This window comes from Oceaniferula flava (assembly GCF_016811075.1).
Taxonomy (GTDB): domain Bacteria; phylum Verrucomicrobiota; class Verrucomicrobiia; order Verrucomicrobiales; family Akkermansiaceae; genus Oceaniferula; species Oceaniferula flava.
Genome location: NZ_JAFBGL010000005.1, coordinates 230,685 through 315,648, shown reverse-complemented (window position 1 = coordinate 315,648; position 84,964 = coordinate 230,685). Strand labels below are relative to the sequence as shown.

The following is an 84,964-nucleotide window of genomic DNA, read 5'->3' as shown; positions in this document are numbered from 1 at the left end:
GGGAGAGCAAGACTTGCAATAATGAAGGAAGAAGCTAAACAAGAAGTGTAACCTATGTGGTCGGTTTGTTAGTAACCCATGTGCCAGTTCATACCCCCGGTGGAAGTATCATCGGCCGAAAGGGGTCAGGCATAGAAATGGCGCATACTGCCTTGAAACTCCCCTATTTCCTCAGTTAAGCTCCCCTCTATGCCCCGCCAAGTTAGAGTCCAATACGAAGATGCCATCTACCACGTGATGGCGCGGGGGAACCGCTTGGACAAGATTGTGCGCAGTGACGCGGACCGTGAGGTCTTTGAGGCGACGCTTGAGGAAGTGGTGGGGAGGACGGGTTGGCGGGTGTATGCCTATGCGCTGATCGACAACCACTACCATCTCGTTTTCAAGACTCTCAAGGCCAACCTGGTGGAGGGCATGACTTGGTTCCAGAACACGGTGACCAAGAGGCACAACGCGCGGAACAAGTTGCGGGGACATCTTTTCAGCGGTCGCTACAAGGCGGTGCTGGTGGAGGAAAATGATTACCTGAGTACGCTGATCCACTACGTGCACCTGAACCCCGTGCGGGCTAAACTGGTTGCGGTGAAGGATGGCATTGAGAATTATCCATGGTGCAGCTTGGCCGACTACATCAAGCCTGCGAGCAAGAGGCGTAGCTGGATCGCGGTCGGTGCCGGGCTGGAGCATCTGGGTTATGCCGACACGGCGGCAGGCCGGAGGAAATTCCTAGCCGACACCGAGGGGCTTGTTGATAAAAGCCGACTCACTAGGGCTGGGATCGATCCGCCTGAGGGTGCGAGTTTGCAGGTGACTGTGGAGCGGGGCTGGTGCTTTGGCAGCGAGGAATTTCGGGAGAAAATGAGCTTACTGGTTGGCGCGGCCAAAGGCGATACTGGAACGGCAGGCAGCAAGGCGAACGGCTACAGTGGTAGCCAGACCAACGATCACGCTGAAGCAACGGCGCGGTTATGGATCGAGCGAGGGCTGGAAGTGGTCGGGCTTAGCAGGGAGGAACTGGCCACGGCTAACAAGACCGACTGGCGCAAGGCGATGATCGTGCGCAGCATCCGCAAGCACAGCTCGGTGAAGCTGGACTGGATTGCCAAGGAGCTACATATGGGCGTGCGCAGCGGAGTGACCCGGGCGGAGCAGATGCTGAAAGTGAAGTTGGCAAACAAGAAGCAGGTGCAGAGAATGTGGCGAAAGATAGAGGAGATGCACCATTTCTATGCCTGACCCCTAATTGATGCCTGACCCCTAATTGACCCCTAATTGACCCCTAATTGACCCCTAATTGACCCCTAATTCTGACCCCTAATTCTGACCCCTAATTCTCGGATTCTGACCCCGGATTCTCGGATTCTGACCCCGGATTCTCGGATTCTGACCCCGGATTCTGACCCCGGATTTGGTGCATGTTGAATGTTGCATTGAGGTCGCTTGGTCAGCCTCTACACTTCGACCTTCCAGTCGTGGTTCACCCCTTTGCTGAAGGAGTGGATGGTTTTTCCGTTGGCGTCGATGTGGCGGAGATGAAGTCGGGCGTTCTTGATCGAGAGGTGGGAAAAGCCATGAGCGACTTGGAAGAAATTGCCCTTATGTTTTTCCTCCCCTCCTCTGACGCGTGCACCCCCACCGCCAGAAATCACAAAGGATGTTCTCAAGCCCTCGAGTTCGAGGTGTTGCAGATCATGTTCGTGCCCGCTCAAGTACATGTGGACGCCGGCCTTTTCCAAGAGTTCCCCGATCTCCTCGATGAGCTTGGGTGTGCCCTGGTATTTGCCGTTGGAGTAGAGTGGGTGGTGGCCGAGCACCACGGTGAAGGGGGCGCGGTCGGAGGCGAGTTCTTTCTTGAGCCAGACCAGCTGTGCCGCTTGCTCTTCCGGAGTCAGCCAGCAGGCAACCTTGGGGCCGTGCAGGGGGCGATTGATGGATTCCAGGTTCGTATCCAACATGAGGAAGGTGACCTGTGGATTTTTTGCCGGAAGATCAACGCGATAATACTTGGCCGGCATCGTCCAGCGCGTCTTGCGGTCGAGCGATGCGGCGTAGCCTAGCTGCACCTTTTCGTTGTTAGGAGTGTCTCGATAGTCGTGATTGCCAAGAATGGCCCAGCAGGGATTGGGAAATGCTTTGGCAGGATATATGTTTGAGAATCCGGTGATCCAGCGTTTGGACTTCAGGCCACCTGCCATCTTGCGATAGAAATTGTCGCCTAACATGAGGAGCCCATCCGGTTTCTTTCCAAGCTTTTCCGAGTAGCGCCTCATCGACCGTGCGACCGCTTTCTGCTTCTCATCACCACTGCCAAAATCTCCAAGGGCAAACAAATCCAGATCTGCTGCCTCTACCAACTTGGTCGCGGCAGAAGACGATGCCAAATTGAGGTTCATGGCTAGGCTCGAGCAGAATAGAGTCTTCAAGACCCGGCGGCGGGAGATAGGAGGGTTGGGGGTCATGTCACCATGGTAGATGCAGGACCGCCCTGAAGTCGAATAGTTTTCCCGCATACCTAACAGCCATGGGGTCAGGACTGGATTTTAAATGTTCAATGTCGTGTTGAGATGACAACGTAGCTTTGATTCTCTACGTTCACCTTTCAGGCACGGCACATCGTTCCTGTCTACCTCCCTCCGGCCTGTTCTCATGACGGCAGTAAGAGCGGGCCTCTTGGCTTTCCTTTTCCTAACATCCACTGATAAGACTCTTTCAAAATAGGGTTATAGCTAAAGCCTGAAAGAGCGGACAGCTTGTGCACACTTCTTAACCTGTGTGTCACTGATTTTCCGTCAATCACTATCCCTTGAAAATTCGCTGTAGCAAGTGCCATTCGTGATCATCTGCTCATTTTCTAAATATACCGTTTAATCGGTCCCCTAGTATGCTTGTCTTACGGTTTAGTAGAGAAAAGTAGGTCATATTCTTTGGGTTCACACCTTGTTTTTTCAACATGGCTATCGCTTTATCGATGTCCTTCAGAGCCGCTTCGTCATTAGCAAACGCATACTGATGGAGCTTGGATCTGAGAATAAGAGCTGACACAGTCTCGGGGGTGTGTTTGAGCTGTTCGTTCTGTAATTCCAAAGCCTTTTGGTAGTCCATTTGAGAACAATGCATCATCCCCAACGTGTTGTAGATAAATGAACTTTTATTGCCATGTTTGCGGGCTAATTCTAGATACTTAATGGCCTCTTTGAATTCGCCTAAATCTCTACAACTCTGCCCTAACAAGGCATAAAAAACACTTTCACTACCCTTGGTTGGTGTCGCAGCTATCAAGTCGGCCTTAGCTAGTGCCGGCTCTGTTCCTGTGGCATAGACTCGACCTCTATTGTCTTTAATGGCGTTATCTTGATTCGTAAAGAGTCGCATCCGCGTGAAGACTTCAGCTCTAAGCATGTTGAGGTTTTTTTTGTACCTCTCTTTAGCATAGAGAGAAACGAGATATTTATCATCATTGAGACACATTTGGAAGTTTTCGTTCTTACTGCGTTTCCCCTCTAGGACATTCCGTTGTTGAGCAGCCTTTTTAGCCAAGCCCGTTAGCTTGCTACTTGCGAGTCCACGTGCCGCCACATTGAGGTGAAGTCTGGCGCGTTGTTTTTCGCTTTTCTTAAGATAAAGCTGAGCCAATTCGTAATGGCCCGCGACACTGCGACCTTCTGTTTTAGAATAGTTCAAGCATCGCTCTAACGCGTTGATTTTCTTATCCAACGATTTCTCTGATTGGTTTTTATACAGAGTAGCTGCTACCGAACTGTAGATCAGATTATGGTGATTTTTGTAATAGTCGTCGGCGGCTTTTCCTGACAGTCTGTGTAATTTCTCACTCAAATGCTGACTCAGTGAGCTATTCCAAGCTTTCGTGTAGCTGAGTTCATAATGAAGCGCCTTTAGTAGACCCATACTTGGGCTTGGCGCCTTTACGAAATCTACTACATCGTCCCATTGTTTACTATGGATAGACTGCAGAAGCTTACGCGCTTTTTGCGTCTCAGGAGATTGATCTCCAGTTACGAGTAAATGGAGGTCCTTAGCAATCTGAGCAAATCCAGGGTTAGGCCCTTGTCCATTTATTTGATTCGGCGGTATATAACGTTCGGCACGATCCCAAGCAAGCACCGCTGAGAGAGCCGCATAGTCTTCTGCCGCTGCTTGGTAGTTTTGCAGATGAATGTATGCTTGCGCTCTATTCAACAGAGCCTTGTTAGAAGGAAATACCTTCAGCATCCGCGTGTTATACGCTACCGACTCCTTCCATTTCTCATTATCTTCTAGGTAGGACAGTGCTCCTAAATCGTGTAGGGCATACGCTGCTGATTTTCTCTCTGCATAGCTTCTCTCACCGGTTGGTGAGTTCCTCACTAGGGGAATTTGATCCCAATAGCGTCTAGGGTAAAGAGCCTCATCGTTAGCTTGATCTCGCTTAATGTCTATGTCTTTAATGTGAGAGAGATAAGCTGCCGCTAACTTCTTCTGTAATGTATTATCACTCGGATTAGCGGCAAATTGAATCACAAGATCCTTGTAAACAGGAACCTTTCTTAGTTTTTCCTGCTCCCTGTAATAGTTTTTCAACTCAGTAATAGCTGATGAGGATAAGTACTCAGGCAACTTATGCTGCTTGAGTATCTTCTTGAATGCGATCGATGGATGGGTGAAATCATGAAGTCGGTAATCTTGCTTTTTCACCAACTGGAGCGCAATCTTGGACTGTTCTTTTGCCACTTCGTCCCCACTCGCCAATTGTTTCTTGGCGTAGTCTAAGATTGCGTCTTTATCTTTGACCGTCACAGAAGGCGCTAGTTTGACGATGTTGTTAGCTATGCGGCTGATCGAGTTTGACGCAGCTTTTTCAGCCACTAGCCCTTTTAACTCTCTGTATTCGTGTCTAAACTCTAGGCCATCCAATTCTTTGAGTTTCGTCTTTGCCTCTGCCGTCTTCATCTTATCCAGAATCAGTCGATTATGATAAATAAGCTTACTCACCTCCCTTGCGTTGTATTCTGCTTGGTCTAGGTAGTATCCAATCAGCATGAAATTATTTAAGACTGTAGGTCCTTCAATGGCTTTCAACATTTGCATTCTCTTGGACTTGAACCGTTTGGTATTCGCTTGCGCCACAATCTTATCCTGAACCTTGTTCGCCTTCATAGGTTGCTGTGACGCCACATAATGCTGCATCAGAGCGATGGCAGCTTGTGGCGTCCACTCCACATTGAGCGAGCTTTCTAGGGTGCGTATTACACTGGGTGAATCCTTCTTCAGAACATAAATCTGCGCGATCTTCATATAGCAAGTAGCACGTTGAAGGTCGCTATTTTCTGTATTATCTACTATCCGCTTGTAGGTCGCTATGGAGTCATCCACTTTACCCTGTCTGACCTGCAGTTCCGCTCTCAAGTCGAGCAAGTCCGCCGCTTCAGGATGCGCTACCAAAGCCTTATTCAGTATGCCTTCCCCTTCTTTGGCTTGCTGTTGGACGATAAGAATGCGTGCTAGATAGGCAGAAGCTACAGGGTGATTCGCTTGTAGCTCGGTAGCGGAGGTAAAGTGCTTTTTCGCCAAGTTTAAATTCTTCTGCACCATCGCGACTATCCCAAGCGCGGTGTGGGTATCTGCATGATCAGGAGAAGCTTGTCGCATTTCTCCAGAGATTTTCATGGTTGCTATTGGATCGCCCCATAACAGAGCGTCCTTGAGCTGGTCCAGTTGGGTTTCCTCAACTTTTTGCGCTAGGACAAGCGATTGAAATACGCCAAGATGGAGCACTATTGTTATAGAGAGTGTGCGGAGTAAAAACATGATTTAGTACAATAAGTAAAAAGGACTAACGGAATAAGGGATATCTGTCAATCATTTGAACGGGAAGCAGTCTGAGACCTGGAGCCACCTCACCTTGCCGCCCAGTTACTCTGGTAAATCCCCAAATACGCCGCCTGGTGAGACCCAATAATGACGGTGCCATTTATCATGTGATGGGGTATATTCAGACATTAGACCAGATTGTACGAACGGACGAGAGGCCCTGAAAAAGGAAAAAGGGGGCAGCAACTGTCTTTAGTGATTATTTTCATTAAGCGGATTGAATTTTATTTTACACCTCTTAATCAGCGAGTTCAGATGACAAACCAGCTTTGATTCTCTACGTTCACCTTTCAGGCACGTCACATCGTTTCTGTCTATCTCCCTTCGGTCGGTCATCATGACAGCAGTAACAGCGGGCTTCTTGGGTTTTCCTTTTCCTAACAGTCTCTGATAAACTCTTTCAAAATAGGGGTATATCTGGAGCCTGAAAGAGCGGCCATATACAGAGTTCGAGAAAGGTCTGCGTCGTGCGCAAAGATTCTTTCATGACAACATGCAGCAGCTATTCAGGCACCACGGGGTCGATGATGGGCTGAAGAATTCTCCAGGCTTCGAGTCCTTGGATCAAACGATAATCGACGAGGGTGCCATCTTTAGTCAAGGTAGCGCTGATGATGCCCGCGTCCTCCACGCACATGGCCATTGTGATGCACCCGTCGATTTCGATGCTCGGAGATTCCGGCAAAAAGAAGCTATCCATGACTCTCATGCGACCTAAAGCGGTCTTTAATGCCTCTTCAAAATTATTGCCGATTTGAAGAGCCTCTTTGAGTTTCTCTTTCTCGCCTTCGGTGAAGTATAGCAGGTGTTTTTTGTAGAGCTCCCGGGCTTCTTCATTGCTGATCTGAGACGACGCGTGAGTCATTCCGGTCTCGTCCACATGCACCCACATCATCCCATACTCGGCGCAGCGAAGCAACAAGCGGGTTTCACCCTCGACCTTGATTTCTTTGATGAATGTCCAGCTTGGGAAAAGGTCGTGATCAGATAGTTGCGAAGCCGGCCGTGGCTCGCTGAGGCCGCTTTTCAATTGTGCGAACGAGGGCATGGACACGCGATTGAACTCCATTCCGCTGGGGCCCATTTTCCTGGTGATCATTTCCAGTTCGCTCAGCCCTCCCATCGCGGACATCACTTGCTCGTAGATTGCATCAGAAATTTCTCGCGCGGGCCTGATCTTGAAGTCCTCGAATGATTGGCGTGTGTCGTGATGAAAAGACCCCAGTCCACGTTCATCGCCTTTTTTTGCACACATTCCTTCCGGTAAATGCGGGTAAAAGGACCATCTGACTTCAGCCTCATCCGCGTGGGGTTCCACGAAGTAGCTGACGCTGGCCTGATCACCCTTTTCTGTGCGATAGATAATTTTTTTCAAGGGCGCTTGATACTTAAAAAAGAGGGCCAGGGCAATGACACATACTTGCGAGAATGATGATTGCGTGAGTGAGTTCAGGCCGTGTGAGTATTTTTTCGTGTCCGCACGATGAGGATGAGAAGCGGCGTCACCCACAACGAGCAGATGCTCAAGGCCCGCTAAAAAAACAAGAGGCATATGCTGAAAAAACGGCCCAGAATAAGTAAAGTGCACTATTATTACCCATTCTTCCTCCGCCCCCCCTTTTCTGCCTTTTGTATTCACTCTTGAAAGATCGCAATCAGAGAGATCACCGTTATTTTTTTCTCGAAAAGAAGCTTGATAGCAGCATCCAAAAAGCAGTAATGAATACCCGAGCCTTAATTCATTAGGTAATAACAATATAACACACACATGAGCACAAAAACAACGATACTCGGAATGGCCCTATGTTCGGTAGCCCTTTGTCATTCATCATCTGCCGCATCATTTATCTTCGATGGAGGTAATCTCGAAGCAGCTGCCAATTGGACCAATCAGACCGCCGGCGGCACAGGCTTACCGGGAGATGGCGACACGGGCACCATTGCGGTGGACGGAACTGTTACAGGTAACAACCAAGTAGGTGGTTTTGGGGGTGCCACACTCACACAAACTGCGGGAACGATCACTGCCACCCCAGGTTTCAACTTTTTCAATAGCGGCGGCTCGACTATTCCTACATACAACCTCCAAGGCGGCACACTCAATTTAGGAACCGGACTCCTCAACGCGAACGGGAGCACTGTAAACCTGACAGGAGGGGAACTCTTTTATGGCGGCCGGTTTATATCTAATAATGCAACTGGTGTTCTGAACATTGGTGGCAGTGTGGTGATTACTGCCAGCGGTGCTGTTGATATTGATATCAGCACAGCCACTGGAGTCTTCGATTTTGCAACTGATTGGACCGGGAGCTTTTCGAGCGGGGTGACAACTACCGAAGCAGACTGGATTCAGGAGCTCGTCACTAACACAGGAGATGGCACTGCCACTGTGGGTGGCACCGCCATTACCGCTGGTAACTTCACAGACTATTTCGAGGTGACTCCCATCAGCGGTGGTGGAAGCACCCTCACACTGGTCCCTGAGCCATCTTCTGTGGCTTTACTGGGTCTTGGTGGTCTGGCGCTGATCATGCGCCGCCGTAAGTAATCATTGAGATCATCACTCATTTATCAAACCACACTTTGCATGTTGCGGAGTGTGGTTTTTTGTATCGAAATTTAGAGCTCTCGAAGAGCTTCATCCCTATTTAGGTGAAACTTTAATGAACCTCGCGGCCTTGGACCGTTTCACGTATTACGATACAGACTTTGATAAGGACACAACCACCTTCCGCCCTTTGACCAGCAAACGGTCCGACACTACGGCATCTATTCCAATAAGTCCCTTCGTCTCGCCCCGAAAAAAGGAGGCTTTCAAGAAAGCAGTTAAACAAGCGAAACGTTCCAAGATATGTGAGGAGTTTCGGGGGAAAATCTCGATCGCTCTGAGAGCTGAATTTCAACGCCGACGTCGCCGAGACAGAGAGCATCGCTCCGAATAAAGCGTGCGCGGTTTAAGAGAGAAAGGGAGCGGTCTGTTCTAAGAAAATAAATAGGTCACTCCCCCACCTCGCTTCATTTCCTCCCTCGGTCGATGCGAATGCTCGTTGCCTTCCCAAGCTACTGCGAAGCCTGAGGACGATTGCCGCCGCGGGGGGCTTGGCTGAATTCCTCAGGGGTGACTTTTCCATCCTTATTTGTATCGATGGAGTCGAATCGAGATTTGACTCGTTCCGGCTTCACTTGGTCTCCCCGCTTTGCGCGAGCGGAGGCGAGGAGTTCCTGGTAACTCACGGATCCGTCTTTGTTCGTATCCATCTGGGTGATTTGGCCTGCGCCATCTCGCGGGGATTCACGCTTGGCGGTTTCGCGTTTCCCAGATCCTCGTGTCCCCTTGGAGGCACGCGGGCCGCCTCGGTTCATGCCGTAGGTGCGGGAGCCGCGGTTTTGGTCTTTGAGTTCGATGGTGTAGCCGTGGGTCAGCGCCATGCACATGTCCGGGGTGCAGCCGAAGTAGTCGAGTTTCAGCTCGATCGGTCCGGGTGTTCCATTGGATTTGATATCGACCCAGAACTGGCGAGGTTGCGAGTCCTTGTCGCCATGGCCCACTTGAGCCGACGCTTCGGCGGGGGTAGCGGTCATGCCCTCGGGGAGCGTGAGTTGGTAGCGCATGGGTTGGGTGAGGTTGTTCCAGCAGGCATCGTGGATGGGGTCCGGATAGAAGCCGAGAAACAGTCGCCCGGTGCCAGTTTTGATCAGGGCGTCGTCACCTTCGGCACGGAGTTTGACGTAGTAGGTTTTTTCCGGATCAGCGGGTGTGATCTTGAGGATGGTCAGGCCTTCCGGGCGTTTGACTCCGAGTTTGGAATCTTCGTTGACCAAGCGGGGCGGACGTTGGAGGCGGGGCAGTTTGAGGTCGGCGGCCAAGGTGGTTTTTTCCGGGGCTCCGAGGGCTTTGGTGAGAGCGTTGCGTAGGTCTGCGCGCTTGATCTTACCATTGGCGTAGAGGATTTCACCTTCGGGAGAAATGAGATAAACGGATTGCGAGTTGGCGCCGAGTCCGATGCGCAGCGAGTCGTCCATGGTATCGGCCAGCCATGGGGTTTGGGTGGCGAGTTTTTTGCGAGCTTCGGCGAGTTGCAGCAGTCGCTCCTTGATGTTCTGGGCGTCGACATACCCTCCGAGTTCCGGGTGGCGCAGGCTTTTGTAAAAGTAGTAGAACTGCACCTTGTCGCTGGCATAGTCGGCGCGCGCGGCTTCAATTTCCGGGTAGGATTTGTGGAACTCCGGGCAAGTGAGGCAGCCGGATGCGAGAACCGTGAATTTGCCTGCGCAGAGTTCGCGGAGTTTAACCGGTTTCCCCTGATCGGTGACGGCAGTGAGGTCCGGGATCTTACCGCTTTTCAGCAGTGACGATGCGTGACCAGCGGACTGGCTGCGGGACGGACTGGTTTGCGCTGAAAGGCTGGAGATCAGCGCGAGGGCAAGGTAGAACATCGGAAGTTTCATGGATCTGATGAGAGAAACCCGGATGCAGAACGGAAGTTGCAATTTGTTTGAAGTGGCGGAACGGAGGCACAGGGACGAATAGCTCACACAGAGCGCCCTTCCTCTTTGCTGAGCCCCGATCAAAGCGTCCGTTCGTGGAATTTCCTTGGCACACGGGGTGAAAGAACTAGTTTCCATAAAGAGAAATCTCAGTTCTGCATATTGACGATCTTGGAGTTAACAAATCCATGAGTAGCGCGGACAAGGTATTTCAGAAACGCTCTGCATTCATGACGATCAAATTCTCAACCGTAGCCGCAGCCCTCATCGTGCTTACTCACCAAGCCATCGGCCAAACGGTGACTGTGACCACCACTGCCCCGACAAGCGATATCCTATCTTCCAACAACACAGGCACTACCTATTCGCGAATCAAGGACGAAGACAGCGATAGCGACCACGCCCGAGGAATGACCTTCTACCTCGGCAACGGCGCCGAGACCCATTACGAAATCACGTCGATCACGATCCACAAGAACGGCAATCAAACCTTCTTCAACGACACGATTACCTTACGGATCTACAAGGGCACTGTCGCGGAGTGGAACACAGGAACAGGTCACTCAAGGTCTAACGACGGGGACGACTACTACGTGGGCAGCACCGTCACCCCGCTCTATGCCGAAGCGTTCACTATAGACGGTCAGTTGTCTAACAACAACTACATCACCTTCAAGCTAAGCACGCCTCTAACTGTAGAAGAAAACGCAGATTACGGGTTTTTCTTCACCTATTACGGGTCGGGCTCATCGAGCCCCGATTACTTCCAGTATAACGAAGGCGTCGACGGCGGACGGTCTACGATCACAAACACCAACCACTCCGTCGCTACTACCCGCCACGTGCGCTACATCCTCCATGGCAGCTCTAGCAATGGTGGTAACACGGACTCCGACAACGATGGCCTGCCGGATGCTTGGGAATACCTCTATTTCCAAGATCTTGACGAAAACGCGAACGGTAACCCCGACAATGACGGCGTCGATAACGCAGCCGAACATGCAGCGGGAACCAAGCCGAACGATCCGGACTCCGACGACGACGGTCTCGATGACGGCGTCGAAATCGCCGGTCCTACCGACCCATTGGACTCAGACAGTGATGACGACGATCTGCTCGACGGTGTAGAGACGGGGACTGGGATATTTGTTTCCACGGGTAACACCGGAACAGATCCAATGCTTGCTGACAGTGACGGCGACGATGTTCCAGACGGCACAGAAATCAGGCTTGGCTCTGACCCCTTTGATGCCAGCCACATGCCTACCAGGCGTCCGAATATCATCTTCATCATGATCGACGATCTCGATACACGCGAAATTGGAGTTTATGGTCAAGCTACTCTGAAAACACCACGCATCGATAGCATGGCGAGCCAGGGAATGATGTTCTCCAACTTCTACACCGCCAGCCCAGTCTGCCATTCCTGTCGATCCTCCCTCATGACGGGCCAGGACACTCGACGATCTCAAGACCGTCATAACTCTGGAGAAAACCTTCACCCCACACGCATCACCATCGGAGAAGTGCTCCAACAGGCAGGATACACCACTGGCTGCGTCGGCAAATGGGGAATGGGAACCTCAACTGGTGCTCCTTGGAACCAGGGTTTTGATTTCTTCTGCGGCTACCTCAGCCAAACTGCCGCACACAGGTTTTTCCCCAAGTCTCTATGGAAAAACGATCAGAAAATCTACTTCAACTCGGATCAGTTAGGAGCAGGTGACAGCCTCTATATCGCAGGAGCCCACAACTACAACGAGATCATGCACTCCTGGACAGACAACTCAGGAAACGTCTGCTCGCACGACGTCGTCGTGGCCGAGGGCCTCAAATTCATCGAAGAAAATGCCGACCGCCCATTCTTCCTCTACTGCGCTTGGACTCCGCCGCATGCCTACATGTATCCGGCCGCCACGCTAGCCGCTCTAACTGATGAAGACGGACTGGTCTACGATACTTCCGATCTGAACCAAACCATGATCAACGAAGTGTATCCAGGCATGCCCTTCGGTGCTGATGCCGATGTCCCCACGATGCCTGACTTCAACGACCATTGCTACGCATCCATGGTCTCAGCTGCCGACCGCGACACCGGCCGCATCATGGACAAACTCGTGGAACTAGGAATCGATGACAACACACTGGTGATCTTCAGCTCCGATAACGGCGAAGACGAGCCCACTTTCCTCACCTCCGAACACCTGAAATCTGGCTACGCGGACTTCCGGGGCGCGAAGCGAGACTGCTACGAGGGCGGTATCCGCTCGCCATTCGTAGCCTGGATGCCTGGCACGATCGAAGCAGGTTCATCCTCAGATGTCATCGGCACCTTTGCCGACATGCTACCCACCTTCGCCGAGCTCGCCAGTATTTCGACGCCCACCCAGGTCACCGGACGTTCCATTCTGCCGGTCCTCCTCGGCGGCCATAAAGACGACCTTCAACCTCGCGATTATCACTACTGGTATTTTACCGAAGGCGGTCGGCGCTGGCGGGCGGTGCGCCAGGGCGATTGGAAAATTGTCCGCGATCGCGCCAACAACGGCAGCGCACCAACCTACGAGCTGTTTAACCTGAGCAACGATCCCTACGAAACGACAGACCTCTCGGCATCAGAAACGACCATTCTCCAGAACCTTATTCCGCTCGTTGAAGGGACGCACGAGGTGACTCGCTCGACCTACTTCAAGGCAGACGATGAGTTCTTTACTTGGTCCAATCTAACTCCGGCAGCTTATCAGATCGGCACTCGCGACGGCAGTGGTGCTGCCGACGGCTACAGCCTAACAGCGAGCGGAACCGGCAGTGGTTTTAATTACTTGCCATTCAGCGGCGGCCTAACCCAAGAAGCCACCTTCACGTGGACGATGCAATTCCCGTCGGGAGGGGCCGCTTCCTTCTTACTCGGAGCAAGCAACACCCCGTCGCAGTGCTTGGCAGTTCGTATCAACGCCAGCAATTCTGTCTTGGAAATCAGTTACGCCGGCTCAGCGGTGACGAGCACGACCTTGGCTGCCGCAGATTTCCCTTCCGAGCGAGCCGAGTGCCAGATGCAACTGAATCCAAGCACTGGAATTGGCACGATTACGATTGGCACCACGGTGCTCAACTTCGACCTAACAACATCTATTGGCCCGCTCCAGTTCTGGGGGTATCAAGTGGAGTCTTCCTCCACCCTGCAAGCAAGTCGGCCACGTTGGAGCTTGGAAACGAAACGTATCAATGCTCTGGAAATAAGCGACGGCCTGGGTGCGATCGATGTAAACTATCAGCTCCCCTTCTTGCTCGGCCAATCCATTACCCCGCAATATAGCCTCGATATGGAAACATGGTATGACAACCCTCCTGGCTTGCAGGATATCAAATCTGTGGATTCCCAAGGACAGGTGAGAGGTTCGTGGAGTCTGTCCAAAGACAGCCTGTTACCCAGGAACCACTCACGCCTCTTTTTTAGAGCTCGCGTCGATCCCTAAGTGCCTGCCCTATTGCGAAACGAAACCGTCTTTCCAATCCACTCGGATTATCTCGACGGGGCACCTTCTTGAGGTGGACCACCTTTTGGAGGCACATTTTTCGCCTCGCGGGCATCGATCTTTCCATCTCCGTTTTGATCGATTTGGGTGAAGTGTTCGGCGGGGCCGTCGAATTCAGCTTTGGATACCTTGCCGTCGCCATCCTTATCTAATCGAGCTATGAACGCCTTACCATCTGGACGACCAGCCTGCGGAGGACCTCCTTGAAGTTCTCCACCTGGTCGATTTCCGTTAGGGCGCTCCCCCCGTGGCGGACCGGAAGGGCGCTGGCCACCTTCTTCTTGCGCCGCGACAGCCTGAACTTTCTCTATTTCAGGACCAGAAGCGCGTGGTTTGGCAACTCCACCGCGAACGAGTCGGACATAGTTCGTATAACGCTCGCCGCCTTCCCCATCAGGGCCGGACGCGGATTTGGTATCGAAGCGCACGGCGCCAGCCCCATGGGTATCGATACCCTCCCCATTGACCGCACGACCAAAGGCAACATACCAAGCGTAGTGGTATCCAGGGTTCCGTTTGCTAAACTGGGCCGATGTGCTCGTCCAATAATAGGGGTAGTCTTTTTCACCCGCCTCGTTGGTGATCGGAGAGCACTCAAATAGAGGCTCAATCGCTGGGAAAACTCCGGAGTAATCCACGATGCTCTGCAGCTCCTTGACATTGGGCAGACGCCAGTCGTCGTAACCGGCATGGGTCGATGACTCAGCGTATGCAAGCGCCTCCTTCCACTCCATTCCCTTACCGGCATCAGCTGTCATCCACATCAGCCCGGTTGCCTCATCGGTGATCGTTCCGTCCTTATTCTCCTTGAAGGCATTTTCACCATAGACCTTGCCGCGAACAGCTCGCACGCACTTCCCTCCACGCGGTCCTCCCGCGCCGGAGGGGTAAGCCTTGATGTGACCCGTGACATGATTGACTCCAAATGCGGAATGCGCACCGTTGTGGGTAGTGCCCACCTTGTAGTCATTGGACGTCCAGTATTGCTCGTCCTTGGAGACGTTCCCTGTGGCTAGGGTGAAATAGTGAGTATCCAGATAGGGCCAGCCACTGGAAAAATCGCTGATCGAGAACAACTCCTTGAGAGTGGGAATCCGCCAATCGTCATAACCGCCTAACTTGAGTTCGTTGCAGTATTCGATCGCCTCTTTCCAGCCGAAACCCTTCGCACTGGGGACCTGCTGCCACATCAAGCCGGTATTGGCATCCGTGACGGTGCCGTCGTGATTATCGGTGAAGGAGAACGGAGCGGCTGAAAACTGAGCATCCTGACCAAAGTAGGCTTCACCCGCCTTGGGGTAAGGAATTTCATTATTTCCGGCGTAAGTTCGGATCTGTCCAGTATCAACAAGAGGATAAGTCCGCTTCTGTTCCTCTGCCATCGCGGTCACAGCAAGTAGCGTGCTGGCGAGTATTATAAAATGCGATTGTCCTTTCATTTCATCAATGGGTTTTGGTTTTTGTTAGAGAGAGATCTCCAGAGCTCTTGGTGTTGTTCGAAATATGCCCCCTTCACGTTAAGGGAATATGTGAAGACCCATCAATTGTGTTAAAACTCAGTAAAGGACGCTGACTAAACTTATTTTACACGCTCACAGCATCGCGCCCAGCGACCACCTAAGAGGTAGAGGACTTTTTTCATCAACCCGGAAAATCTCCTTGGTGCGCAGGGGCAGGGAACTATAGTCTGCCGCTATAAAATCCGAGCACAGATATTGCTCGATCAGCCCCTAAGCACAGCAACGCACCCAGCCTTTTCAACTCACCCTGAACACAGCTCCGGGCATCTCAGCCTGCGAGCCACCACGGCGGTGAGGTGACGGTATTTCCACACCCATGACTACAAAACTTTCCCACCTCCTTCTCCTCTCATGCAGCTGCATCACGCATGCGACCGGGCAGATCGTCTACCATGATACATTCGACGGTGATGGATTGGAAACCAATGCCGGTATCGGCGGAGGTGGCCGCGCGGTGGCATCGAACGGTGGCGGCTGGCTGTGGGCAGACGACGGAAACCTCACTGCCGGAACCGCCTCCACAGGGAACCGGGTCAACAATTTCTACAGTGACTCCCCCTTCTTCATCAGCGAGGGGTTCACCTTGGAAATCATCTTTGATCTCGGAGCAACGGGCACGACGCCCTATCCTTCCAACCACTTTTCCATAGGCTTAGCCGCTGAGGATGAAACGACGAAATTGTTCGATACCGCGAGCGGTGACAGCTCGATCGCCCCGGCTGACGGCATCGGCATCAGTCTCACTCCGCGCAATGGCAGTATTTCCACCGGCATCATCGAGTGGGATGCGGATGGCAATGCGGGCATTGGCGAAACCTCTAACATCACCCCCTTTGCCACAACCGCCGGCACCGAGCAGAGCTTCATCCTCAACGTCGCCGCTAATGGCAGTTACACCTACTCGTATGGCGGGATCAATGGCTCGGGGACGACGAACATCGACCTGAATCTCCCCTATTTTTTCCGCTCCAGAACCCAGGGGTCGGCTGACAATGCCATTCGTGAAGTCAAACTCACCACCACGACACCCCAGTTGCAGCCACCTTATGTCACCGCCTCATCCAGCTTCATCATCGTGGGCGACTCGGTGGATCTCAACATCGTCTACGATCCATCGGCGAGCGCCGCAACGCTATCGAGCACGCCGGCAAGTTCGGTCACCGACCTGCGAGCGATCGACGCCACCGACGCCGTGCCTAACGACGGCAAAGTCACGGTCAGCGTTCAGCCGAGCGAGGACACCGTCTACACCCTGGAGGTCACTGACGCAGTAGGAAACAGATCGGCCACGACCAGTGTCACGGTCTTACCCGTGGGGACGCCGACCGGCACGGTGCTGGTGACGCGACAAGCCCCCGATGCGATTTTGCCCTCCTCAGACATTTTGCTGAAAAACATCAACCGCAACATCCGCTCCACCAGTTACCCCTACGGCACGGAGATCGAGAAGGTGAATAGCTCGGAATCGATCGGTGGCACCACCTTCGTCGTTTCCGGCACAGGCAGCTACGACCTCGGTGCGATCACCTTTAAGAGCGCCATCGCCCAGAGCTTCGGCTCCGCAGCCGCCGTGCGCCTTTCCTTCTACCTCAATACCGGCGACTCCGGAACGGGTGACACTTCACTGGAGCAAAACGAATTCATCGCCGACTCCGATGAAATTTTCTCACTCGCCGGGCTATCGATGGTCACCGGTGACCACATCACCTTCAACCTCAGCTCTCCTCTAACGAACCTCCAGAAAGGCCGCGAATACGGAGTGGTGATCAACTGGCTTGAGGCCGATGAACACAACACGCTGTCACTGTGGCGATCCAACAACAAAGACCGCCGCGATGGTGGAGCGCTCGCCGAAACCGCATCAGCCAACATCGACCTCTCTCCTAGCCGGGTGCAAACGATCGAAGTGAACAACGACCCAGTGATTTTTATCTCTAGCAGGAATGTTCCCGATCCGGGGGATGCCATCGTGCGTGGGACTCTGGAAGGTTGGGGATCCCACCTGAAATACGCCGCCGACATTGACGGCTACTTTTCAACCCCGAAACAACTCAGCGGACTTGATACCTGGCGTGTTCTGAAAATTTTCGACGGCACTGACGCCGCAACCATGACCGTCGAGGAGCAGGTGCAATACCCAGCTGGCACCCAGGTAGGAAAAGTCTATGTTCCCGACGCCTACGAGCCGGACAAACCCATCGGCTTACTGATCTTTGTGAACACCGCTCTGGGAGCCTTCGATGTCAATCGCTTCGAGAGCGTCATGGACGACCATTATCTGATCGGTGCCTCCGCAGAACAGACCAGTAACGCCAACCCTGACCCATGGAGGATCGCACGCATCCTCGACCTCACGGTATCGCTGATGGACGAGTATGAAGTGGATCCCGAGCGGGTCTACATTGCCGGGTCTTCCGGTGGGGCTCTGATCTCCGCGCTCTGCACCCTCCTTTATCCCGACGTCTATCACGGTGCCGTCTGTGTGGCCCACGCGTTACCGATCAACTACTACTACGGACTTTACGGAGAAAGCTGGACCGACACCGAGTGGGATGAATTCGTCGCACAGAATCAACGTTTTGTCTGGATGGCCGGCGAAGAAGATGCCTCCGCTTCCTTTTTCCGCAGCTACTACCCCCAATGGTGGTCCCAAGGATTCATCATGGACGAATACTGGGTTCCCGGATTGGGCCACTCCTATCCGGACGCCTCCATCGTCAGCGAGGCGTTCCGATTTATCGATGCACCGGTGCAAGCGAACCGGATGACCAATTATCACGACTGGAGTGACGAGCAATTCAGAATGATGACTGGCCGCAGCCACAGCTCGGTGCCGCAGGCAGACACCCTGCCCCATGGAGACATGGACGGCGACGGCCGCAGCAACATCGAGGAATTCGTCTTCGGCGGCGACCCCAGACAGCTTGATGAAGGAGGCTCCAGGCAGGTCACCATCACTGATGGCGCGCTCAGTGTGCGTGCTCGCTACCCGATGTCGGGCGCACGTCTCAAGCCAACGTGGTCTACGGATCTGAACCAGTGGAAAATCGACGACCTGCCACTGAGCGAGCTTTCACCGGATCAGGCTGACGGGCAGTTTTCCACCTACCGTTACCAGATGCTCACCGGCGAACAAAGCAAGGCCTTCTTCCGCTTCGAGGCGGAAGAGGTCATGGAATAAGCACATCGGCGAGCCCCTCTCCTCTGATTGACACGCCCCACCTCAGTGCACCCGTGATTTTTTGAACAAGCACGGCATTGCCATCCGTAAATGGAGGCAATGCTCAAGCTCACCACCGCTATTTTTCTCTCCTTATCGGCCGCGGCATTTGCCAAGCTGCCGAATATTGTGATCATCTATGCCGATGACCTCGGCTACGGAGACCTCTCCGCCTACAATCAGAAAGCCGCTTATAAAACCCCGCGGCTGGACCAGATGGCGGCTGAGGGGATCCGCTTCACCGATGCCCACAGCCCGTCCACCATCTGCTCCCCTTCCCGCTACGGGCTCTTCTCCGGGCAACAGATCTATCGCTCCACTGGCCGTGGCGGCGGCGCTTTTGAAGGCCCCGGCGGTCCCAGCTACCTGAAACCTGGCACCATGACCCTCGGGGGCATGCTGCAAAAAAAGGGATACCGCACCGCGGTCTTCGGCAAATGGCACGTCGGCCTGACATGGCTCGACAAAGATGGCAAACGCCTCGGCGGCGGCTTCGACAACTCACTGCTGATTGACTACGAGAAAAGCACCCCATTGATCGACGGTCCCAATGAGCGCGGCTTCGACGAATCTTTCATCACCCCGAACTGCCCGACCACCGATCCCCTCTACGTTTACATCGAAAATGGCATGGTCCCAAAGCCGGCCAACCATCGCTATAACCCCGAGAACACACCGAACCCCGGCGGCAAGTGGCGCTGGGACAACGACGCAGGTTGGGTGGCTCCCGACTATCAATTTGTCGGCGTCGATGAGTTGTTCTACGCCAAGACCAAGAACTTCATCACCCAGCACCGGGAGACACGCCCGGAACAACCGTTCTTCGCGGTGCTCTCCACCCAGATTGCGCACGCTCCGGTTCTTCCGGCGGAAAAATTCAACGGCGCCACCGAAGCCGGCCCGCGCGGCGACTTTGTCTATCAGCTCGATCACATCGTTGGACGCACCATCGATCTGATGAAGGAGCTGAACATCGACGACGAAACGATCATCCTTTTCAATGCCGACAATGGCGCGGAATTCATGCACGTCGCCTGGATGCGCGAAGACCACAACCACGATGCCTCGGGAGGATATCGTGGCATGAAAAGGGACGCCTGGGAAGGTGGCCATCGCGTGCCCTTCATCGTCAGATGGCCAGGCCGGATTCCCAAAGGTCAGGTGTCGGACCAGATGACCAACACCACCGACATTTTTGCCACCCTGGCCTCGATTGTGGGCTTTGAGCTCCCGGATGAGGCCGCCACCGACAGCTTCGACATGCTCCCCGCCATGATTGGCACCCAGGATCAGGCGCAGTCCATCCGCCCCCACCTGCTCACCCAGAGCTTCCGGGGTGAGTTTCAAATTCGCCAGGGGGATTGGAAATATCTCGATCACCAAGGCTCCGGCGGCAACCCCTACCACTCCCGCCTGCTGTCCAAATACGCCTTGGAAGAAAAAGAGCCCGACGCCCCAGGCCAGCTCTACAACCTCAAGACAGACCCGGGTGAAACCACCAACCTTTACTACAAGGAGGCCGAGAAACGGAAGGAGCTGCAAGCACTTCTCGAAAAGCTGAAAAAGAGCGGTCGCAGCGCGCCGAAAAAACGCAAACCAATCGGCATGACTAACATTCCCAAGGTCGACTAACACAAAAGCTGGAGGCCTCAGCGTAGGATTACAACAAGGTCTCCATTCGTATAGCCGGATACCCACTGTCATGGAGACGGGTATGCCGGCCTAGAACTTCCTCACGAAAAAGGGGCAGGTGGTATCTCTAACCACCTGCCCCTTTTGTTTGCCGCCCCCGAGCTCCGTCAAGGAGCGGCAATCTGAAACTATGACTGAGCTAACAGCGCGAGCAGATCAACGCTCTCGTTCTTTTTAGTTTTGATGGTTTTGGTCGTCTCCCCGTAGTGAACTTTGCAGGGATTACCGAGCTTGGAGCGTAGCGTGGCCGCCGTGAGAGAGCCGTTTTTCCACTCCATATCGATTTCGAACCCACCGCGAGCGCACAGGCCTTTGACCGATCCGTCCGCCCAAGCTTTGGGCAATGCCGGGAGCAGATCAATTTGTCCGGCATGCGATTGCAGCAGCATTTCGATCATGCCAGCCGGGGCCCCAAAGTTGCCATCAATCTGGAAGGGGGCGTGTTTATCGAAGAGGTTGTTGTAAGTGGATTTACTAAATAGCAGGCCGAGGTTCTCGTGGGCTTTCTCGCCGTCCATAAAGCGGGCCCAGAAGTTGATGATCCATGCCCGACTCCAGCCAGTGTGTCCACCACCTTTGGAGAGGCGGTGGTCGATAGATTTCCGCGCGGCGGCGACCATTTCCGGACTGTTGTAAACGTTATACTGTCGGCCAGGATGCAGGCCGAAGAGGTGGGAGATGTGGCGGTGGCCCGCATCTTTTTCCTCGAACTCTTCGGTCCACTCCATCAGTCGACCGTCCGAGCCGATTTGGGGCAAGGCGAGCTGGCTGAGTGCCTGCGCGACCTGTTGGGTAAAATCATCTTCAATGCCTAACACCTTGGCCGCTTCGAGGGTATTGGTGAAAACGTCCCAGATGATTTGTTGGTCCATGGATGGTCCCATGGTCAGGTTACATGGTGCCTTGCTTCCCGGAGCCAGGAACTTGTTCTCAGGCGAGGTGCTTGGCCCCGACACCAGCTTGCCGGTTTTCGGGTCCTTGACCAACCAATCAAGGAAGAACAGGGAGGACTCTTTCAGAATGGGGTAGGCTCGGTTTTTCAAGAAGACCTGGTCGCCGGTGAAACGGTAGTGCTCCATGAAATGCTGGGTGGTCCAGCCACCTCCCACGACCCATTGGCCATACTGCACTTTGCCAAATGGCACCACAGAGTGCCAGACGTCTGAGGCATGATTGCCAAAGAAGCCCCGGCAGCTGTAGAGGTCCATGGCGGTCTTTTTGCCGGAAGGAACCAGTCGCTCAATGTAGCTAATGAAGGGCAGATGGCATTCGGACAAGTTAGCCGTTTCTGCATGCCAGTAGTTCATCTGCATGTTGATGTTGATGTGATAATCGCTGTTCCACGGAGCCGCGAGATCCTTGCACCAAATCCCCTGCAGGTTGGCTGGCAGACTGCCCTGTCGGGACGAGGCAATCAGCAGGTAGCGACCATACTGAAAATAGAGTGCTTCAAAGTCGGGATCGACTTCCCCCTTGTTGTAGCTCTGTAACCTCTCGAGGGTCGACTTGCTCGATGGGGTTCCGAGCTTGAGATCGACACGACGGAAAAGCTCTTGGTGCGATGCCGTGGTATCCGCTTTCACCTTGGCGTATCCTTTTTTGATCGCCGCAGCAATCGTCTGCTGACATTGCGCGACTCGGTCGTGAGTCAGTGGGTGATCGGTGTCGTCGCGGTTGTAGTCGGTTTCCGCCGTAATGTAGATCACCACGGAGTCGGCATCCTTCACCGATAACACCCCGTTCTTTGCCTTCGTCGAGCCGTTGTTAGCGGCGACTTTATAAACGGCCGAGAACTTGACGCCCAGATGGCGATTCCCGTGGGCTGCCTGACCAGTGGCGATCACCGTGTCATCGCCACTCGCTTGTGTGCTGAATTTTCCATCCCGCTCGACGCTGGCTTTAAACGAAATCGAGCCAGGTTGGTCTGCGGAAATCTTGATCGTGATCACATCGTCCACCGGACTGACGCTGACCTCGCGAACAAAGCTGACGCCGCCGAGCTTGTATTCGGTGGTGGCCACAGCCGTATCCAGATCGAGCACTCTGCGGTAGCCGCTGACTTTTTCTGCCGAGCCAAAATCGAACCTGAGCTCGCCCATCGTCTGGTAGCTTCTTGGGGCGATCCGGCCAGTGAGCACAGCCTGCTGCTTCTTCTGTGCCTCTTCATATTTACCGGCGAAGAGCAACTTACGGACTTCGTCCACCGTGCTCCTGACATTTTCCTTCACCTCAGGGATCGGTGGTCCTGCCCAGATTGATTCTTCATTGAGCTGGATGATCTCCTGCGAGACTCCGCCGTAGACCATCGCTCCCAAGCGACCATTCCCCACAGGCAAGGCTTCTTCCCAGTGGGTCGCCGGCTTGTTATACCACAAGGATAGCGGTTGCTCAGGGGCTTGATTCAGCGCTTGAACCTGTGCTGTTTCGCGATACTTAAACTTGTTAGGTTTTTTCTTTTTCGGAGCTGCCTCGGCATAGCCCCCGGAGAAAGCCATGACACCTGCCGCAATGGCCAGGCATCCTTGAATAGGTCGTTGATTCATAAATATAATTCTGTGTGTTACTCGAAAGCCCCTGCCTCAAGGAGGAAAAACTCCGAACGTGATAAGGCTAGAAATACGAACCGTAAAAAGGATGTATATCATTATTGTTCGTCGTGGAAGGGGCAGATTTAGGCCGCCTTCAATGAAGGCCATTCAGGCTTCGTTCCAGTGAAAGTCGTCAATTTTCACTCAATCGAGGAATAAAGTGTGTCTAGCAACTCTCATACCGACATGATCAAAACCACATATATTGCATTCATGTTCAGTCTCCTTGCCGGCAGCGCTCTCGTTCAAGCCCAGTCCGGTGCAGAAGCCGTAGCGGCCGCCGAGGTCAAGGTAGGCGACAAGGCTCCAGGCTTCGAACTGATGAACAGCCAAGGCGAAAAAGTCAGCCTGAAAGACTACGAAGGAAAGAAGACCGTAGTGCTGTCCTTCAATCGTGCGCATTGGTGCCCGTTCTGCATGCGCCAGCTGGTGCAGCTCCGCAAAGATTATGACAAGTTTGCGGAAGCAGGTGCTGAGGTGCTTGTTGTGTTTCGTGAAGAACGCGATGGATTGGAAGGCATGAAAAAATCTGCCAAAGTCAGCCAGGGGTCATTTCCTATTTTGTTAGACGAAAAATCTGCCCAGACAAAGGTGTATTCGCAAACTGGATACGACACCTACATCATCGACAAGGACGGCAAGGTGGCTGCCAAGATCGAAGGGACTAAGAAAAAGCGTGCCAGCAACGAAGAGATTCTGGCTGCTCTGAAAAAATAACCTGGTCCATCCACCAGAACCATTGACCGTGAGCTGTCGCCCCACCAGGCGGCAGCTTCGATCGTTTTCCAATCATCAGGCTCAAGGGTGATGGTCTGAAACTCTACAACTTTTCAATCGCCGCATAGTTCAAACACTATGCGAACGAGAAATTTCACCATCGCCGCAGCAGCCTTGGTAAGCTGCGCGACTTCGATCCACGCGGAGACACTTTCTTACCCCATCGTGGATACCGGCCAGACGGTGGCCTACGGGGATGATCCAGGTCAGGACGCCCACTACGCGGGCAATGCTCCTTCCTACCAAGTGCACGACGGCACGGTCACCGACACCGTCACCGGCCTGATGTGGACCAAGGACCCCGGGGCAAAGATGACCTATGCCGAGGCGCTTAAAAATGCCGCCCAATGTCGTGTCGGCGGCCACAGCGACTGGCGACTGCCCACCATCAAAGAGCTCTACTCGCTGATCAAGCTCGATGGCATCGACCCCGATCCTCACGCCACGGACACCAGTCGTCTCAAGCCGTTCATCGATCGCACGGTGTTCGATTTCAAGTATGGCGATCCCACCAAGGGTGAGCGGATTATCGACTCTCAATTCGCCACTTCCACCAAGTATGTCAGCACCACCATGGGCGGCAACGAAACCCTCTTCGGCGTCAATTTTGCGGACGGTCGGATCAAGGGATATCCGATCAAAAGTCGTCGCGGCGAGAAGACCTTCCACGTCCTCTACGTTCGTGGAAAAAGTGATTATGGAGTGAACCAATTCAAGGACAATGACGACGGCACGATCACGGACGCCGCCACCGGCCTGACCTGGATGAAGGCGGATAGCGGGCGCGGTATGGACTGGCCCACGGCGCTCAAATACGCTGAGGAGATGAAACTGGCCGGTCACTCCGACTGGCGACTCCCCAGTGCCAAGGAGCTGCAGAGCATCGTGGATTACACGCGTTCACCCGACACCACAGGCTCCGCCGCGATCAATCCGATCTTTGAATGCACGGCTCTGAAAAACGAAGGCGGTAACAAAGACTACGCCCACTACTGGAGCAGCAGCACCCACGTCGGCACCCGCAGCAACACCACAGCCACCTACTTCGCGTTCGGAAGATCGCTCGGCTGGATGGGCGAAGACGGTCAGAAAACCTTGATGGATGTGCACGGTGCCGGTTCACAACGATCCGATCCAAAAACAGGCGACGCCTCGAAGTTCCCCTACGGTCGCGGACCTCAGGGCGATGTGATCCGCATTTACAACATGGTGCGTCTGGTGCGCGGCGGTGGAGTGAAACTGGTGGATGCTCCCGTGGTAAAAGAAATCGAACAGAAAAAGTCCGGCAAACGCGAGCGCCCGCAACAGCCGTCAGAAACGCAACGCAAGAAACCGGAACCTAACAGAGGCCAGAGCGGTGCTGCGTTTATCAAGCGTGAGGATAAAAACGGTGATGGCAAAGTTTCCAAAGAGGAATTCGGCGGACCAGACGCCCACTTTGACCGTTTCGACAAAAATAAAGACGGCGTGCTCACCGAGGACGAAGCTCCAAAGGGCAGACCTCAAGGATCGCAACGCCCACAACGTCCGTAAAAGAGATGAAATCAGCGATCATTCAGAGAGCCCTCTGCGGCCTCCTCGCCATCACTTCCATCAGCCCAGTGGTGGCGGCCGAGCCCTCCAAGAAGCCTAACATCATCTTCATCTACGCCGATGACATGGGCTGGACCGGAACCTCCGTGGCGATGATCCAGGGCGATGCTTCCAGTAAGAGCGACTACTACCAAACGCCCCAGCTGGAGAAGCTGGCTGCGCGTGGCATGGTATTTTCCCAAGCGTATTCACCCAGTGCCCTGTGCACACCCAGTCGGGCCGCGGTGCTGACCGGTCTGACACCGGCGCAGCTGCACATCACCACACCGGGGAGGGGCAAAAACGATGGCAGCAAGAAACTGATCACGCCGGAACCGACCACCCGTCTGTCGGACAGTCAGCCGACCATCGGATCGGTGCTCAAGGAGCAAGGATACGCCACTGCGCTCCTCGGCAAGTGGCACATTGGCCGCAACGATGACGCCGGTGACTACGGCTTCGACCTGCACGACGGCAATACCCAGAACGAATCCAAAGGCACTGACGAGGACCCCAAGGAAATCGACAGCCTCACTCGGCGCGGCATTGAGTTCATGCGAAAAAATGTCGCCGCAGGAAAACCGTTTTACCTCCAGATCTCACACTATGCCGTGCATGAGCCGACCCAAAGCAAGCCGGCAAGCATCGACAAATTCAAATCGCTTCCCGCTGGTCAATTCCATCGTGAAGCCGACTACGCCGGGATGACTTGGGACCTCGACGCCAGCTTGGCACGGATCAGCCAAGCCATTGAACAACTCAAGATCGCCGACCAGACCTACCTCGTGTTCATGTCTGACAACGGAACTCGCGGCAACCCACGCACGCCTAACAACGCACCGCTTCAGGGGGGAAAAGGAACCCTTTACGAAGGAGGCATCCGCGTTCCGCTGATCGTGCTGGGTCCTGATGTGCAAACCGGCTACTGCAGGCAGAGCGTCAGCGGCACCGACCTCTTTTCCACCTTTGCCGCCTGGTCAGGGTCTCGCAAAACCACCGCAGAAAGTGTCGATCTCACGCCCCTGCTCACTGGCCACGAAGAAGATTTCCAACGGACCAAAGGCCTGCTGTTTCACTACCCCCACTACGGCCACGGCCCGCAGCAAGTTCCCCAGACCGCACTCATTGACGGCGACTGGAAACTGCTCCGAGACTGGGAATCGGGCAGCAATCGACTCTACCACCTGAAGGAAGACCTCGGCGAATCAAAGAACCTGGCCGGCAACGAGCTGCAGAAGTTTCACAGCATGGTCAGGGCCATGGAAGCGCGGCTCACAGAAACCATGGCACAGCGGCCTGAGGAAAATACCAACTACGATCCGACCGCTGAACCAAAGCAGAGCCGACAAGGCAATCGGCGCGGCGGAAGAAGGTAGCAACCCACTCTCGTCACCAGCGAGCAAGCGTCTCTCTATGACGCAGATTTTTGACCCTTTGCCCCCTGAGCTATAACAAGTTTAGCGTTGTTGCATGGCGCCCGTTTCCCTATGAGATCGGTCATCCTTCATTATGATTTTACGTATCGCGGCATCCTATTTACTTCTCCTTTCCTCCCTCTCATCCATGGCTTCACCTCATCCGGTCCCTGAATCAGATCAGTGGTTAGTCATTCCCGGAGGCAAGGGCCCTGGTGAGGGCAAGCACATCGTGCTCATCGCCGCCGAGCAGGAATACCGTGCCGAGCAGGCACTGCCCATGTTGGCCCGCACGCTCGCCAAACATCACGGCTTTCATTGCACCGTGCTCTTCCTGATGAATGAGGACGGCTTAGTCGATCCCACCATGCCCTCCCCCTTCAAAGAAAAAGGCCGCAAAAGCATCGTGCCCGGCATGGAACATCTGGCCAAGGCAGACGGCCTGATTTGGATGTCACGTTTCCTGCAGCTGCCCGACGAGGACGTCGATCATCTTTATTCCTACTTCGACTCCGGCAAACCCATCCTCGCCCTCCGCACCGCCAACCACGGCCTCTGGCGCGATACCAAACCGTATCGTGTGAATGGCAAAGACGTGTCGCTCCAAGAGCTACTCGGCGGCAAGTTCATGGGTCACCACGGTGGCTGGAAACGCGAGGCCACCACGGGCATCATCGCCCCCGAGGCCAAGCAGAACCCCATTCTGCGCGGGGTGAACGACGTCTGGGGCACGACGGATGTTTACCGTTGTCACAAAGACGGCAAAGTTCCTGCCGACTGCACCTTGCTGCTGACCGGCCAGCCTATGCAGTCGCTGAAAAAAGACGCCGCGCCGAATACCGAGAAGGAAGCTCTTCCCATCGCCTGGACGAAAAAGTGGGTGGGCAACAAGGGGCTTAGCTCGCCCATTTTCCACTTCACCATGGGTTCGGCCAAAGATTTTCAAAACGAAGGAGTACGTCGCCTGACCATCAATGCTCTCTACTGGGGACTGGGCATGGAGGATAAGATCGATGCCAAGAGCTCGGTCGATATCGTGGGTGATTACAAAGCACTGGAGGATGGATTCAAATACGAGGAGTTCGGAGTGAAACCCCGCCCCGTTAGCCACTATCGCTAAAACAAGCGCGGACTACCAGCCGCTACATGCATCTAGGGGAAAGAGTCAGGGCGCTGACTCTTTCCCCTTTTCTTTTGCCGCCTATCAAGCGCTCGGGAGACAACAACGACTCTCTCGGTGCCACTGCCTCTGTATGACTCCCTTTTCCCATAGTGTGCTCGACGAGGTTTGATGGGAGCAGATAGAAAACCAAGGTTCCTAACAGCCCCCACCCTCTATCCCCCAGATAAGCCCTCCAGCAACCATGACCCTTCCAAGCATTTACAAAACGCTGTTCGCCACCCTGATGATCACCAGCATGAGTGCTCACGCTGGTCTGGTGGGGCATTGGACATTTGATGAAACCAGCGGCACCACAGCCGCGGATTCCTCCGGTGGCGGATATCATGGCAAGGTGGTGAACCCGAGCTGGACACGCGGACTGATCGGAGGTGCACTGAAATTTGACGGCAGCTGCCAGGTTGTCGATTTCGGCACGGTGTTATCGAACACAGCCAACGAGCTAAGCATTGCGGTCTGGTGCTACGGAGCCCCTTCGAAACCTGACGGCAATCTCTTTTTCGCCCATGTGAATGGCGAGCCAAAGCTCAACGCCCACTTCCCTCACAAGAATGGCCGGATCTACTTTGATACCTTCACGTCTGCAAAGCGGGACCGCCTTGAGAAGGCCTACGCCAGAGATGAGGAATCACTGCTGTGGGGAAATTGGAATCATTGGGTGTTCACCAAGAATGCCTCGGAGGGATCGATGAAAATCTATGTGAACTCGCAGCTGTGGCATGAAGTCAACGGAACGAATACCCCGGTGGATCCGTCTGCCGATTTCATCATCGGTAGCGGCCACAACGATCAGTTCTACCACGGTGCCCTGGATGATTTTCGAGTATACGACCATGCTCTGTCGGCCAGTGAAGTCACCACGCTTTACAAGGCATCGGCCCCACCTCACTCCCTTGTTTTAAAAGCGCCTAACGGCCATCGCATTCCCAAGATCATGGGAGCAACGGCCGACACAGCCATGCTCACAGGCTTTGATTACTTGAACTGGTGGGGCATCACCGAGCACCGGAGCTGGTTTAAACCGAGCTTTTCGCAATTGGCCGACAATAGCAGCATCACCTCCGCAGCGGCCTTTGCCAAAGCATCCGAAGATATTCGCAAGAACCCCATGCGCCAGGCCAGCGCGTCGAACTACTACATCGACTGGAAGCATTTGCACACTGAACTCGAGCGTCATGGCGTGCCGGAACACATGCAGTATCTGGCAAACCACGACATCATGGCGATGCTCGTCAGCTCCAGAGACATCAGCAAAACGCCGATCACTGGCGACTGGGAGACCATTTTCAGATACTGGAAATACTGGTATGCGATCGTCTACCACTATGCCTCGACCTATGATGTGACGATGTATCAATACCGCAACGAGCCGCACCACTGGATCAGCTACGATGTCTGGGAAAGCCACTGGCTGGTGCATGCCGACGCCACGCGCAAAGCGATCGCCGATGTGAATGCCGCATTTGGCAAATCCCTGAAACCGAATCTCTGCGGACCGGTCTGCGCCGGCTCATACTGGGACAACAGCCTGACCGAACCCTACGTCAAAGGCAAGGAAGGCAGCAGCCCACACAACTGGGGCAACATCTCGTGGAAGAAAGTCAAATACGACATCTTCGGCAAGTATCGGAAAAACAACCCGCTGAACTATCATTCATACGATTACCACCGCTACGGCGACGCCTTAGGCGCGGAGAAGATTATGCTAAGAACGCGGAACGACGTCGCCACCGCAGACAACGACCCGATGCCGGACCTCCCTCTGGTCATTTCAGAATACAACACCAATACCGGCGGCACCTTTACCAAGAAGAAACTCGATACCGAAGACCTCCATTTCGGCGTCACGATGGCGCAAATCCTCCAGGTCTCCGGCGAGCACGGGCCGAACGGACTCGGCGAGGACGGTGGGATCTTTATTTTCAAACTCGGAGCCTCACAAAAACCGGAACTACTCGAGGGCGTGGGAAACAAGCTGAGCTATGTCAGTCGTCAAGAGCCTAAAAACTATGGTGGGATCACTCGCGGTGGCGCCTGCTTCCAGATGTATGCCAAGCATTTCTGTGGCGGCAAACCCTTGGTGCCGGTCGAGGTGGTATCCGGTGCCCATTATCAACGCCGCACCCTGGCAGCGATCGATGAGGCCAAGCAGATGTATTATATCTACGGATCTAACACCTCAGGTGTGGGCGTTCCTGTTTCGATCGATCTCAGCGCGCTGAAGGTCGAAGCTGGCGCGGTGGTGTCGCTGCAACGGGTCGATGAATACAACACCGGCCAAGTCACTGAGCTGTTAGCGTTAGATCACGCGAAAAAGTTGTCGTTTGATGCGCCGAACTACACCGCCTACTTGATCAAGGTGCCCATGGCGGGCGCCGTGTCAGCCCGGATGCAGGTCATCCCAAGCGAGGACACCACCCAACAAGTCGCCGCCACCGAGAGCCTCGGAGCAGCCGCCACCATAAAGGTTTCCAACCACCACTCAGATCCCTCCCAGCGTAATGTTGGGTTGCTACGTTTCCGTCTGGGGTCCCCGGCAGAGATGCAGCAGGTGCTGCTGAAAATCTCGGGAAGAAATAGCGGAAGCGATCAAAGCGAACGCGAAATTCTCCATGTTTATGCCGTGACCGATACCCACTGGAGCGAAGGCTCTGCGATGCAATGGGCGGATGCGCCGGGGCTGGGGAAATACCATATCACCCAAACCACCATGGGGTCCACCGATGGCACCGGGGACATGATTGATATCGAAGACAACCACGCCGGCTACAGCAGTGGCGTCGGCAAAGGGCTCGGACTCTACGGCGAGTTTCTCGGTGCAGTTTCTTTCCACGCTTCAGATTACCGGCACAACTACTTGGACGTCACCGATTACCTGCAGTCCGTGGCCGGTGACAAGCCTACGATGGATGTCACCTTCGTGATCGCCCGCACGGTGCGCTATAACGTCAACGAGTATTCTAACAGCTACTATCATCGCGGAGACTATCACTACGATGGTCGGGTGGTGGAAATCGCAAGCAAAGAACATGCACACCAAGCTCTGCGCCCAGTGGTGATCTTTTCCAAGGGGAAAGCTCAAGCATCGGGTCAGTAATTCAGCGCGCAATTCACACCCTTTCAGGAAGGATTGTTGCCAAGCTATTTGTGCCGGACAAACCGAGGGCATCAGCAAAAAATCAATACATTACCTTAACGATCAGTGTCATAAGGAAGTGCGCAATGACGGGATTCACGAGGCTGAGCGACCTTGCCGAATGCTCATCGCTCGCTGTGGAATCCTGCAAGATGTTTTTGCCAGGACAGAGTTAGAATTACGGTGTCATCTCAAGAGCTGACCTCCGTCGCTATGCACACTCTCGCCGATCAAGTTCAAGTCCGAAGAGGCTTTCTCAGTCCGAAAACCACCGGCTACCTGGTCCTCTACAGTGTGGTGATCATCTGGGCTGGTTTCGCGCTGACTCTGCGAGCGATCAGCACTTCCGGACTGACCACAGCGGATGTGGCGCTGATACGTTTTGCCGTTCCCGTGCTCGCTCTGCTGCCCGCCTTTTCCAGTCGTTTCGCCGAGTTTAAAAAACTTCGCCTGCGCGATGTGCTCATGGTGCTCTGCGGAGGCCTTCCCTTTTTCTTCATCGCCTCCGCCGGTGCCCGCACCACTTCCGCCGTTCATGTGGGAGCCCTGGTCGCCGGAACCGCGCCCCTCTCGGTGAGCTTGGTGTATTTCCTAATCGACCGTCGTCGATTGCCTCGCCGTCAGCTGTTACCTCTCTCGATCATCATCGCCGGGGCCTTGGGTCTGATCATCGCCCAGCCTGCGGGCATCGATCCGGAGACGCTCCGAGGCATTGGCTACCTTCTCGTCGCCAGCTTGTTCTGGGGGATCTACAGCGTCGGCCTGCGGAGCTCAGGGCTGGATGCCATCGGCAATGGCATCGTGCTCGCAGTGGGCTCATTGGTCATGCTGGTGACGTTGATGCTCACCGGCGTGGTGCCCAGCCATCTCGATAGCATCACCTTGCATCAGGCTGTCCCCTTCCTGTTGATTCAGGGCCTGGGGGTCGGGCTGCTGTCCACCGTCGGTTATGCCTTCGCCATCTCGCGCTTGGGCACCGCCAAGAGCGCCACCATCGGCTCGCTCGCCCCCGCCCTCGCTGCCATTCTGGCCGTGCCCTTCCTCGGTGAATCGATCACTTTCAGCACCGCCATCAGCGTCTTCCTCATCACCGTGGGAGTCATCTTATCCAATCGATCCGCGACCTAACACTCACCTACCGGCCTCATGATTTCCCGACTCGCCCCCGCAGAATCCGATCCTCTTTGGGCGCTCACCACGGCATTCGCTCACGATCAACGGGAGGAAAAAATCGACCTGGTCGTGGGAGTTTACCGCGACGCCGAGGGCAAGACACCCGTCATGCAGGCGGTGCAGGATGCCGAAGCTCGATTGGCAGCTTCCGCGGCGTCCAAGTCCTACCGCTGCCTGTCCGGCAACCTCGAATTTATCGATGGCATCTCGCGCTTCCTCCTCGGACCGGACAGCCCGGTGCTCGATCGCCAATGCACTATCCAAACCGTCGGCGGCACCGGTGCCCTGCGCTTACTCGCCGACTTCATCCCGCACATCTCCCCCGGCGCCACAGCGTGGATTTCCGACCCCGGCTATGTCAACCACCACCCGATCATGTCGGCGGCCGGTCTCAAGCTCGGTGCCTACCGCTGGCAGGAACAAGAGCACGATCATTCCCTCGATCTCGCCGCCGCGATGGAAGACCTCGCCGAGGCCCAGGCTGGCGATGTGCTACTGCTCCACGGCTGCTGCCACAACCCATCGGGCATCGACCCCACGCTCGAACACTGGCAGGCATTTTCAGATCTTTGTCGTGAGAAAAAACTCATCCCTCTCGTGGACATCGCCTACCAAGGTTTTGGGGATGGCATCGAGGAGGATGCGGCCGGACTCCGGCTGATGGCCCGTGAACATGAACTGATGCTCGTGGTCGCCAGCTGCTCAAAGAACATGGGGCTCTACTGCGAACGCACCGGGGCGGCGATGATCATTGCACCCGATGCCAAACCGCTGGAAAATATCCGCTTCACCTTGGAAAGAATCGCCCGTGCGAACTACTCGATGCCACCCGATCACGGCTCTTCCGTCGCTGCCATGCTGTTTCAAGATCCAGAACCATGGCTCGCAGAGCTGGAAGCCTGCCGTCGTCGGGTCGCAGATATCCGCCGGGATCTTGCCGATGAGCTGCTGAAGCTTGGCGCTGCTGAAAAATTTCAGAGCCTGCGCTATCAAAAAGGGATGTTCTCCCTGCTGCCGATAACACCGGCACAAATGGATCGCCTACGCCAGGACTTCGGCATCTACGGCACCACCAGCTGCCGCATCAACATTGCCGGCCTCGCCAGCCACCAGACCCCAGCAGTTGCCAAGGCACTGTTCGCGGTTTCCTAAAAACCTAACGAGCCACGTGCGGCGATCAACCGATTGACCGGCTGCGTCACGCGCTATTCGTCATTCGGTTCCGCCGAAGCTTCCAAGCGGGTAAAGAGCTTCGGTGTTGTTTGCGGATCATAGGGAATGTACTGCTTCACTTCCGTTTTCCCATTTCCAAGATCGGTTTCATTGATGATGTAGCCAGTCACACTATACATGGGGACCCAGAGAGATAAGTCGACAGAAACCATGCCGGTAGGTGATGTATATGCAGATTCATCTGTGCGAGTGAATGTGAAACACAGGTGATCGCTGCCATTGACATCTTCCACCGTCGGGACAGGGAGACTCTGCCCATCATCGCTGCTGGGAGCAGAGCCGAGGACAAACTCGATTCCATTGACCAATCCGTCACCATCAGGGTCGGCAGCATACTCCGCTTCTGCGCCGGTGTAGCCGTGATCATTGATCCAAGCCAGGTAAGGGTCAGCCGATGTGTATTTGAGAGCGAGTCCAGTAGTCGATGCATCATCAACCACCGACCAACTGCCCTCAAGTGGTGAATCACTCAGGTCTTCGATCTCAAATTTATCCGCGTCAAAGCCAGTGAGCGAACCAGACAGGATGACAAACTTGGCATTCCCATCGATGAAATCACTGATCGCGTCCGTATCAATCCGAATCACTGTGCGACTGCTGCTGGTTGCATTGATCGTTGTGCTATTGGCACTAACAGTCGGCCAGCCAACTCCAGCACTCCCGACCCACGAGTCGGGAGACCACTCCACGATGCCACCGCTCTCCAGGAAAACTCGGTCAGCGACCATGACGCCCACCTCGTTCAATCCAGGGCGGAGCACTCCGCCGCTACTAATACGCAGATCATCCACCTGCCCAACACCCGAGAGAACCCCGGTGCCGGATACTTCCGTTTCGTGGCTCAGACCGGTAGTCGCGTGCAGCTGACCATCATCGAGTTTCAGTTCTCCCTCTTCGATGATAATGCTGGATGGGTTAAGTTGACCCTGCACGGTCAGGACTGAGTCTCCCTTTTTGGTAACCCGAGATCCTTCGTTACCCTGAATATCGCCACTGTAGGTCTCATCCATATCTTGAAAGATGGTCAGACCGCTAACCCCCACCGTCATATCCCCACTGCCGGACAAGCGGGGGATGGACACATGCCCATTCTTGATATCGACATGACCATCTTCAAAGAGGCTAAACCTGAAGAACTCATCATATTCCCCAATACCCAATCTCAGAGTGCCTGACTTAACGATGATTGAATACAAAGAGCCATTACTACCGGGATAACGATTAATCCCATTATTGATCTCCACCGTGCCTTCATACTCACTACCGTCATCACCCACTTGCACCTTCGTGTAACTACCGTCTGGGTCGATATTCAGTTCACCATCGATTTTCAACGTCGCTCCAGTCTTAGCTTTCAATTCCAAGTACCCACCGCCCGTATACACAATAGGATCGGTGCTATCCAGCGTGCCGGAAGTTCCTGAAGCAGACAGCACCACACGCGCGGGGACATCTTCAGATGTTACTACCGCTCCCACTAATTCCAATCCGTCCTCGAAAGACCAATCGGATGTCCCCTCGAAATCCAGAGTGCCAGCCAAGATAACTGGGCGGTCCGAGATCGACACCCCATCCCCGACGACCAATGTGCTGTCTTCAGCAATACTTAGACTCTCGATGTTCGGTGAAAGAGCGTTATCGTCCAGTAGGGACAATGTCCCAGCCGTCACATTCAATGGCGCACTAAACGTGTTATTTCCAGCCAGAGCCAAGGTTCCGGTGCCATTCTTGGTAAGACCAACTCCGCCATAGTTTGGTAAATAACCACCGCTTAAGACACCGTTAATCGTCAATGTTTGGCTCTCATCAGCATTGAGCACCAAATCTTTGTTGTTAGTGGCCACTCCCCCATTAAGGACAATATAGCCATTGGTTGCGCTGATGCTTGCCGAACCACCATTCACACTAATACTTGGGGCAAGCGTGGCAGTCCCGCCACCGTCATTGAGGATTGTCTCATTGAGGCTGATGGTTCTTGATGCCCCCCCTAGGCTATAGCTTAACCTGGAGCTGAACTCTATGCTACCTAACTTGGTATCGCTAACGAGATATGGGGACCGCGATTGCTCACTGAAAAAGTCCCAAACGGCAGCTCCTGTGCCCACACCTTGCCCATGCGGAGGGGCAGTGTTGGATGACCAGTTGGCTTCTGTCGTGGTATTATTGTTAGCACCACCTCCTAGCCAGGTGTATGTATCTCCATGACTATAAGCGGATAGAGAAACTAACAATAAAGCCGAAAAGTGGGGTAGACGCATAGCGGCACTATTAAAACACTGTTTAGTTAGTCAATAACAATTCATAATAAACCCCACGTCGATAGGTTCATTTTCAATCAACTAACATCTCAGTGGCGTATTACTAGGCATCAGTATCCCCTAGGAAAATACCCTTTGCCTAACCGCTTTCTCACTGGACAGTTAGCCTCTCCGATTTCAGTTTGTCTGCATGAGTGAATTAGACATGAAACTGAAAACGGCCATGGAGGAATTTGAGTGTCAGACCGGCACCCTGCATCAAGCCGAGGGCGAGTGGCTGATCTTGAAAAGCGCCATCGGAGTGCCGGATTTCCTGATGGATAAAATCTCCAAAATCCCCTTCGGCAAAGGCATCGCCGGCGTGGCTGCAGAAAGTCGCGGACCGGTGGAGCTGTGCAATCTACAACAAGACCTCGGTGGAGTGGCCAAAGAAGACGCCCGCAAAACCGGCGTCTCCGGCTCGCTCGCTGTGCCTATTTTTTCCAACGACGGCGAGCGCGTAATCGGCACACTGGGCATCGGCAAGGTGAAGCCCTACGAATTTTCCGACACGGAAAAAGCCCGACTGGCAGAGATCGCCGTCGAGTTCGGCCAATTATTTTAGGTCACGAGAGTCGCGATAAGCCTCCCCTCTTTACTCACACCCGACACCGAATCAGCGAGCCGTGAGTTGACATCTCTCCGGATCCGTTCTGTATCCGTCTTGCCATTCATCCGACTCTTCAACTCCACCTGCTGGTTCTTATTTTTGCAGCGACCACCATCCTGGGGCGGTTGAGCAGTTTAAGTGCCTCGGTGTTGGTCACCTGGCGCTGCCTTCTGGCGACGCTCGGGGCGATGCTCTGGGTGAAATGTATGTCCGATCGCAAACTCTGGCTCGGCAAGGTAGTGGTGGCCAAGCTGATGGGAATCGGCGTGCTCATCGGCCTGCACTGGCTGTGCCTGTTCGGCGCGGTGAAGATTGCCAATGTCTCGATCGCACTGGCGGGGCTGGCCACCTTGTCCTTGTTCACCGCCTTCGCAGAGCCCTTGCTGAATCGTGGCCGAATCCGAACCTACGAGGTCATGCTTGGGCTGTTAGTCTTAGCGGGCATTGTGCTGATCGCCGGCACCCAGAGTGCCTACTTCGCGGGGCTTGGCCTGGCACTGGTGAGCGCCTTTTTGGCGGCGATTTTCATGGTGGTGAATAAACACATGGTGGTCTCCGGCAGCGACCCAATGGTGATGGTCTACTGGGAGATGATGGCAGCCGCAGCCGTCTGCAGCCTCGCCATCCCGGTGTTTGATCCCGGCGGGTATGGCGCCATGGCTTTTTCCGATCCTACCGAGTGGCTCTGGCTCTTGATTTTGGCCTTGGTCTGCACCGTCTTTGCCCAGGACTTTACCAATCGATTGCTACGTCAAATCAGCGCCTACAAGCTCAACCTCGCGGCCAACTTTGAACCTGTCTATGGGATCATGGCCGCCGCCCTCATCTTTGGCGAACACGAGGAACTTCGGCTCAGCTTCTACCTTGGAGCACTCACGATCGTGCTGGCGAATTTCCTCCAGCCACGCTTGCAACGCCGCTTCGGTTAGGGGTGAAGGATGAAAAATGGCTCCCTGTTTGTGAGCACTTTGACACCATCCCAGTCTTTCGTCCGCACCTGCACGTCATAGGTTACCCTGTCTGACGCAGGCCTCCTGCGTTTGCAACTAAGACGCACCGCCCCGATGAAAACCGCTCCCGCCACGTCGTTCAAAACCCAGCTTTCCAGCGGATTGCTGCGCACTGCCTTGGTGCGCCTACGACGTCATGACAGCTCCCTTGAGCTCGCTGCGGCAGTTCTTCGCCGCACGGCATTGTCGCCCGACATCTTGATCGCTCACCTTCTGACGCGCACCAATCGTCGGCTCCGTCAGCGATCGATCCGGGCATTCGATCGCAGCGACCTTGAGAAGCTGCAGAGCGACATTCACCAACTCCTCCAAGCGCTGCACTCCGGCCATGCTCCGGAGGAAAATGTTCGGACTCTGCGCTATGCTCAAGCGATGCTCGCCGGAAAATTCTCCGAGGCCTACACCCTCTGGAGCGACTTCCATAACGGCGAGCTCAACCAGTCGCCGGTTTCCTGCGACCAAGGAACGATCGCCTTGGTCCTTCCCGGGACGCCAAGCTCTGACGCGGGGGACTCCATTGAGGCACATGACTTCGTCGGCCGCACGACCCGACCTCCATCCGAACCTGAACACCAAGCCAGCCAAGGGACACGTAGCGACATCCTCTTTCTCAACATCCACAATGCCAAGCGTCTCCTCCGTCAGCCAGCAGAAGCTTCAGCCCCCACTTCCATCCTCCCGCGCAAGCTCGCAGGTCGGTCGACTGGTGGGCACAACGTGCGGTTTGAAATCGACAACATCCGCGGCACCACCACCCCCTTCACCTACATCACCCTGCGTGTGGTCGATTGGTGTCTGCGCCAAGGACTACGCCCGACGCTTTACCACGCCGACTTCTACCTCAGCGAGCAAACCTACCTCAACCCCACCCACCACGGCGCAAAAACGGTGAACGAACGGGCATCGATCCTGTGGTCATACTTTTCCCACGATCTGTTCTTCGCCCACGACTATCTGCGGAAACTCAAGCTAGACGGTGTCATCCACGCCGAGGGAACCTTGGCTGAACTACTCGATCTCGATGGGCCATCCTTCGCGGCCCGTGCTGAAAACCACCACGGCACAGCCGACCACTGACTATGGCTGACGATGATGCATTACTCTGCGTGACCCACTCGCCGCTGGTCACCCGTGTCTGTCAGGCGGCTATTCGACAGCGAAACATTCCGCGTAATCGGGTAGCTTGGGTCGGCCTCCGATCCACCCTGCCTCCATCGACCCCCGGCCATCTGGACCTGATCAACGACCAGCTCAAAAACGCGATCAAGCGGGGAAATCGAAGCTCTTATCAGGAAGCTCGCAATCGTTTGTTCAGCCTACTCGAACAAGTCCTACCGGGGCCCTTCAACGTTCTGCTCCCGCATACCAACGAACCCAGCTATCGCGAAATCCTCGCCCATCCCCGCTGCCGCGGCTGGGGATTTGTTGAAGAGGGTTTCACCTGCATGGACTGGGAAAGCCGCAATCAATCGAACTTGCCGTGGCGACGTCGACTGCGCGATGCCTTGCGCTACCGCTTGGCTGGAGCGCAACCGAAACGCCCGATGTTCGATCACGCCGGCAGCCAATTCCTCGGCGCCTACGCGCTCTCGCCCCGTGGCTTTGCAGGCATGCCTCAACGCATCGATATTCGCGATCACATCCCCCCATTCCCTGACGGTGAAGGTCGGCGTTTGATTCTCGTGTTAGATTCCAGTTACATCCACCGCGGCGTCATCTGGAACGACTACCTCGAGGCGCTACTCGATGCCGCCACACAGCTAGCCCCGGGCCACGACGCACTCTGGCTCAAATTCCACTTTGCCGATCTCTCCATCAACGCCCATTTTCAGGAAATCGGCCATGCCTGGCAGCGCCGTGGACAGACCTCCACCATCCAGCTTCTCCCAGCAGATTTCTCCATCGAAGATCACCTGCAGACCAACGACACCCTGCTCACCGGCGTCAGCTCACTGGCCTACTATGCTGCCTTGAGCGGGCTTCGAGTGCACAGCTTCGCCCCAGCGCTGAATGGCTGCGATCTGGGCCAATGGAGCCGCCGAGGTCTACTCCCGGATGATTTCATCGAAACGGTGCCCTCCGTTTCGTGACTCAGACTTTCGCTTAAGCCGAGTGTTAAAACGCTTGCCAAGTATCGGCCTGGCCGTTTGTTTTAAAACATCCTCCCGCAGTAGGCGGGCTTTCCACCACTCAGTCATGCTCTTTTTACAAGTTCGCAAACGCAAAGCCAAAATACGTAAGGCCCGCGAAAAGGTCGCCGCCAGTGTCACCGGTGGCGCCCCTATCTGCATCGTCTATCAGATGGGAAAAGTGGCATCGACCTCCATCTACGAGGCGTTGAAGGACCGGACCGATTGCTTTGGCTTTCACACCCACTCGCTCAACCGGGCGAACATTGACAAGAATCGCTCCCATCAAGGAGACGAGGCCTTTGCCATCGATAAACGGGGGCAGCTTTCCGACCAGCTGTCGGCTAAGATCGTGGAACCCAGACTGCCAGTGAAAATCATCACCCTGGTCCGCGATCCTTTTGAGCGAAACATCTCTGCCTACTTTGAAAACAACCGAGCCATCCGCAAAGGTTTCCAACTCAACCAGGAGAATCTGAAAAAGCTGATCGATGATTTTCTGAACAACAGCAATCACTTGGGACCACAGCGATGGTTTGAGAACGAGTTCGAACCGGCGCTGGGTGTCGACATCTTCGCTCATCCCTTCGACCCGGTCAGCGAATGGGGAATCATCCGCCAAGCACCTTACGATATCCTGGTGCTGAGAACCACCTTAGACGACCGCAAAAAGTCCGAGCTGACCTCCGATTTCCTGGAGCTTCCCGGTGTCAACATCGAACGCCGGAACTCGACCACCGACAAGTCGCTAAAAAAACTCTATCAGGAGTTCAAAAACACCGTCGTTTTCCCCGAAGACCTCGGCCAGCAGATTTTAGAGTGCCGGTATACCCAGCATTTTTTCACCGCCGCCGAGATCGAACGCATGAAGTCGCGCTGGGTCACCGGAGCTTAGCGGCTTGTTCTCCTGATGGTGGAGCAAGGCGAAACCTAACAACGACGTTCCTCGACGAGAATCTCATCATTTTTTCAAGGTGATCATCATGTCGCTGCGCAGAAATTGGCAGGTGTGATCGCTCTTGGTGCAGACGTAGTAGAAGGCGGAGGCTGAGATCTTGTCGGGCAGAGGCTGACCGGCTTTTGGGTGCAACTCGAACTCAACGACCCGCGTTTCCGCGCTGCTGTCCGACTTCGGCAGTGTTGGGATTTTCAAATCGCGCACCTCCACGGGAGAATCGGGGTCGAGATGAAAGCTGACGTTACCGGCATCATTGGTCCACGTTGTTAGCTCGCCGGGTTGCAGGGTGAGATGAACGCGCACGGCGGACTTCTTACGATTGGTGGAGGCGACGATCACGGTGCGAGAGCTCACCAGTCCCTTGGTATCACGCGCTACTTGGCCTTGGGGGTCGGGGTGCTTGAGAGCTGTCTCTTTTTTCCCGCGCCCAGCAGATCGTGAAGGAACCGCGAACTCCGCGCCCGAAGGTTCCGCACTCAGTGGTAGTGCGACCTCTCCCCGCTGCGAGATATCGCGGCGAGCTTGGCTAACCCAATCGTAAAACGAGTAAGGTTTATCAAGGCGGGGACCATACTGCTGAATGCGCCGACGCCAGATGTATTGGTTCGGGTTGAGCTCCAGCGCGGTCTGCCAGTGGCTCATCGCCTTGGCGAAGTCGTCAAATTGCCTCTTTTCAGAATCGAAGCGCATCCGGTAGGCCACACCAAGTCGGAAGTGCGCCGTCGCATTCTTCGGCGACTGGGCGAGTAGAGACTCTAACTCCTCGATCCCCCGCGGCAGCAAGCGGACCGGCTGCTTTTCCGCCTGGTCTGAATACGTCGTTTGCAGAAATCGCTGAAGGTCTTTCGGCTTGGGGTTGCGATAGCGGATGATGCCGTGTTCATCAATGAGTAGGGTGATGGGCACGGCGGAGATGGCGAGATCATTGAAGGGATCGGACAAGACCGGCCAGTCCATCTGCTGCCATTGCATATAGAGCGCGGCCCTATCAGGGTGCTGCTCCTGCACAATCCCAGCGACAGCCAACTGACCATTGGCGACGAGTTTCTTTGTTTGCTGATGCCAACCTGGCACATGCCTGCGACAGCCTGCTCACCAGGAGGCAAAGAGGTGCAGCATCAGCTTTTTCTCAGTGAGAGAAGAAACGGCAACTTGCTCGCCGCCGGTGATGGAAGGAAACTTGAGATCAGGAAAGCGGTCGCCAGGCTTCGGTGAATAAGCCGCTGAGGCGATGCTCACAAGAGCCATGGCGATGATGAGAGTCCGGAGGATCATGGTTTGGTTGGGGTTGGTTTGAAGACTTCGCTGACCTTGGCTGCGATGGCGTCAGCGGTCGGGCGATTTTTTTTCAAGCCGTTTAGCTCGGCTTTGATCTTGCCGTCTTTGCCGATGAGATAGGTCGAGTAGCTACCCTGCGAGTAGGCCTTGGTTTTGGCGATCGGGTAATCGAGAAGGAGGGGGGAAAACCCGGTGGAGTCGGCGGTTTTCTTCGCCCCTGCCAGTCCACCACGTTCCTCACGAAAGACACAGACCATCTCCACGCCGAGTTGATCGAACGCTTTTTTCTTCGCTTGCAGCTGCACCAGCTGCTTGACGCAGAACGGTCACCAATGGGCCCTACTGAACACCAGAATCAGCTGCTTACCAGCATAGTCCGAGAGTGACACCTGCTTGTGATCGGTGCTGGTGAGGGTGAAGTCGGGAGCCTTGTCACCGACCTTCACCGCCGCCGGCTGGTTGGCCGCCTGGAGCATCGGCATGCTGATTAGGGCGATGGCCGCCGCGAACATGTTGAATCGTTTCATCTTCACTAAGAGCGTCCCCCACATGAAATAATCCAAAAAAAGATGAGCTATTTTTATCCCAGCGAGCGCTGAGAAGCGTAGGAAATACATCTCTCAGGCCTTGTTCCATTCACTTGGAGCTCCCGCCTAGACCGAAGGCCCGAGTATCTGAGCGAAACCACGCCCTCCTGAAATGGTTCTTTTCTTCACGCCTAAAAAGCGTAAATTCCCGTTACACACACATTGACTCATGCGCAGAATCAAACTCTACCTCGCCCCCCTTCTTCCCTTTTTCAGCCTCATTCCCACAGCCGGACTGCAGGCAGATGACAAGGTATTAGCGGGCTGGAATGACTTTTCCTCCGCCTACGCGGCTCATCGGGCCGAGTCAGGTGCCAAAGCTGCCGTCGGCGATGTCAAAAACGTTTCCGGCTCTCTCTGGGGTGGTGATGGCGCGAGGCACACATGGGGATCGACCGACGGAACATACGGCCCCAGCCAAGCAGTCGGCAATACCGACACCAATGGCGTCATGAGTCTCCGGATCGACCGACCCACGATTCAGTTCTCTGTAAAAAACAACAGCACACGCAACATTCACCTCAGCAAGGTGGTGTTCGATTTCGCAAGCATCAACGGAAACTCTCCGCAAAACTTGAATCTCTATTACGAAAGCGGAGACCTCACGAATGCAAACGGAGGTTCACAGGCTGAAACCCTTCTCGCGCGGTGGGAGTCGATCTTAAATGGACTGGGGGCCACTTCCGACTACGAGGACAAAGAACTCGATCTCAGCCAGCTGGCTGATCAGATCCTAGCCCCCGGCGAAGAAGCCAACTTCCGCTTTGAAGTCGATACCGCCAATGTCAATAATCAGGCACTTGGAATGGACAACATCGCCATCCTTGGTGATTACGCGGACTTTTCCATCGTGACCTACAACATCCATGGAGGAAAAGGCAGCGGTGACAGCACCTACAACCGCCAGAACATCATCGATTTCCGCGATAACTTCCTCCAGGGCGAAGATGTGATTTGCCTGCAGGAGGTCGATTTTCAGAACGGCTGGTGGACGGACATTAAAAGCATCCTCTCTGATTATCCTTACACCTATCAGACGGTCAATGAGACAACCAAATACTGGTGGTCGACCTCGGAAACATCCATTGCCATCCTATCCAAAATTCCCTTCGAAAGCACCCACAGCCAACTTATCCAAACGGACCCGGGCGGCGACGAATGGGAACGACACGCCCAGTATGTCACCATCAAGCTGGGTAACGACACAGTGCACATCTTCCATTTCCACAATACTTACAATTTCAACGACAACGATTTTGAATCGGAAAAGGAAGGTCTGACGAAGCTGCGCGATAACTATGTCTACCCACAACTCGGCATCACAGCACTCAATCAGGCGGACAAGTTGATCATGCTCGGTGATTTCAACCTCTTACACGAAGACGTCACTGAAATCCTCCCCACCACCGATCACAAATACAATGGTCGAGATCACGTCAACAGCATGAAGGTCCACAGCCACGATGGCCACTACACCACCGTCTCAGCGGCCTTGTCCGATCACCCGGCGGTGTGGGCCACCATGGATATTCAGGCCCCCAGCCCCAACCCTCTAACTTGGTCCTTCGCTCCAGCCACCTTCGGAGCCGGCTCGATTAAGATGGAGGTATCCCTCACCACCGACCCTGCGGAGGTGGAATATTATTTCACCAACACCAGTGTCGCAGACGGCTCCCATGATAGTGGCTGGCAGGACAGCCCTGTCTACTTGGATACAGGTCTCGACGATGGAGTCACCTACAGCTACTCGGTAGTGGCCCGTGACAAATCCGCCAACGCCAACGCCTCTGGAGCGCTCACAGGATCAGCGATGGCTGTCATTAATACCGTTACCCCTCCCTACTCCGAAAGTTTCGAGGCTGGAACAAGCGGCGACTGGGCACAGTCAACAGACGATGATTACAATTGGATGAACCACACTGGAGGAACGGAAACAGCAGCGTCCGGCCCGAGTGGAGCCTCCGACGGTAGCTACTACCTCTACGCAGAAGGACACCACGGATTAGGCGCTTACAAGACATCTTCGATTGAAGCTCTCTTCGACTTCAGCTCAATGACCTCGCCATCCATGCGATTCGACTATCACATGTATGGTCCCTATATCGACTATCTCTCTCTTGATGTGCACGATGGCACAAGCTGGACCAACGGGGTGTGGTTCAAAGACAACCAACAGCATTCCAGCAGCTCCGATCAGTGGTCCACAGCTGACATCGATCTCTCAGCCTATGCTGGCAACGCAAATATCAAACTCCGCTTCCGGACTGCCAACACTCGCTGGAATGCCGCCGATCCAGCCATCGACAACATCCAGGTCGACGAAGCCCAGAACTTTTCCTATCAGGCATGGTCTGAGTCGTCCATCGTCGCCGATCCGGACAACCCCGACAATGCACCCACGGCCGATCCGGATCAGGACGGCATGAACAATGAGACGGAATGGATGTTAAACACCGATCCCCTCAAGTCGGATTCCGCCGTTTCCCCGATGACTCAAGAAGGCGAGACCATGACGTTTGAGTACAGTCGCCGGAAGTTGGAAAGCGTCACCATCCAAGCCGAGTGGTCGTCCGACCTCACAGAATCCAGCTGGAAAACCATCGGGCTGACCGAGGAAGTCACCGCCGATGATGGCGACATCGAAACCATCACCGTGACCGTGCCTATGGACATGGAACACAAATTCATCCGGATTAAGGTGGTGCAACACTAAGCCTCCGGAGGCAACAAAGCTCTCGCGCGTAGCGAGTTGAGCAACTTCCAGCCCACCTGAACGGACTGGATCATTCGGCTTACGAGCCGCCGTCCGCTGCTGCCAAGTAGGTCAGAAATGAGGTCAGGGAGCGGGTATGATTTCTGCGGAAATCCTTGATTCCGGGACGATTCGTTAAAGAGTTCCATCGATCGTCCGTATTGTTCAACGCCCCCTGCTGACCGTCCATTCTTACCTGTCCTCACACAGGTGACGCATCCTAACAAATCTAACTCAACTCACCATGTCCGAGAATTCCAAAGCAGAGGGCAACCTCATCTCCAGGCGTTTTTTCCTACGCCATTCGACCCTCGCCACTGCCGCGCTCGGCATGGCACCACACACCTCATTTGGCGCAATGCAATCCACACCTACAAGTCCAACAAACAACTCCCGCCCACTTTCACTCTGGTACAGCCGACCCGCTGAAAACTGGATGAAGGAAGCGCTACCGATCGGTAACGGACCGATGGGTGCGATGCTCTTCGGCGGCACGGAGCTCGAGCGTATTCAGTTCAATGAAATCAGCCTGTGGAGTGGCGATCGCATGGCTCCGGAAGGCACGGTTCTAGGCGACAGCGAAGAGGAGGAAACCATCAACCTCGGATCCCATCAGGCGTTTGGCGACATTTTCATCCGCCTCGGTCATGAATCCAGCAAAGTCAGTAACTACCGACGCGAACTGGACATCGATCGCGCTGTGCACACGGTGAGCTACGACTACAAAGGTGTGCGCTACACCCAGACCGCCTTTGCCAGTCATCCGGCGAAGGTTATTGTGGTCAAGTTATCCGCCAGCAAACCGGGCGCCTACACCGGGCGCGTCTGGCTCACCGACATGCACGAGGCCAAGATCCGTCTGGCCAAAAACCGCTTCAAGGCCGTCGGCAAGATGTCGAACGGGTTTGAATACGAATCACAACTTCAGGTGCTGCACGAAGGTGGCGAGCTGAAGCCAGGCAAGCCGGAGAACTCACTGAGCAGCCCGATGTCACCATTGGGTCTCGAGTTCCACGGCTGCGACAGCGTCACCCTGGTGCTTGGCGCCGGCACGAACTTCGCGCAGGATCACAGCAAGGAATGGCTAGGCGAACACCCGCATGAAAAAGTGACCCGCAGCGTCGCCGCGGCCTCGGCCAAGGACTACAAAGATCTGCTCGCCGAGCATATTAGCGATTATCAATCCCTGTTCCACCGCTTCGCCATCGACCTCGGAAGCACCGACAGCAAACTCGCGGCCAAAAACACCGCGGAGCGACTCGCTGCATACACCAGTGACAAGACAGCCGACCCGGAAATCGAAGCTCTTTTCTGCCAGTTTGGTCGCTACCTGTTAATCTCCTGCTCGCGCCCCGGTGCCCTGCCGGCCAACCTGCAAGGTGTCTGGAACCACAGCAACATCCCCGTCTGGGCGGGCGATTATCACTCGAACATCAACTTGGAAATGAACTACTGGCCGGTGGAAACCGCCAACATTGCCGAGTGCCATGAGCCGTTCATTGATTACGTCGACAGCATCCGCAAACCCAGTGCCCAGATCACACGCGTGCAATACGGTGACGTCCGCGGCTGGACCATCCGCACCATGAACAACGCCTGCGGCATCGGCTACTGGAAGTGGAATGGCCCTGGCAGCGCCTGGTATGCCCAACACCTGTGGGAGCACTACGCCTTTGGTCGCGATAAGAAATATCTGCGTGAAACCGCCTACCCGATCATGAAGGAGATCTGCCACTTCTGGGAGGATCACCTGAAACGCCGCCCCGACGGCACCCTGGTCACTCCGGATGGATGGTCGCCAGAGCAGTACAAGTATGAGCCGGAGGAAGGCGTCACCTACGATCAGGAAATCATTTACGATCTGTTCAACAACACCGTCGAAGCCGCCGACGCCTTGGGCGACGACAAGGCCTTCCGGGATCACATCGCCGCCATGCGCGATGCACTCTTGAAGCCCGCCATCGGACGCTGGGGACAGCTCAAGGAATGGGAGATCGACAAAGATGATCCCAAGGACAAACACCGCCACGTTTCCCACCTCTTCGCCCTCTTCCCCGGTCGTCAGATCAGCATGGCCCAGACACCGAAGCTGGCCGAGGCCGCCCGGGTCTCACTCAATGCCCGCGGAGACGCCAGCACCGGCTGGAGTCGCGCATGGAAAATCAACTTCTGGGCACGCTTGGGCGATGGCAACCGCGCGCACAAGTTACTCCGCAGCCTGATCAACCTGGTGGGCGAAACCCGCACCATCTACGGCAACAGCGGCGGCGGCGTCTACTCCAACTTGCTCTGCTCACACCCTCCGTTCCAGATCGATGGCAACCTCGGTGCCACCGCCGGCTACTGCGAGATGTTAGTCCAGAGTCATGCGGAACAAATCCAGCTGCTCCCCGCCCTTCCCAAATCTTGGCCGACGGGTTCCCTGAAGGGCCTGCGTGCTCGCGGTGGATTCGAAGTCGATATGACGTGGAAAGACGGCAAGCTCAGCGCCGTCACCATCCATTCGAAATCGGGTCAACCGTGCGTGGTGGTCTACGGGAAGCAGGAGTGGAAATTCGACACCCTTGCCGGAAAGTCCTACCCGCTGCCCCTAGCGTAGCGCTAGCCGCAGCCATCCCTCCAGCGACCTCAAAGCTCGCTGGAGGAATAGATGACATCACACCTTGCCCACCGCCTCGGCCTTGCCGCTGGCGATGGACTTAAAGATCGCTTCCATCACAAGGTGGTCCTTGAGCCCCTCAAGGCCACTGACCGTGGAGTCCTTCCCATCCATGATGGCTTGGGAAAAGATGTCCATCTGCACCTGAAAGTGATCGGTCTGCGGAAAGTTCAGAGGGGTTTTGGGATCAGACGTCCAGCCTTTCTGCCCCCGTGTGCCAAAACAAGGAGCCATACCAAAGCGGCCTTTGTCGGCGAAGACCGTGAGCTGATTGTATCCTCCCATGTTGAAGGAGCAGATCAGGTTGGCGGTTTTTCCGGACGCAAACTGCATCGTCCAGGTCACGGTTTCGTCCACTTCGGCAAACTTTTTCGGATCGGTTTTGGTTTCCAACGCACTCACGGTCACCGGCTCTTCACCGAACACGTAGCGCGCGCCCTGGATGGCGTAGACTCCGACATCGAACAGCGCTCCGCCGCCCATGGCTTTCTTCAAGCGCCAGCCGTCCGAGCCGCCCATCCGAAAACAAAAACCGGCATCCATGTGGCGAACATTTCCAAAGGTCTTGTCCTTGGCAAAGCGGATCATTTCCTTGTGGTGAGGCTCGAATTGCAGTCGGTAGGCCACGCCCAATTTTACCCCGGCCTTGTCACAGGCGTCGATCATTTCGCGGCACTCCTCCGGTGAGGTGGCCATGGGTTTTTCCACATAGACATGCTTGCCGGCCTTCGCCGCTCTGAGGGTGAACTCCTTGTGCATCGAGTTCGGTAACACCAGGTAAACCACGTCGATATCCGGGTTCTTGATGACCTCGTCAAAGTTGTCGTAGTTATAAATCCCGCTGTCCTTGAATCCGTATTTTTTCTGCCACTCCTTGGCTTTCTCCGCTGTGCCGGTGACCACGCCGGCCATGTGGGCGTGTTTGGTTTTTATCAGCGCCGGACCAATCCGACCCTTGCTCAGCCCGCCGAGCCCCACGATGGCCCAGCCCAACTTTTTCTTATCCGGGCTGTCATCATCCTGCTGGGCCCGCCCCTGAACGAGCGTTGCTGCCAGGCCAGCGCCAATGGCCGTCTTTAAAAATGGTCGGCGGGAAATCGAGTTATCATTCATAGCGATGAGTAAACATCAATTCTCCCGGAGAGCACGCAAATTCAATGTCACCGGTGCAGCAGACGGAGTCAGCTCAATACAGCACCCGGCATTGTTCTATGCAACCAGCCCCCCAACCTAACATCTCATCAGACAGCAAAAAAAAGCCGCCCCCCGCACAGGGAGCGACTTCAACTATTATGGTAGATTAGTTCTAGAAGCGAACACGGATCCCCATCTCCACAAGGACGTCATCATTGTCGTCAACTTCGATCTTCGATCCGCTGTTAGTAGTCAATGAGTAGTCATCGATATACATGTAGCGAGCTCCGCCATAGAGGCTCAGGTTTGGGTTAAAGTCATACGACAGGCCTAGGAATGCTTGGGCAAAGAAGGTCGACTTGCTGTCGTTTCCAGAATCGTCAATGGAGTTCGCTGGATCGTCAAAATCACCATCAGCATCAATGATAGCGACACCGGCACCCACTCCCATGTAGAAGTTCAGGTTGGTAGTCAGCTCTCTTTCGAGCATGTAGTTCAGGGTGATGGGAATGAAGTCCGCTTCGATGTCGGCATCGCCAGTGAAGCTGTCGTCGGAGGTGAGGTTAAACGACTCTTCGAGGTTCAGTTCGTCACCGTCGTTCTTCAGTTCTGAGTAACCGATGTCGAGGAAGAGGGACTGTTTCCAGTCGCCCAAGTTGTCGATGCGTTTGCCAATTTGCAGGGAGTAGAATTCGTCTTCGGCATCAAGCAAGAAGCCGCCGGATGCGCCGATGAACCAATCGGGCTCATCATGAAGAGTGGGGCTGACATGAATCTGCTGAGGGGCCATCTCGGAGGGGCCGGCAAATGCGATGGAAGGTAAACTCAGGACAGTAGCTAATGTTTTTTTCATAGTTTTGAATCTGGATTTGTTTGATGCCTTGATCTCTTCGAATGATCCACTCGGACCGCGATGAGTCAGACTGAAATTGATATCGCATAATCTATGCCAGACAGCGTCCCAGCAGCGGAACGCGGTAGAAGACCAGCCTCTAAACGCTGATTATAAGGTAGTCACCACACACCGCCACGGCTCATCCCTGAATCCCGAAAAAGCTGCTGAGGCAAACAGGTGGGGCAAGATGCAAACTTCCATGTTTCACTTTGCAATCATTGCTACGTCGAGACGAAGATTTTAGAGCATTACAATATTTTGTTAGAAAACTGGCAACCATGGTCTCACACGAAGTCCACTTTGCAGCCAAGACAGAACAGTGTTATGATGAACCTCTTTAACATCCCCCCATGACTGCATTAGAAATCATCCTGAGCCTAACAACCGCTCTCCTCGTCTTCATGATCTGGCGACTCACTCGCCACCAAGAGTGCGTCTATCACGATGACCCGGATGGCAACATCCAGGATTCACTGCATGCACTCGCTGGCGCCACACACGGAACATTGTTAGACGGCAACGCGGTGGAGCTGATTAAGAACGAGCATTTCTTTCCTGCAGTCATTGAGGCCATCGGCGAAGCCCAGCGGACGGTGCACTTGGAAACCTTTCTTTGGAAACAGGGCAAGGCTTCCGAGATGATCACTGACGCACTGGTGGAAGCCTCTCAGCGTGGACTCTGGGTGCGCGTCATGGTGGATGCCCGAGGTGGCTCAAACATGGGGAAAGGCACCCGACAACGACTCGAGAAAGCGGGTGTGGAGCTCTACAATTTCCACCCCATTTCCCCCATGAACTTCGGTCGATTCAACATCCGCGATCACCGGAAGATCTTGGTGCTAGATGGCACCAGTGCCTTCGTAGGGGGGCACTGTATCACCGACCAGTGGCTGGAAGATCAGGAGAAGTTCAGTCGTTTCCAAGATGTCACCGCCAGGTTCACCGGTCCGATCGTGGGCTCCATCCAGTCGACCTTTGCGCTCAACTGGGCGGAGGCGGCGCGGCAGCATTTTCTGGATGAGGACACCTTCCCTCCCCTCGATCCGTGCGGCGACATCAAGGCCCACGTGGCATCCATCAAGCCAGACAACGCGCCGTCCTCAGTGCAGGTGCTGCACTACATCGCCATTGCCTTGGCTAAGAAGACCATCCGAATTCAAAACCCCTATTTCCTCCCCGACTCACGTGGAATCGAGGCCCTCAAACAGGCCGTGCAACGAGGCGTCGATGTCCAGATCATGACCCCAGGTCCGGACTCCACTGACTCCACCTACGTGACCTACGCCGGTCGGAAAATATACGATCAGCTACTGAACATCGGTGTTCGAATCCACGAATATCAAGTGACCTTACTGCATCAAAAAGTCTTCACCATCGACGGTCAATGGGCGGGTATCGGATCCTCGAACTTCGACGATCGATCGTTCGAGATCAACAACGAGATCACCGTCGGCATAGCCTCGGAAAAAGTAACCGGCGAGCTCGACCAGCTTTTTAAAGACAACCTGAGACACTGCGAGGAAATCAAGTTGAACAGCTGGCGGCAGCGGTCGTGGTTACCCAGACTGAAGGAAAGATTATGTCACCTCTGCCATGAACAATTCTAAGCGGCATCGCATCATCTAAACTCAAGCCAGAACTAAGTCTCAGCACTCCCAGCAATGCGTTTAATGACCTACAACATCCGCTGCGCCATCGATCGTCGAAAAAAGCATCGACAGTGGCCGAAGCGATTGGAACTCATGGCGGATCAGATCCAACAAGCCAGCATTGCGGGTTTCCAAGAGGTTTTACCAAATCAGTTAGACGATCTGAAAAAGGTCATGCGCAATCATCGCTATGTGGGAGTAGGAAGAAGCCTTGGAGATCATGACGGAGAACATGTGCCCATTTTCTATGAAACCAAACGATGGCAGAAAGTTGAAAGCGGCCACTTCTGGTTATCAGCCACACCCGACATCCCAGGATCCACCACCTGGGGAAACCGCATTCCACGCATGTGCACCTGGCTTCGCTTGATTGATCGCTCTAGCCGTCGAGGTCTTTACGTTTTCAACACCCACCTCGACCACCTCTCATGGAAATCGAGAAGGCTTTCGGCTCAGTTGTTGTTAGCAACCATCCAAAACCGTCCTTCCCCCGGTGATCCGGTGGTGCTGATGGGCGACTTTAATTGTCGGCCCGGAAGCACCCCACTAAAAACCTTACTCCGCGATAAAAGGCAATTGATAGATAGCTTTTCAAAGAGCTCTGAACTGCCAAACGCCAGCAGCACTTATAATGGCTGGCGACCGAGTAAAAAGGGCCGAAGGAGGATTGATTTCATCCTTCTTTCCCCCTCGCTGAAGCTACGGAATTCTCAGATCTTATGTATTTCCCGTGGTTCCACGGTGGCCTCGGACCACCATCCCGTGGTGGCAGACCTTGACTGGGCATAGGCCGACACAGGACTTGCTGTGCCATTTTGCACCAACACCTAGCAGAACTTTGAGCTCAATGAGGTGAATACTGATAGATTTCACTTGGCCTAGGCGGAAATACTTCATAGAGAATGAGCTAATCGACTTGGCGTGTTCTAGGATAACTCCCAGAATCGCCGTTCCCCCATGTCGCTACCTCCCGGTCCTTTGTCCGAAAAGCATCCCACATCAAACCAACCATCAGGGTCTAGCACATGAAACAATCACCACTTCTTCTTGGCATCTTGCTATGCACATCCACCGTTCACGCCGAAAGTCCGCGGACGGCAAAAATCGACAAACCCACCGGCACCTATTCCAGCATGCTCACCGAGCGTGCGGCAAAGCATCCGGAGATGCAAGGGGCATTGGTGCGGGTGATGTGGGCGGATCTGGAGCCGAATCCGGGCAGCTATGATTTTTCCGACATCGAATCCCGGCTCCGCCTGTTGCCCGATGGGAAAAAGTGGACGCTCGCGATTTACGGCGGCTGGACGGCGCACGCCAAGAACGCTCCCGCTCCCACGAAGAGACCGGCGTTCGCACGCAAGCCGGCGATGCAGCGCGCGCTCAAAGCACACATGTCTCCCCCTTGGTTAAGCAGTAAACTGGGAGCTAAAACCTTCGTGATGCACTTCCGAGGAACCGCCGTGGAGCTTCCCAAATACTGGGACCCCGTGGTGCAAAAACGGCTCGCTCTGCTGATGCAGGCGGTGGGTAAAAAATACAACAAGGACCCACGCCTGATGATGGTCTACGTGCCGCAGATGACCAGTAACGGCCTCGAGGGCCACTTCAACGGAGTTCCCAACGAAACCCTCCTTAGCGCAGCGGGGCTGAAGGCGACCGAAAGTCAGAAGTTTGCACAGCAGTGGTCGACCGCCGCCCTGGCAGCCATCAGTAGCACAGCGAACGCATTTCCTAACAAAGCCGTCGCCTACGAAGTGCACGAACTGCTGGGCAGCACCGCGGCGGCCAAGCTGATCATGCAAGGCATCCTTACCGATCCCAAACTGAAGCAGCAAGCTGGCATCGCGATCTGGTGGCTGTCGGGGAAAACCAACTACCAAGCGGATCTCATTTCCGAAGTGAAAAAGTTCCCCGGCGATATCTACGGCCAGGTCATCGGTCGCTCCAACCAAGCGCACCGTTTTCCCGCCGAGGGATATCAGGCAGTTTTCACACAGGCCAAAGAACTCGGACTGCGCTATATCGAGCCGTGGAATTACGAGTTCGAGCACCACAGCCACGATGCCTTGATGAAAGACTTCAATCACTATGCCGCGAAAAAGTTCGTGCCCGCTGCCGAAAAGAAAAAGTGACCCCGTCGGACAACTCAACCTTTTGAGGCACGTGACAGCATTTCCCCATGCATCTTGACCGACAGAGGCTAAGCTAGCCTATCATGTCGGTCGCGCTGCTCGTTTTCCCCAACCAACTTTTCGAAAATCACCCCGGTTTTCAACAGGATCCACAGAAAGTCTATCTCAGCGAAGACCCACTGTTCTTTGGCGACGAGCAGTATCCGATGGCCTTTCATCGGCAGAAAATAGGCCTGCACCGCGCCTCCATGCGCCAGTGGTTCGATAAGGTGACCGAACGCTGCGACGCGCAGTATTTTGATTATGTTGGTGGTGGCTCCGTGCTCAAAGAGGTCGTGCAGCAGATGCTGGCAGACGGAGTGACCACCATCGTCGCAGCGGAAGTTGTCGATTTCATACTGGAAAAACGGCTGCGACGTGAAACCGATCGTGCCGGGCTGGAGCTGAAGTTCCTCCCGACGCCGCTGTTCATCAACAGCGCGGAGCAAAACGACGAATATCGGGCCGGCAAAAAGCGCTGGTTCATGGCGGACTTTTACCGCTGGCAGCGCACCCGCCTGAACATACTCGTGGAAAACGGCGAACCCGTTGGTGGCCAGTGGAGTTTCGATGAGGACAACCGCAAGAAGCTGCCCAAATCATTGCTGCCAGAGCTCCCGGAGCTGCCGATTTTTCCTCCAGATGAGTACCGAGAGGAAGCTCTGGAATACGTCGAGCAGCACTTCGGCGATCGACCCGGCGAGTGCGGTCCATCTTCCTACCCCATCAACAGCGCCGAGGCCAAGCAATGGTTCGAGGACTTTCTCACCCATCGATTTTCCAAGTTCGGCCCCTACGAAGATGCCATCGAGGAAGGGGAAAATACGCTCTATCACAGCCTCCTCACACCAGCCTTGAACATCGGGCTGATCACGCCGGCTTACGTGGTGGAACGGGCCCTTGCATTCGCGGAGGAGCACGACACCCCTATTGCCAGCGTCGAGGGGTTCATCCGGCAGGTCATCGGCTGGCGGGAGTTTATGCGCGCCACCTATGATGATTTGGGTGTGACGATGCGCAGCACCAATGCGTGGAAACACACCCGGCCGATGCCCGCCTCGTTCTACACCGGGGAGACCGGCATCCATCCGATCGACGACACCATCCGCCGCGTGCTACGCACTGGTTACTGCCACCACATCGAGCGCCTCATGGTGCTGGGCGGTTTCATGTTTCTCTGCGAAATCGACCCTGACGCCATCTACCAGTGGTTCATGGAAATGTTCATCGATAGCTACGACTGGGTGATGGTCACCAATGTCTACGCCATGAGCCAGAATGCTGATGGCGGCAACATCACCACCAAGCCATATTTCAGTGGCTCGAACTACGTGCTGAAAATGAGCCACTACAAAAAAGAGGCATGGTCGGGCGTGTGGGACAGCCTTTACTGGTCGTGGATTCTCACCCACGCCGATCAACTCCGCAAGAACCCGCGCTGGGCGATGATGGTGCGGATGGCCGAAAAAATGAGTGGCGACAAAAAACAGGGATACTACCAGCAGGCCGAAGCCTTTCTGGCCAAGCTGGACGATTCATCCATGCACAGCTCAGCCCGCCTTCCATGAGGAAAGCGGGCTGAGTGGTCAGGATGGTTAGAGAACCGATCAGCTCTCCGGCGCGGGCACTACGCGGGGGTTGCTGCGTTTTGCTCGATCAGCTTTTTCGCCTTCAGCTCTGACCAGAACGCGGCGGGAATCTGCACCTTCATGGAGGCGATGTTTTGCTGAATTTGCTCCTTGGTGCGAGCCCCAGGGATGATGGCAGAAACCGTCGATGGCGCTTCGGCGAACTGGAGCGCCGCGGTTTTGGTATCGACGCCATGCTTTTTCGCCACCGCGCTGATGGCGGTGAATTTTTCCTTCATCGCCGGTGGGATGCTGGCGGAGTAGTTATAACGATTTCTCCCCGCGACAAAGCCGCCGTTCAAGGGAGCGCCGACCACCACGGAGATATCGCGCTTGTCGAGAATGGGGAAGGTTTTCTCCAGTGCCTGCTTATGGTCCATGATGGAATACTGCAAGGCTAACAGGCAGATATCAGGATCGCAAATATCCAGCGACTTATACACCACGTCCGGCGTGTTGACGCCGAAGCCCCAGCCCTTGATGATTCCTTCCTCACGCATCTTGGTGAGTTCTGGGATGGCACCCTTGACCGCCTCATCGTAATACTTGGTCCACTCCTTGCCCATGTCGCTGTTTTGCGGGGAAAGATCGTGGATGTAGACGATATCGAGGGACGAGACCCCCATGCGGTGCAGGCTGTCTTCGATGGAGCGGCGCGTGCCTGCGGCGGTGTAATCGTAGCGGTAATGGAAGGGAGAGTGATTCGCCCAGTGCCAACGTTTGGGCAGAGGTTCCGCGGACGGTGTTAGAAGTCGCCCCACCTTCGACGAGAGCACGTAGTCTTCACGTTTCTTATTGCGCAGCAGATCTCCGAAACGGCGCTCACTCAGGCTGAGGCCGTAGAATGGAGAGGTATCGAAATGTCTCACTCCCAGGTCCCACGCCTCGTGCAGCATCTCCAGTATTTCCTCGTCGGTGGAGATGGTGTTGAAGCCATTGCCCGCGGCAAGGCCTCCCAGCCCCATGCGATATTTCGGGCGATAATGCTTACCTTCACCCGGTTTGTTGGTGGGCAGGTCTTCGCTCGCATCGACCGGACCTTGGGTTTTCATCAATGCCTCATTGGTGGTGCGGATTTCCAGTTCCTTCGCTGTGGCCATCTGGCTAGCTGCGGTTCCAATGCCCAAGAGGGCGCCTGTTCGGATCAGTTCACGTCGTGTCATATCCAAACTAGTTAGACCCGAATAGAGATCCGTAAAAAGGTTTGATCATAAAAAGGAGAACGATCGTTTGAGCCCGACTCAAACCTCTTTCATAAGGCCCTCAAACCTAGTGAAATCAAGGATTACATGATTCCACCTCATCACCTAAAGAAGATGGATTCATGCTGAAATTTATCCAGTTGCAGGACTCTGGGTGAGGGATTAAAAAGGGGTGACGTTCAAGCCCCCGAACCGTCGGCTCGCCCCCTCCGACTTCCTTCTTCTCTCCATGCGATGCTCCGACACCACCACTGAATCCAAGCCGTTAACCATCTCCGCGCTCTGCGTGCTGGCCTTGCTCTCGGCGGTCGCGCCCATCGCCACGGACATGTATCTTCCGGGCTTTCCGAACATGTCGGAGGATCTTGGCGCGGGGGCGTCAGGGATTCAACTGACACTTACCAGTTTTTTGATCGGCCTCGCTCTTGGGCAGTTGATTATCGGACCACTTTCGGATCATTACGGACGACGTCGACCACTTTTGTTAGGAACTGCCTTGGCCATCGGTTCCGGAGTGCTCTGCGCACTTGTCAGCTCGGTCGGGGCCTTGATTATCTTGCGCGTGTTACAAGGGTTTGGTGGCGCGGCAGGTATCGTCTTGGCCCGTGCGATCATCGCCGACCGCTCACCTGATGCAGCCACCACAGCGCGGCAAACCCAGATTATGATGATGATCGGAGGTGTCGCCCCAATTCTTGCTCCGATCACAGGCACCCTGATTGTCTCACTGGCCGGTTGGCGTGCGGTATTTGTGGTCATTGCCCTGCTGTCCCTGCTTGCCTTCATCGGTGTGCTTCGCAACGTCGGGGAAAGCCTGCCACAGGCCAGACGCAGCCATGCCGGTGGTGGCCGTTTGCTCCGAACGATCTTGCAGCTCTTCCGGCATCGTCTCTATGTCGGCTACACCCTAGTGACGGGTTTCTCTTTCATGGCCCTCTTTGGCTACATCGCGGCCTCCCCCTTTGTGTTTCAGAAGGTGCTTGGGCTTTCGCCAACCCAGTATTCCATCGCCTTTGGTGTCAATGCCCTGGGCCTGATTGTCTTCGGGGCGGTCTCGGCCAAGATCGTTTCCAGAGTGGCTCCCACCCGGATCATCCTCTGCTGTCTGATCTTACTCCTCGTTGCCTCGGGCGCAGCTCTCGCCTGTATCTTGCTAAACGCCTCAGCCTTCTTGATCCTGCCTTGCATCTTCCTCGCAGTCGCCGCCGTGGGCCCGCTGATGGGCAATGCCAGCGCCCTAGCCATCCACCAGGTGCCTGAATCGGCGGGCACGGCATCCGCGGTGTTAGGTGCCATCCAATTTGCACTCGGTGCTCTGGCATCGCCACTGGTGGGAGTGCTCGGTGAAAGTAATGCCCTGCCCATGGCGCTGCTGATGGTTGTGGCAGCGTTGCTTGCTCTTTGCTGCTACGTATTCCTCGCGCGCCGTCCACTCGCCATACCATCCCCCCAGCCAGAAACGTCCCACGCCTAGACTTAAAATCGCAGAGATCCTCGATTGCCGATTCCCCAATAGCTGCCATACTGTGCGGCACATCATGAAACTGACCAGACTGCTCCTCGCCCTCACTCCAGCGGCCACCTTCGCTGGTGAAAGCATGACCTCCGCGCAACCTGCGGCAACGGCCTCCCCATGGACCTTCACCCTCGATGCCGGTTATCTCCATCAGCAAGACAGCGACCTCGACGAGGGTGGCTCATTTTCAGTCGACCGCACGAATTTCGCCCTCGGCGTCCAGCGGAACATGGGCCCCGCCAGATCGATCGGGCTATCACTCGACTACGGCCATCACGACTATCAATTTGACGGCATCCCAGCGCTTTGGGACGAGGTGGACTCCTTCACCCTCGGCGTCCCCATCCGCTGGGCGTTAGACCGTGACTGGAGTCTCTTTGCCCTGCCCAGCGTGCGTGCCAGCTACGAACATGGTGCGGAGGTTTCTGATTCCGTGACCGGCGGCCTACTCGCTGGAGCCAGCTACCGCGTCAGCGACCGCCTTTACATCGGCCCCGGCCTGGGCATCAGCTCCGAGCTCGAGGACGACCTCAATGTTTTCCCCATCTTACTCATCAAGTGGCAAATCTCGGACACGCTCGAGCTGAAAACCGGTCGAGGTCTCGGCGCCAGCCAAGGGCCGGGTTTGGTTCTCAACTGGCAAGCAGCAGAAAAGTGGCAGCTCAGCCTGGGCACCCGCTATGAAAAACTCCGTTTCCGCCTGAACGATCGAGGATACGCCCCCGATGGTGTGGGCGAAGAAACCGGGATCCCAGTCTATCTTGGAGCGACCTATCAGTTCAGCGATAGCTCCCAGCTGTCACTCTACGCCGGGATGAAATTCGGCAGTTCGCTGGAGGTTGAAAATGACAACGGCCATACCATTTACGACAGCGATCAGGACGCCGCTCCCTTCTTTGGCTTGAGCTGGAATTCGAAATTTTAAGGGATAGAAAACTCCTTCCTCGCCTCTGTCTGCTAGATGCCAGGCAGGGGCGTTTTTGCTGTACAAACGGAAGCACTCAATGGTTGCAAATTGCAGTGGGTCCACGGGGGAAACTCGCATTTTGCAACGCTTGCAACGACCTCATCGCGCTGGAAACCTTATATTATAGGGATCGAGGACTGGCACAGCCACTGCACTATGGCTTTCAAGCACCGTTCGCAACAGCAGCGACCACAATCCCACTAAAAAAAACCATGGCTACCCTATTCGAAACCATCCGCACCGAAGGCATCGCAGAACTTTCTTACCTCTTGGGAGATGATGGCAAAGGCATCGCCGCCGTGATTGATCCCACTCCCGATGTGGAAAAATACATCGCACTCGTGCGTGAGAAAAACCTGGTGATCACCCACATTTTTGAAACCCACATCCATGCCGACCTGGTGAGTGGCGCCCGTGAACTGGCGGTGCGCACCGGCACGGCGAAAATCTACCTGAGCGTCGAAAAAGATGCCGAATACGGCTTCGACCACGAACCGATCCGCGACGGCGACACCTTCTCCTTCGGCGATACCCAGGTCACCGTCCGACACACCCCCGGCCACACACCGGAACACGTCAGCTATGAGATGGCGAGTAGCGATCATCCTGACCTCCCTTGGGGTGTGCTTTCGGGCGACTCGTTATTTGTCGGCTCCGCGGGTCGGCCCGACCTGCTTGGTGAAGATGAAACCGACGAGCTGACCCAGGACCTTTTCCACACACTCACCGATTACTACAAGAAGCTTCCGGACGGAACCATTGTCTACCCCGCTCACGGTCACGGCTCGCCCTGCGGTGCCGACATCGGCGATCGCATACGCAGCACCGTGGGATATGAAAAAGAGACCAATCCGTTTCTGCAATACGACGATTTCGAAGAATTCAAAGACTTCGTCCTCAGCGGCACGCCACCCACGCCGACTTACTACCCGCGGATGAAAAGGATCAATGCCGAAGGGCCTGAAGTGCTCGGAGCCCTGCCCAAAGTCAAAGCCCTGACCCCAGCAGAGTTCGAAAAGGTCAAGGACGGCAAGGTTCAGCTGATCGACACCCGCGACATGCTGGCCTTCGGCGACGGCTCTATCGAAGGATCTCTCAACATCGGATCCTCACCGATGATGTCTGTCTGGGCTGGCTGGTTGCTCGACCCCGACACCCCCATCCTACTCGTGCCGGAATCAGACGGCGAGGTGGAGACCCTGGTGAAGCGCTTCCTCCGGACCGGCTACAAAGAATTTGCCGGCTATCTGGCAGGTGGCATAAGCGCCTGGATTCAAGCGGGTAAAAAAATCCAACAGCGCGGCTCGACCAGCGTGCACGAGCTGCAAAGCCTGATCGAAAAGCTGCCCGATGAAATTCAAATCGTCGATGTGCGAACCCCATCCGAGTGGGAAGCTGGTCACATCCCTGAGGCCGTGCACCTTTTCCTTCCCGAGATCGAGGAGAAAGCGGATCAGCTCGATCGCAGCAAACCGACTTTCACCTACTGTGCCAGCGGCTACCGTGCCAGCATCGCCGCCAGTCTTCTCCTGAAACTTGGCTTTGAAAACGTGCACAATGTGCCAGGCAGTTGGAAAGCCTGGAAAGCATCCGACCTCGAAGTCAGCGAAAATGGAAGTGCGACTTAGTGTCAACACACTAACATCCACCTGATATTGAGAGGAACATAGCCCCCACAATCTGAGGCCTCGGAAACATCATGCCTCAGAGGAATAAGATTCATCCTCAGAGGTAAAAATCATAGGCTGTGATATTCACCTCAGAGGCACTCATGATCCCGATGAGACAGGGTTCTTTTTAACGCCATTCATCCCTCCAGCAGGTCGATTTTGCGGTTTTCCCATGAGGGAAATACATCGTTTCTATGCCTCGCAAGGCGTTTTCCAAGGCAGTTGATCTTTGACCTATTTGACACATTCACGGGAGACCCGTTGGCATGGCATCTGCTTGGTCGTTGGAGAAAAATCGGGCCTTTCACCTATTTGTTCGCGAAGACCGATTTCTGCCATTTCCACCCATACACACACAGCACCATGTTTATACTCAATGATAATTTTGCCGCGGCCACGGCATCCAGTAGCCCGCCTTCTTCGGTGAGGCGATTCTACCGTGCGCGCAATATTTTGCCAACGGAGGTTCTCGACTGGAACTCGATGCCGGACATCCCAGCCGACGCACCTTACTGGGACGACATGGTGGCCAACAGTGCTCGCGCCGGGCTCAGCGCCGCCCGCCAGAGCCTGAAACCCGCCTGCTTTGTCTGGGGCGTGATGGCATTGATCGCTGTGCTCTATTACGCGGTTCCAGCCACTCAAAGTTTCTTCACCGCACTCGATGCCCTGCAGACACGCATGGGTCTGCTCTTTCCCTTCCTCGGCATGGGACTCGCCGTGGGACTTCTAGCCGAGGTGGTCAAGGTCCTGATGTCCAAGGAAAAACGATGGACCAAGGCCAACAGCGGCAACGCCCTGTTCAATCTCATGATGTTCGGAGTGCTCGGAGTGATCCAAAGCTTCTTTTACACCCTGCAAGGCAATCTCTTTGGCACCGGTAGCTCCTGGCAGGTGCTGGTCCCCAAGGTGCTGGTCGATCAGTTTGTCTGGACCGTGTTCTTCGCCAACCCATACCAAACAATTCTCTACCTCTGGAAAAACAAAGGTTTCTCCTTCGATCAAGTGAAGGTTCAGATGTCACCGTTCAGACAATTTTGGGGAACTCAGATTCTCCCTGTGCTGATCACCAACTGGGCATTCTGGATTCCCATGGTCTCCATCATCTACTGCTTCCCGGCTGAACTTCAGCTGCCACTCGCCATTCTCGCAGTCACCATCTGGGTGCTGCTCCTGTCTATCCTTACCGCTACCGAAGATGAAGAAGTCTGATCCCGCCTACCCACCGCTGCTTGCGGTTGGAACCTTTGTTGTCGATTACCAAAAAGTCGTCGACCACTATCCTGATGAACGCTCCGCCACCCGCGTCAGTCGCGAGATGGTCAGCAATGGCGGTGCTCCGCTCAACACCCTGATCAACCTGGCCAAGCTGCGGGTGCCCTTCCCGTTATTCGCCGCGGCGAAGGTGGGCAAGGATCTGGACGGCAAGTTCATTGTCGACTGCTGCACCGAGCATAAAATCGACACCTCCCAGCTGCAGCCCGTGGAAGGTGAAAGCACCGGTTACACCGATGTTTACACCGTGGAAAAAACCGGCAAGCACACCTGCTTTCACTTCTGCGGCATTGGAGAGACCTTCTCCCGCGCCGATGTAAAACTGCGTGCCGTGAAGCCGAAGATTCTCCTACTCGGCTCCCTTGGCGCACTTGGGAAAATGGATAATCACAACCCTGAATACGGTCGCTCCGGTGCCGCCCAGCTGCTGCGCGATGCTAAAAAACAAGGGATCACCACCGTGGTGGAAATCGCTCCCGTCGATCAACAAGCGAAACTCGACGACTTCACCGAAGCGCTGTCCCAAGCGGACTACCTGATCATCAACGACCGGGTGGCTGAGAGTATTTTGAATCAGGAACTGTATTCGGAAAACCAATTCGACGCCGACCTCGCCAAGGACGCCTGTGAGCAATTGCTGAAAACGGGCCTGCACAAAGCTGTTATCCTGCAGTGCGGCACTGCGGCGGTCTACTTGGACACCGAGGGGAATTTCTACCATCAAACTGGATACTTCCTCCCCTGGTCTCAACGCGTGGGATCGGCCGGGGTCGATCACGCTTTTGTCGCCGGCTTCCTCGAAGGACTGTATCTCGACAAAGCGGTGGAAACCTCACTGCAACAAGGTCTAGCGGTATCCACCACCTGTCGCAGAGACCTCACTCCGTCTGGCGGTCTAGCCCCCTTGGACGAGTGCATGGCATTCTGCGAGCAGCTCGATATCAAGGCGGCAAGTTAGCATTGAAGGCAGTAGTGATCACTGCTTGGCCGGAGGGATCGCCGAGCGCTATTCCAGGCGGGTCACTACCGTGTAGTAAGCACCGAGTTCGCCGGCATCGATGGTGAAATAGGGAGCCAGTTTGTAAGAGCCGGCTTTGAGCTCAGTCTCGAAGCTGACTTCCTCGACATCACCTTCTACCGCCTTGGTTTCCAGATCCTTACCGTCGATGCGCAGCGTGGCAGCCGTGGCTCCGATCGCTTTTCCTTGCTCTTCGCGGAAGGCACGGGAAGCACCCGGAACGGCCTTGCCAGCAGGCAGGGCGGCATTGATTGCGGCGCCCGACTCAGCGGGCCAACGGCGCAGGGAAATGCGGTATTTGCCATCTTCCACCACCTTGACGGCCCAGTGTCCCACGTGCTTCAGTTTGCCTTCCTTCGGCGGCTTCTGCCACTTGTTAGATCGGACTGATCCCTGATGCCAAGGAGGGTAGACTTTTTGAATCCAATCGTGTGCGGTGAGTGTCACCTTCGGGTGATCCGGATGACCGAGGTAGATCTCGGTGGTTTGGGAAAAGGTCGGTTTTAGCTCGGCCCACCACGCATCGTAGAAATCGCGCATGTCCTTGACCACCTCGGGGTGATCCTTGGCGATGTTCTTTTTCTGTCCCGGATCGGCATCGATATCGTAGAGTTCCTTGCCATTGATGAGGCGGTATTTTTCCGACATCACCGAGGAACCACGCCATTTGATCGGGTCGCGCACCCGCTGTGAATCGCTGATGACATAGCGGGCCGGCCAGGCGAAGTCTTTGCTCTTGGGGTCGAGCAGCTTGACGATGGAAAGCCCGTCGAACTTCACCTTTTCCGGCTTTTTCGAATCGGTCATTTCCAGCAAGGTGGGAACGATGTCCACCATGTGCGTGAGGGTATCCACCTCGCGCTCTTGGTCGAGCCCCCCCGCTGGCCAGTGGATGAAAAATGGCACCCGGTGGCCGCCATCGTAGGGGCTTCCTTTTTTGCCTTTCATCCCGGCATTGAAAACCTTGGCCCCGTAGGCCGTGCCGTTATCGGTGGTGAAAATAAAGATGGTGTTCTTTTCAATCCCCAATGACTTCAGCAGCTCGCGTGTCTTGGCCACGTTGTCATCGACGTTGGTGATCATGCCGTAGAAGGCGGCGATACCGTCTTTCTGGTCGGAATACATGTCCAAGTATTCCTGCGGACAGTGCAGCGGCCCATGCGGTGCGTTAGTGGAGATATATGCGAAGAATGGTTTCTTTTCCTCCGCGCACTGACGAATAAAGGAGTTCGCCCGCGCGAAAAACACATCGGTGCAGAAGCCCTTGGCGGGGACAATCTCGCCATTGTGGAAATACGAGCCGTCGAAGTAGGCATTGTTCCAGACATCAGGAGTCTGCCCCACGCCGCCGCCACCGTGACGAAACACCTCGGTGAAGCCGCGGTCTTCCGGGCGGTATGGGTAGTTATCGCCCAAGTGCCATTTGCCAAACATGCCAGTCTGGTAGCCGTTGTCCTTGAACATCTGGCCGAGAGTGACTTCGTTCTCACGCAGCATCGACCGCCCCATAATGGTATGCCAGACCCCGGTGCGATTGGTCCAATGGCCGGTCAGCAGGGAACAACGCGTTGGTGAACAGGTGGGGCCCACATGGTAGTCGCTCAGCCCGGTGGACTCCTTCGCCAGCTTATCGATGTTAGGCGTTTTGACCACGGGGTTTCCGGTGTATCCGAGATCGCCGTAGCCTTGATCATCGGTGATCACCATGACCACATTGGGAGCTGCCGCACGGAGCAGGCCGGTGGCGACGAAAAGAAGTGAGAGCGTTTTGATCATGATAGGAGTTGGTAAGTTAAGTCATGGCCCAAAAAGAGCATTTCTTAGACTTAGCATCGGTCGTATCACCGAGTAAATCCCCAAATCCGCTGATCAGGTCATGCCAGCTGGCGAGGGGCTCTTCCGTCAGCAGACAACGGTTGCGTTGATCGGAAAATTATGGAAACTCATGTCTGACCCACATCGTCCATCTCATGAAATATCTATCCAACATCCTCGCATCCGCCGCGCTCGCCATCGGAGCTTCTCTTTTCAGCTCCTGCAACACACCCACCAGCGGATCTCCCGGCAGTGCTTTCACCTTCGATCCTCCCGTCACCCAGCCGACCAATCGCTCCGCTGTGAAAGTGGCGATCAGCACCTCGGCGCAGAAGCTATACATCGTCGAGGGCGACAAGGTCCTTCTGGCCAGCCCAGTGGCTGTGGGCAAGTCCGCGACTCCTACCCCCAAGGGCACTCACCGGATCACAGCAAAAACCAAATATCGCCGACGTCAGGGACAGCCTGGACGTGGCTACCCGATGACCTATTGGATGTCCTTCTACAGCCCGGCCTACGGCATGCACTGGGGCTTCGTGAAGCCTTACCCCTGCACCGCTGGCTGTGTGCGTATGCCATTGAACACCGCACGCAAAGCTTTCGATCTGGTCAAGGTCGGCACCCGCGTCAACGTCGCGACCACCCAGCCCTGGGATAGCACCGTGGGAGCCAAGCTGCCACGACTCGACGACTCCCCTCTGCCGAACCCACCGTCATCTTACATGCTGAGCAACAAGGTGTTCGAAGACTCCGAGCAGGGTAAAATGTGGAACTTCTAAGTCCCCACTAGCACATTTCCAATCAAGGCGGGCTGCTTGGCCCGCCTTTTTTGCGCCCTAGCGGAACTACTTCTATTTTCGTTCAGTTAGAAAAATATTCACCACCAGAACCGTGCCTCCAATCGCCGCTGTGAGGAAGAGTAGGATCGCTAGCCCCGGATAACCTAACAGGGTGAAACTGGTCTCGATATTCATCAACATTGCAGCACCTATAATCATGGCGGCGATGATCAACCCGGTGGTGATCCGGTTGGCCACCTGATAGAGGCCTTTGAGCAGTAAGGGCTCATCAATGGCATCGATCTTAAGCTCCATCTGATTAGTGGAAATGCGCTCGATCAGAGTGTTAAGTCGTTCCGGCGTCTTACTCACCAGCTCCTTGATTTCGATTATGAAAGGCACCAAGCTACCCGCCGTCAGTTCTTCACGCATGCGCTTGCGGGCAATGGTGGTGGTGTAGTCACGGATGGTATCGTTGGGTGTAAAATGCCGATCCAGAATATTCCCCACGCCATCCAAGTTGAGCAACATTTTCCCTAACATGAACATCACGTCGGGAATACGCAGACCGTTTTTGCCACAGGCTTGGGTGATCTCCATGACCAGCTGGCCGACGTAGATATCACCCACGTCCAGCCCCTGGTAGTTTTCCACGATCTCAGTGATCGCCTCGCGGCAGCCTTGCAGATCAAAGTGCTCACGCGGGGTGCCAATTTTCATCGTGATGCTGGCGGCATCCGAGCTTCGGCCTTCGGAAATAGCGGCCAAGAGCTGTAGCAGCTGATCTTTGATCCTATCTGGAACCGCACCAGTCATGCCGAGATCGATGAGCGCGATCTTGCCCTCCTTGGTCAGCAGAAGGTTCCCCGGGTGCGGGTCGGCGTGGAAGAAGCCATCTAACAAAATTTGCTGAAGATATGCGGAAAACAACTCCTCTGCTAGAGCTTTTCCATCCAGGTCGATAAGGGCAATTTTTGGTATGTCCGTGATCTTGGTGCCATCGATGTAGTCCATCACCAACACCTTGCCGGTGCAAAAATCCGGATGAGGTTTCGGCACCGTCAGCTGCTCGAATTTCTTCAGATTGTTGCGCAGTCGCTCGAGATTCGCCGCTTCCTGCTGATAATTCAGCTCGGCGAGAATCGATTTACGGAATTGCTCCACCATCCGGGTCGGTTCGGTTTGCTTGCCGACCTCAGTGTGTTTTTCCAGAAACTCGGCGATGCTGGCGATGACCTCGGTTTCGCGCATGATTTGCTCCCGAATGTTCGGTCGCTGCACCTTCACGGCCACGCGGGTGTCCGAGCTCCGGAGCGTGGCGAGGTGTACCTGACCGAGCGAGGCGGTGGCCACCGGCGTTTCATCAAATTCATCGAACAACTTGGAGATGCGAACGCCGACTTCTGTCTCGATAGTCTCCTTTACCGTCTCGAAGGCAAACGGCTCGACATCGTCCTGCAATTTCTCCAAGGCCGACAACCAGCTTGGCGGCAGCAGGTCCCCACGGTTGGAGAGAATCTGTCCAAGCTTGATGAAGGTGGGCCCGAGCGACTCGAGGTCCTTGGCAAACTCGACGGCATCCTCACTCGGCTCCACCTGCTCGTCCAGCTGGAACTCGGAGGCAAAATGTTGGTGATCGAGTTCGTCACTACGACCGTATTTTAAAACGAGCCGAGCGACATCTTTGTAAGTAGCGAGTTTTTTCATTTCTAGTGTCATAGTTTTGTAGGGTTGTGGGTCAGCATTATTGGATAGGCGCGAGCAGTCTCGAGACACGCACGGAGAATCGGTAAAAAAGGTTTCTATCTAGCAGTTGTCCCTCGGGAGCGAGCTGGCTGTTCGCCATGTCTTCGGTGAGCATGGCTTCGGTCTTGCGGGCGAAGTCTTTGGAGAAAAATCCGACCATGACTTCGAAGTTCAGTCGGAACGATCGGTTGTCCAGATTGGCACTGCCGTAGGCGCAGAAGTGATCGTCCACCAGCATCACCTTCTGGTGCAAGAAGCCCTCCTGATAGCGGTAGATTTCAATGCCAAGTTGATGCAGCTCGGCGAAGTATGACTGCATGGATAAATTGACCAGGGTGCTGTCGCTGTTCTCCGGAATGATCAGCTTCACCTCGACTCCGCGGAGCGCAGCCAACTGCAGGGCGTGAATGAAGGATTCATCAGGCACAAAGTAGGGCGTCGATAACCAAATCCGCTTCTCGGCGGCATTGATGGCCGCTTGATAGAACAGATTGCAAGTTTGCACATCATCCGATGGCCCCGAGGGCACGCAGATGGCACTTACTCCCTGGGGATCAATCTTCGGGGATGTCTCATTGACGATGGCCTTGTCGACCGGATTCCAGTCCAAGGTTTCCAGCCATTCCCCCGTCGCCCAGTGCCAGTCTTCGACGAAAGGAATCTGAAGGTAGGTGACCACCGGGCCACTCACTTTGACATGACTATCACGCCAAGGCGTCAGCTCTGGGTGTAATCCGAGATATTCATCGCCAACATTCAAACCTCCCACAAATCCCACGGCGCCATCGACAATGACAATTTTCCGATGATTGCGGAAGTTCAGCTGCAGGCCATTTGCCGGGCCGACCAGATCAAGAAAGGACGACACCCGAACGCCGGCCGACCGGAGGGGGGCGAGATAATCTTCGCCGATATCGATGCAGCCGTAATCATCATAAAGCAGATAGACGGCGACGCCTTGGCGGGCTTTTTCAATCAGGAGATCCCTGAAACGCTGACCGGTATCGTCATCACGAATGATGTAAAATTGCACCAGCGCATAGCTCTCTGCTTCGAGGATCGATTCGAAAATACTATCGTAAGTATTGCGGCCATCCACCAGCAGCTCGACCTTGTTAGAATGAGTGATGGGTAAAAGCGACAAGCTCCGCAGTGAGTTCGCCAGCGGGCTCTGGTCCTGCAACTCCACGGCCGAGACGCCTTCTTCACGCATCAATCGCTGCGCCAGAGGCCTCAATTTCTCACGATGACTGCGACGTTCCTCGATGTAATTATCAAAATCATTGGATCCGAACACCCAATAAGCAGGCACGGCCACCACCGGTAGGGTGTTCAATGAAACCACCCAGGCAATGGCGCCTTGGGAGGTGCGGGTGTTCATCACCGCATCAAACGAGCTCACCACACCGAGGATGTGCATGGTGATCAGTAAGTAGCGTTTGAGTTTTACACGATGCCGCTTTCTGAACTCAAGCATGCCCTTGAGTCCATTCTTCAGCTTTTCGTATCGGTCTGAGAGTTGCATCATGAAAAATGGGGAAGGCGACTGATCTCAGTCAACCTTCCCCATGGGGTTAGAGTGCTGTTTGCAATGCTCTGAGCTGGGTGTTAGGCGGTTTTGTTTTTCAGAATCAACCACAGGGCGTGGATCATACCAGGAACACCACCGAGCATGGTTAGAAGGATATTGAGCCAGAAATGTGGCCCCAGTCCCACTTGGAGGAATGCCGCTACGGGCGGCAGGAAGATGGCGAGAATGATTTTGATAATCTGCATATTCTTGCTGGCTCCTGGTTATTCATTTTCGTCCGGCTTCTCGTCGGGCATGGTCACATCCACGTCCGGGACGGTGACTTCGACTTTCTTCTTGTTCACATCGACTTCAGGAGCATCCACGTCGTATTTAGGAAGGTTACCTTTTTCAGTATCCACATCCACCTCGACGTCGGGCAGTTTACCTTCCTCTGTCTTTTCAACCTTGCAGCTGCAGAGAAAAGCACCGGAGGCGATGATGGCGGGCAGTAATGTGAGTGTATTTTTCATAACAATCTATCAGTTGCAGACTGCGTGCCATGGCGGTGCTTTGCATCATAAGTTACACCCTTACCCCTTCATTTAACTGAAGTTGCAGACTAACAACTTAATCATTCCAGCATCATCGAACACCTTCCATAGCGCAAAAAACCGTGCAAAATGCAATTCCTCCCGTGGCATCCGTGCAATGTGCCGTTGATCAACGAAGTGCAGTTCGCCACATGTTTGCCAACGCAACGAAAGACGTATTCATTTGGCATCATGCACGATGGACCTTAGACTAAGCTTTCCCTATGAAAGCCCTCACCACCGTTCTTACGGCCTTTTTAGAAAACCAAACCAGCCGCAGGAACTTAATGGCTCTGTTCCGATTGCTGTTTGTCCTCTTGGTCATCGTGACCATTTTCAGCGTGCTCTTCCACGAGATCATGGAACTGGAAGGCCAGCACCACAGCTGGGTCACCGGTTTTTATTGGACACTCACCGTGATGTCGACACTCGGCTTTGGAGATATCACATTCCAGTCCGACCTTGGTCGCGGGTTTTCTATCGTGGTGCTGGTCACCGGTGTGGTCTACCTACTGGTGCTGCTCCCCTTCACCTTCATCGAGTTCTTTTACGCCCCATGGATGAAGGCTCAGGAGGCGACCCATGCGCCCCGCGAGTTACCTGCTTCCATGAAACGGCATGTGATCCTCACCCTGCATGGCCCAATCACCAAACTGCTGGTGAAGATGTTGAAAAAACAACAACACCCCTACGCCATTCTAGTCCCCACCTTGGCCGAGGCTCTGGATTTACATGCCAAAAATGTGCCGGTAGTGCTCGGAGATTACAGCGATCCTGATACCTACCGGAAACTACGGGTCGATCAAGCGGCCATGGTGGTCACCACGCGCTCGGACATCATCAACACCAACGTCACCTTCTCCGTCCGTGAGATTTCGGAAAACGTGCCCGTCATCGCATCGGCTCGCTCGAATGCCGCCCGAGATGCCCTTGAGCTATCTGGCGTCACACACATCTTGAATCTTGAAAAAATGATGGGCCAGGCTCTGTCACGCCGAGTGATCGGGGGCGATTCCAAAGCTCACGTGATCGGGATGATGGACGAGCTGGTGATCGCCGAGTCCGCCGCCTCCGGCACCGACCTGGTGGGCAAAACCATTGCCGAAAGCGAACTCAAACCACTCACCGGTGTGACTCTGGTGGGGCTTTGGGACCATGGCAAGCTAGAGCCGGTGGCCCCGGACACACCGATCCGTGAATCGTCTATTTTCATCCTCGGAGGCACTCGCGAGCAGATCGAACAATACAACCACCACATTGGCCAACAGAGCAGTAAGAAAAGCAACGTGGTCATCATCGGCGGAGGCCGAGTAGGCCGCGCCACCGCCCGTGCCCTGAATGAACAGGAAGTAGAGTGGAAGATGATCGAAAAAATCGCCGACCGCGTGCAGTTCCCTGACCGCACAGTGATCGGTGACGGCTCGGAGTTCGATCTGTTAGTCCTAGCAGGTCTACACGAAGCATCCTCAGTGATCATCACCACCCATGACGACGACACCAATCTGTTTCTTACCATTTTCTACCGTCGTCTGCGTAAGAACCTACAGATCATCAGTCGCTGCACTCAGGAAGAGAACGTGCCGCGCTTGCATCGCGCCGGAGCAGATGTGGTTCTCTCGTATGCCACGATGAGTGCAAATACCATCTTGAATCACCTGCGAGGAAGTGAAAATCTGCTTCTCGCCGAGGGTGTTAGCATCTTTACCACCAAGACACCCCAATGTCTGGACGGTGTGACCTTGGCCGAATCTCAAGTGCGCTCGCGCACCGGCTGCTCGATCATCGCCTGCGAGCTGGACGGCAAGCGCAGAGTCAACCCTGATCCAGACACAGTGCTCAGCGCGGGCCTGCCTCTGATCATGATTGGCTCGTTAGAGGCCGAGGATAAATTCTTCGAAATCTACGCGCATAAAAAATAACCAACGCTCATTACCAAAACCACCCCCTCAATATCCACCCATGAAACGCCCTGCCATCATCGCCCTCGCAGCACTGGCCTGCCTCGCCGGCCCCCTCCAGTCCGAAACCAAGAAACCAAACGTCCTGTTCATTGCGGTGGACGACCTCAACGACTGGGCTGGCTACCGCGGGCACAGCGAGGTGCTGACACCTAACATGGATCGCCTGGCCAAGCGCGGCACCTGGTTTTCCCGGGCCTACTGCCAATACCCGGTCTGCGGACCATCGCGTGCCAGTGTGATGACGAGTTTGTATTTCCACCAACTGGAGTCGCCCAAGCTCCAAGTCAAAGACAACTACGTGAAGGAGAAGGTGGAGTCGATGGGTTCCGCCATGCTGCACGATTATCTTAAAGAACACGGCGGCTACAAAACTATGGCCGTGGGAAAAATCCTCCACCGTCACCTGCCGCTCCAAGGCCTCAACATGTCTGGCGGCCGCGGCAGCTGGGACCATAACAAGGACGAGAACGGCAAGGACATCGAATCGAATTGGAACAGCAAAAAGACCCTCACCGATTGGGCCGCCTACAATGGCAAGGAAAGCGACATGAGCGATAGCAAAGCCGCCGCCTGGGCCGTGGAACGCTTGAGCAAGAAACACAGCAAGCCGTTCATGCTCATGGTCGGCTTCCTGCGCCCGCACACCCCATGGCACGTGCCCCAAAAGTATTTCGACATGTATTACCCGGAGAAGATCTCCCTGCCCGCCTACCGCAAAGACGACCTCGATGACGTGCCAGCCGCCGGCCGCGCCACCATCAACGATGGCTACCCGCGCACCGAGTGGGCGAAGGAGGAAAACCAGTGGCGCAAGATCATCCAAAGCTATTACGCCAGCATCACCTTCGCGGACTCGAAAGTCGGCGAGGTGTTAGACGCCTTGGAAGCCAGCCCCTACGCCGACAACACCATCGTGATTCTCTGGTCCGACCACGGCTATCACATGGGCGAGAAGAACACTTTCCAGAAACACACCCTCTGGGAGCGCTCCGCCTCCGCGCCCCTGATCATCAGCCTCCCCAAAAGCATGCAGGGCGAGAAATACCGAGGCCGCACCGACCGCGTGGTCAGCCTGCTCGATATCTACCCGACCCTAGTCGACCTCTGCGGTCTACCCGCCAACGACAAGGTCGTAGGTCGGAGCCTAAAACCCCTGCTAATCAATCGAGAGGCCGAATGGGGTCACCCGGCACTCACCTATCGGAAAGACGGCAGCGTCGGCGTCCGCGACGAACGTTACCGATACATTGAATACAGCGATGGCTCCACCGAACTTTACGATCATAAAAACGACCCGAACGAATGGAAAAACCTCGCCGAGAACCCTGAATACTCCGCGGTAATGAAATCCATGCGTCAGAAGCTCATGAAATACCAAGTGAAATAACCTCCTCCCCCTACCCCCAACCGATGAAAAAACTCCGCCTCACTCTCTGCGCCCTGGTGCTGGGCATCTTGCCTGCCCACTCGGCGGCACGACCCAACATTCTGTTTATCTTCTCTGACGACCACGCCTGGCAGGCCGTCAGTGCCTATAACAAAGGCCTGATTGAAACACCGAACATCGACCGCATCGGCGAAGAGGGTATCCGCTTTGATCGCTGCTTGGTCGCCAACCCACTTTGCGGACCCAGCCGTGCCACCGTCCTCACCGGCACCCACAGTCACATCAATGGCTTCTGGAGCAACACCCGCTGCACCTTCGATGGTAGCCAACCCACTTTCCCCAAGATGCTGCACCAGTCCGGCTATGAGACTGCGATCATCGGCAAGTGGCATCTGGGCAGTGAACCCACCGGCTTTGACACCTGGGAAATCCTCCCCGGTCAAGGCGACTACTACAATCCCACCATGATCCTCAACGGTCAGGAAACCCGACTCGAGGGATACGTCACCGATATCATCACCGATCGCTCGCTGGCCTGGCTGAAGCAGCGGGATCCCTCCAAACCCTTCCTGCTGATGTGCCACCAAAAGGCACCTCACCGCAATTGGCAACCGAACACCAGCAAGCTGAATTTTGACAAGGGCAAAGAATACCCGGAACCCTCGAACCTCTTTGACGATTACGCCAACCGTGGGCCCGGCGCGGCCGAGCAGAACATGACCATCGAGGAAACCATGCACCGCAACGACGTCAAACTAACCACTCCGGCGCGACTCAACCAAAAACAACGCGCGGCATGGGATGCCTATTACCAACCGCGCAACGAAGCCTTCGCCAAAGCAAATCTCAGCGGCAAGGACTTGGTCCGCTGGAAATACCAACGTTATATGCACGACTACCTCGCTTGCGTCTCCTCTGTGGACGACGGAGTAGGAAGACTGCTAGACTACCTGAAAGAGGCCGGACTCGAAGAGAACACCATCGTCATCTACGCCTCCGATCAAGGTTTCTTCCTCGGCGAACACGGCTGGTTTGACAAACGCTGGATCTACGAAGAATCGGCACGCACCCCCTTCCTCATGCGCTGGCCGGCGAAAATAAAACCCGGCACGGTGAGCAAGGCACTGGTCTCCAACTTGGACTTCGCGCAGACTATTCTCTCCGCGGCCAGCCTGCCCCACGTAAGTCGTATGCAGGGGCGCAGCCTGCTCCCTTTGTTCGATGGCAGCACGCCCGAGCACTGGCGCAAAAGCTTCTATTTCCATTACTACGACCAGCCGTCGCTGCACAAAGTCCCCCGCCACTACGGCATCATCACCGATCGCTACAAACTCTTCCACAGCTACAAACCCAAGGACTACTGGGAAATGTATGATCTCAAAAAGGATCCCAAGGAAATGAACAGCGTCTACAACGATCCGGAGTATGCTCCAGTGCGCAAAGAGCTCGAACAAGAACTCGCCAAACGCCGCAAGGAACTGCAAGTGCCGAACAAAGACCCGCGCCCTAACAAGGTGAAGAAGAAAAAGTAAGTCTCGCAAACATCCTTGGGACATCTTGCTTCATTGAGCGCGATGCCCTCAAGTCCCGAGTCGGGCGCTAGGAAGGCATCCCTATAAAAAATCCCCGACCACCTACGTGATCGGGCATGGGGAAAACCGGCTGTCGGATTACTTGCGACGACGCAGGATCAAAGCAAGCCCACCGAGGCCAAGAAGTGCTGTGGTGGACGGTTCAGGAACCACCCCCACTTCGAGATAGTCAAACTGCGCATTCCCGTTGGGGTTCGAGTTGTGTGACTTTAGCACCAAACCGACCCGAGAATTGGCAAAACTGCCTTCTCGGTCTTCTGCCAGATCAGTCAACTGCGTCCATTCATCACCCCCATCCTCCTTGAAAAAGAAATTATAGGTATCGGTCGCTCCACCTTCGGTAATCTCGACGCGCAGGAAGATATTGGTATCGGAGGTGTCGATCGCGCCATTGACGCCACCACCCACCGAGAAAGCGGCATGCTGGACCGTCCAGTTATTCCAATCATTGAGAAGCAACGCAAAAGTGTCGTTAGGGCCACCTGGGTTGTATCCGTCGGTGTCATTCCCAAAGGTGATCCCCGCCTGGTCGTAGCCGGCAGCACCACCCGTGTGGTTATTCATGTTGATCTGAGTCTCCACATACCAAGTCTCGCCAGCCACGACCGAAGGGGCTGATACCCAAGCGATGGGAGCATTTTCACGGTTGTCCCACAGATTGGCGCCATTGGCGGTGAGGTCAAGTTGGTCGTTGGCGGTATCCAGGGTAATTGTTCCGCTGTTAGCTCCAGTCGTGCTCGGCGTATCCACAGTCAAACCTGTGATATCTCCGATACTGTCTTCGGTGAAATCACTGTAAAAAGTGATCGCAGCATGGGTGGAACTTGCTCCGACAATAGCGAGAGGGAGGAGGGTGCAGATGAGAGGTTTCATAGAGATGATTGATTGGGGTGTTGAGACGAACACCCTCAACGGCATTCATGCAAATCATGATACCGACTTCTCCGCATCTGAACAAGATGGCATAATCCACATCTTGATGGCAAATTTCCACATCGCTGACGGAAAAAGCAGCAGCTCGTGCCACCTCATGAGTCAGTCTCGGAAAGCCTGGGTTTTTAACCGCTAATCGTCGGTAACCACGTCCTGCCAGAGGTCGCACACATAGACCTCGCCAGGATGAAAAAAAATGACCCCCGCCGGAGATCTCGGCGAGGGTGATGGAGAGTATTCCAGCCAGTTGCGCTTACTTCTTCTTGCCGCGTCTCTTCTGGACCAAGCCTGATTGATACTCGGCGAGCTGCTGCTTCATCTGCTGCACCACTTCCGGATGCTGGCGGATGATGTTCTGGGTCTGATTCGGGTCGGCCTCGAGATCATAGAGCTGGGCGGCGGGTGTGCCTTTTTTAAACCTTCCGTTTTCGATGTCGCTATTCGGGGTATTCACCAGCTTGGTGACCGCAGGGCCGCCCCAGGCATGCTGACCGGGTTTCGAGCCGGTGAAGCCGCCATCACCCTTGGCGGGAATATACATCCACTTGCCTTTGCGCAGGGCGGTGTGGCTGGGCTTGCGGCAAGTGACGATCATGTCGCCACGCAATGTCTGTTCCGGGTCTCCTACGAAGGCGGGCAGCATGTTGATGCTGTCGTTTTGCTCTTCGGCGCTGAGGGTTTGCCCGGTGAGCGCGGCAAAGGTGGCTTTCAGATCGACGCTGTTCATCAGCTGACCCGACACGCTACCGGCTTCGATTTTCCCGGGCCACCAAGCAATGAATGGCACACGGTGTCCACCTTCCCAGATGCCGAACTTGGATCCTAACAAATCGCCATTGATCTTATGCCCCTTGTCCGCCGCAACGCGTCCACCGAGGTTGAACATGCCGCCGTTGTCACTGGTGAAGATCACTAGGGTGTTCTCGGCGACACCAGCAGCTTCGAGACTTTTCATGATCTCGCTGACAATCCAGTCCAGCTCATGCACGAAGTCTCCGTATACGCCGGCCTCACTGCTGTTCTGGAATCGTTTCGCCGGAGTGAAGGGGTGATGCACATTGGTGGTGGCGAAGTACATGAAGAAGGGGTTCTCGCCGCGTGACTTGATCCACTCGGTCGCTTTCTCGGTGAGTTTGGTGCCGACCTCGAAGTCGTTGAACTGCTTGTGGGCCTCGACAGCGCCGCTGAACATATTTGGCGTGCGTTGTGCCGCCTCCTCGGGGATCGGGGTGATGGGAGTGACGTTCTTGGCTTTCCGACCGACATAGACCAGAGGGTCGTTAGGGTCTCCGCCGACCACTTGATCGTTCTCCACAAACACATACGGAGGTGCGCTGTTCACCACCGGCATGCCGAAGTAGTAATCAAATCCAAGGTCCTGGGGCCCCGGACGCAGCGGCACTTGCCAATTGTTTTTACCTTTGCCAAACCCCAGATGCCACTTGCCAAAGGCCGCCGTGTCATAGCCTTTCTGTTTAAACACATCCGCGATGGTTTGCTGCTCGGTATCGATGAGCAAGGGCGACTCGATGGGTGCCGGTCCCCAGATCCCCTTACCTCCGTGAGCGCGTGATGGATACTGACCCGTTAGAAGTCCGTAACGTGACGGCGTGCAGACGGCGGAGGCCGAGTGGGCATCGGTGAAGCGTTTTCCCTCAGCCGCCAGTTTGTCAATGTGCGGCGTCTTCAACTTGGTGGCACCGTAGCAACCGAGGTCGCCATAACCCAAGTCATCGGCGAAGATCAGGACCACATTCGGCTGCTTGGCGGTTAGGCTTCCTGCCGCTAAAAGCGTCAGAAGCGAGGTGAGGTAACGGGTCGTTTTTTTCATGATGCTTAGTTTGCTTTTTGCTTTCGTTTTTTGGGAGCCGGCGCTTTGAATTTCCAATCCTGTGACAGCGTGCGACGCTTCGCTCCGAAGGTTCGAGCGTTGGTGCCAAAGTGATTGTGATCGCCGATGTCGGTCTGGGCCCACTTGGCCAGAGTCATCAACTCCGCCACGACTTCCGGGTGCTGCGCCGCGAGATCCGTGGTTTCGGAGAGGTCCGTCTCCAGGTTATAGAGCTGGGCCGAGGTGAGACGTTTTGAATCTGCCGGGTTCACGTGTCCCCGCCATTTCGTCGCGATGCTGCCTAGGACGGGCTCGGTGTGTGGCAGCATGAGTTTCCACTTTCCGGAGCGGACGCCGCGTAGGCAATCGTGCTGGTAGTAATAGTAGGGGCGCTTCAGGCTGTCTTGTTGGCCGTGCATGATGGCGCTGATATCTACGCCATCGATCACGCGATCCGCCGGCACTTCCGCGCCAGCTAATCGGGCGAAGGTGGGAAACAGATCGATGGTGGCGGTGATGGCATCGGTGATCGTTTCGGCCGGGACTTTTCCGGGGGCGCGGATGATGCATGGCACGCGCATCCCCCCTTCCCAACAAGTGGTCTTGCCGCTGCGCAGTGGCTGGGCATGTCCCCCGTGAGCTTTGCGGACCAACCACGGGCCGTTGTCGCTGGTGAAGATGACGTAAGTATTTTCATCGAGACCGAGCTGTTTCACCTTATCTAACAATCGGCCAACATGGTAATCCAACTCTTCGATGACATCGCCATACAGTCCGCCCTGGGACTTGCCTTTGAATTTCTCAGAAGCGGCCAGCTTCGTGTGCGGCATGCTGTGCGCGAGATAGACAAAAAATGGGGCGGCGTGATGTTCCTCGATGAATGCCAAGGCCTCGTCCGTGTAACGCGCGGTCAGTGTCGACATGTCCGCCTTTTTTTCAACCACCCGAGTGCCGCGCAGCAGGTTGACGCTGCGATCATTGCTGGAGGGGGTTCCGAAGAAGGTATCGAAACCTTGATACTTCGGCAGCAATGACTCCTTGTAGCCCACTTGCCGATGCCCGGCGAGATCCCACTTGCCAAAGGCTGCCGTGCGATACCCCTGTTTCTTAAGCACCTCGGCGATGGTGATTTCCTTGCTGTGTAACTCCGGGTGCTCCGAATCAGGGTCGGCCTGCCGGGCAAAACGGATTGGATAGCTTCCCGTCATCAATGCTCCACGCGACGGACCGCACACCGTCTGGGCGTAGAAACTGGTGAACCGCATTCCCTCCTTGGCCATCTGATCGATCCTCGGAGTTTTGATATCCGGCGATCCATAACAGCCAAGATCCTGGTAGCCTTGGTCATCGGTGAAGATGAGGATGAAGTTGGGCGACTTCGCTTGGGCTGCAGCGCTGCATGTCAGCAAAGTCAGGCCAAACATCCATAACCTGAGACGCTTGTTCATTGTTATCATCGTTGAATGATTACCACACATAGGACTTTCTTATTTCGCTTTTCTCTTACGGGCAGGTGCGCCCTTGAACTCACTTTTGCCCCGGCCTTTTTCGTCATCCGACAGCTTCTCCCAATCCTGTGCCTGATTGCTCAAGATCGGCACCTCAGGAAAGAGGGTTCCGGTTGGGCGCTGTTCGGATCCGCGCTCGCCAAACTCACCGAGCTTTTCGCGTGTTTTCTCGGCCAGCTTAATCATCGCTGCCACACGTTCCGGATGTTGCGCCGCCACGTCTTGGGATTCGGCGGCATCTTGCTTCAGGTTGTAGAGCTTGGGGGTCTGGATCGGTTTCTGCTTTCGCTGAGCCCACCATGGGATCTGACGAGTCTCACGCGGCAGGTGAATTTTCCAATCACCCACGCGGACCGCCTGCAGGTTCTCGCAGTTGTAGTAGAAAAATGGTGCTTCATGCTTGCGGGTAATAGACCCTCCATCGAACAGTGGTGTTAGACTGACACCATCGTATTTCCGATCGCTCGGCATCGGGGCTTTGATCATTTCGCTAAGAGTAGGAAACAGATCCATGGCCACGACCGGCACGGTGGACTCCGCAGGCTGAATCTGCCCTTTCCAGTAAAGGATAAATGGCACCCGGTGGCCGCCCTCCAGCGAAACATACTTGGTGCCGCGGTAGGGTTTGGAATACTTGGGTGAGGTCGGTCCGTTGTCGGAGGTGAAGATGACCATGGTGTTCTCGAGGATGCCATTTTTCTCCAGAGCTTTGAGGATTTCACCGATCCCCCAGTCCGCCTCCTGAATGATGTCACCACGCATGCCGTCCTTGGAGCTGCCTCGGAATTTCGGACCTGCTTTGTAGGGCGTGTGCGGGTAGTTGTGGGCGAAGTAGATGAAGAACGGCTTGTCCTTGAAATCCTCAATATGCTTCACCATGCGCCGGGTGTAGAGCTCCGTGATCTTGTCCAAGGGGGTGTTTTTGTAGATCACCTTTTTCTCATCGAGGAACTCGGTGTTGTGCCCCATGTTGTCAGGCGCGCCGTAGTAGTGATCGAATCCCTGATGGTAATAGGAAAACTTTTCCTCTTTACCGAGGTGCCACTTGCCCACCATGGCCGTGACGTATCCTTGTTTTTTAAACTGCTCGGCAAGGGTGATTTCGTCAGGATTCAATCCGAGAAACCAATGGGCCTCCCTCTTCTGATTAATCCCCATGTAGAGACCACTCCGCTGAGGGTAGGCACCTGTGAGAAAGGCGGCACGCGATGGCGAACAAATCGAGGCCCCGGTGTGGAAATCGGTGAACTTGAGCCCCTCGGCAGCCATGCGGTCAATGTTCGGTGTCTTGACCTTCTTCGCCCCGTAACAGCTGACATCGCTGTAGCCCATGTCGTCCATCAGAATGAAGATAACGTTCGGTTGGTTCGCAGCCTTGTCAGCTTCCGCCTGCACAGCCGAAGCAAAGCCAGCCAGCATGCAGGTGATACTTATTGTTAGGAATATTTTCATCTTGATGATCGTTGGGGAATCGCAGCGAGTCCGAACTAGATACCGTTGCTTGAATCGATTTATATCATTTTAAAAAAGGTCAGAGTCACAAAAAGACCTACCAGGTCGAGGTAGGTCTTTGGGTAAAATTGGCGGAAGGAAATGGCATTTCGGACTACCTGCGCCGACGTAGAATGAGAGCAAGACCACCGAGACCGAGAAGCGCGGTGGACGAGGGTTCGGGAACTAACGTTCCATTCAAAACAACATCATCAAACGCAGTGCCAGATCCACCATTCCCATTCGAAAGGCGGTCGTCGACATAGATTCGGAACTCAATGTTGGACACGCTGTCAAACGCGGCTGCCGAAAGATCCACGTTTTGCGCAGCGTCCGTAACGGTGATACCACCAGAGGCTAGGGTAGAGGCAAAGCTATCCAGTGACGATCTCACTTCATAATCCAATGCTCTCCGATTGGTGCCCATGACATTGAAGCTTAAGTTTTCCAAGTTCAACGTTCCGGCATCGGTGGATACGGTAAATGAGATAAATTGGTTAGCAGCAATTGCCCCAGCCATGTTGTCTTCGGTCCCTGTGTCCAAGCCCCCAGTTTCATACAACACGGCAGCGCCGATGAAGTCCGCATTGTTCTCATTGGGCAGTTGGAAAAATTCGACCAGTGATGAGCCCGTGTCAGTTTGAGTATCAAGGAAGCCGTTATAAGACGCACCGCCAAAATTCGTTGCCGATACTCCAGCCAAGGTAGTAGCCGCATAGTCGATGCCATCCTCCCCCCCAGTGTCTAACCCATCGTTGACGGTATCGAAAAAATCTCCGTCGGGAGTGCCTCCGACTCCGTCCAGTCGATCAAAGTTGTATTCTACCAAAACTGCTGCTTGAGAAGAGAGAGCCGCGGAGCAAAGGATGCTGCCGATGAATGATAGTGTGAGTTTCATATGCTTACTGGGGTTGTTCCACCACTGAAAGACGAATGCATTTTCATGAAATGGATGAATAGGATAAAACGCAAACCGACTCAGCGCAATAGACGGGCTCCACCAACACATGCGTGAAATACACCTACTCAATAGGCTAGCCCCTTGATCTTTGATCCCAGTTCCGATCACTGCCGCGAGCTCTGTGCAGACGTCACCGGCCAAGTCATCGCTTCAACATAGTATTTCTCAGTCCTTGTCTTGAGCTCGAGGAAGACCGTGGGGGCGTTGGTCAGAACCAACAACCTGCAGGCCTCCGATTTCCTGACGCATCGCATCCGCAGCTTTACTTAATTCATCGGCGACCTCCGGACGCGCGTCGAAAATGTTCAATTTTTCTGCCACATCGGTTCGGAGATTGATCAGTAGAGTCTTTTTGAGCGTAGTCAGGATTTTCTTGGGATTGCCACCGGCTTTCTTCGCCCAATACGGTTGGTCGGCAGAGCTGCGTGGGAAATGCAGCTTCCACTTCTCATTGCGCACCGCCTGCAGGTTCAGACCATTGTAGTAGAAAAAGTAATCGTGTGGACTCTGTGGAGATTCACCGTTGAGCACTCCAAGGATGTTCTTGCCATCGAGTGTCACCTTCTCCGGCAGGGCAGCGCCCGCCACATGACTGAACAAAGGCAGCAAATCCATGCTGGTGATCATGGCATCGGAGACCCGACCGGCTGGGATTTTTCCAGGCCAAGAAAAGATCGCCGGCACTCGATGCCCACCTTCCATGGTGACGTATTTACCGCCACGAAATGGTTTTGCCGTGCCATTTTTCGCCGGACCGTTGTCGGAGAGAAAAACGACCAGTGTGTTCTGCTCTATCCCCGCCTTCCTCACGGCATCCATGATCCGCCCCACGCTGTGGTCCAGCTCCAGCACGAAGTCGCCATACTTGCCTCCTTTTTTCCCCGACGCCCCCTTGAACGCGGCGCTCGGCGCGATCGGCGTGTGGGCAATGTGATGGGCGAGGTAAATGAAAAAAGGCTGCGAGTGCTTCTGTTGGATGAACTGGGTCACCTCATCGGTGTAGAGCTGGGTGACTTTTTCAAAATCGATATCGACGACCTCCGGCTCTCGGTTGCGATAAATCGTGCGCTCGTCCTCCCTGCCCTTGGTGCCAATAAAATTCCCGTGCAGACCCAAATACTCATCGAAGCCTGCATCCAGGGGATGCGATCCATCGACGTGAAATCCAAGGTGCCACTTGCCCACCATCTTGGTATGGTAGCCGACCGATTTCAGCTGCTCCGCCATGGTGATTTCCTCAGAGGCGATGCCGTATTTGGCATACTTTTTCGTCGGGTGTCTGGAAATCGGATGCCCAGCACGCATGGGATAGCGGCCGGTCATCAGAGCCGCCCGCGATGGACCGCAGACATTGGCCGCCACCAGGCAATCGGTGGAACGAAAACCACCCGCAGCCAGCGTATCGATTTGCGGAGTCTTCACCTGCGCATCGTAACAGCCGATATCGCCATAGCCGAGGTCGTCGGCAAGGATGAGGATAATGTTAGGTCGCGGGTCGGCAGCCGAGACCCAGCCAGCGAGGAAGACTGGCGCGGAGGTAAGAACGATTCGAAGGAGACTTGAAGGCATGTTACTTTCGTTTGGTGAGCGTCTTGGGATCGGGGACAAGACCGGAAGGTCGAAGGTTCTTGTTCAATTCGGCTTGAAAACGATCCGCGTAGCCACTGAGTTTTGCGACCAAGTCCGGATGCGCAGCGAGCACATTGTGGTTCTCAGCCGGATCCTCCTCAAGATGATAGAGTGCCATGACCGACGAACTCGCCCCCTTACCACGGCGCACGCTGGCCTTTCCACCAAGCTTACCGAAATGCAGTTTCCACGGACCGGAACGCACCGCTTTCAGACGGTTACCCTTGAAATAGAAAAATGCCTGGTGAGGTGAAGGTGTTTGATCGGTCAGAACGGTTAGGACATCTTTGCCGTCGATTGTGCGATCAGATGGAAGCTCGCCGTCGGCGATGCGGGCCAAGGTGGGCAAGAGGTCCATGGCGGTGACGAGCTCATCGATTTCCTGTCCGGCAGGAATGTGACCAGGCCATCGCATCACCGCCGGAACGCGCTGCCCGCCTTCGTAGGTGCTACCTTTGGCTCCTGTGAAGGGCCCCGTGTTTCCCACCGACGGGCCGTTGTCCGAGGTAAAGATCACCAGGGTCTTGTCATCGATCCCGTGCTGTTTCAGAGCATCGAGAACCTGCCCCACCGACCAATCGATCTCACTGATGGCGTGCCGATACATTTGATCCCGGGTCTTGTAGTCCACCCCCTTCTCATCCTTCAGCTTGGCTCTGATGCTGTCAGGAAGCTGCTTCATAAAAGGAGGCGACATATGGATCGGCCGATGAGGGATGGGGTGTGGGATGTAGAGGAAAAAGGGATCGTCCTTATGCCGGGAAATAAAGTCCACGGCACGCTCGGTGATGCGTTGGGTGAGGTAGTCCGCGTCAGGATCCTGCTCGACCACCTTTTCCATTTCCATCAATGGCAGCGGTGGAAACCTGTGCTTTTTGTTGGTGTGATAGGGATGGATGTCGTGGCTGTAGGGCAGACCGAAAAATTCATCGAAACCTTGCCGGGTCGGCAAGAACTCCGGCTGATCGCCCAGGTGCCACTTGCCGAAGATTCCGGTCCTGTAACCCGCCTTTTTCAAAACCTCGGCAATGGTAACCTCATCAGGATGCAGTCCATGTTGATCGCCAGCCAGAAAGACTCCGTTAGCCAGTCCAACACGCTTGGGATAGCAGCCGGTCATCAAGGCCGCGCGCGAGGGAGTGCAAACATTTCCAGCGACGTAAAAACTCGTCAGCTTCGCCCCCTCCGCCGCCATCTGGTCAATCCGTGGAGTTCTCACATGCTCGCCACCGAAGCAGCCAAGGTCGCCGTAGCCTTGGTCATCGGTGAAAATCACAACAACGTTCGGTTTCTCCAGCTGGTCTTCCGCAGACGGATTGGCCGCGACCATGGAAGGCAGCGACACTGCGGTGACCAAACCCAGCGCCACGCGTAGGGGAGCTGGGGCGATCGTCATGATCTGCTGTAGGGGGGTGAGCTTCATTGTTTTGTTAGAATCGACCCGTTTGCATCGAAAGAAATGTTAGGAAATCCATCTGATCTCGAGCGAAGTTGCAGCTCGCACTGGTCACCGGTTATTTCTTTTTCGGTGCCTTGCGGATGTTGATCCAGCCAATGCGTTTGGTCTTCGGTATCTTCGCTTGTTCTTGTTGCAACATGGCCGCGAGTTCGCTGGCTACTTCCGGATGGGACTTGATGACATTGTGACGCTGCGAGGGATCTTTGGCAAGGTGATAGAGCTGTTCGTAGGGAGCATCACGACGGATCTTACCATTCACGATGTCGCTGTTTTGCTTCTGCATCAGCTTCACCGAGATCGGACCACCGACGTTGTGGGCACCCATTTTCTGAGTTTGAAACCCTCCCTCACCGCGCTGAGGAATATACACCCAGTCGCCTTTGCGGATGGACAGGTGATACGGACTGTTAGGGCAAATGACCAAGGTTTCCCGCACCGGTGATTCCGGCGAGCTGATCAATGTGGTCAGCTGGTTAAGGCTGTCTTCCGGGTTCTCCAGTGGTCGATCCACGATGTCAGCCAATGTTGCGAGCCAGTCGATGTGGCTGATCAGCGCGTCCGATGTCGTTCCCGCCGGCACCTTGCCAGGCCAGCGAACGATCATGGGGATACGATGCCCTCCCTCCCAGGCACCGAACTTGGAACCTAGCAGATCTCCATTGATCGGGTGTCCTTTTTGAACCGCGCGCTGGCCTTCCTGGTTGAGCATGCCGCCGTTGTCACTGGTGAAAATCACGAGGGTGTTGTCAGCGACGCCCTGCTTCTCGAGCGCCTTCATGATCTGTCCGGTCATCCAATCGAGTTCATGGGTGAAATCCCCATAGGCTCCCGCCTTGCTGGTTCCGACGAATTGTTGGTCGGGAGTGAACGGGTGATGGATGTTGGTGGTGGAAAGCATCAGAAAGAACGGCTTTTTCTGATCGGTCTGCTGCAGCCACTTGACCGACCGCTGAGTCAGGTTGGTGC

Annotated in this window: 59 protein-coding genes (1 of these 59 running past the window's edge); 32 read left to right on the top strand and 27 right to left on the bottom strand. The window is 55.0% G+C overall.

Annotated features, from left to right (window positions below; genetic code table 11):
* The first annotated feature begins 189 nt into the window (after positions 1 to 189).
* Positions 190 to 1,236 (top strand): transposase, encoded by a 1,047-nt coding sequence (locus JO972_RS09755; protein ID WP_309489852.1) that lies wholly within the window; start codon positions 190 to 192, stop codon positions 1,234 to 1,236.
* A 215-nt stretch (positions 1,237 to 1,451) separates the two neighbouring features.
* Here JO972_RS09755 and JO972_RS09750 read toward each other — a convergent pair whose 3' ends face one another.
* The 3 genes from JO972_RS09750 to JO972_RS09740 form a co-directional block, all read right to left on the bottom strand.
* Positions 1,452 to 2,393, bottom strand: coding sequence for a metallophosphoesterase (locus tag JO972_RS09750; protein WP_309489851.1), 942 nt, complete (start codon positions 2,391 to 2,393; stop codon positions 1,452 to 1,454).
* Between the two features lie 451 nt (positions 2,394 to 2,844).
* Entirely contained in the window at positions 2,845 to 5,805 is a 2,961-nt protein-coding gene (locus JO972_RS09745) for a tetratricopeptide repeat protein (protein WP_309489850.1), read from the bottom strand.
* 565 nt (positions 5,806 to 6,370) lie between these two features.
* Positions 6,371 to 7,507 carry a hypothetical protein gene (locus JO972_RS09740; RefSeq protein WP_309489849.1) on the bottom strand — a complete coding sequence of 379 codons (1,137 nt, stop codon included), beginning with the start codon at positions 7,505 to 7,507 and terminating at the stop codon, positions 6,371 to 6,373.
* A 129-nt stretch (positions 7,508 to 7,636) separates the two neighbouring features.
* Here JO972_RS09740 and JO972_RS09735 point away from each other — a divergent pair, with 129 nt between their 5' ends.
* Entirely contained in the window at positions 7,637 to 8,416 is a 780-nt protein-coding gene (locus JO972_RS09735) for a PEP-CTERM sorting domain-containing protein (RefSeq protein WP_309489848.1), read from the top strand.
* A gap of 512 nt (positions 8,417 to 8,928) precedes the next feature.
* Here JO972_RS09735 and JO972_RS09730 read toward each other — a convergent pair.
* Positions 8,929 to 10,317, bottom strand: coding sequence for an EF-hand domain-containing protein (locus tag JO972_RS09730; RefSeq protein ID WP_309489847.1), 1,389 nt, complete (start codon positions 10,315 to 10,317; stop codon positions 8,929 to 8,931).
* Between the two features lie 269 nt (positions 10,318 to 10,586).
* Between JO972_RS09730 and JO972_RS09725 the strand changes: the two genes are divergently transcribed.
* Complete coding sequence (locus tag JO972_RS09725; protein ID WP_309489846.1) at positions 10,587 to 13,832, top strand: sulfatase-like hydrolase/transferase; 3,246 nt, start codon at positions 10,587 to 10,589, stop codon at positions 13,830 to 13,832.
* Between the two features lie 47 nt (positions 13,833 to 13,879).
* Here JO972_RS09725 and JO972_RS09720 read toward each other — a convergent pair whose 3' ends face one another.
* Entirely contained in the window at positions 13,880 to 15,331 is a 1,452-nt protein-coding gene (locus JO972_RS09720) for an Lcl domain-containing protein (RefSeq protein ID WP_309489845.1), read from the bottom strand.
* A 397-nt stretch (positions 15,332 to 15,728) separates the two neighbouring features.
* On the opposite strand from JO972_RS09720, the gene JO972_RS09715 reads away from it, so the two are divergent.
* Together JO972_RS09715 and JO972_RS09710 are read left to right on the top strand one after the other, a co-directional pair.
* Positions 15,729 to 18,593, top strand: a complete 2,865-nt coding sequence (locus JO972_RS09715) for a PHB depolymerase family esterase (RefSeq protein ID WP_309489844.1) — start codon at positions 15,729 to 15,731, stop codon at positions 18,591 to 18,593.
* 90 nt (positions 18,594 to 18,683) lie between these two features.
* Positions 18,684 to 20,264: a sulfatase family protein gene (locus JO972_RS09710; RefSeq protein ID WP_309489843.1), complete on the top strand. Its 1,581-nt coding sequence runs from the start codon at positions 18,684 to 18,686 to the stop codon at positions 20,262 to 20,264.
* Positions 20,265 to 20,452: 188 nt separating this feature from the next.
* Here JO972_RS09710 and JO972_RS09705 read toward each other — a convergent pair whose 3' ends face one another.
* Positions 20,453 to 22,867 carry a glycoside hydrolase family 95 protein gene (locus tag JO972_RS09705; protein WP_309489842.1) on the bottom strand — a complete coding sequence of 805 codons (2,415 nt, stop codon included), beginning with the start codon at positions 22,865 to 22,867 and terminating at the stop codon, positions 20,453 to 20,455.
* 231 nt (positions 22,868 to 23,098) lie between these two features.
* Between JO972_RS09705 and JO972_RS09700 the strand changes: the two genes are divergently transcribed.
* The 7 genes from JO972_RS09700 (at position 23,099) to JO972_RS09670 (ending at position 33,317) form a co-directional block, all read left to right on the top strand.
* Positions 23,099 to 23,629: a peroxiredoxin family protein gene (locus tag JO972_RS09700; protein WP_309489841.1), complete on the top strand. Its 531-nt coding sequence runs from the start codon at positions 23,099 to 23,101 to the stop codon at positions 23,627 to 23,629.
* A 138-nt stretch (positions 23,630 to 23,767) separates the two neighbouring features.
* Positions 23,768 to 25,222, top strand: a complete 1,455-nt coding sequence (locus JO972_RS09695; protein WP_309489840.1) for an Lcl domain-containing protein — start codon at positions 23,768 to 23,770, stop codon at positions 25,220 to 25,222.
* A 5-nt stretch (positions 25,223 to 25,227) separates the two neighbouring features.
* The gene (locus JO972_RS09690) at positions 25,228 to 26,637 is read left to right on the top strand and encodes a sulfatase (RefSeq protein ID WP_309489839.1); all 1,410 of its coding nucleotides are present in this window, start codon (positions 25,228 to 25,230) and stop codon (positions 26,635 to 26,637) included.
* 133 nt (positions 26,638 to 26,770) lie between these two features.
* Positions 26,771 to 27,796, top strand: coding sequence for a ThuA domain-containing protein (locus JO972_RS09685; protein ID WP_309489838.1), 1,026 nt, complete (start codon positions 26,771 to 26,773; stop codon positions 27,794 to 27,796).
* Between the two features lie 244 nt (positions 27,797 to 28,040).
* A complete protein-coding gene (locus tag JO972_RS09680; protein ID WP_309489837.1) occupies positions 28,041 to 30,953 on the top strand; it encodes a LamG domain-containing protein in 2,913 nt (970 codons plus the stop codon).
* 252 nt (positions 30,954 to 31,205) lie between these two features.
* Complete coding sequence (locus JO972_RS09675) at positions 31,206 to 32,120, top strand: DMT family transporter (RefSeq protein WP_309489836.1); 915 nt, start codon at positions 31,206 to 31,208, stop codon at positions 32,118 to 32,120.
* Between the two features lie 18 nt (positions 32,121 to 32,138).
* Positions 32,139 to 33,317, top strand: a complete 1,179-nt coding sequence (locus tag JO972_RS09670) for an amino acid aminotransferase (protein ID WP_309489835.1) — start codon at positions 32,139 to 32,141, stop codon at positions 33,315 to 33,317.
* Positions 33,318 to 33,370: 53 nt separating this feature from the next.
* Here the strand turns inward: JO972_RS09670 and JO972_RS09665 are convergent, their stop codons facing one another.
* A complete protein-coding gene (locus tag JO972_RS09665; RefSeq protein ID WP_309489834.1) occupies positions 33,371 to 35,656 on the bottom strand; it encodes an autotransporter-associated beta strand repeat-containing protein in 2,286 nt (761 codons plus the stop codon).
* A 205-nt stretch (positions 35,657 to 35,861) separates the two neighbouring features.
* Here JO972_RS09665 and JO972_RS09660 point away from each other — a divergent pair, with 205 nt between their 5' ends.
* From JO972_RS09660 to JO972_RS09640, 5 genes are all read left to right on the top strand, one after another.
* The gene (locus JO972_RS09660; RefSeq protein ID WP_309489833.1) at positions 35,862 to 36,260 is read left to right on the top strand and encodes a GAF domain-containing protein; all 399 of its coding nucleotides are present in this window, start codon (positions 35,862 to 35,864) and stop codon (positions 36,258 to 36,260) included.
* A gap of 71 nt (positions 36,261 to 36,331) precedes the next feature.
* On the top strand, positions 36,332 to 37,234 hold the full coding sequence (locus JO972_RS09655; protein WP_343221572.1) for a DMT family transporter: 903 nt from the start codon (positions 36,332 to 36,334) through the stop codon (positions 37,232 to 37,234).
* A 135-nt stretch (positions 37,235 to 37,369) separates the two neighbouring features.
* Positions 37,370 to 38,392 carry a hypothetical protein gene (locus tag JO972_RS09650; protein ID WP_309489831.1) on the top strand — a complete coding sequence of 341 codons (1,023 nt, stop codon included), beginning with the start codon at positions 37,370 to 37,372 and terminating at the stop codon, positions 38,390 to 38,392.
* 2 nt (positions 38,393 to 38,394) lie between these two features.
* Entirely contained in the window at positions 38,395 to 39,405 is a 1,011-nt protein-coding gene (locus tag JO972_RS09645; RefSeq protein ID WP_309489830.1) for a hypothetical protein, read from the top strand.
* A gap of 106 nt (positions 39,406 to 39,511) precedes the next feature.
* Positions 39,512 to 40,339 (top strand): putative capsular polysaccharide synthesis family protein, encoded by an 828-nt coding sequence (locus JO972_RS09640; protein WP_309489829.1) that lies wholly within the window; start codon positions 39,512 to 39,514, stop codon positions 40,337 to 40,339.
* Between the two features lie 66 nt (positions 40,340 to 40,405).
* Here the strand turns inward: JO972_RS09640 and JO972_RS09635 are convergent, their stop codons facing one another.
* The 4 genes from JO972_RS09635 to JO972_RS09620 are packed head-to-tail and all read right to left on the bottom strand — an operon-like array spanning position 40,406 to position 42,207.
* A complete protein-coding gene (locus JO972_RS09635) occupies positions 40,406 to 41,476 on the bottom strand; it encodes a thioredoxin family protein (RefSeq protein ID WP_309489828.1) in 1,071 nt (356 codons plus the stop codon).
* A gap of 18 nt (positions 41,477 to 41,494) precedes the next feature.
* Positions 41,495 to 41,677, bottom strand: a complete 183-nt coding sequence (locus JO972_RS09630) for a thioredoxin domain-containing protein (RefSeq protein ID WP_309489827.1) — start codon at positions 41,675 to 41,677, stop codon at positions 41,495 to 41,497.
* On the bottom strand, positions 41,674 to 41,985 hold the full coding sequence (locus JO972_RS09625; protein ID WP_309489826.1) for a hypothetical protein: 312 nt from the start codon (positions 41,983 to 41,985) through the stop codon (positions 41,674 to 41,676). The genes JO972_RS09630 and JO972_RS09625 overlap by 4 nt, the downstream gene beginning before the upstream one ends.
* Before the next feature lie 21 nt (positions 41,986 to 42,006).
* Positions 42,007 to 42,207: a redoxin domain-containing protein gene (locus tag JO972_RS09620; protein ID WP_309489825.1), complete on the bottom strand. Its 201-nt coding sequence runs from the start codon at positions 42,205 to 42,207 to the stop codon at positions 42,007 to 42,009.
* A 229-nt stretch (positions 42,208 to 42,436) separates the two neighbouring features.
* Between JO972_RS09620 and JO972_RS09615 the strand changes: the two genes are divergently transcribed.
* Together JO972_RS09615 and JO972_RS09610 are read left to right on the top strand one after the other, a co-directional pair.
* Entirely contained in the window at positions 42,437 to 44,980 is a 2,544-nt protein-coding gene (locus JO972_RS09615; RefSeq protein WP_309489824.1) for an endonuclease/exonuclease/phosphatase family protein, read from the top strand.
* 283 nt (positions 44,981 to 45,263) lie between these two features.
* Entirely contained in the window at positions 45,264 to 47,618 is a 2,355-nt protein-coding gene (locus JO972_RS09610; protein WP_309489823.1) for a glycoside hydrolase family 95 protein, read from the top strand.
* Between the two features lie 57 nt (positions 47,619 to 47,675).
* On the opposite strand, the gene JO972_RS09605 is transcribed toward JO972_RS09610, so the two are convergent.
* Together JO972_RS09605 and JO972_RS09600 are read right to left on the bottom strand one after the other, a co-directional pair.
* Positions 47,676 to 48,791, bottom strand: a complete 1,116-nt coding sequence (locus JO972_RS09605) for a Gfo/Idh/MocA family protein (protein ID WP_309489822.1) — start codon at positions 48,789 to 48,791, stop codon at positions 47,676 to 47,678.
* A gap of 193 nt (positions 48,792 to 48,984) precedes the next feature.
* Positions 48,985 to 49,665, bottom strand: a complete 681-nt coding sequence (locus JO972_RS09600) for an outer membrane protein (protein ID WP_309489821.1) — start codon at positions 49,663 to 49,665, stop codon at positions 48,985 to 48,987.
* Positions 49,666 to 50,057: 392 nt separating this feature from the next.
* Between JO972_RS09600 and JO972_RS09595 the strand changes: the two genes are divergently transcribed.
* The 4 genes from JO972_RS09595 (at position 50,058) to JO972_RS09580 (ending at position 55,095) form a co-directional block, all read left to right on the top strand.
* Positions 50,058 to 51,314: a phospholipase D-like domain-containing protein gene (locus JO972_RS09595; RefSeq protein ID WP_309489820.1), complete on the top strand. Its 1,257-nt coding sequence runs from the start codon at positions 50,058 to 50,060 to the stop codon at positions 51,312 to 51,314.
* Positions 51,315 to 51,368: 54 nt separating this feature from the next.
* Positions 51,369 to 52,145, top strand: coding sequence for an endonuclease/exonuclease/phosphatase family protein (locus JO972_RS09590; protein WP_309489819.1), 777 nt, complete (start codon positions 51,369 to 51,371; stop codon positions 52,143 to 52,145).
* 236 nt (positions 52,146 to 52,381) lie between these two features.
* Positions 52,382 to 53,488, top strand: a complete 1,107-nt coding sequence (locus JO972_RS09585) for a hypothetical protein (protein ID WP_309489818.1) — start codon at positions 52,382 to 52,384, stop codon at positions 53,486 to 53,488.
* A gap of 83 nt (positions 53,489 to 53,571) precedes the next feature.
* Positions 53,572 to 55,095 carry a cryptochrome/photolyase family protein gene (locus tag JO972_RS09580; protein WP_309489817.1) on the top strand — a complete coding sequence of 508 codons (1,524 nt, stop codon included), beginning with the start codon at positions 53,572 to 53,574 and terminating at the stop codon, positions 55,093 to 55,095.
* Between the two features lie 59 nt (positions 55,096 to 55,154).
* Here the strand turns inward: JO972_RS09580 and JO972_RS09575 are convergent, their stop codons facing one another.
* A complete protein-coding gene (locus JO972_RS09575; RefSeq protein ID WP_309489816.1) occupies positions 55,155 to 56,318 on the bottom strand; it encodes an aldo/keto reductase in 1,164 nt (387 codons plus the stop codon).
* A gap of 268 nt (positions 56,319 to 56,586) precedes the next feature.
* On the opposite strand from JO972_RS09575, the gene JO972_RS09570 reads away from it, so the two are divergent.
* The 5 genes from JO972_RS09570 (at position 56,587) to JO972_RS09550 (ending at position 62,743) form a co-directional block, all read left to right on the top strand.
* The gene (locus JO972_RS09570; RefSeq protein WP_309489815.1) at positions 56,587 to 57,831 is read left to right on the top strand and encodes a multidrug effflux MFS transporter; all 1,245 of its coding nucleotides are present in this window, start codon (positions 56,587 to 56,589) and stop codon (positions 57,829 to 57,831) included.
* Positions 57,832 to 57,895: 64 nt separating this feature from the next.
* Positions 57,896 to 58,798, top strand: coding sequence for a TonB-dependent receptor (locus JO972_RS09565; RefSeq protein ID WP_309489814.1), 903 nt, complete (start codon positions 57,896 to 57,898; stop codon positions 58,796 to 58,798).
* Between the two features lie 254 nt (positions 58,799 to 59,052).
* Positions 59,053 to 60,468 carry an MBL fold metallo-hydrolase gene (locus JO972_RS09560; protein ID WP_309489813.1) on the top strand — a complete coding sequence of 472 codons (1,416 nt, stop codon included), beginning with the start codon at positions 59,053 to 59,055 and terminating at the stop codon, positions 60,466 to 60,468.
* 405 nt (positions 60,469 to 60,873) lie between these two features.
* On the top strand, positions 60,874 to 61,722 hold the full coding sequence (locus JO972_RS09555) for a hypothetical protein (protein WP_309489812.1): 849 nt from the start codon (positions 60,874 to 60,876) through the stop codon (positions 61,720 to 61,722).
* The gene (locus tag JO972_RS09550) at positions 61,709 to 62,743 is read left to right on the top strand and encodes a carbohydrate kinase family protein (RefSeq protein ID WP_309489811.1); all 1,035 of its coding nucleotides are present in this window, start codon (positions 61,709 to 61,711) and stop codon (positions 62,741 to 62,743) included. Before JO972_RS09555 ends, JO972_RS09550 begins: the two co-directional genes overlap by 14 nt.
* 48 nt (positions 62,744 to 62,791) lie before the next feature.
* On the opposite strand, the gene JO972_RS09545 is transcribed toward JO972_RS09550, so the two are convergent.
* Positions 62,792 to 64,579 (bottom strand): arylsulfatase, encoded by a 1,788-nt coding sequence (locus JO972_RS09545; protein WP_309489810.1) that lies wholly within the window; start codon positions 64,577 to 64,579, stop codon positions 62,792 to 62,794.
* Positions 64,580 to 64,773: 194 nt separating this feature from the next.
* Here JO972_RS09545 and JO972_RS09540 point away from each other — a divergent pair, with 194 nt between their 5' ends.
* On the top strand, positions 64,774 to 65,397 hold the full coding sequence (locus JO972_RS09540) for a L,D-transpeptidase (RefSeq protein WP_309489809.1): 624 nt from the start codon (positions 64,774 to 64,776) through the stop codon (positions 65,395 to 65,397).
* A gap of 72 nt (positions 65,398 to 65,469) precedes the next feature.
* On the opposite strand, the gene JO972_RS09535 is transcribed toward JO972_RS09540, so the two are convergent.
* The 4 genes from JO972_RS09535 to JO972_RS09520 all read right to left on the bottom strand — a co-directional run bounded on the left by JO972_RS09535 (position 65,470) and on the right by JO972_RS09520 (position 69,186).
* The gene (locus JO972_RS09535) at positions 65,470 to 67,116 is read right to left on the bottom strand and encodes an ABC1 kinase family protein (RefSeq protein WP_309489808.1); all 1,647 of its coding nucleotides are present in this window, start codon (positions 67,114 to 67,116) and stop codon (positions 65,470 to 65,472) included.
* Between the two features lie 25 nt (positions 67,117 to 67,141).
* On the bottom strand, positions 67,142 to 68,671 hold the full coding sequence (gene cls, locus JO972_RS09530) for a cardiolipin synthase (RefSeq protein WP_309489807.1): 1,530 nt from the start codon (positions 68,669 to 68,671) through the stop codon (positions 67,142 to 67,144).
* Between the two features lie 80 nt (positions 68,672 to 68,751).
* Complete coding sequence (locus tag JO972_RS09525; RefSeq protein WP_309489806.1) at positions 68,752 to 68,919, bottom strand: YqaE/Pmp3 family membrane protein; 168 nt, start codon at positions 68,917 to 68,919, stop codon at positions 68,752 to 68,754.
* A gap of 18 nt (positions 68,920 to 68,937) precedes the next feature.
* Entirely contained in the window at positions 68,938 to 69,186 is a 249-nt protein-coding gene (locus tag JO972_RS09520; RefSeq protein WP_309489805.1) for a hypothetical protein, read from the bottom strand.
* 284 nt (positions 69,187 to 69,470) lie between these two features.
* Between JO972_RS09520 and JO972_RS09515 the strand changes: the two genes are divergently transcribed.
* From JO972_RS09515 to JO972_RS09505, 3 genes are read left to right on the top strand one after another with little or no spacing between them, the layout of a single operon-like run.
* Entirely contained in the window at positions 69,471 to 71,165 is a 1,695-nt protein-coding gene (locus tag JO972_RS09515) for a potassium channel family protein (RefSeq protein WP_309489804.1), read from the top strand.
* 40 nt (positions 71,166 to 71,205) lie between these two features.
* Entirely contained in the window at positions 71,206 to 72,594 is a 1,389-nt protein-coding gene (locus tag JO972_RS09510) for a sulfatase (RefSeq protein WP_309489803.1), read from the top strand.
* A 23-nt stretch (positions 72,595 to 72,617) separates the two neighbouring features.
* Entirely contained in the window at positions 72,618 to 74,126 is a 1,509-nt protein-coding gene (locus tag JO972_RS09505; protein ID WP_309489802.1) for a sulfatase family protein, read from the top strand.
* Between the two features lie 138 nt (positions 74,127 to 74,264).
* Here the strand turns inward: JO972_RS09505 and JO972_RS09500 are convergent, their stop codons facing one another.
* From JO972_RS09500 to JO972_RS09465, 8 genes are all read right to left on the bottom strand, one after another.
* Positions 74,265 to 75,059: a PEP-CTERM sorting domain-containing protein gene (locus JO972_RS09500; RefSeq protein WP_309489801.1), complete on the bottom strand. Its 795-nt coding sequence runs from the start codon at positions 75,057 to 75,059 to the stop codon at positions 74,265 to 74,267.
* 313 nt (positions 75,060 to 75,372) lie between these two features.
* Positions 75,373 to 76,950, bottom strand: coding sequence for a sulfatase family protein (locus JO972_RS09495; RefSeq protein ID WP_309489800.1), 1,578 nt, complete (start codon positions 76,948 to 76,950; stop codon positions 75,373 to 75,375).
* A gap of 5 nt (positions 76,951 to 76,955) precedes the next feature.
* Positions 76,956 to 78,398 carry a sulfatase family protein gene (locus JO972_RS09490; protein WP_309489799.1) on the bottom strand — a complete coding sequence of 481 codons (1,443 nt, stop codon included), beginning with the start codon at positions 78,396 to 78,398 and terminating at the stop codon, positions 76,956 to 76,958.
* Positions 78,399 to 78,437: 39 nt separating this feature from the next.
* A complete protein-coding gene (locus tag JO972_RS09485; RefSeq protein ID WP_309489798.1) occupies positions 78,438 to 79,910 on the bottom strand; it encodes a sulfatase family protein in 1,473 nt (490 codons plus the stop codon).
* A 154-nt stretch (positions 79,911 to 80,064) separates the two neighbouring features.
* Positions 80,065 to 80,847 (bottom strand): PEP-CTERM sorting domain-containing protein, encoded by a 783-nt coding sequence (locus JO972_RS09480; protein ID WP_309489797.1) that lies wholly within the window; start codon positions 80,845 to 80,847, stop codon positions 80,065 to 80,067.
* A 228-nt stretch (positions 80,848 to 81,075) separates the two neighbouring features.
* A complete protein-coding gene (locus tag JO972_RS09475) occupies positions 81,076 to 82,479 on the bottom strand; it encodes a sulfatase-like hydrolase/transferase (protein ID WP_309489796.1) in 1,404 nt (467 codons plus the stop codon).
* A gap of 1 nt (position 82,480) precedes the next feature.
* The gene (locus tag JO972_RS09470; protein ID WP_309489795.1) at positions 82,481 to 83,935 is read right to left on the bottom strand and encodes a sulfatase family protein; all 1,455 of its coding nucleotides are present in this window, start codon (positions 83,933 to 83,935) and stop codon (positions 82,481 to 82,483) included.
* Positions 83,936 to 84,053: 118 nt separating this feature from the next.
* A protein-coding gene (locus tag JO972_RS09465) for a sulfatase family protein (RefSeq protein ID WP_309489794.1) crosses the window boundary here: on the bottom strand, positions 84,054 to 84,964 show its 3' portion. It continues 655 nt past the right edge of the window; only the last 911 of its 1,566 coding nucleotides appear in the window; its start codon lies off the right edge, out of view; it ends in the stop codon at positions 84,054 to 84,056.

What these genes read in the sequence shown, in the direction of transcription:
- JO972_RS09755 (WP_309489852.1), top strand. Translation starts at nt 190, where the DNA reads ATGCCCCGCCAAGTTAGAGTCCAATACGAAGATGCCATCTACCACGTG.
- JO972_RS09750 (WP_309489851.1), bottom strand. Translation starts at nt 2,393, where the DNA reads ATGAACCTCAATTTGGCATCGTCTTCTGCCGCGACCAAGTTGGTAGAG.
- JO972_RS09745 (WP_309489850.1), bottom strand. Translation starts at nt 5,805, where the DNA reads ATGTTTTTACTCCGCACACTCTCTATAACAATAGTGCTCCATCTTGGC.
- JO972_RS09735 (WP_309489848.1), top strand. Translation starts at nt 7,637, where the DNA reads ATGAGCACAAAAACAACGATACTCGGAATGGCCCTATGTTCGGTAGCC.
- JO972_RS09730 (WP_309489847.1), bottom strand. Translation starts at nt 10,317, where the DNA reads ATGAAACTTCCGATGTTCTACCTTGCCCTCGCGCTGATCTCCAGCCTT.
- JO972_RS09725 (WP_309489846.1), top strand. Translation starts at nt 10,587, where the DNA reads ATGACGATCAAATTCTCAACCGTAGCCGCAGCCCTCATCGTGCTTACT.
- JO972_RS09720 (WP_309489845.1), bottom strand. Translation starts at nt 15,331, where the DNA reads ATGAAAGGACAATCGCATTTTATAATACTCGCCAGCACGCTACTTGCT.
- JO972_RS09715 (WP_309489844.1), top strand. Translation starts at nt 15,729, where the DNA reads ATGACTACAAAACTTTCCCACCTCCTTCTCCTCTCATGCAGCTGCATC.
- JO972_RS09710 (WP_309489843.1), top strand. Translation starts at nt 18,684, where the DNA reads ATGGAGGCAATGCTCAAGCTCACCACCGCTATTTTTCTCTCCTTATCG.
- JO972_RS09705 (WP_309489842.1), bottom strand. Translation starts at nt 22,867, where the DNA reads ATGAATCAACGACCTATTCAAGGATGCCTGGCCATTGCGGCAGGTGTC.
- JO972_RS09700 (WP_309489841.1), top strand. Translation starts at nt 23,099, where the DNA reads ATGATCAAAACCACATATATTGCATTCATGTTCAGTCTCCTTGCCGGC.
- JO972_RS09695 (WP_309489840.1), top strand. Translation starts at nt 23,768, where the DNA reads ATGCGAACGAGAAATTTCACCATCGCCGCAGCAGCCTTGGTAAGCTGC.
- JO972_RS09690 (WP_309489839.1), top strand. Translation starts at nt 25,228, where the DNA reads ATGAAATCAGCGATCATTCAGAGAGCCCTCTGCGGCCTCCTCGCCATC.
- JO972_RS09685 (WP_309489838.1), top strand. Translation starts at nt 26,771, where the DNA reads ATGATTTTACGTATCGCGGCATCCTATTTACTTCTCCTTTCCTCCCTC.
- JO972_RS09680 (WP_309489837.1), top strand. Translation starts at nt 28,041, where the DNA reads ATGACCCTTCCAAGCATTTACAAAACGCTGTTCGCCACCCTGATGATC.
- JO972_RS09675 (WP_309489836.1), top strand. Translation starts at nt 31,206, where the DNA reads ATGCACACTCTCGCCGATCAAGTTCAAGTCCGAAGAGGCTTTCTCAGT.
- JO972_RS09670 (WP_309489835.1), top strand. Translation starts at nt 32,139, where the DNA reads ATGATTTCCCGACTCGCCCCCGCAGAATCCGATCCTCTTTGGGCGCTC.
- JO972_RS09665 (WP_309489834.1), bottom strand. Translation starts at nt 35,656, where the DNA reads ATGCGTCTACCCCACTTTTCGGCTTTATTGTTAGTTTCTCTATCCGCT.
- JO972_RS09660 (WP_309489833.1), top strand. Translation starts at nt 35,862, where the DNA reads ATGAAACTGAAAACGGCCATGGAGGAATTTGAGTGTCAGACCGGCACC.
- JO972_RS09650 (WP_309489831.1), top strand. Translation starts at nt 37,370, where the DNA reads ATGAAAACCGCTCCCGCCACGTCGTTCAAAACCCAGCTTTCCAGCGGA.
- JO972_RS09645 (WP_309489830.1), top strand. Translation starts at nt 38,395, where the DNA reads ATGGCTGACGATGATGCATTACTCTGCGTGACCCACTCGCCGCTGGTC.
- JO972_RS09640 (WP_309489829.1), top strand. Translation starts at nt 39,512, where the DNA reads ATGCTCTTTTTACAAGTTCGCAAACGCAAAGCCAAAATACGTAAGGCC.
- JO972_RS09630 (WP_309489827.1), bottom strand. Translation starts at nt 41,677, where the DNA reads ATGATCCTCCGGACTCTCATCATCGCCATGGCTCTTGTGAGCATCGCC.
- JO972_RS09620 (WP_309489825.1), bottom strand. Translation starts at nt 42,207, where the DNA reads ATGAAACGATTCAACATGTTCGCGGCGGCCATCGCCCTAATCAGCATG.
- JO972_RS09615 (WP_309489824.1), top strand. Translation starts at nt 42,437, where the DNA reads ATGCGCAGAATCAAACTCTACCTCGCCCCCCTTCTTCCCTTTTTCAGC.
- JO972_RS09610 (WP_309489823.1), top strand. Translation starts at nt 45,264, where the DNA reads ATGTCCGAGAATTCCAAAGCAGAGGGCAACCTCATCTCCAGGCGTTTT.
- JO972_RS09605 (WP_309489822.1), bottom strand. Translation starts at nt 48,791, where the DNA reads ATGAATGATAACTCGATTTCCCGCCGACCATTTTTAAAGACGGCCATT.
- JO972_RS09600 (WP_309489821.1), bottom strand. Translation starts at nt 49,665, where the DNA reads ATGAAAAAAACATTAGCTACTGTCCTGAGTTTACCTTCCATCGCATTT.
- JO972_RS09595 (WP_309489820.1), top strand. Translation starts at nt 50,058, where the DNA reads ATGACTGCATTAGAAATCATCCTGAGCCTAACAACCGCTCTCCTCGTC.
- JO972_RS09590 (WP_309489819.1), top strand. Translation starts at nt 51,369, where the DNA reads ATGCGTTTAATGACCTACAACATCCGCTGCGCCATCGATCGTCGAAAA.
- JO972_RS09585 (WP_309489818.1), top strand. Translation starts at nt 52,382, where the DNA reads ATGAAACAATCACCACTTCTTCTTGGCATCTTGCTATGCACATCCACC.
- JO972_RS09580 (WP_309489817.1), top strand. Translation starts at nt 53,572, where the DNA reads ATGTCGGTCGCGCTGCTCGTTTTCCCCAACCAACTTTTCGAAAATCAC.
- JO972_RS09575 (WP_309489816.1), bottom strand. Translation starts at nt 56,318, where the DNA reads ATGACACGACGTGAACTGATCCGAACAGGCGCCCTCTTGGGCATTGGA.
- JO972_RS09570 (WP_309489815.1), top strand. Translation starts at nt 56,587, where the DNA reads ATGCGATGCTCCGACACCACCACTGAATCCAAGCCGTTAACCATCTCC.
- JO972_RS09565 (WP_309489814.1), top strand. Translation starts at nt 57,896, where the DNA reads ATGAAACTGACCAGACTGCTCCTCGCCCTCACTCCAGCGGCCACCTTC.
- JO972_RS09560 (WP_309489813.1), top strand. Translation starts at nt 59,053, where the DNA reads ATGGCTACCCTATTCGAAACCATCCGCACCGAAGGCATCGCAGAACTT.
- JO972_RS09555 (WP_309489812.1), top strand. Translation starts at nt 60,874, where the DNA reads ATGTTTATACTCAATGATAATTTTGCCGCGGCCACGGCATCCAGTAGC.
- JO972_RS09550 (WP_309489811.1), top strand. Translation starts at nt 61,709, where the DNA reads ATGAAGAAGTCTGATCCCGCCTACCCACCGCTGCTTGCGGTTGGAACC.
- JO972_RS09545 (WP_309489810.1), bottom strand. Translation starts at nt 64,579, where the DNA reads ATGATCAAAACGCTCTCACTTCTTTTCGTCGCCACCGGCCTGCTCCGT.
- JO972_RS09540 (WP_309489809.1), top strand. Translation starts at nt 64,774, where the DNA reads ATGAAATATCTATCCAACATCCTCGCATCCGCCGCGCTCGCCATCGGA.
- JO972_RS09535 (WP_309489808.1), bottom strand. Translation starts at nt 67,116, where the DNA reads ATGACACTAGAAATGAAAAAACTCGCTACTTACAAAGATGTCGCTCGG.
- cls (WP_309489807.1), bottom strand. Translation starts at nt 68,671, where the DNA reads ATGATGCAACTCTCAGACCGATACGAAAAGCTGAAGAATGGACTCAAG.
- JO972_RS09525 (WP_309489806.1), bottom strand. Translation starts at nt 68,919, where the DNA reads ATGCAGATTATCAAAATCATTCTCGCCATCTTCCTGCCGCCCGTAGCG.
- JO972_RS09520 (WP_309489805.1), bottom strand. Translation starts at nt 69,186, where the DNA reads ATGAAAAATACACTCACATTACTGCCCGCCATCATCGCCTCCGGTGCT.
- JO972_RS09515 (WP_309489804.1), top strand. Translation starts at nt 69,471, where the DNA reads ATGAAAGCCCTCACCACCGTTCTTACGGCCTTTTTAGAAAACCAAACC.
- JO972_RS09510 (WP_309489803.1), top strand. Translation starts at nt 71,206, where the DNA reads ATGAAACGCCCTGCCATCATCGCCCTCGCAGCACTGGCCTGCCTCGCC.
- JO972_RS09505 (WP_309489802.1), top strand. Translation starts at nt 72,618, where the DNA reads ATGAAAAAACTCCGCCTCACTCTCTGCGCCCTGGTGCTGGGCATCTTG.
- JO972_RS09500 (WP_309489801.1), bottom strand. Translation starts at nt 75,059, where the DNA reads ATGAAACCTCTCATCTGCACCCTCCTCCCTCTCGCTATTGTCGGAGCA.
- JO972_RS09495 (WP_309489800.1), bottom strand. Translation starts at nt 76,950, where the DNA reads ATGAAAAAAACGACCCGTTACCTCACCTCGCTTCTGACGCTTTTAGCG.
- JO972_RS09490 (WP_309489799.1), bottom strand. Translation starts at nt 78,398, where the DNA reads ATGAACAAGCGTCTCAGGTTATGGATGTTTGGCCTGACTTTGCTGACA.
- JO972_RS09485 (WP_309489798.1), bottom strand. Translation starts at nt 79,910, where the DNA reads ATGAAAATATTCCTAACAATAAGTATCACCTGCATGCTGGCTGGCTTT.
- JO972_RS09480 (WP_309489797.1), bottom strand. Translation starts at nt 80,847, where the DNA reads ATGAAACTCACACTATCATTCATCGGCAGCATCCTTTGCTCCGCGGCT.
- JO972_RS09475 (WP_309489796.1), bottom strand. Translation starts at nt 82,479, where the DNA reads ATGCCTTCAAGTCTCCTTCGAATCGTTCTTACCTCCGCGCCAGTCTTC.
- JO972_RS09470 (WP_309489795.1), bottom strand. Translation starts at nt 83,935, where the DNA reads ATGACGATCGCCCCAGCTCCCCTACGCGTGGCGCTGGGTTTGGTCACC.